The sequence below is a fragment of the Bradyrhizobium sp. 186 genome (genome assembly GCF_023101685.1).
In the GTDB taxonomy this organism is placed as follows: Bacteria; Pseudomonadota; Alphaproteobacteria; order Rhizobiales; family Xanthobacteraceae; genus Bradyrhizobium.
Genome location: NZ_CP082164.1, coordinates 6,256,664 through 6,367,061, shown reverse-complemented (window position 1 = coordinate 6,367,061; position 110,398 = coordinate 6,256,664). Strand labels below are relative to the sequence as shown.

The 110,398-nt window shown below is 63.8% G+C and carries 114 protein-coding genes, 2 tRNA genes and 4 pseudogenes; 93 read left to right on the top strand and 27 right to left on the bottom strand.

Going from position 1 to position 110,398, the window contains the following annotated elements; translation table 11 throughout:
* Positions 1-119 precede the first annotated feature (119 nt).
* The 6 genes from IVB18_RS30680 to IVB18_RS30655 all read left to right on the top strand — a co-directional run bounded on the left by IVB18_RS30680 (position 120) and on the right by IVB18_RS30655 (position 5,531).
* Positions 120-1,325: an MFS transporter gene (locus IVB18_RS30680; protein ID WP_247984093.1), complete on the top strand. Its 1,206-nt coding sequence runs from the start codon at positions 120-122 to the stop codon at positions 1,323-1,325.
* A gap of 236 nt (positions 1,326-1,561) precedes the next feature.
* Positions 1,562-2,191 (top strand): outer membrane protein, encoded by a 630-nt coding sequence (locus IVB18_RS30675; RefSeq protein WP_247984092.1) that lies wholly within the window; start codon positions 1,562-1,564, stop codon positions 2,189-2,191.
* Between the two features lie 238 nt (positions 2,192-2,429).
* On the top strand, positions 2,430-3,659 hold the full coding sequence (locus IVB18_RS30670; protein WP_247984091.1) for a CaiB/BaiF CoA-transferase family protein: 1,230 nt from the start codon (positions 2,430-2,432) through the stop codon (positions 3,657-3,659).
* Between the two features lie 182 nt (positions 3,660-3,841).
* Complete coding sequence (locus tag IVB18_RS30665) at positions 3,842-4,720, top strand: 3-keto-5-aminohexanoate cleavage protein (RefSeq protein ID WP_247984090.1); 879 nt, start codon at positions 3,842-3,844, stop codon at positions 4,718-4,720.
* A 104-nt stretch (positions 4,721-4,824) separates the two neighbouring features.
* On the top strand, positions 4,825-5,040 hold the full coding sequence (locus IVB18_RS30660; protein ID WP_247984089.1) for a hypothetical protein: 216 nt from the start codon (positions 4,825-4,827) through the stop codon (positions 5,038-5,040).
* A gap of 98 nt (positions 5,041-5,138) precedes the next feature.
* A complete protein-coding gene (locus IVB18_RS30655) occupies positions 5,139-5,531 on the top strand; it encodes a RidA family protein (RefSeq protein WP_247984088.1) in 393 nt (130 codons plus the stop codon).
* Positions 5,532-5,538: 7 nt separating this feature from the next.
* Here the strand turns inward: IVB18_RS30655 and IVB18_RS30650 are convergent, their stop codons facing one another.
* Positions 5,539-6,210, bottom strand: a complete 672-nt coding sequence (locus IVB18_RS30650) for a TetR/AcrR family transcriptional regulator (protein ID WP_247984087.1) — start codon at positions 6,208-6,210, stop codon at positions 5,539-5,541.
* A gap of 318 nt (positions 6,211-6,528) precedes the next feature.
* Here IVB18_RS30650 and IVB18_RS30645 point away from each other — a divergent pair, with 318 nt between their 5' ends.
* Together IVB18_RS30645 and IVB18_RS30640 are read left to right on the top strand one after the other, a co-directional pair.
* Positions 6,529-7,764, top strand: coding sequence for an acyl-CoA dehydrogenase family protein (locus tag IVB18_RS30645; protein WP_247984086.1), 1,236 nt, complete (start codon positions 6,529-6,531; stop codon positions 7,762-7,764).
* Positions 7,765-7,904: 140 nt separating this feature from the next.
* Positions 7,905-8,963, top strand: a complete 1,059-nt coding sequence (locus tag IVB18_RS30640) for a phosphotransferase family protein (RefSeq protein WP_247984085.1) — start codon at positions 7,905-7,907, stop codon at positions 8,961-8,963.
* 276 nt (positions 8,964-9,239) lie between these two features.
* Here IVB18_RS30640 and argE read toward each other — a convergent pair whose 3' ends face one another.
* Positions 9,240-10,412 (bottom strand): acetylornithine deacetylase, encoded by a 1,173-nt coding sequence (gene argE / locus IVB18_RS30635; RefSeq protein ID WP_247984084.1) that lies wholly within the window; start codon positions 10,410-10,412, stop codon positions 9,240-9,242.
* 332 nt (positions 10,413-10,744) lie between these two features.
* Positions 10,745-11,530 (bottom strand): SDR family oxidoreductase, encoded by a 786-nt coding sequence (locus IVB18_RS30630; protein WP_247984083.1) that lies wholly within the window; start codon positions 11,528-11,530, stop codon positions 10,745-10,747.
* A 134-nt stretch (positions 11,531-11,664) separates the two neighbouring features.
* On the opposite strand from IVB18_RS30630, the gene IVB18_RS30625 reads away from it, so the two are divergent.
* Positions 11,665-12,363, top strand: coding sequence for a histidine phosphatase family protein (locus IVB18_RS30625; RefSeq protein ID WP_247984082.1), 699 nt, complete (start codon positions 11,665-11,667; stop codon positions 12,361-12,363).
* 68 nt (positions 12,364-12,431) lie between these two features.
* Positions 12,432-13,199, top strand: coding sequence for an SDR family oxidoreductase (locus tag IVB18_RS30620; RefSeq protein ID WP_247984081.1), 768 nt, complete (start codon positions 12,432-12,434; stop codon positions 13,197-13,199).
* A 105-nt stretch (positions 13,200-13,304) separates the two neighbouring features.
* Here the strand turns inward: IVB18_RS30620 and IVB18_RS30615 are convergent, their stop codons facing one another.
* The gene (locus IVB18_RS30615) at positions 13,305-14,531 is read right to left on the bottom strand and encodes a serine hydrolase domain-containing protein (protein WP_247984080.1); all 1,227 of its coding nucleotides are present in this window, start codon (positions 14,529-14,531) and stop codon (positions 13,305-13,307) included.
* 147 nt (positions 14,532-14,678) lie between these two features.
* Between IVB18_RS30615 and IVB18_RS30610 the strand changes: the two genes are divergently transcribed.
* The 12 genes from IVB18_RS30610 (at position 14,679) to IVB18_RS30555 (ending at position 33,026) form a co-directional block, all read left to right on the top strand.
* A tRNA-Trp gene (locus IVB18_RS30610) sits at positions 14,679-14,754 on the top strand.
* Positions 14,755-15,084: 330 nt separating this feature from the next.
* The gene (secE, locus tag IVB18_RS30605) at positions 15,085-15,276 is read left to right on the top strand and encodes a preprotein translocase subunit SecE (RefSeq protein ID WP_007611620.1); all 192 of its coding nucleotides are present in this window, start codon (positions 15,085-15,087) and stop codon (positions 15,274-15,276) included.
* Positions 15,276-15,830: a transcription termination/antitermination protein NusG gene (gene nusG, locus IVB18_RS30600; RefSeq protein ID WP_007602985.1), complete on the top strand. Its 555-nt coding sequence runs from the start codon at positions 15,276-15,278 to the stop codon at positions 15,828-15,830. The genes secE and nusG overlap by 1 nt, the downstream gene beginning before the upstream one ends.
* 133 nt (positions 15,831-15,963) lie before the next feature.
* Positions 15,964-16,392, top strand: coding sequence for a 50S ribosomal protein L11 (gene rplK / locus IVB18_RS30595; protein WP_045008228.1), 429 nt, complete (start codon positions 15,964-15,966; stop codon positions 16,390-16,392).
* Positions 16,393-16,398: 6 nt separating this feature from the next.
* The gene (gene rplA / locus IVB18_RS30590) at positions 16,399-17,091 is read left to right on the top strand and encodes a 50S ribosomal protein L1 (RefSeq protein ID WP_247984079.1); all 693 of its coding nucleotides are present in this window, start codon (positions 16,399-16,401) and stop codon (positions 17,089-17,091) included.
* Positions 17,092-17,196: 105 nt separating this feature from the next.
* The gene (locus tag IVB18_RS30585) at positions 17,197-18,150 is read left to right on the top strand and encodes a 2-hydroxyacid dehydrogenase (protein WP_247984078.1); all 954 of its coding nucleotides are present in this window, start codon (positions 17,197-17,199) and stop codon (positions 18,148-18,150) included.
* Positions 18,151-18,729: 579 nt separating this feature from the next.
* Positions 18,730-19,248, top strand: a complete 519-nt coding sequence (gene rplJ / locus IVB18_RS30580) for a 50S ribosomal protein L10 (RefSeq protein WP_247984077.1) — start codon at positions 18,730-18,732, stop codon at positions 19,246-19,248.
* Between the two features lie 54 nt (positions 19,249-19,302).
* Complete coding sequence (gene rplL / locus IVB18_RS30575) at positions 19,303-19,680, top strand: 50S ribosomal protein L7/L12 (RefSeq protein WP_247984076.1); 378 nt, start codon at positions 19,303-19,305, stop codon at positions 19,678-19,680.
* Positions 19,681-20,185: 505 nt separating this feature from the next.
* Positions 20,186-24,301, top strand: a complete 4,116-nt coding sequence (rpoB, locus tag IVB18_RS30570) for a DNA-directed RNA polymerase subunit beta (RefSeq protein WP_247984075.1) — start codon at positions 20,186-20,188, stop codon at positions 24,299-24,301.
* Between the two features lie 128 nt (positions 24,302-24,429).
* A complete protein-coding gene (rpoC, locus tag IVB18_RS30565) occupies positions 24,430-28,626 on the top strand; it encodes a DNA-directed RNA polymerase subunit beta' (protein WP_247984074.1) in 4,197 nt (1,398 codons plus the stop codon).
* Positions 28,627-28,818: 192 nt separating this feature from the next.
* On the top strand, positions 28,819-30,873 hold the full coding sequence (locus IVB18_RS30560) for an FAD-dependent oxidoreductase (protein WP_247984073.1): 2,055 nt from the start codon (positions 28,819-28,821) through the stop codon (positions 30,871-30,873).
* A gap of 131 nt (positions 30,874-31,004) precedes the next feature.
* The gene (locus tag IVB18_RS30555; protein ID WP_247984072.1) at positions 31,005-33,026 is read left to right on the top strand and encodes an ABC transporter ATP-binding protein; all 2,022 of its coding nucleotides are present in this window, start codon (positions 31,005-31,007) and stop codon (positions 33,024-33,026) included.
* On the opposite strand, the pseudogene IVB18_RS30550 reads toward IVB18_RS30555, so the two are convergent.
* Positions 32,948-34,192: pseudogene (locus IVB18_RS30550) on the bottom strand (NAD(P)/FAD-dependent oxidoreductase). The gene IVB18_RS30555 and the pseudogene IVB18_RS30550 sit on opposite strands and share 79 nt — an antisense overlap.
* Before the next feature lie 666 nt (positions 34,193-34,858).
* Here IVB18_RS30550 and rpsL point away from each other — a divergent pair.
* The 33 genes from rpsL to IVB18_RS30385 all read left to right on the top strand — a co-directional run bounded on the left by rpsL (position 34,859) and on the right by IVB18_RS30385 (position 55,441).
* The gene (gene rpsL / locus IVB18_RS30545; protein ID WP_007603006.1) at positions 34,859-35,230 is read left to right on the top strand and encodes a 30S ribosomal protein S12; all 372 of its coding nucleotides are present in this window, start codon (positions 34,859-34,861) and stop codon (positions 35,228-35,230) included.
* A 15-nt stretch (positions 35,231-35,245) separates the two neighbouring features.
* Positions 35,246-35,716, top strand: a complete 471-nt coding sequence (gene rpsG / locus IVB18_RS30540) for a 30S ribosomal protein S7 (RefSeq protein WP_247436939.1) — start codon at positions 35,246-35,248, stop codon at positions 35,714-35,716.
* A 32-nt stretch (positions 35,717-35,748) separates the two neighbouring features.
* The gene (gene fusA, locus IVB18_RS30535; protein WP_247984071.1) at positions 35,749-37,821 is read left to right on the top strand and encodes an elongation factor G; all 2,073 of its coding nucleotides are present in this window, start codon (positions 35,749-35,751) and stop codon (positions 37,819-37,821) included.
* A 40-nt stretch (positions 37,822-37,861) separates the two neighbouring features.
* Entirely contained in the window at positions 37,862-39,052 is a 1,191-nt protein-coding gene (gene tuf / locus IVB18_RS30530; RefSeq protein ID WP_247984070.1) for an elongation factor Tu, read from the top strand.
* Positions 39,053-39,134: 82 nt separating this feature from the next.
* Positions 39,135-39,443 carry a 30S ribosomal protein S10 gene (gene rpsJ / locus IVB18_RS30525; RefSeq protein ID WP_002712302.1) on the top strand — a complete coding sequence of 103 codons (309 nt, stop codon included), beginning with the start codon at positions 39,135-39,137 and terminating at the stop codon, positions 39,441-39,443.
* A gap of 53 nt (positions 39,444-39,496) precedes the next feature.
* A complete protein-coding gene (rplC, locus tag IVB18_RS30520) occupies positions 39,497-40,213 on the top strand; it encodes a 50S ribosomal protein L3 (protein ID WP_247984069.1) in 717 nt (238 codons plus the stop codon).
* Position 40,214: 1 nt separating this feature from the next.
* Complete coding sequence (gene rplD, locus IVB18_RS30515) at positions 40,215-40,835, top strand: 50S ribosomal protein L4 (RefSeq protein WP_247984068.1); 621 nt, start codon at positions 40,215-40,217, stop codon at positions 40,833-40,835.
* Entirely contained in the window at positions 40,832-41,134 is a 303-nt protein-coding gene (locus IVB18_RS30510; protein ID WP_247436933.1) for a 50S ribosomal protein L23, read from the top strand. Before rplD ends, IVB18_RS30510 begins: the two co-directional genes overlap by 4 nt.
* Before the next feature lie 12 nt (positions 41,135-41,146).
* Complete coding sequence (gene rplB, locus IVB18_RS30505; RefSeq protein ID WP_247984067.1) at positions 41,147-41,980, top strand: 50S ribosomal protein L2; 834 nt, start codon at positions 41,147-41,149, stop codon at positions 41,978-41,980.
* Positions 41,981-41,992: 12 nt separating this feature from the next.
* On the top strand, positions 41,993-42,271 hold the full coding sequence (gene rpsS / locus IVB18_RS30500; protein WP_008136357.1) for a 30S ribosomal protein S19: 279 nt from the start codon (positions 41,993-41,995) through the stop codon (positions 42,269-42,271).
* A gap of 10 nt (positions 42,272-42,281) precedes the next feature.
* Positions 42,282-42,668 (top strand): 50S ribosomal protein L22, encoded by a 387-nt coding sequence (gene rplV / locus IVB18_RS30495; protein WP_247984066.1) that lies wholly within the window; start codon positions 42,282-42,284, stop codon positions 42,666-42,668.
* A gap of 18 nt (positions 42,669-42,686) precedes the next feature.
* Positions 42,687-43,409, top strand: a complete 723-nt coding sequence (gene rpsC, locus IVB18_RS30490) for a 30S ribosomal protein S3 (RefSeq protein ID WP_247984065.1) — start codon at positions 42,687-42,689, stop codon at positions 43,407-43,409.
* Positions 43,410-43,441: 32 nt separating this feature from the next.
* On the top strand, positions 43,442-43,855 hold the full coding sequence (gene rplP, locus IVB18_RS30485; protein ID WP_148750337.1) for a 50S ribosomal protein L16: 414 nt from the start codon (positions 43,442-43,444) through the stop codon (positions 43,853-43,855).
* A 5-nt stretch (positions 43,856-43,860) separates the two neighbouring features.
* Positions 43,861-44,067, top strand: coding sequence for a 50S ribosomal protein L29 (gene rpmC / locus IVB18_RS30480; RefSeq protein ID WP_247984064.1), 207 nt, complete (start codon positions 43,861-43,863; stop codon positions 44,065-44,067).
* A gap of 13 nt (positions 44,068-44,080) precedes the next feature.
* Positions 44,081-44,329, top strand: a complete 249-nt coding sequence (rpsQ, locus tag IVB18_RS30475; RefSeq protein WP_247984063.1) for a 30S ribosomal protein S17 — start codon at positions 44,081-44,083, stop codon at positions 44,327-44,329.
* A gap of 82 nt (positions 44,330-44,411) precedes the next feature.
* The gene (gene rplN, locus IVB18_RS30470) at positions 44,412-44,780 is read left to right on the top strand and encodes a 50S ribosomal protein L14 (RefSeq protein ID WP_007603030.1); all 369 of its coding nucleotides are present in this window, start codon (positions 44,412-44,414) and stop codon (positions 44,778-44,780) included.
* Complete coding sequence (gene rplX / locus IVB18_RS30465; RefSeq protein ID WP_247984062.1) at positions 44,780-45,094, top strand: 50S ribosomal protein L24; 315 nt, start codon at positions 44,780-44,782, stop codon at positions 45,092-45,094. The genes rplN and rplX overlap by 1 nt, the downstream gene beginning before the upstream one ends.
* Positions 45,087-45,644, top strand: coding sequence for a 50S ribosomal protein L5 (gene rplE, locus IVB18_RS30460; RefSeq protein WP_007603032.1), 558 nt, complete (start codon positions 45,087-45,089; stop codon positions 45,642-45,644). Before rplX ends, rplE begins: the two co-directional genes overlap by 8 nt.
* Before the next feature lie 46 nt (positions 45,645-45,690).
* Positions 45,691-45,996: a 30S ribosomal protein S14 gene (rpsN, locus tag IVB18_RS30455; RefSeq protein WP_247984061.1), complete on the top strand. Its 306-nt coding sequence runs from the start codon at positions 45,691-45,693 to the stop codon at positions 45,994-45,996.
* 14 nt (positions 45,997-46,010) lie between these two features.
* Positions 46,011-46,409, top strand: a complete 399-nt coding sequence (gene rpsH, locus IVB18_RS30450) for a 30S ribosomal protein S8 (protein WP_045008205.1) — start codon at positions 46,011-46,013, stop codon at positions 46,407-46,409.
* A gap of 16 nt (positions 46,410-46,425) precedes the next feature.
* Positions 46,426-46,959, top strand: coding sequence for a 50S ribosomal protein L6 (gene rplF, locus IVB18_RS30445; RefSeq protein WP_247984060.1), 534 nt, complete (start codon positions 46,426-46,428; stop codon positions 46,957-46,959).
* Positions 46,960-46,970: 11 nt separating this feature from the next.
* Complete coding sequence (gene rplR / locus IVB18_RS30440) at positions 46,971-47,333, top strand: 50S ribosomal protein L18 (RefSeq protein ID WP_007603036.1); 363 nt, start codon at positions 46,971-46,973, stop codon at positions 47,331-47,333.
* A 46-nt stretch (positions 47,334-47,379) separates the two neighbouring features.
* Positions 47,380-47,955 carry a 30S ribosomal protein S5 gene (rpsE, locus tag IVB18_RS30435; RefSeq protein ID WP_247984059.1) on the top strand — a complete coding sequence of 192 codons (576 nt, stop codon included), beginning with the start codon at positions 47,380-47,382 and terminating at the stop codon, positions 47,953-47,955.
* A gap of 25 nt (positions 47,956-47,980) precedes the next feature.
* Positions 47,981-48,175 carry a 50S ribosomal protein L30 gene (rpmD, locus tag IVB18_RS30430; RefSeq protein ID WP_063682061.1) on the top strand — a complete coding sequence of 65 codons (195 nt, stop codon included), beginning with the start codon at positions 47,981-47,983 and terminating at the stop codon, positions 48,173-48,175.
* A 75-nt stretch (positions 48,176-48,250) separates the two neighbouring features.
* Entirely contained in the window at positions 48,251-48,736 is a 486-nt protein-coding gene (gene rplO, locus IVB18_RS30425; protein WP_247984058.1) for a 50S ribosomal protein L15, read from the top strand.
* Positions 48,737-48,885: 149 nt separating this feature from the next.
* Positions 48,886-50,217 (top strand): preprotein translocase subunit SecY, encoded by a 1,332-nt coding sequence (gene secY, locus IVB18_RS30420; protein ID WP_247984057.1) that lies wholly within the window; start codon positions 48,886-48,888, stop codon positions 50,215-50,217.
* Between the two features lie 276 nt (positions 50,218-50,493).
* Positions 50,494-51,363, top strand: a complete 870-nt coding sequence (locus tag IVB18_RS30415; protein ID WP_247984056.1) for an adenylate kinase — start codon at positions 50,494-50,496, stop codon at positions 51,361-51,363.
* A 187-nt stretch (positions 51,364-51,550) separates the two neighbouring features.
* Positions 51,551-51,919, top strand: a complete 369-nt coding sequence (gene rpsM, locus IVB18_RS30410; protein WP_247984055.1) for a 30S ribosomal protein S13 — start codon at positions 51,551-51,553, stop codon at positions 51,917-51,919.
* Between the two features lie 132 nt (positions 51,920-52,051).
* The gene (gene rpsK, locus IVB18_RS30405) at positions 52,052-52,441 is read left to right on the top strand and encodes a 30S ribosomal protein S11 (RefSeq protein WP_007603045.1); all 390 of its coding nucleotides are present in this window, start codon (positions 52,052-52,054) and stop codon (positions 52,439-52,441) included.
* Positions 52,442-52,554: 113 nt separating this feature from the next.
* Positions 52,555-53,586, top strand: a complete 1,032-nt coding sequence (locus IVB18_RS30400; RefSeq protein WP_247984054.1) for a DNA-directed RNA polymerase subunit alpha — start codon at positions 52,555-52,557, stop codon at positions 53,584-53,586.
* 145 nt (positions 53,587-53,731) lie between these two features.
* Positions 53,732-54,148 (top strand): 50S ribosomal protein L17, encoded by a 417-nt coding sequence (gene rplQ / locus IVB18_RS30395; protein ID WP_247984053.1) that lies wholly within the window; start codon positions 53,732-53,734, stop codon positions 54,146-54,148.
* Positions 54,149-54,350: 202 nt separating this feature from the next.
* Positions 54,351-55,139, top strand: coding sequence for an SDR family oxidoreductase (locus IVB18_RS30390; RefSeq protein ID WP_247984052.1), 789 nt, complete (start codon positions 54,351-54,353; stop codon positions 55,137-55,139).
* Positions 55,140-55,147: 8 nt separating this feature from the next.
* The gene (locus IVB18_RS30385; RefSeq protein WP_247984051.1) at positions 55,148-55,441 is read left to right on the top strand and encodes a DUF1330 domain-containing protein; all 294 of its coding nucleotides are present in this window, start codon (positions 55,148-55,150) and stop codon (positions 55,439-55,441) included.
* A 106-nt stretch (positions 55,442-55,547) separates the two neighbouring features.
* Here IVB18_RS30385 and IVB18_RS30380 read toward each other — a convergent pair whose 3' ends face one another.
* The gene (locus tag IVB18_RS30380) at positions 55,548-56,561 is read right to left on the bottom strand and encodes a zinc-binding alcohol dehydrogenase family protein (protein ID WP_247984050.1); all 1,014 of its coding nucleotides are present in this window, start codon (positions 56,559-56,561) and stop codon (positions 55,548-55,550) included.
* 124 nt (positions 56,562-56,685) lie between these two features.
* Here IVB18_RS30380 and IVB18_RS30375 point away from each other — a divergent pair, with 124 nt between their 5' ends.
* A complete protein-coding gene (locus IVB18_RS30375) occupies positions 56,686-57,069 on the top strand; it encodes a helix-turn-helix domain-containing protein (RefSeq protein WP_247984049.1) in 384 nt (127 codons plus the stop codon).
* A gap of 41 nt (positions 57,070-57,110) precedes the next feature.
* Here IVB18_RS30375 and IVB18_RS30370 read toward each other — a convergent pair whose 3' ends face one another.
* Positions 57,111-58,724 (bottom strand): OprO/OprP family phosphate-selective porin, encoded by a 1,614-nt coding sequence (locus IVB18_RS30370; protein ID WP_247984048.1) that lies wholly within the window; start codon positions 58,722-58,724, stop codon positions 57,111-57,113.
* Between the two features lie 316 nt (positions 58,725-59,040).
* On the opposite strand from IVB18_RS30370, the gene IVB18_RS30365 reads away from it, so the two are divergent.
* From IVB18_RS30365 to IVB18_RS30350, 4 genes are read left to right on the top strand one after another with little or no spacing between them, the layout of a single operon-like run.
* Positions 59,041-60,447: a DegQ family serine endoprotease gene (locus IVB18_RS30365; RefSeq protein ID WP_247984047.1), complete on the top strand. Its 1,407-nt coding sequence runs from the start codon at positions 59,041-59,043 to the stop codon at positions 60,445-60,447.
* On the top strand, positions 60,444-61,775 hold the full coding sequence (locus IVB18_RS30360) for a replication-associated recombination protein A (protein WP_247984046.1): 1,332 nt from the start codon (positions 60,444-60,446) through the stop codon (positions 61,773-61,775). The genes IVB18_RS30365 and IVB18_RS30360 overlap by 4 nt, the downstream gene beginning before the upstream one ends.
* A 56-nt stretch (positions 61,776-61,831) precedes the next feature.
* Positions 61,832-63,064, top strand: coding sequence for an RluA family pseudouridine synthase (locus IVB18_RS30355; protein ID WP_247984045.1), 1,233 nt, complete (start codon positions 61,832-61,834; stop codon positions 63,062-63,064).
* Between the two features lie 40 nt (positions 63,065-63,104).
* Positions 63,105-63,407, top strand: a complete 303-nt coding sequence (locus IVB18_RS30350; RefSeq protein ID WP_247984044.1) for a hypothetical protein — start codon at positions 63,105-63,107, stop codon at positions 63,405-63,407.
* Here the strand turns inward: IVB18_RS30350 and IVB18_RS30345 are convergent.
* Positions 63,380-63,706 carry a hypothetical protein gene (locus IVB18_RS30345; protein WP_247984043.1) on the bottom strand — a complete coding sequence of 109 codons (327 nt, stop codon included), beginning with the start codon at positions 63,704-63,706 and terminating at the stop codon, positions 63,380-63,382. The genes IVB18_RS30350 and IVB18_RS30345 overlap by 28 nt on opposite strands.
* 76 nt (positions 63,707-63,782) lie before the next feature.
* Between IVB18_RS30345 and IVB18_RS30340 the strand changes: the two genes are divergently transcribed.
* From IVB18_RS30340 to IVB18_RS30325, 4 genes are all read left to right on the top strand, one after another.
* Positions 63,783-64,577: an ATP12 family protein gene (locus tag IVB18_RS30340; RefSeq protein WP_247984042.1), complete on the top strand. Its 795-nt coding sequence runs from the start codon at positions 63,783-63,785 to the stop codon at positions 64,575-64,577.
* Positions 64,578-64,630: 53 nt separating this feature from the next.
* On the top strand, positions 64,631-66,259 hold the full coding sequence (locus IVB18_RS30335; RefSeq protein WP_247984041.1) for a flagellar hook-length control protein FliK: 1,629 nt from the start codon (positions 64,631-64,633) through the stop codon (positions 66,257-66,259).
* Entirely contained in the window at positions 66,256-66,519 is a 264-nt protein-coding gene (locus IVB18_RS30330; protein WP_247984040.1) for an EscU/YscU/HrcU family type III secretion system export apparatus switch protein, read from the top strand. Before IVB18_RS30335 ends, IVB18_RS30330 begins: the two co-directional genes overlap by 4 nt.
* Positions 66,520-66,582: 63 nt before the next feature.
* The gene (locus IVB18_RS30325) at positions 66,583-67,410 is read left to right on the top strand and encodes a penicillin-binding transpeptidase domain-containing protein (protein ID WP_247984039.1); all 828 of its coding nucleotides are present in this window, start codon (positions 66,583-66,585) and stop codon (positions 67,408-67,410) included.
* 97 nt (positions 67,411-67,507) lie between these two features.
* Here IVB18_RS30325 and IVB18_RS30320 read toward each other — a convergent pair whose 3' ends face one another.
* Positions 67,508-67,993: a hypothetical protein gene (locus IVB18_RS30320; RefSeq protein ID WP_247984038.1), complete on the bottom strand. Its 486-nt coding sequence runs from the start codon at positions 67,991-67,993 to the stop codon at positions 67,508-67,510.
* A 237-nt stretch (positions 67,994-68,230) separates the two neighbouring features.
* Between IVB18_RS30320 and IVB18_RS30315 the strand changes: the two genes are divergently transcribed.
* Positions 68,231-68,884 (top strand): carboxymuconolactone decarboxylase family protein, encoded by a 654-nt coding sequence (locus IVB18_RS30315; RefSeq protein ID WP_247984037.1) that lies wholly within the window; start codon positions 68,231-68,233, stop codon positions 68,882-68,884.
* 219 nt (positions 68,885-69,103) lie between these two features.
* Here the strand turns inward: IVB18_RS30315 and IVB18_RS30310 are convergent.
* The 3 genes and pseudogenes from IVB18_RS30310 to IVB18_RS30300 form a co-directional block, all read right to left on the bottom strand.
* A pseudogene (locus tag IVB18_RS30310) lies at positions 69,104-70,107 on the bottom strand (dienelactone hydrolase family protein).
* A gap of 72 nt (positions 70,108-70,179) precedes the next feature.
* Entirely contained in the window at positions 70,180-70,776 is a 597-nt protein-coding gene (locus IVB18_RS30305; protein WP_247984036.1) for a hypothetical protein, read from the bottom strand.
* A 161-nt stretch (positions 70,777-70,937) separates the two neighbouring features.
* Positions 70,938-71,342, bottom strand: coding sequence for a DUF4260 domain-containing protein (locus tag IVB18_RS30300; RefSeq protein WP_247984035.1), 405 nt, complete (start codon positions 71,340-71,342; stop codon positions 70,938-70,940).
* A 139-nt stretch (positions 71,343-71,481) separates the two neighbouring features.
* On the opposite strand from IVB18_RS30300, the gene IVB18_RS30295 reads away from it, so the two are divergent.
* Together IVB18_RS30295 and IVB18_RS30290 are read left to right on the top strand one after the other, a co-directional pair.
* Complete coding sequence (locus tag IVB18_RS30295) at positions 71,482-73,014, top strand: acyl-CoA carboxylase subunit beta (RefSeq protein ID WP_247984034.1); 1,533 nt, start codon at positions 71,482-71,484, stop codon at positions 73,012-73,014.
* Positions 73,015-73,137: 123 nt separating this feature from the next.
* A complete protein-coding gene (locus IVB18_RS30290) occupies positions 73,138-73,485 on the top strand; it encodes a hypothetical protein (RefSeq protein WP_247984033.1) in 348 nt (115 codons plus the stop codon).
* A gap of 28 nt (positions 73,486-73,513) precedes the next feature.
* Here the strand turns inward: IVB18_RS30290 and IVB18_RS30285 are convergent, their stop codons facing one another.
* Entirely contained in the window at positions 73,514-73,666 is a 153-nt protein-coding gene (locus tag IVB18_RS30285) for a hypothetical protein (protein ID WP_247984032.1), read from the bottom strand.
* A gap of 201 nt (positions 73,667-73,867) precedes the next feature.
* On the opposite strand from IVB18_RS30285, the gene IVB18_RS30280 reads away from it, so the two are divergent.
* Entirely contained in the window at positions 73,868-75,592 is a 1,725-nt protein-coding gene (locus IVB18_RS30280; RefSeq protein ID WP_247983724.1) for an IS1634 family transposase, read from the top strand.
* A gap of 110 nt (positions 75,593-75,702) precedes the next feature.
* Here IVB18_RS30280 and IVB18_RS30275 read toward each other — a convergent pair whose 3' ends face one another.
* Positions 75,703-76,359 (bottom strand): glutathione S-transferase family protein, encoded by a 657-nt coding sequence (locus IVB18_RS30275; protein WP_247984031.1) that lies wholly within the window; start codon positions 76,357-76,359, stop codon positions 75,703-75,705.
* 173 nt (positions 76,360-76,532) lie between these two features.
* Between IVB18_RS30275 and IVB18_RS30270 the strand changes: the two genes are divergently transcribed.
* Positions 76,533-76,847 (top strand): hypothetical protein, encoded by a 315-nt coding sequence (locus IVB18_RS30270; RefSeq protein WP_247984030.1) that lies wholly within the window; start codon positions 76,533-76,535, stop codon positions 76,845-76,847.
* 204 nt (positions 76,848-77,051) lie between these two features.
* Positions 77,052-77,345, top strand: coding sequence for a twin-arginine translocation signal domain-containing protein (locus IVB18_RS30265; RefSeq protein ID WP_247984029.1), 294 nt, complete (start codon positions 77,052-77,054; stop codon positions 77,343-77,345).
* 161 nt (positions 77,346-77,506) lie between these two features.
* Here the strand turns inward: IVB18_RS30265 and IVB18_RS30260 are convergent, their stop codons facing one another.
* From IVB18_RS30260 to IVB18_RS30250, 3 genes are all read right to left on the bottom strand, one after another.
* The gene (locus IVB18_RS30260; RefSeq protein ID WP_247984028.1) at positions 77,507-77,755 is read right to left on the bottom strand and encodes a hypothetical protein; all 249 of its coding nucleotides are present in this window, start codon (positions 77,753-77,755) and stop codon (positions 77,507-77,509) included.
* A 225-nt stretch (positions 77,756-77,980) separates the two neighbouring features.
* A complete protein-coding gene (locus IVB18_RS30255) occupies positions 77,981-78,988 on the bottom strand; it encodes an alpha/beta hydrolase (RefSeq protein WP_247984027.1) in 1,008 nt (335 codons plus the stop codon).
* 179 nt (positions 78,989-79,167) lie between these two features.
* The gene (locus tag IVB18_RS30250; RefSeq protein WP_247984026.1) at positions 79,168-79,866 is read right to left on the bottom strand and encodes a metalloregulator ArsR/SmtB family transcription factor; all 699 of its coding nucleotides are present in this window, start codon (positions 79,864-79,866) and stop codon (positions 79,168-79,170) included.
* Positions 79,867-80,072: 206 nt separating this feature from the next.
* On the opposite strand from IVB18_RS30250, the gene IVB18_RS30245 reads away from it, so the two are divergent.
* From IVB18_RS30245 to IVB18_RS30235, 3 genes are read left to right on the top strand one after another with little or no spacing between them, the layout of a single operon-like run.
* Positions 80,073-80,381 (top strand): NIPSNAP family protein, encoded by a 309-nt coding sequence (locus IVB18_RS30245; RefSeq protein WP_247984025.1) that lies wholly within the window; start codon positions 80,073-80,075, stop codon positions 80,379-80,381.
* Between the two features lie 26 nt (positions 80,382-80,407).
* A complete protein-coding gene (locus IVB18_RS30240) occupies positions 80,408-80,758 on the top strand; it encodes an antibiotic biosynthesis monooxygenase (protein WP_247984024.1) in 351 nt (116 codons plus the stop codon).
* 53 nt (positions 80,759-80,811) lie between these two features.
* A complete protein-coding gene (locus IVB18_RS30235) occupies positions 80,812-81,618 on the top strand; it encodes an isocitrate lyase/phosphoenolpyruvate mutase family protein (protein ID WP_247984023.1) in 807 nt (268 codons plus the stop codon).
* Between the two features lie 86 nt (positions 81,619-81,704).
* Here the strand turns inward: IVB18_RS30235 and IVB18_RS30230 are convergent, their stop codons facing one another.
* Positions 81,705-82,094, bottom strand: a complete 390-nt coding sequence (locus IVB18_RS30230; RefSeq protein ID WP_247984022.1) for a hypothetical protein — start codon at positions 82,092-82,094, stop codon at positions 81,705-81,707.
* A gap of 162 nt (positions 82,095-82,256) precedes the next feature.
* Here IVB18_RS30230 and IVB18_RS30225 point away from each other — a divergent pair, with 162 nt between their 5' ends.
* Positions 82,257-82,898 (top strand): trimeric intracellular cation channel family protein, encoded by a 642-nt coding sequence (locus tag IVB18_RS30225; RefSeq protein ID WP_247984021.1) that lies wholly within the window; start codon positions 82,257-82,259, stop codon positions 82,896-82,898.
* Between the two features lie 139 nt (positions 82,899-83,037).
* Here IVB18_RS30225 and IVB18_RS30220 read toward each other — a convergent pair whose 3' ends face one another.
* A complete protein-coding gene (locus IVB18_RS30220; protein ID WP_247984020.1) occupies positions 83,038-84,246 on the bottom strand; it encodes a c-type cytochrome in 1,209 nt (402 codons plus the stop codon).
* A gap of 281 nt (positions 84,247-84,527) precedes the next feature.
* On the opposite strand from IVB18_RS30220, the gene IVB18_RS30215 reads away from it, so the two are divergent.
* The 9 genes from IVB18_RS30215 (at position 84,528) to IVB18_RS30175 (ending at position 97,704) form a co-directional block, all read left to right on the top strand.
* A complete protein-coding gene (locus tag IVB18_RS30215) occupies positions 84,528-88,019 on the top strand; it encodes an indolepyruvate ferredoxin oxidoreductase family protein (protein WP_247984019.1) in 3,492 nt (1,163 codons plus the stop codon).
* Between the two features lie 337 nt (positions 88,020-88,356).
* Positions 88,357-89,514, top strand: a complete 1,158-nt coding sequence (locus IVB18_RS30210; RefSeq protein ID WP_247984018.1) for a thiolase domain-containing protein — start codon at positions 88,357-88,359, stop codon at positions 89,512-89,514.
* Positions 89,514-89,903 (top strand): OB-fold domain-containing protein, encoded by a 390-nt coding sequence (locus IVB18_RS30205; RefSeq protein ID WP_247984017.1) that lies wholly within the window; start codon positions 89,514-89,516, stop codon positions 89,901-89,903. Before IVB18_RS30210 ends, IVB18_RS30205 begins: the two co-directional genes overlap by 1 nt.
* A 248-nt stretch (positions 89,904-90,151) precedes the next feature.
* Positions 90,152-91,012: a MaoC family dehydratase gene (locus IVB18_RS30200; protein WP_247984016.1), complete on the top strand. Its 861-nt coding sequence runs from the start codon at positions 90,152-90,154 to the stop codon at positions 91,010-91,012.
* 124 nt (positions 91,013-91,136) lie between these two features.
* Positions 91,137-92,015 (top strand): SDR family oxidoreductase, encoded by an 879-nt coding sequence (locus IVB18_RS30195; protein ID WP_247984015.1) that lies wholly within the window; start codon positions 91,137-91,139, stop codon positions 92,013-92,015.
* Between the two features lie 108 nt (positions 92,016-92,123).
* A complete protein-coding gene (locus IVB18_RS30190) occupies positions 92,124-93,077 on the top strand; it encodes a dihydrodipicolinate synthase family protein (RefSeq protein ID WP_247984014.1) in 954 nt (317 codons plus the stop codon).
* Positions 93,078-93,081: 4 nt separating this feature from the next.
* Positions 93,082-93,897, top strand: coding sequence for an NUDIX hydrolase (locus tag IVB18_RS30185; protein WP_247984013.1), 816 nt, complete (start codon positions 93,082-93,084; stop codon positions 93,895-93,897).
* Between the two features lie 81 nt (positions 93,898-93,978).
* The gene (locus IVB18_RS30180) at positions 93,979-94,893 is read left to right on the top strand and encodes a DMT family transporter (protein WP_247984012.1); all 915 of its coding nucleotides are present in this window, start codon (positions 93,979-93,981) and stop codon (positions 94,891-94,893) included.
* A 123-nt stretch (positions 94,894-95,016) separates the two neighbouring features.
* Entirely contained in the window at positions 95,017-97,704 is a 2,688-nt protein-coding gene (locus tag IVB18_RS30175) for a PAS domain S-box protein (RefSeq protein ID WP_247984011.1), read from the top strand.
* Here the strand turns inward: IVB18_RS30175 and IVB18_RS30170 are convergent, their stop codons facing one another.
* Positions 97,705-98,055 carry a GrlR family regulatory protein gene (locus IVB18_RS30170; RefSeq protein WP_346732680.1) on the bottom strand — a complete coding sequence of 117 codons (351 nt, stop codon included), beginning with the start codon at positions 98,053-98,055 and terminating at the stop codon, positions 97,705-97,707.
* Positions 98,056-98,304: 249 nt separating this feature from the next.
* On the opposite strand from IVB18_RS30170, the gene IVB18_RS30165 reads away from it, so the two are divergent.
* Positions 98,305-98,802 carry a hypothetical protein gene (locus tag IVB18_RS30165; protein WP_247984009.1) on the top strand — a complete coding sequence of 166 codons (498 nt, stop codon included), beginning with the start codon at positions 98,305-98,307 and terminating at the stop codon, positions 98,800-98,802.
* Between the two features lie 52 nt (positions 98,803-98,854).
* On the opposite strand, the gene IVB18_RS30160 is transcribed toward IVB18_RS30165, so the two are convergent.
* On the bottom strand, positions 98,855-99,238 hold the full coding sequence (locus IVB18_RS30160) for a VOC family protein (protein WP_247984008.1): 384 nt from the start codon (positions 99,236-99,238) through the stop codon (positions 98,855-98,857).
* A gap of 218 nt (positions 99,239-99,456) precedes the next feature.
* Here IVB18_RS30160 and IVB18_RS30155 point away from each other — a divergent pair, with 218 nt between their 5' ends.
* From IVB18_RS30155 to IVB18_RS30140, 4 genes are all read left to right on the top strand, one after another.
* A complete protein-coding gene (locus IVB18_RS30155; protein WP_247984007.1) occupies positions 99,457-100,032 on the top strand; it encodes a hypothetical protein in 576 nt (191 codons plus the stop codon).
* Between the two features lie 160 nt (positions 100,033-100,192).
* Entirely contained in the window at positions 100,193-100,642 is a 450-nt protein-coding gene (locus IVB18_RS30150) for a hypothetical protein (protein WP_247984006.1), read from the top strand.
* 148 nt (positions 100,643-100,790) lie between these two features.
* Positions 100,791-100,867: transfer RNA gene (locus IVB18_RS30145), tRNA-Arg, on the top strand.
* Between the two features lie 535 nt (positions 100,868-101,402).
* A complete protein-coding gene (locus tag IVB18_RS30140) occupies positions 101,403-102,005 on the top strand; it encodes an ABC transporter substrate-binding protein (RefSeq protein ID WP_247984005.1) in 603 nt (200 codons plus the stop codon).
* A gap of 122 nt (positions 102,006-102,127) precedes the next feature.
* Here the strand turns inward: IVB18_RS30140 and IVB18_RS30135 are convergent, their stop codons facing one another.
* Together IVB18_RS30135 and IVB18_RS30130 are read right to left on the bottom strand one after the other, a co-directional pair.
* The gene (locus IVB18_RS30135; protein ID WP_247984004.1) at positions 102,128-103,090 is read right to left on the bottom strand and encodes an AraC family transcriptional regulator; all 963 of its coding nucleotides are present in this window, start codon (positions 103,088-103,090) and stop codon (positions 102,128-102,130) included.
* 460 nt (positions 103,091-103,550) lie between these two features.
* Positions 103,551-103,832: a hypothetical protein gene (locus IVB18_RS30130; protein WP_247984003.1), complete on the bottom strand. Its 282-nt coding sequence runs from the start codon at positions 103,830-103,832 to the stop codon at positions 103,551-103,553.
* A 128-nt stretch (positions 103,833-103,960) separates the two neighbouring features.
* Between IVB18_RS30130 and IVB18_RS30125 the strand changes: the two are divergent.
* Positions 103,961-104,047, top strand: a pseudogene (locus IVB18_RS30125) (host attachment protein); the annotation flags it as partial.
* Between the two features lie 33 nt (positions 104,048-104,080).
* On the opposite strand, the gene IVB18_RS30120 reads toward IVB18_RS30125, so the two are convergent.
* Positions 104,081-104,347 (bottom strand): hypothetical protein, encoded by a 267-nt coding sequence (locus tag IVB18_RS30120; RefSeq protein WP_247984002.1) that lies wholly within the window; start codon positions 104,345-104,347, stop codon positions 104,081-104,083.
* Between the two features lie 286 nt (positions 104,348-104,633).
* Between IVB18_RS30120 and IVB18_RS30115 the strand changes: the two genes are divergently transcribed.
* The 3 genes from IVB18_RS30115 (at position 104,634) to IVB18_RS30105 (ending at position 106,898) form a co-directional block, all read left to right on the top strand.
* On the top strand, positions 104,634-105,080 hold the full coding sequence (locus IVB18_RS30115; protein ID WP_247984001.1) for a hypothetical protein: 447 nt from the start codon (positions 104,634-104,636) through the stop codon (positions 105,078-105,080).
* Between the two features lie 104 nt (positions 105,081-105,184).
* The gene (locus IVB18_RS30110) at positions 105,185-106,057 is read left to right on the top strand and encodes a DMT family transporter (protein WP_247984000.1); all 873 of its coding nucleotides are present in this window, start codon (positions 105,185-105,187) and stop codon (positions 106,055-106,057) included.
* A 97-nt stretch (positions 106,058-106,154) separates the two neighbouring features.
* Positions 106,155-106,898, top strand: coding sequence for a hypothetical protein (locus tag IVB18_RS30105; protein WP_247983999.1), 744 nt, complete (start codon positions 106,155-106,157; stop codon positions 106,896-106,898).
* An 86-nt stretch (positions 106,899-106,984) separates the two neighbouring features.
* Here IVB18_RS30105 and IVB18_RS30100 read toward each other — a convergent pair whose 3' ends face one another.
* Positions 106,985-107,293 carry a histone gene (locus IVB18_RS30100; protein WP_247983998.1) on the bottom strand — a complete coding sequence of 103 codons (309 nt, stop codon included), beginning with the start codon at positions 107,291-107,293 and terminating at the stop codon, positions 106,985-106,987.
* A 63-nt stretch (positions 107,294-107,356) separates the two neighbouring features.
* Positions 107,357-107,552: pseudogene (locus tag IVB18_RS30095) on the bottom strand (FAD-binding domain-containing protein); the annotation flags it as partial.
* A 191-nt stretch (positions 107,553-107,743) separates the two neighbouring features.
* Here IVB18_RS30095 and IVB18_RS30090 point away from each other — a divergent pair.
* Complete coding sequence (locus tag IVB18_RS30090; protein ID WP_247983997.1) at positions 107,744-109,474, top strand: Cache 3/Cache 2 fusion domain-containing protein; 1,731 nt, start codon at positions 107,744-107,746, stop codon at positions 109,472-109,474.
* 98 nt (positions 109,475-109,572) lie between these two features.
* Here the strand turns inward: IVB18_RS30090 and IVB18_RS30085 are convergent, their stop codons facing one another.
* A complete protein-coding gene (locus IVB18_RS30085) occupies positions 109,573-110,232 on the bottom strand; it encodes a peroxiredoxin (RefSeq protein ID WP_247983996.1) in 660 nt (219 codons plus the stop codon).
* Positions 110,233-110,398: the final 166 nt, after the last annotated feature.

Below are 110,398 nucleotides of genomic sequence, written 5' to 3'. Positions count from 1 at the left end.
CAGCGCCCTGCGAGCGACGCCCCTTTGCCATTCGGAACCGGCATTCCTCGACTCTGCGATCTACAGCTAAGAGATGTCTGTTGGCGTGATCCGCGCCTGCCGGGCAAGCGACTTTTGGAATGCGGTTCTTGAAATCTGACAGCAGGCTCATCGGCGTCCTGCTGGTGCTGGCGATCACCCAACTCGTCGGATGGGGCACGATCGGACTTCCCGCCATCGTCGGGCGCGATCTCGCGGCCGATCTCGGCATGAGCCTGCCGGCGGTGTTCGCCGGCACCTCGGTGCTTTATATCGCGATGGGGCTGTGCGCCCCCTGGCTCGCCAAGGTCTTTGCGCGACATGGCGCGCGAAAGGTCATGATGGTCGGCACGGTTCTGGCCGCGCCGGGCTTCGTTCTTCTCTCCTTCGCGCGCGAGCCGATGCTCTATTTCGCGGCCTGGATCGTCCTCGGCGTGGCCGGCAGTGCCACGCTCTCGACCGGCGCCTATATCATGCTGAACGAGATCGCCGGGCGGCAGGCCAAGAACGCCATCGGCGCGCTGATGCTGGTGACGGGGCTGTCGAGCAGCATCTTCTGGCCGACGACATCGTTCCTGAGCGCTCACCTCGGCTGGCGCGGGACGTGCCTCGTCTACGCGGCCATGCTGATCCTCGTGTCCGTTCCGCTCTATGCATTCGCCGCCCCGCGCCGGAGCGCCGCGAAGGACGACGGTCGCGCGCCGATAAAGCCTGCGGATGCGCCTCCGATTCCTCGGAGCACGTTCGGCCTCGTCATCGCCGCGATCACGCTGAATGCCTTCGTCAATTTCGGCCTCGGCGCCATTCTGATCGAGCTGTTGAGGGCGGAGGGGCTGGCACCGGCGCAAGCACTTGCCTTTGGCTCGATGCTGGGGGTGATCCAGGTCAGCGCCCGCGGGCTCGACTTCCTCGGCGGCGGGCGATGGGACGGAATCACGACGGGTCTGGTCGCAGGGACGGCGCTGCCGATCGCCATGCTGCTCCTGATGCTGAGCGAGGGGGCAACCTGGGCGGTCGCGCTCTTCATCCTGCTCTATGGCGCGGGCAGCGGCGCCATGGCGGTAGCGCGGGCAACGATCCCGCTCGTGTTCTACGACCAGGCCGAGTTCGCCAAGACGATGTCCATGATCGCGCTGCCGCTCAATCTCGCTTCCGCGATCTCTCCGCCGCTCCTTGTCGGCCTGCTCACCCAGTTCGGCAGCCGCGGCGCGCTCGGTCTCACTTTTGTCTGCTCCTGCGCAACGGTGCTGATCCTGGTCCTGCTCGGCCGACGGCGCCCGCGAATCGTGGCCGTCGGCGCGGTGTGAAGCCCAGGCTTGGCGGCGCCGAGGCGCATTCGGCGGTGCTCGCCTCCATAGCTGTTGGTTGCGTGAAACTTTCTCTTCGTTTTCAGCGAGTGTCGCCCGGCCGCAACAGCAAAAGTGCGGGGAATTCGCTAGAGTTGAAGTCCGTCACTCCCGCCCGGCTGGAATTCCCATAAATCGGATGTTGATTTGCCTCGCCGCGCTGGTCTGCCGCCGCGGCGGCAGCGCATGCTGCCGACTTGCCGGTCAAAGCCCCGCGTTCGGTCGTCGTGCCACCTTACGGCTGGACCGGCTTCTATGCGGGCGTCCAGGGTGGCTACGAATGGAGCCGCGACCGCACCACAGAGTTTAACCTCGGCGGACTGCCGACCGGCTTCAGCCATGGTTTCAGCCCGAGTGGTGGGTTCGGCGGCGTGCATGTGGGCTACAATTATCAGTTTGACAGGATCGTGCTCGGCATCGAAGGCGATGTGGACGTCGGCCGAGCAAGTGACGGTTTCTCCCTTGGCGTTCTCGCGTTCAACGCTCGCAAGGACTGGGAAGCCTCCATTCGCGGACGGCTAGGCGTGACGCCGATCGACCGCCTGCTGCTGTATGTTACAGGCGGTGTCGCGTTCACCGAACTGAAGTATCACTGGGACGCGGGTATCCCCTCGCCAGTTGCGCCCGTGGACGCCAACATCGCGAAGACCGGATGGACCGTGGGCGCCGGTGGCGAGGCGGCGCTGACCAATCGCGTCACGGCGCGGCTGGAATATCGCTACAGCGATTTCGGCACCACGCGCTTCGATTGGCCTTCCATCCTCGGAACTTACGAGCAGCATCCGCGCTTTCAATCAGTGCGCGGTGGAGTGAGCGTCAGGTTCTAGCCATCGTCGGCGCTGCCGGGAAGTCCATTGGCCGGTGCGGTTAGCCCGCGCCCCCCTTGCTCGGCTGGTGCGATATTCGCCACGCGGAAATTCGACGCCGTCGGTTGATTGCCACTGCCCGGGCGATGGCCGTATGCCGCCAGTGCAGTGCTCAGGGCTCGAAAATAGTGTATCCGCAGGGAGCGCGGCCAGGGCTCGAGCCGGCCGCGCCAATATCCAGTTCCCGGAGGAAACCTACATGTCGGCCCTGCCGCTTTCAGGCATCAAGATCCTTGATCTCACACGCGTCCTCGCCGGGCCCTTGTCGGCCCAGATGCTGGGCGATCTCGGCGCCGAGGTGATCAAGATCGAGCGGCCGGGCACCGGCGACGACGCGCGCGCCTTCGGCCCGCCTTACCTGACCGATCCCGAGGGCAAGGCGAACAACAACAACTCGTTCTACCTCTGCGCCAACCGCAACAAGAAGTCGGTCACCGTCAACATCGCCAAGCCCGAGGGGCAGGCGATCATCCGTGAGCTCGCCAAGGACGTCGATGTCTTCATGGAGAACTACAAGGTCGGCGATCTCAAGCGCTACGGCCTCGACTATGAATCGCTCAAGGCGATCAACCCCGGCATCATCTATTGCTCGGTGACCGGTTTCGGCCAGACCGGCCCGTACGCGCCGCGCGCCGGCTATGACGCCATCCTGCAGGCGATGGGCGGCCTGATGAGCGTCACCGGCCACATCGACGGTGAGCCCGGCGAGGGCCCGATGAAGGTCGGTCCCTCGATCGTCGACTACATGACCGGCATGAACACCTCGATCGGAATTCTCTCGGCGCTTTACCATCGCGACGCCAATGGCGGGGAAGGACAGCACATCGATGTCTGCCTGCTCGATACCGTCATCGCATCGTTGTCGCACTGGCTACAAATCTACCTCGTTAACGGCAAGACGCCGCCGCGCCGCGGCACCTGGGGCAATGGTGGCATGCCGGCCGGCGTGTTCCGCTGCACCGACGGCGAGCTGATGCTGGTGGTCGGCAATGACGGCCAGTTCCAGCGGACCTGCGCCGTGCTCGGCGAACCCGAGCTCGCCAACGACAAGCGCTTCATCAAGAACAATGACCGCGTCGTGCACGGCAAGGAGATCATGGCGATCTTCGCCGGCCTGTTCCTTAAAAAGCCGGTGGCCTACTGGCTGGAGGAGCTCGAGAAAGCCGGCGTGCCCTCAGGTCCCATCAACGATTTCCCGCAGGTATTCGCCGATCCCCACGTCCAGTCGCGCGGCATGCGGGTGAAGACGACGCACAAGTTCGAGCCGGAGCTGTCCCTGATCCGCAACGCGCTGACCTTCTCGGAGACGCCGATCGAGACCTATCGCGCCCCGCCGCTGCTCGGCGAGCACACCCAGGAGGTGCTCGGCGGCAAACTCGGCTATGATGCCGGCAAGATCGAGACGCTGAAGAAGCAGGGCGTGATCTGACTTTCTTCCCCTCTCCCCTTGTGGGAGAGGGTGGCTCGCCGCGTAGCGGCGAGACGGGTGAGGGGTCTGTCTCCGCGGATAGAAACCCCTCATCCGGCGCTGCGCGCCACCTTCTCCCACAAGGGGAGAAGGAAGAGGGCCGGCGATCGCGTTGAGTTATTACGGACATAGGGCGACATCGCATGACGACCACCAAGACCATCATCACCTGCGCCATTACCGGCAATCTCACGAAGCCCGAGCAGTCGCCGTATCTCCCGATCACACCGGAGCAGATCGCAACCAGCGCGCTGGAGGCGGCCGAAGCCGGCGCCGCCATCGCCCACATCCATGTGCGCGATCCCGCGACCGGCCGGCCCTCGATGGCGATCGATCTCTACCGCGAGGTGGTGGAGAATATCCGTGCCAGCAACAAGAGCCTTGTCATCAACCTCACGACCGGGCCTGGCGGACGTTTCGTCCCCTCGGTGGAGGATCCCCGCGTCGCCGGCCCGGGCACCACGCTGCTCCAGCCTGAAAAACGCGTCGAGCATATCGAGCTGCTCAAGCCCGACATCTGCACGCTCGACCTCAACACCATGAATTCCGGCGGCGAGGTCGTGATCAACACGCCGCGCAATGTCCGCATCATGGCCGAGCGGATGAAGGCTGTCGGCGTGCTGCCGGAGATCGAGCTATTCGATTCCGGCGACTGCCATCTCGCGCGCGATCTCTTCGCCGACGGCACGCTGAAGGGGCCGGGTCTGTTCTCTCTCGTGCTCGGGGTCAAATACGGCTTCTCCGCAACGCCGGAGACGATGTTCTATGCCCGCAGCCTGCTCCCGCCGGGCGCGATCTGGTCCGGCTTCGGCATCGGGCGGGCCGAATTCCCGATGGTGGCGCAGGCCTGGCTGCTCGGCGGCCATGTCCGCGTCGGCATGGAGGACAATCTCTATATGTCCAAGGGCGTGCTGGCGAAGACCAATGCCGAGCTGGTCGCGCACGCCGCAGGCATCCTCAAGAGCCTCGGCGCGACGGTTGCGACCGCGAATGACGCACGCGTGATGCTCGGGCTGGCGTGAGGCTTGCGCGCAATCCCCAGATAATCCCGGTCCGTACTCACACAGGCTTCCGCTTCGCGCGCGACTCAGATTCGATCCTCCCCACTGAATCCGGGAGGGAGCGAATGTCCTACACGATCGGGTTTCAAGCCAAGAACCAGAAGGCAATCCTGGCGACCGAGGCGGCAACGGCCAACCAGGCCGTCGCGATCGTTGCCGCGTTGCGGCGAAGCGCTGACGAAATAAAGTTCATCCGCTCGCCGCAGGAAGGCGAGATGGGCATCGAGATGCTGCTGCTGCTCGCCAAGGAAGAGGCCGAGGAGATGCCGCAGGGGGCGTAAAGCGCTCCAACGATCACACTTCGATCAGAAGCGAAGCATGCCGGCTGCAAGATAATGTAGTCAGGCGCTGTTCTCGCTCGAACCGAAGGTGGCCGCCCATGAAACGCGAAGCGCTCCGTGTCGAACCGATCTCGACATTTCTCGATCGTTGGAAGGCGCCGACCTCGCCGGTGACGCGCGCCGGCAACATGATCTTCGTCGCCGGCCTGCCGCCGTTCGACCCCGAGACGGGCGAGATCGCGGAGGCGCCGATCGAGCGGCAGAGCGAGCTCATCATGGAGCAGATGAAGCTGTGCCTGGAGGCGGCGGGCGCCTCCCTCGACAACGTCATGAAGTGCAACGTCTACTGCACCTCCGTGAAAGATTTTGCCGCATTCAACGCGGTCTACGCGCGATACTTCCCGCACGATCCGCCGGCGCGGATCTTCGTCTGCACGCCGGAATGGTTCGGTCCGTTCGACGTCGAGATCGACTGCATCGCAATGATGTGAGCGGGCGCTAGCGCGCGTCTCTCGCCAGCGCGCGCGCGGGCGCCTTCGTCTCCGACCGACCCGCCGTCAGTGCCATCGTCGCCACGCTGACCACGCGCGCGACGACGTCCTCGACGTCGTCGAGGTCGCATCTGCCTTCCGAGAGTTTTGTCAGCCGCTCGCTCTCGCGGATGGTGTGGTGCGCCATCGCGAGTGCGAAGTTCAGGCCCCAATAAATCTCGACGTCGCTGCGGTCCGGCAGGGACCTTCGCATTGCGCCGACGAATTTCCGCAGATGGTCGATCTCGCGGTTCTTGATGCGGCGGATCGGCGGCACGGATTCGATCGAGGCACGGATCATGAAGCGCGCCGCGGTGGAACGCTGGTTCTCCGGTCCGAGACAGCCGCGCAAGGTCGGGCCGACGAGGGCGCGCAAAATCACCTCGATCGGTGCGCGGCCACCGCCTTGCTCTTCGGCGGTTTTCAGTTCGTGCAGGCGTTCGCGGTTGGTGGCGATCGAGCGGGTGACGAACAGCTCGGCGATCAATTCGTCCTTCGAGCCGAAATGATAGTTCACCGCTGCGAGGTTGACATTGGCCTCCGCGACGATGTCGCGCAGCGTCACGTCGCCGAAACCGCGATCGGCGTAAAGCCGTTCGGCGGCGGCGAGAATGGATGTCCGGGTCTGATCGCTAGCCATGGCTTCGACACCTCGTCATTCCGGGGCGCGCGTTGGCGCGAACCCGGAATCTCGCGCCACAACTTCTGGATTCCGGGTTCAGCCCTGCGGGCTGCCCCGGAATGACGTCGTGAACGGGGAGTTGCATTTCAAACACTTGTATGAAACTATCGTTTGAAGGCCGGAAAAAGTCAATCCGCTTGATGGAATTGAGCCGCGCTCGCGGCGATGGTTCCCTCGGTGTTCGCAAGGCTCGCGCATTCGCGCTTGCGGGCCGCGCGAAGCGGGAGGACAGTCCGGCGCAAAAGCGTTTTGCAAAAGAGAGACGAGGAGCGTCCCATGGATTTTGATCTGTCGCCCAAGCAGAAGGAATGGCTCGACCGCGTGCAGTCCTTCATGACCAAGCACGTGCGCCCGGCGGTGCCGATCTACAACGAGCAGGATCATAGCGGCGAGCGCTGGAAGGTGATCCCGGTCCTCGAAGACCTCAAGAAGAAGGCAAAGGCCGAGGGCCTCTGGAACATGTTCATGCCGCCGTCCGAGCATGAGGACGACGAATTCCGCGGTGCGGGACTGACCAATCTGGAGTACGCGCTGCTGTCGGAGCAGATGGGCCACATCTCCTGGGCCTCGGAAGTCTTCAACTGTTCCGCGCCGGACACCGGCAACATGGAAGTGTTCATCCGCTACGGCTCCAAGGAGCAGAAGCGCAAATGGCTGCGGCCGCTGATGGACGGCGAGATTCGTTCCGCCTTCCTGATGACGGAGCCGGCAGTGGCTTCGTCGGACGCCACCAACATCGAGACCCGCATCGAGCGCGACGGCGATCACTACGTCATCAACGGCCGCAAATGGTGGTCGTCCGGCGTCGGCGATCCCCGCTGCAAGATCGCGATCCTGATGGGCAAGACCGATCCGTCACTCGCCAAGCATCAGCAGCAGTCGCAGATCCTGGTTCCGCTCGACACCCCCGGCATCAAGGTCGAGAAGATGCTGCCCGTGTTCGGCTTCGACGACGCGCCGCATGGCCATGCCCAGGTGCTGCTCGAGAACGTGCGGGTGCCGAAGGAGAACATCCTGCTCGGCGAGGGCCGCGGCTTCGAGATCGCGCAGGGCCGTCTCGGTCCGGGTCGCATCCATCACTGCATGCGCACCATCGGCAAGGCCGAGGAAGCGCTGGAGAAGATGGTGAAGCGGCTGATGTCGCGCTCCGCCTTCGGCAAGAAGATCGTCGAGCACTCGGTGTGGGAGCAGCGCATTGGCGATGCCCGCACCAACATCGAGATGACGCGTCTGCTCTGCCTCAAGGCCGCCGACATGATGGACAAGGTCGGCAACAAGACCGCGCAGGCGGAGATCGCCATGATCAAGGTCGCGGCGCCCAACATGGCGCTGAAGATCATCGACGAGGCGATCCAGGCCTTTGGCGGCGCCGGCGTCTCCGACGAGGCGGGCCTTGCCAAGGACTATGCGGGCATCCGCACGCTCCGTCTCGCCGACGGTCCGGACGAGGTGCACAATCGCGCCATTGCCAGACTTGAAGTTCGGAAGTATGTAAATTCTCCCAATCATTAGAAACGGGAGAGAGCGCATGGCGCTCTCCACTCCGTCATTCCGGGATGGTCCGTAGGACCAGACCCGGAATCTGGAGATTCCGGGTTCGCCTCTTTGAGGCGCCCAGGAATGACGGACAAAAGAATTGAGGGAGCGTCATCGTGGCTGACGGCGTCAGGAAAGACGAAGAGTTCTCGGGCACCAAGCCGGTCGAGGAGCGTCATCGTATCGACGAGATGCGGCTCGAAGCCTGGATGCGCGATCACGTCGAAGGTTATGAAGGGCCGCTGGTTGTCCTGCAATTCAAGGGCGGCCAGTCCAACCCGACCTACCGGCTCGACACGCCGAACCGTTCGTATGTGATGCGCCGCAAGCCGTTCGGCAAGCTGCTGCCGTCGGCGCATGCGGTCGATCGCGAGTATCGCGTGATCGCAGCTCTCGGCAAGCAGGGCTTTCCGGTCGCCAAGGCCTATGCGCTCTGCCAGGACGACAGCGTCATCGGCGCCGCCTTCTACATCATGTCGATGGAGGACGGCCGGGTGTTCTGGGATCCGGCGCTGCCGAGCCAGACGCCGGAAGACCGCCGCAAGATATTCACCAGCAAGATCGAGACGCTGGGCAAGCTGCACATGTACGATCCGACCGCGATCGGCCTTGCCGATTTCGGCAAGCCCGGCAATTATTTCGCGCGCCAGATCGACCGCTGGACCAAGCAGTACCGCGCGTCCGAGACCCAGCAGATTCCCGAGTTCGAGAAGGTCGCCGAATGGCTGCCGCGCACCGTGCCGGAGCAGCAGCGCGTCTCGGTGGTCCATGGCGATTATCGTCTCGACAACATGATTTTCCACGCGACGGAACCGTGCGTGCAGGCCGTGCTGGACTGGGAGCTGTCGACGCTCGGCGATCCCATGGCCGACTTCACCTATCTCTTGATGCAATGGGTCATGCCGGGGCTGCACGGCGTCAATCTCAAGGCGCTCAACATCCCGAGCGTGGAAGAGGCCGCGCAGATCTACTGCAACGTCACCAAGATGAGCGTGCCGGACCTCAACTGGTACTTCTCCTACAATCTCTTCCGCCTCGCCGGCATCACGCAAGGCATCGCCGGCCGCATCCGCGACGGCACCGCCGCCAACGCCAAGGCGCTCGAATCCGCCAAGCGCACCGTGCCGCTGTCGAAAGCATCATGGGAGTACGCGCAGAAGGCGGGGGCGGTTTAGTCTCAGGGAAGGGCGCGGTCGATGTGACCGCGCTTTTATTGAGCGCCTCTTGTGTTCCGGATGCGGTGCAGCTTCGTAGCCCGGGTGAGCGCAGCGATACCCGGGACAGCGGTCCCGCATGTCGCTTCGCTTATGCGGGCTACGCGCCGTCTCCATACACTCGTCGTAGGGTGGGCAAAAGCGCGTAGCGCTGTGCCCACCATCTCTCCGCGATCATGGAGAAAGCGGTGGGCACGTTTGGCTTTGCCCACCCTACGCAGTTCGGTTTCACGCCTATCAGCCCTTCGCGCAATGCGCGATCAGCTTTTCGACGAAGCCTGCGCACTTCAACAGCTCCGACATCTCGACGAATTCGTCCGGTGTATGCGCCTGCGCGATCGAGCCGGGGCCGATGACGACTGACGGCACGCTGGCCATGCTCGCGAACAGGCTCGCCTCGGTGCCGAAGGCGACCTTGGCGTGGTCGTTGCGGCCGGCGAGGCTCTTGGCCAGCGTGACGATGGCGGCGTCGGCCGCCGTGTCGAGCGCGGGATAGTCGAGGATCTCCTCGAAATCGATGCCGCATTCGGGATTCTTCGCCTTCATCTCCGGCTCGAGCTCGGCCTTGGCCCAGGCAACGATCGCATCGGTCACTTCCCTGGACTCGGTGATGCCGATGCCGCGGCATTCGAAATCCACCGTGCAGTGATCGGGCACGATATTCAGCGCGGCGCCGCCATGCACGATGCTGGTGAGCAGTGTCGAGTGCGGAACGTCGTAGAGGCTGTCCTTTGATCTTGCGGCCGCGAGCTTCACAGCGCGGCGGCGGATCTCGGTGATCAGCTCGGCCGCATATTCGATGGCGTTGACGCCGTCCGGCGCGATCGAGGAGTGGCGGGCGAGTCCCTTGAACGTCGCGCGCACGCCGTGCTTGCCCTTGTGGCCGATGATGACCTTCATCTCGGTCGGCTCGCCGACGAAGCAGCCGAGCGGCTTGACCTTCTTCTTTGCGACCTCACCGAGCATCGGCCGCACGCCAACGCAACCGATCTCCTCGTCATAGGAGATCGCGACATGGATCGGCGTTGTGAGCTTCGCCTCCAGCATCTCAGGCACCATGGCGAGACAGACGGCGACGAACCCCTTCATGTCGGTGGTGCCGCGGCCGTAGAGCCTGCCGTCGCGCTCGACCAGCTTGAACGGATCGTGGCTCCAGTCCTGGCCGACAACAGGCACCACGTCGGTATGTCCCGACAGCACCAGGCCTGGGCGGTCCTCCGGTCCGATGGTGACCCAGAGCGAGGCCTTCTGTCCGGTTTCGTCGACGATGCGCTCGCCCTTGACGCCGAGCGAGGCGAGATAGCTCTCGACGTGGGCAATCAGTGGCAGGTTGGTGCGATCGCTGACGGTGTCGAAGGCGACGAGGTCGGCGAGGAGTTTGCGGATACGGGCGGGTGTTGAGTCTGGCATTTTCCCAGTCTTGTCAGGAGATTGCGGAGGGCAGGATCGCTTGCATGAACCATACCAACGCAGCCAGCCGTAGGGCAAATCCCGGCCCGACCATTCCATGCCCCCTTGTGCCGCCCGGCAGACGTTTGAGGGGACTCCGGAGAGCTCACCTCCGCCGCGCGATCCTACTTTGCATGGGGTTGTTTTCGAAAAAAAGAGTCGCTTGTTCCGTCGGGCAAAACACTCGTACGACTTTGCCCAGACGAGATGCCGCCAATTGTCGTCCTGGCGAAGGCCTGGCTTTCGCCAGGACGACATCGAACGAGTGGAATCGCCCTGCCTTGAACCCGCGCCTAAACCGGCTTCCCCGCATACGGCATCGACGCCGTCAGCCCGCCGTCCACCGGGAACGCCTGGCCATTGACATACGACGCCTCGTCGCTGGCCAAAAACAGTCCCATCGCGGCGAGTTCGTGCGGCTGGCCGGGGCGCTTGAGCGGATTGAGCTGGCCGATCTTGTCCGCGGTGCCGCGCTCCTTGGCGCGATCGAAGATCGGCTTCGTCATCCCGGTTTCGATCAGGCCGGGGCAGACCGCGTTGATGCGCACGCCGGTGCCGGTGAGCGAATAGGCTGTGGTCTGCACCAGGCTGATCACGCCGGCCTTGCTGGCGGCATACGGATGCCCGCTCGCGCCCGCTTTCAGGCCTGCGACAGAAGCCGTCAGGACGATCGCCCCCGACTGCTGCTTCACCATGTGCGGCATCGCGTATTTCACCGCGAGGAACGGCCCGATCAGATTGACGCGCAAAATCTCCTGCCAGTGCTCGACCGTCTGCTCGGCGAGCGGAACGAGCCCGCCGGAGACGCCGGCATTGGCCCAGATCACGTCCAGCCGGCCGTGCGTCTTCACCGCCTTGTCGATGACGGCGATGACGTCCTTCTCCGAACCTGCATCCGCGATCATGGCCTCCGCGACACCGCCGACCTTCTTCACTTCCTCGACGGTCTCCTTCACCGCGTCGGTGCGATCGACCGCGATCAGTTTTGCGCCTTCCCTGGTGAACAGCAGCGCAGCGGCGCGACCGATGCCGCTTCCGGCGCCGGTGATGATGACGGATTTGCCTTGCAAGCGGCCCATGCGTTGCTCCCTTGTGCTGCTCGCGCGACGCTTGCCGCGCGACGGAATTTCAAACAAGATTTCAAACGGTAAAGTGTCTTGAGACACGTTCGTCACTGACGTACAGCGACATTACACGGGATGGAAGGGTTTCGATGGCAGCCGCAGAAAAGCCGAATGTGGTCACGACACGATGGTGGTGGGTCCGTCACGCGCCGGTGCGCAATGACGGCGGCAACATCTACGGGCAGAGCGACCTCGCCTGCGATACCAGCGACACCTACGTGTTCAATGCGGTTGCGAAGGTTCTGCCGCGCAATGCAGTCTGGTATTCGAGCAATCTGATGCGCACGCACCAGACCGCGGAAGCGATCTGGGCGGCCGGCTTTCCGAGGCCCGCGACCATGACATGGGAGGCCGATCTCGCCGAGCAGAATCTCGGCCGCTGGCAGGGCATGAACCGCGCCGCCTTCATCGCAAGCCGCCCGTTGGGCAGCAGCTGGTTCGCCGACATCAACGAGCCCGCGCCCGGCGGCGAAAGTTTCATGGACCTCTACAACCGCACCCGCCGCATCATCGAGCGGATCAATGCGGAGGCTGCCGGGCAGGACGTGATCGCAGTCGCCCATGGCGGGACCATCAAGGCCGCGCTGGGGCTCGCGCTCGACGGCCAGCCGGAGCGGGCGCTGTCGTTCGACATCGACAATTGCTCGGTGACGCGGCTCGACTATTTTGCAAGTCCCGATCGCACGGTCTGGCGACTGCCAATGGTGAACCAGCAGCCGTGGATCGCGGATGATGCGCATGCGGCGATGCACCAGCTCGCGGGTCCGGAAGTCAAGAAGCTCGCCTGAGCCGTTGTCCGGTCGCGCGACCGCGGCGTAAGCTCAGGCCAATTCAAATCACAATGTGGGAGAGAAACATGACCTTGTTCGACATGAAGGGGAAAGTTGCCGTCATCACCGGCTCGACGCGCGGCATCGGGCTGGCGATCGCCGAGCGCATGGCCGAGCACGGCGCCAAGGTGGTGATCTCCTCGCGCAAGGCCGACGTCTGCGACCAGGTTGCGAAGGGGATCAACGACAAGTTCGGCAAGGGTACGGCGGTCGCGATTGCGGCGAACATCTCGTCGAAGGAAAATCTGCAAAACCTCATCGACGAGAGCAATCGCGCCTTCGGCAAGATCGACGTGCTGGTGTGTAACGCTGCGTCGAATCCGTATTACGGCCCGCTCGCCGGCATCTCCGACGATCAGTTCCGCAAGATTCTCGACAACAACATCGTCGCCAACAACTGGCTGATCTCGATGGTGGTGCCGCAGATGATCGAGCGCAAGGACGGCTCGGTCATCATCGTCTCCTCGATCGGAGGCCTCAAAGGCTCGACCATCCTCGGTGCCTACGCGATCTCGAAGGCCGCCGACATGCAGCTCGCGCGCAACCTCGCTTGCGAATACGGCCCGCACAACATCCGCGTGAACTGCATCGCGCCCGGCCTGATCAAGACCGATTTCGCCAAAGCGCTGTGGGACAACCCGGAGAATCTGAAGGCCTCGACCGCGCGCTCGCCGCTGCTCCGCATCGGCATCCCCGACGAGATCGCGGGCGCGGCCGTGTTCCTGGGCTCAAAGGCCGGCGACTTCATGACCGGCCAGACCATGGTGATCGACGGCGGCGCGACGATTAGTTGACGCGCAAGCGTCATCCCGGGGCACGCGAAGCGTGAACCCGGGATCTCGTGCCGCAACTTCGAGATTCCGGGGCGCTCGCAAAAATGCGAGCGCCCCGGAATGACGCTAATCCACCGCCGCGTAAACCAAATCGCGCACCAGCGTGCGCGTAAAATCGCGCTGTCCGGGTCCCTGCGACATGAAGACCGCGAACAGGTCCTCCTTCGGGTCGATCCAGAAGAACGTCCCCGCAATGCCGCTCCAGAAATACTGGCCGACGCTGCCGGGGAACGGCGCGATGCCGGCGTCCCTGCGCACGGCGAAGCCGAGACCAAAGCCGTGCCCGGGGGCGAGCAGGGTGCCGTTAGTCACAACGCCAGGCCCGAGGTGATCGGAAGCCATCAGCTCCAGCGTCTTGCGGCCGATGATCCTGTTGCCGTCGAGCGTGCCGCCATTGCGCAGCATCAGCGCGAAGCGGGCATAGTCCATAGTGGTCGAGACCAGGCCGCCGCCGCCGGACTCCATGACCGGCTGCTCCAGCATATTGAAAAGAGCGACCTTGTCGCCGGTCCTGGGATCGGCCGTGAACGGCTCGGCAAGCCGGCCAGCATTGGCCTCGCTGGTCGAAAATCCGGTCTCGGACATCTGGAGCGGCGCGAGGATGCGCTCGGTCAGAAATGCGCCGAGCGATTTGCCGCTGATGACCTCGATGATGCGGCCGAGGATGTCGGTGGAGCGGCTGTAGTTGAATTCAGCGCCGGGATGACAGACGAGGGGGAAGCTTGCGACGAGAGCGGCGTGCTCGGCGTTGGTGATCCTGCGGCTGCGCACCCGCGAGTCCTGGTAGATCTTGTGCACGGGACCGTCGCCCTGGTGCTCGTAAGTCAAACCAGACGTGTGGCGCAGCAGGTCCTGGACCGTCATCGCCCGCTTGGCCGGAACCAGTTCCAGCTTGCCAGCGCTGACGACCCCGACCTTCTGGTTGGCGAATTCCGGGATGAATTTCGCGACCGCGTCGCTGAGGAGGAGGTGGCCGTCCTCGACCAGCGCCATGATGCCGACCGACACGATCGGCTTGGTCATCGAGAAGATGCGGAAAATCGAATCACGCGCCATCGGCGCCGAGCCAGCCGGGCTCTGCTTGCCAAGCGCCTCGAACCAGCCGACCTGGCCGCGCCGGGCCACCAGCACGGTGACGCCGGGAACGGTTCCCTTGTCGATCTCGCGCTTGAAGGCGTCCGACATGGCTTGGAGGCGGGGCCGCGACAGGCCCAACGTTTCCGGCTTGGCCTCGGGCAAAGGCGGGGTTTTCGGCGTCATCGCCGCGGCTTGAGAGACGGCTTGGGCAGTCATGGTCACTCCCGGTTGCTCTTTATTATCGGGAGTGACTGTGGCGCAGAAGCTCCGGCACAAACAAGCGAACCTGGCGCGCTTCTCCCTTGCAATCCGGCTGCCCCCTGTGCTTGAAAGCCCGCCTGACCCGCGGCGACGCGGGACTGTAGGAGTGTAGCTCAATTGGTAGAGCACCGGTCTCCAAAACCGGGGGTCGCAGGTTCGAGCCCTGCCACTCCTGCCAGCTAAACCCGACCCATAAGATCAGAAGCTAGTGCCGCGGTTCATGGGAGCCGGATAAGCCCTTGATCCGGATCGGCTCTGTCAGAGGCGGTGAAGGCTCTCGATCCTCCCTCCGGTCCGGCGATACCTTGACGTTTGGGCCCATCCGCAGTATCTACCCCGCACTCGCAGCCGGCCCGTTGAGATACGGATTTCCGGCGCGGCTTTGAAATCCCCGAACAATCGAGCCCGGTTTCCGGCTCATCCTTCAAGACAGAGGGCTGGGCCAACGGCGGCTGTTCGGATCCCTGAAATTCATTCGCGTCTCACGACGGACGTTGGACATCAAACGATGGCAGTCAGCCCGTTCAAATTCTTGCAGGAAGTGCGCTCGGAGACCGCCAAGGTCACCTGGCCAACCCGCCGCGAGACGACGATCACCACCATCATGGTGTTCGTCATGGTTGCGGTGGCGTCGATCTTCTTCTTCGCCGCCGACCAGATCATTCGCTACCTCATCACCTTCCTTTTGGGCATTCACTGATGGCAACAGCAACGGCTCAATTGTCTGACAAGCGCTGGTACATCGTCCACGCCTATTCGAACTTCGAGAAGAAGGTCGCCGAATCGATCCGCGAGCAGGCCAAGCAGCGCGGGCTCGAGGAGCTGTTCGAGCTGGTGCTGGTGCCGACCGAAAAGGTCACGGAAGTGCGCCGCGGCCGCAAGATCGACGCCGAGCGGAAGTTCTTTCCGGGCTACGTGCTGGTGAAGATGAAGCTGACCGATGAGGCGTTTCATCTGATCAAGAACACGCCGAAGGTGACGGGCTTCCTCGGCGCCGAGAACAAGCCGATGCCGATTTCGGAGGCCGAGGCGATGCGCATCCTGCACCAGGTGCAGGAGGGCGTGGAACGGCCGAAGGCCTCGGTGTCGTTCGAGATCGGCGAGAACGTGCGCGTGGCCGATGGCCCGTTCGCCTCGTTCTCGGGTGTGGTCGAGGAAATCGACGAGGCGCGCTCGCGCGTGAAGGTCGCGGTGTCGATCTTCGGTCGCGCCACGCCGGTCGAACTGGAATTCGGTCAGGTGGAGAAGGTCTGATCGGACGACGTGCGAAGCTTAAGGGCTTGGCGCGAAATAGGCCGTGGGAGGGAGAGGGCGGTCGCCAACCGCACCCGACCCAGACCACGAACCTGAAACCGCCGGCGATCTGCCGGCACAACAGGAGTGATACATGGCAAAGAAAGTGACCGGATACCTGAAGCTTCAGGTCCCGGCCGGTGCGGCGAATCCTTCGCCCCCGATCGGTCCCGCGCTTGGTCAGCGCGGTCTCAACATCATGGAGTTCTGCAAGGCGTTCAACGCCCAGACCCAGAAGGAAGAGAAGAACACCCCGATTCCCGTGGTGATCACGATCTACGCCGATCGTTCGTTCACCTTCGAGATGAAGACGCCCCCGATGTCCTTCTTCCTCAAGCAGGCTGCAAAGATCCAGTCCGGCTCGAAGGCGCCGGGCCGTGACAAGGCCGGCGCGGTGACCAAAGCGCAGGTGCGCGAGATCGCCGAGAAGAAGATGAAGGATCTCAATTGCGACACCATCGAATCGGCCATGAAGATGGTCGAGGGCTCTGCCCGTTCGATGGGTCTGGAAGTGGCGGGGTAAACGGTCATGGCAATCGGAAAGCGTTTGAAGAAAGCCCGCGAAGGGGTTGATCGCGAAAAGCTTTATCCGCTCGCGGACGCCATCAAGATGGTCAAGGAGCGCGCCAAATCGAAGTTCGACGAGACGATCGAGATCGCGATCAATCTCGGCGTCGACCCTCGTCACGCCGACCAGATGGTCCGTGGCGTCGTGACCTTGCCGAACGGCACCGGCCGTACGCTCCGCGTCGGCGTGTTTGCCCGTGGCGCAAAGGCGGATGAAGCCAAGGCTGCCGGTGCCGACGTCGTCGGCGCCGAAGATCTGGTCGAGAAGGTGCAAAACGGCTCGATCGATTTCGACCGCTGCATCGCCACCCCCGACATGATGCCGCTGGTCGGCCGTCTCGGTAAGGTGCTCGGCCCGCGCGGCCTGATGCCGAACCCGAAGATCGGCACCGTGACCATGGACGTCACCAACGCCGTCAAGGGCGCCAAGGGCGGCTCGGTCGAGTTTCGCGTCGAGAAGGCCGGCATCTTGCAGGCCGGCGTCGGCAAGGCCTCGTTCTCCGAGGACAAGCTGGTCGAGAACATCAAGGCGCTCGCGGACGCGGTCTCCAAGGCAAAGCCGGCGGGCTCCAAGGGCACCTACATCCAGCGCGTTGCGGTGTCCTCGACGATGGGCCCCGGCGTGAAGGTCGAGCCCGGCACCATCCTCGGCTAAGGTTTGCCTCGGCTAAGGTTCGAGAATTGCATGAGGCGAGGGGCGGAATTGGGCAACCAATTCCGCCCCTTTCGTTTGTGATGGCGTTCACTGGAAACAAGAACAATGGCTGACAAGGTCCTGATCTACTCGCGCTTTCCAAAGACGATGATGGCGCGGTTCGCCGAGCGATTCGAGCTGCTGGACACCGGCGGCATGCCGGCGCGGGAGGTGTTTCCGGCCGAGGAACTCGCCGGCATTCGCGCGATGCTCACCGCCGGCGGCACGCCGCTCGACGCGGAGGCGATGGACCTGTTTCCGAAGCTTGGCGCGGTCGTCTGTTACGGCACCGGCTATGACGGCATCGACCTGACGGCGGCAGCCGCGCGCAACATTGCGGTCGGCCACAGCCCCGGCGCCAATGCAGCCTCGGTTGCCGACATCGCGATGACCCTGATGCTCGCGGCGACGCGGCGGATCCTGGTCGCCGACCACTATGTCCGCAGCGGCGATTGGGCAGGCGCGAAACAGTCGCCGATGATGCGGCCGCAGGCCGGGATGCCCGGCCGTCGCATCGGCGTCTACGGCATGGGCGAGATCGGCCGCAAGATCGCGGCGCGCTGTGCCGCCTTCGAGAGCGAGGTCGGCTATTTCAGCCGCAGCAAGCACGATTTGCCGTATCAATATTTCCCGACCCTGGAGGCGCTCGCCGACTGGTGCAGCGTGCTGATGATCGCGGTCCGCGCCGGCGCCGAGACCCAGCACGCCGTCAACGCTGATATCCTCAGGCGCCTGGGCGCGGACGGCTATGTCGTCAACATCTCCCGCGGCTCGGTGATCGACGAGAAGGCCCTCGTCGCGGCGCTGACCGACAAGACCATCGCCGGCGCCGGCCTCGACGTCTACGAGAAGGAGCCGCACGCGCCCGATGCGCTGACGGCGCTGCCCAACGCCGTGCTGGCCCCGCATATCGGCGGCCACACCCTCGAATCGCACTTCGCCATGCAGAACTGCGTTCTGGCGAATCTGAGCGCATTTTTTGCGGGCCAGCGGCTGCCGCACGCTGTCAAAATCGCCTGAATCGGTCCTTTCGGGGCGCATCAAGCCTTGTCTGCAATCGATTGGAACTGGTGTGAATTTTGCTCTTGGCAAGCCGGCCCAGAGCGGTTAAAGAACCGGCTCCGGACGTGCTGGCCGTAGCGGGCACGTTCGTGCACGCATTCCGAAAACCCGGTACGACAGGAGATCATTCCTTTTCAGGACGTCCGCGAGGATTTGCCGGAAAAGGAAGGAAAACCCATCGGCTGGTGGAAGGCGAGCAGGGGTCGGACGGTTTGCCGGCTGACCTTGTCCTGTCCAAGACTGCAGGCGCCCGCGGGGAATTTCGATTTCTCAACGGCTTAATCGCATGGCCTGCATAGACGGGTGAAGACCGGATTTCACGTCGTATTCCGCTTTCGGGCAGGTGCGAAATGGGTCTGGTTCGGACCTCGACACACCCCGTGGGCCCAAAAGGTCTCGGGAGGGCAGGCTTTAATCGTTGTCTCGCCCCGGCGTGTCCAAAGGGTTTTGACCCAGAGGTTCAGGTTTGGGTGGGACGATGGGTGCAACCCGGCGGTCCCGCTTTTCGCGACGACTGCCAACCGGAAAGAGCTTGCTGTGGAACGAGCGGCAAAAAAAGAGGCGGTCGAACAGCTCAATGGGGTCTTCAAGACCACGAGCGTCGCGGTCGTTGCTCAATATTCCGGCCTCACCGTTGTCCAGATGCAGAAGCTGCGCATGCAGATGAAGCAGGCTGGCGCCTCGGTGAAGGTCTCGAAGAACCGTCTCGCCAAAATTGCTCTTGAAGGCACTGACGTCGTTGCCATCGGTCCCATGCTGAAGGGGCCGACCGTGATCGCGACTTCGAACGATCCGGTAGCGGCGCCAAAGGTCGCCGTCGAATTCGCCAAGACGAACGAAAAGTTCATCATCGTCGGCGGCTCGATGGGAAAGACCGTCCTGAATGTCGACGGCGTGAAGGCACTTGCCTCGCTGCCGTCGCTTGACGAACTGCGCGCCAAGATCGTCGGCCTCATCGTGGCCCCGGCGACCAAGCTGGCCCAGCTCGCCAACGCGCCTGCGGGCAAGCTCGCGCGCGTCATCCAGGCTCATGCCTCAAAGGGCGAAGCGGCCTGACGCCCTTCGCAAAACTCAAACCCGAACCAGACTTACACTCAAGGAAACTGAACAATGGCTGACTTGCAGAAGATCGTTGACGACCTCTCGGGCCTCACCGTGCTCGAGGCTGCCGAACTCGCGAAGCTCCTCGAAGAGAAGTGGGGCGTGTCCGCCGCTGCCGCCGTCGCGGTGGCTGGCCCGGCTGCTGGTGGCGCTGCCGCCGCTCCGGTTGAAGAGAAGACCGAGTTCACGGTCGTTCTCGCCGCCGCTGGCGACAAGAAGATCGAAGTCATCAAGGAAGTCCGCGCCATCACCGGCCTGGGCCTGAAGGAAGCAAAGGACCTCGTCGAGGGCGCGCCGAAGCCTGTCAAGGAAGGCGTGAACAAGGACGAGGCCGACAAGATCAAGGCCCAGCTCGAGAAGGCTGGTGCGAAGGTCGAGCTCAAGTAAGCCAAGCTTGCTTGATCGAGATCCCGGGCGAGCGCGAGCGAGACCCGGGATCCCGACCCGCAATTTCGGCGGCCGGTATCCGGTCGGGAGAAGCGGGCTGGATGCAAAAGGCGTGCGACGGAACGTCCCGACGCAGGCCAAACACGAAAAAGTGTGGGGATTTGAGGGTTTACCCCTCGAATCTCCACTATTGTCGCCCCATATCGGTTCGACAGCACGAAAGCGCGGTGTCAGGGATGCCAGATTTTCCCTGTAAGCCGTTGGGAGAGCAGGCTATTTCGGGCTTTTGCAGTCCGTGAAAATGATCGTTGTGACGGGCGGGCGCGCCTATGCGCCCCGCGCGTCGTTTTGCGTTTTGAAGGTCTGAAGAACAGATTCAGGACATTCCCGCCTGAAACTGGGTCTTTGGCCCTCCAAGACGGGTTCGAAAAATTCAACCCGGGGAGCGGCGGCAGCCGCGTCCTGGACGCCGCGCCCAGAGCGGGCGACGAAATGAGAGGCCACGATGGCGCAGCAGACATTCACCGGTCGCAAACGCGTTCGCAAGTTCTTCGGACACATCAAGGAAGTCGCCGAGATGCCGAACCTCATCGAGGTTCAGAAGGCGTCCTATGACCAGTTCCTGATGGTCGACGAACCGCAGGGCGGGCGGTCGGACGAAGGCTTGCAGGCGGTGTTCCGCTCGGTGTTTCCGATCTCGGACTTCTCGGGCACCTCGATGCTGGAGTTCGTCCGCTACGAGTTCGAGCCGCCGAAATACGACGTCGACGAGTGCCGCCAGCGCGGTATGACCTTCGCTGCGCCGCTCAAGGTGACGCTGCGCCTCATCGTGTTTGATATCGACGAGGAAACCGGCGCGAAGTCGGTGAAGGACATCAAGGAGCAGGACGTCTACATGGGCGACATCCCGCTCATGACGATGAACGGCACCTTCATCGTCAACGGCACCGAGCGCGTCATCGTCTCGCAGATGCACCGTTCGCCCGGCGTGTTCTTCGACCACGACAAGGGCAAGACCCACTCCTCGGGCAAGCTGTTGTTCGCCGCCCGCGTCATCCCGTATCGCGGCTCCTGGCTCGACATCGAGTTCGACGCCAAGGACATCGTCTATGCGCGCATCGACCGTCGCCGCAAGCTTCCGGTGACGTCGCTGATGTTCGCGCTCGGCCTTGACGGCGAGGCGATCCTCAGCACGTTCTACAAGAAGATCCAATACAAGCGGACCAAGGAAGGCTGGCGCGTTCCGTTCGACGCCAACCGGTTCCGCGGCTATTCGACCATCAACGACCTGATCGACGCCGATACCGGCAAGGTCGTGCTCGAGGCCGGCAAGAAGCTCACCGTTCGCGGTGCGCGTCAGATGCAGGAGAAGGGGCTGAAGGCGCTGCGCCTGTCGGATGAGGAGCTCGTCGGCAACTACCTGGCCGAGGACCTCGTCAATCCCAAGACCGGCGAGATCCACGCGGAAGCCGGTGAAGAGATCACCGACAAGTCCATGAAGGCCCTCAACGAGCAGGGCTACAAGGAGCTGCCGCTGCTCGACATCGACCACGTCAATGTCGGCGCCTACATCCGCAACACGCTCTCGGCCGACAAGAACATGACGCGCGAGGACGCGCTGTTCGACATCTACCGCGTGATGCGTCCGGGCGAGCCGCCGACGCTGGATTCGGCGCAGGCGATGTTCCAGTCGCTGTTCTTCGACGCCGAGCGCTACGACCTGTCCGCGGTCGGCCGCGTCAAGATGAACATGCGCCTCGACCTCGATGCGCCCGATACCCAGCGTACGCTGCGCAAGGAAGACATCCTCTCCGTCATCAAGACGCTAGTGGACCTGCGCGACGGCAAGGGCGAGATCGACGACATCGACCATCTCGGCAACCGCCGTGTGCGTTCGGTCGGCGAGCTCATGGAGAACCAGTACCGCATCGGCCTGCTGCGCATGGAGCGCGCGATCAAGGAGCGCATGTCCTCGGTCGACATCGACACGGTCATGCCGCAGGACCTGATCAACGCCAAGCCGGCGGCTGCCGCCGTGCGCGAGTTCTTCGGCTCCTCGCAGCTCTCGCAGTTCATGGACCAGACCAACCCGCTGTCGGAGATCACCCACAAGCGCCGTCTCTCGGCGCTTGGACCGGGCGGTCTGACCCGCGAGCGTGCCGGCTTCGAGGTGCGCGACGTGCATCCGACGCATTACGGCCGCATCTGCCCGATCGAGACGCCGGAAGGTCCGAACATCGGCCTGATCAACTCGCTCGCCACCTTCGCGCGCGTGAACAAGTACGGCTTCGTCGAGACGCCTTACCGCAAGGTCAAGGACGGCCGCGTCACCGACGAGGTCGTGTACCTCTCGGCAATGGAAGAGGGCCGCTACACGGTCGCGCAGGCCAACGTGCCGCTCGATCCGAAGGGCCGCTTCACCGAAGACCTCGTGGTCTGCCGTCACGCCGGCGAAGTGCTGCCGGTGACGCCGGACAAGGTCGACTACATGGACGTGTCGCCGAAGCAGCTCGTTTCGGTCGCAGCCGCGCTGATCCCGTTCCTCGAGAACGACGACGCCAACCGCGCGCTGATGGGCTCGAACATGCAGCGCCAGGCGGTGCCGCTGGTTCGCGCCGAGGCGCCGTTCGTCGGCACCGGCATGGAAGGCGTGGTCGCCCGTGACTCGGGTGCCGCGATCGCGGCACGCCGCTCGGGCGTGATCGACCAGATCGACGCGACCCGCGTCGTCATCCGTGCGACCGAAGATCTCGATCCGACCAAGTCGGGCGTCGATATCTACCGGTTGATGAAGTACCAGCGCTCCAACCAGTCGACCTGCATCAACCAGCGGCCGCTGGTGAAGGTTGGCGACATCGTCAAGAAGGGCGACATCATCGCCGACGGCCCGTCGACCGATCTCGGCGAGCTCGCTCTGGGGCGCAACGTGCTGGTCGCGTTCATGCCTTGGAACGGCTACAACTTCGAAGACTCGATCCTGCTCTCCGAGCGGATTGTGAAGGAAGACGTCTTCACCTCGATCCACATCGAGGAGTTCGAGGTGATGGCCCGCGACACCAAGCTCGGACCTGAGGAAATCACCCGCGACATTCCGAACGTCTCGGAAGAAGCGCTGAAGAACCTCGACGAAGCGGGCATCGTGTACATCGGCGCGGAAGTGCGCGCCGGCGACATCCTGGTCGGCAAGATCACGCCGAAGGGCGAGAGCCCGATGACGCCGGAAGAGAAGCTTCTGCGCGCCATCTTCGGCGAGAAGGCCTCCGACGTCCGCGACACCTCGCTCCGAGTGCCTCCGGGCGTGCAGGGCACCATCGTCGAAGTGCGCGTGTTCAACCGTCACGGCGTCGACAAGGACGAGCGTGCGCTGGCGATCGAGCGGGAAGAGATCGAGCGTCTGGCCAAGGACCGCGACGACGAGCAGGCGATCCTCGACCGCAACGTCTACAACCGTCTCGCCGAGCTGCTCGAGGGACGGCAGGGCATCGCGGGTCCGAAGGGCTTCAAGAAGGACACCAAGATCACCCGTGCGGTGCTCGAGGAGTATCCGAAGTCGCAGTGGTGGCTGTTTGCCTCGCCGAACGACAAGCTGATGGCCGAGATCGAGGCCATGCGGAAGCAGTATGACGAGTCGAAGAAGGGGCTCGAGCAGCGCTTCCTCGACAAGGTCGAGAAGCTTCAGCGCGGCGACGAATTGCCGCCCGGCGTGATGAAGATGGTCAAGGTCTTCGTCGCGGTGAAGCGCAAGATCCAGCCCGGCGACAAGATGGCCGGCCGCCACGGCAACAAGGGCGTGGTGTCGAAGATCGTGCCGATCGAGGACATGCCGTTCCTCGAGGACGGTACGCATGCCGACATCGTGCTCAATCCGCTCGGCGTGCCTTCGCGCATGAACGTCGGGCAGATTCTCGAGACGCATCTCGGCTGGGCCTGCGCCGGCCTCGGCAAGCGTATCGGCCAGACGGTCGATGCGTATTTGTCGAAGCAGGACATCAAGCCGCTGAAGGAAACCTTGAAGAAGGTCTACGGCGAGGACGAGACGATCAAGTCGCTCAACGACGGCGAACTGATCGAGCTCGGCCGCAATCTGAGCCACGGCGTGCCGATCGCGACGCCGGTGTTCGATGGCGCCAAGGAAGCCGACATCGAGGAGATGCTGAAGCTCGCGGGTCTCGACGCTTCGGGTCAGTCGACCGTCTATGACGGCCGCACCGGCGATCCGTTCGATCGCAAGGTGACGGTGGGCTACATCTACATGCTCAAGCTGCACCATCTCGTCGACGACAAGATCCACGCGCGCTCGATCGGTCCGTACTCGCTCGTCACCCAGCAGCCGCTGGGCGGCAAGGCGCAGTTCGGCGGCCAGCGCTTCGGCGAAATGGAAGTATGGGCGCTCGAAGCTTACGGCGCGGCCTACACGCTCCAGGAGATGCTGACCGTGAAGTCGGACGACGTCGCCGGCCGTACCAAGGTGTACGAGGCGATCGTTCGTGGCGACGACACTTTCGAGGCCGGTATTCCGGAATCGTTCAACGTGCTGGTCAAGGAAATGCGCTCGCTCGGCCTCAACGTCGATCTGCACAATTCCAAGGTCGGGCCGGGAACGGCGGAAGCGGCCGAGTAACGCGATCTATCATGCCCGGCCGGCTCGGCCGGGCATCGGCGCTCCATCCCGAGACTTGAGGGCAGGGCGCCCCGCACAGTGATTTTCGAATTTGCTGCCGGAGGCGACCGGCACGCGAGGAGAAGACGATGAACCAAGAAATTATGAATCTCTTTAACCCGACGACTCCGGCTCAGGTCTTCGACCAGATCCGGATTTCGATCGCGTCTCCAGAGAAGATTCTGTCCTGGTCGTACGGCGAGATCAAGAAGCCGGAGACCATCAACTACCGCACCTTCAAGCCCGAGCGCGACGGCCTGTTCTGCGCGCGCATCTTCGGACCGATCAAGGATTACGAGTGCTTGTGCGGCAAGTACAAGCGCATGAAGTACAAGGGCATCATCTGCGAGAAGTGCTCGGTCGAGGTCACGCTGTCGCGCGTCCGGCGCGAGCGCATGGGCCATATCGAGCTCGCAGCCCCCGTCGCCCACATCTGGTTCCTGAAGTCGCTGCCCTCGCGCATCGGCCTCCTGCTCGACATGACGCTGAAGGATCTCGAGCGGATCCTCTACTTCGAATACTACGTCGTTCTTGAGCCGGGCCTCACCGCGCTGAAGGACCGCCAACTGCTGTCGGAAGACGAGTATCTGAAGGCGCAGGACGAGTACGGCCAGGACTCCTTCACCGCCATGATCGGCGCGGAAGCGATCCGCGAGTTGCTCAAGGGCATGGACCTCGAGAAGCTCGAGGTGACCCTGCGTGCGGAGATGCATGAGACCGACTCCGACATCAAGCACAAGAAGCTCGCGAAGCGCCTGAAGATCGTTGAAGCGTTCCGCCACTCCGGCAACAAGCCGGAATGGATGATCCTGACCGTCGTTCCGGTGATCCCGCCGGATCTGCGTCCGCTGGTGCCGCTGGACGGCGGCCGCTTCGCGACGTCGGACCTCAACGATCTCTATCGCCGCGTCATCAACCGCAACAATCGCTTGAAGCGGCTGATGGAGCTGCGCGCTCCCGACATCATCATCCGCAACGAGAAGCGCATGCTTCAGGAGGCCGTCGACGCGCTGTTCGACAACGGCCGCCGCGGTCGCGTCATCACCGGCGCCAACAAGCGCCCGCTGAAGTCGCTCGCCGACATGCTCAAGGGCAAGCAGGGCCGGTTCCGTCAGAACCTGCTCGGCAAGCGCGTCGACTATTCGGGCCGTTCGGTGATCGTGGTCGGTCCCGAGCTGCGCCTGCATCAGTGCGGCCTGCCGAAGAAGATGGCGCTCGAGCTGTTCAAGCCGTTCATCTATTCGCGGCTTGACGCCAAGGGCCTGTCCACCACCGTGAAGCAGGCGAAGAAGCTCGTCGAGAAGGAGCGGCCCGAGGTCTGGGACATCCTGGACGAGGTGATCCGCGAGCATCCGGTGCTGCTCAACCGCGCTCCGACGTTGCATCGCCTCGGCATCCAGGCGTTCGAGCCGGTGCTGATCGAGGGCAAGGCGATCCAGCTCCACCCGCTGGTCTGCGCGGCCTTCAACGCCGACTTCGACGGCGACCAGATGGCCGTGCACGTTCCGCTGTCGCTCGAAGCGCAGCTGGAAGCGCGCGTGCTGATGATGTCGACCAACAACATCCTGCATCCGGCGAACGGTCAGCCGATCATCGTGCCGTCGCAGGACATCGTGCTCGGTCTGTATTACGTCTCGATCATGCGTGAAGGTCTGCCTGGCGAAGGCAAGAGGTTCGGCGAGATGGCCGAGCTCGAGCATGCCCTGCACGCGAAGGTCATCCACCTCCACACCAAGATCAAGTACCGGTGGCAAGGCATGGATGAGACCGGCAAGGTCTCAACGCGCTGGATCGAGACCACCGCAGGTCGCGTCATGCTCGGCAATCTCCTGCCGAAGAACCCGAGAATTTCGTACGAGATCATCAACAAGCTGATGACCAAGCGCGAAATCTCCGGCGTGATCGACCAGGTCTACCGCCACTGCGGTCAGAAGGAGACGGTGATCTTCTGCGACCGCATCATGGCGCTCGGCTTCTATAACGCGTTCAAGGCCGGCATCTCGTTCGGCAAGGACGACATGGTCGTGCCGCACTCCAAGTGGAAGATCGTCGATACCACCCGTACGCTGGCGAAGGATTTCGAGCAGCAGTACAATGACGGTCTGATCACCCATGGCGAGAAGTACAACAAGGTCGTCGACGCCTGGTCGAAGGCGACCGAGGAAATCGCCAAGGCGATGATGAAGGAGATCTCCTCCACCAAGAAGACGGCGAACGGAGCGGATGCCGACATCAACTCGATCTACATGATGGCGCACTCCGGTGCGCGCGGTTCGCCGGCGCAGATGCGCCAGCTCGCCGGCATGCGCGGCCTGATGGCCAAGCCGTCGGGCGAGATCATCGAGACGCCGATCATCTCGAACTTCAAGGAAGGCCTCTCGGTGCTCGAGTACTTCAACTCGACCCACGGCGCCCGCAAGGGCCTCGCGGACACCGCGTTGAAGACCGCGAACTCCGGCTACCTGACGCGGCGTCTGGTCGACGTGGCGCAGGATTGCATCATCACGCAGGACGATTGCGGCACCAAGCTCGGCATCAAGATGCGCGCCATCGTCGATGCCGGCACCGTGGTCGCTTCGCTCGGCTCGCGCATCCTCGGACGCACGGCCTGCGACGACGTGCGTGACAGCTCGGGCAAGGTGATCATCAAGCGCGGCACGCTGATGGAAGAGAGCCATCTGGATGCCATCCACCAGGGTGGCGTCCAGGAGGTGAAGATCCGCTCGGCGCTGACCTGCGAGCTCGTCAACGGCATCTGCGGCAAGTGCTACGGCCGCGACCTCGCCCGCGGCACGCCGGTCAACCACGGCGAAGCGGTCGGCGTCATCGCGGCGCAGTCGATCGGCGAGCCGGGTACCCAGCTCACCATGCGCACCTTCCACATCGGCGGTGCGGCGCAGCTCAACGAGCAATCGTTCGTCGAATCCAACTTCGACGGCAAGATCGTGATCAGGAACAAGGCCATCGCCCGCAACAGCGAAGGCAACCTGGTCGCGATGGTGCGCAACATGGTGGTGGCGATCGTCGATGCCGACGGCACCGAGCGTGCGACGCACCGTATTCAGTACGGTTCGCGCCTGCATATCGACGAGGGCGACACGGTCAAGCGCGGCCAGCGCATCGCCGAGTGGGATCCCTACACCCGTCCGCTTCTCACCGAGGTCGAAGGCACCATCGGCTTCGAGGATCTGGTCGAGGGGCAGTCGATCACGGAAACGCTGGACGAAGCCACCGGTATCGCCAAGCGCGTGGTCATCGACTGGCGCTCGATGCGCGGCGGCGGGGACCTGCGTCCGGCCATCGTGGTCAAGGGCAAGGACGGCAAGGTGCTCAAGCTCACCCGTGGCGGCGATGCCCGCTACATGCTGTCGGTCGACGGCATTCTGTCGGTCGACATCGGAGCCAAGGTCCAGGCGGGCGACATCCTCGCCCGTGTCTCGACCGAGAGCGCCAAGACGCGCGACATCACCGGCGGTCTGCCGCGGGTGGCGGAACTGTTCGAGGCACGGCGTCCGAAGGATGCGGCGATCATCGCCGAAATCGCGGGCACCATCCGGTTCGGGCGCGACTACAAGAACAAGCGTCGCATCTCGATCGAGCCGATGGACAAGACCGACGAGGCACGCGAGTACCTGATCCCGAAGGGCAAGCACATCCACCTTCAGGACGGTGACGTCGTCGAAAAGGGCGACTTCATCGTCGAAGGCAACCCGGCACCGCACGACATCCTGGCGGTCAAGGGCATCGAGGAGCTCGCGGCCTATCTGGTCAACGAGATCCAGGAGGTCTACCGACTTCAGGGCGTGCTCATCAACGACAAGCACATCGAGGTGATTGTCCGTCAGATGCTCCAGAAGGTCGAAGTCACCGACCAGGGCGACACCGACATGATCTCGGGCGAGCAGATCGACAAGATCGAGTTCGACCAGATCAATGAGAAGGCCAAGGAAGAGGGCAAGAAAATCGCCACGGGTACGCCGGTTCTGCTCGGCATCACCAAGGCGAGCCTTCAGACCCGCTCCTTCTTCTCGGCGGCCTCGTTCCAGGAGACCACCCGCGTCCTCACGGAAGCGGCGGTCAACGGCAAGGTCGATCCGCTCGAGGGCCTCAAGGAGAACGTCATCGTCGGCCGGCTGATCCCGGCAGGCACCGGCGCCTCCATGGCCAAGATCCGCGAAGTCGCCGTGAAGCGCGACAAGATGATCCTCGACGAGCGCGAGAAGCAGGCGGCCGTCGTATCGCCCGCGCCGGAAGTCGAGCCGATGGCGCTCCCGCCAGCGGAATGATGGGGCATCCGTAGGAATACCGAGGACAATGAAAAGGCCGGCGTAAGCCGGCCTTTTTGCTGCTTTGTTTGCTTGCTGCGATGCAGGATCAACCTTTGTTCATCTTTCCTTCAGGCTAAAAAGCGCTTCTGTTAGGGGCGCTTAGACCGGTGGTCCCATGGCAGGGGCAGGGCCGGAGACCACGGAACTCACATGCTTGATCTCGCAATCGTAGGCGGCGGCCCCGGCGGGCTGATGAGCGCCTGGTATCTGAAGCGCAAGCTCGGGGACCTCTGCCGCGTCACCATCTATGAGGCCTCCGACCGGCTCGGCGGCAAGATCGTCACGCGCAAATTCGATTCCGCGCCCGCGATGTACGAGGCCGGCGTCGCCGAGATCTACGACTACTCGATGACCGGCCCGGACCCACTGCGCGAGCTGATCCAGCATTTCGGTTTGCAGACCATTCCGATGGACGCGGAACAGGTCCAGTTCGGCGGCGAGCTCCTTAATGACGTGGCGGGCATGCGCCGCAAATACGGTGCCAAGACCGCGGCGGCGATCGAGGCGTTCCGCGAGCGCTGCGCCGAAAAGATGTCGCCGATCGAGTACTACGAGGGCGTCGGCGCGCACGACAACGAGAACCCCTGGGCCTACAAGACCGCCGAGCAGGTGCTCGACGAGGAGGTCGAGGACGAAACGGCAAAGCGTTTCTTCAAGGTGCTGGCGCGCTCCGATATTGCCACCGAGAGCCACAACACCAACGGGCTCAACGCGCTCAAGAATTACCTGATGGATGTCGAGGGCTATATCGGCCTCTATTCCATCCAGAACGGCAACGAGCAGATCATCGAGTGCCTTCAGTCGGAGGTTAATGCCGACATCCAGCTCAATCACCGCGTGCTCACCGTCGGCAAGGCGCCGACCGGCCGCTATCAGCTCAAGATGATGAACGGCAAGGGGCCGGAGACGCGCGACTTCGATCTCGTGCTGGTCTGCCTGCCGCATTCCTGGCTTGGGACCGTCGGCTGGAAAGGCGAGCAGCTCCGCAAGTCGATGGTCAAGCACGTCTCCTATTTCGACCGTCCCGCGCATTATCTGCGTGTCTCGATCCTGTTCGATACGCCGTTCTGGGGCGACAAGATCGCCGGCGCCTGGTTCATGTCGGAAGCCTTCGGCGGCTGCTGCGTCTACAATGAGGGCGCGCGCCACGACGTCGGCAAGCACGGCGTCCTGAACTGGCTCATTCCCGGTTCCGATGCGCTGGCCTTCGCCAATTTGTCGGACCAGGAGCTGATCGATGCCGCGCTGAAATCGTTACCGGCTTCGCTCGGTGATGCACGTGCGCATTTCATGGAAGGCAAGATCCACCGCTGGCTGTCGTCGGTGAACGCGATTCCGGGCGGTCTGCCCGTGCGCGACGTCATGACCAATCACCGGCCGGAGCCGAAGGAGCATCCCGGCATCGTGGTGGTCGGCGACTATCTGTTCGATTCGACGCTGAACGGCCTGCTCGACTCCTCGGATGCGGCGACCGACATCATCCTGACGGAGATGATGCGGCTGCGCCGCGAGCGTGCGCAGGGCGACAAGCCGGTGTCCGACAAAATCGACCGCGACTATTTCGAGAGCTATCGCGGCCTCGGCCCCTATAGCGAGGCGTGGCGCGAGTTCACCGATCCCGACTATCTCACAAGACTGATCGGCATCGTCTGGGGCAAAGCGAAGGGCGCCAAGCTGCTGGTCGCGGGCTCCGCCAGCGGCGAGTTGGTCGGCGTGCTACGTGAGCGCGGCATCGACGCCTGGGGCATCGAGAACAATCGCGCCATCCACGCCAGGACGCCGAAGGCGCTGAGGAAGTACAACAAGCTCGGCTCGATCCTCGACATGCCGTTCAAGGACGGCGCGTTCGACTTCGTGTTCGAGACCAGCCTCTGCCATGTTTCCCCGAAGCAGGTGGTCCGCGCGATCAAGGAGCTGAACCGCGTGGTCAAGACCGGACTCGTGTTCGGCTCGATCACTTCGGACATGGCGCCTGCGCTGATCGACCGCTACGACCTGTTGCGCGGGGTCAAGAAGCTCGGCACCTGGTGGGAATGGTCCGAACTGTTCTTCGGCAACGGCTTCGATCTGTCGATGCACCGCAACGACTGCACCGATGCGCTCTGGGAGGCGACGCTCGCCGCCGACAAGGGCCCGGGCCGGTGGTACGCCGACGCGGACAGCTTGCGCTATTCCTTCTTCGACAAGGTCGAGGACGAGGACTAGCCGCAGGATCGGATGAATTCGCCAATTGCTTTGCCGAATTGATCCTGATCGCATAGAATCGGTGCAATGGCGGTTGCCGCTATTTTCTGGTTTCTCTGCGGTCATGCCGGCCGTCAGCATCGGTTGGTTTCATGGCGTCCAAGCCTCTCTCGCCCGACAAACAGAAGCTCACTGCTGAAGAGACGGCCGAGCTCAAGGACAAGCTCGTGGCTGGCGACAAGCCCGAGCTGGAAGACGACGAGAACGACGAAGACGAGGACGACGAGCTGGAGCTCGACGACGATGAGGACGAGGACCTCGTCGTCTTTACGGCGCGCGAAGCCGCCGGCGCGCTCGCGACCATCCTGGGTTTCGTCAAACCCTACCTGACGAACTACAAGCGAATGCTGTCATTCGTGGCGTTCGGCGTCTTCGTCGAGACGCTGTTCAACGTCATCATGCCGCTCAGCCTGAAATTCCTGATCGATGATGCGCTCGGCGAGGAAGACTTCCAGGCGCTCTACAAGATCCTCGGCGTGCTCGCAGCTGCCGGCATCTTCACCTCGATCGTCGCGGTCTGGTACGAGCGCTGGGACGCGCGGCTCGCGGCCTGCATCATCTCCGACGTCCGCAAGCGGCTGTTCGAGCATGTCCAGGACCTGCCGGCGGCCTATTTTGGCCGCACCAAGCGCGGCGAGATCCTGTCGCGCTTCTCCGTCGATCTCGCGGCCTTCGAGGGCTCGGTCAAGACCTTCTCCAACAGCGCGGCGCTGCCGTTCCTGGAGTTGATCGCCGGCATCATCCTGATGTTCTTCCTCAACTGGCAGCTCGCGGTGGTCGCGCTCCTCGTGTTTCCGATTACGCTGATCGGTCCGCGCATGCTCACGCCGAAGGCGGTGCAGGCGAATTACGAGCAGAAGCTCAATGAATCCGCGCTGCTCGGCATGGTGCAGGAGAACGTCGCGGCCCAGGCCGTGATCAAGGCGTTCAGTCTGCAACGCAGGATGTTCGGCTTCTTTTCCTTCCGCAACGACGAGACGCGCAACAGGATGGCGTCGGCGGCGTTCCTGTCGACCATGGTGGAGCGGACGGTCACCATCTCGGTGCTGCTCTTGCACCTCGTGGTGCTCGCGATCGGCGCGTATCTGGCGACCAAGGGTCAGATCACCATCGGCACCTTCGTCACCTTCGAAAGCGCGTTCTGGGAGGTCTCCTACAACATTGCCCATGTGATGCATTTCATCCCGGTGTCGATCTCCTCGGCTGCCGCGATCCGCCACATGCAGGAGCTGCTCGACGAACCGACGCGCAGCGCCGATCGCCCGGGCGCGCCGGATCTGCCGCGCGTCACCCACGATATCACCTTCGACCGCGTCACGTTCCAGTACGAAGGCAGCCAGACGCCGGTGCTCGACAATCTCAGCCTCAGGTTCGATGTCGGCAAGCGCATCGCCATCGTCGGTCCCAGCGGCTCCGGCAAGAGCACGCTGCTCAATTTGATCCTGCGGCTCTACGTGCCCGACGAGGGGCGCGTCACCATCGACGGCGTCGACGTCCGCAAGGTAACGCTGGACTCGCTACGCCGGAGCATGGCCGTCGTGTTCCAGGAGAACATGCTGTTCAACATGTCGATCCGCGAGAACATCCGCCTCGGCAAGGAGGGCGCGACCGACGAAGAGGTGGAGGAGGCGGCCAAGAAGGCCGAGATCCACCGCTACATCATGAGCCTGCCGCAGCGATACGACACGCCGGTCGGTGAGCGCGGCGATACCCTGTCGGGCGGCCAGCGCCAGCGCATCGCGATCGCGCGTGCGATCATCCGCAACCCTTCCGTGCTGCTCCTGGACGAGGCGACCTCGGCGCTGGACCAGACCACGGAGGCCGCGATCAACCGCACCCTGCTGAAGGTCGCCAAGGGCCGCACCATGATCTGGTCGACCCACCGCCTGACCTCGGTGGTCGAGATGGACGAGATCATCGTGATTTCAGGGGGCAGGGCGATCGAGCGCGGCTCGCACGCCGGGCTGCTCGCCAAGAACGGCACCTATCGCAAGCTGTGGAACGACCAGACCCACCAGCCGCATGGCACTGCTGCTCACGCCGACGACGACAGCGACGATGACGACGAAGATGAAGACGATATCGAGGACGAGGACGACGACGCGGAGGAGTGACCGAGAAAGTTCGGCTCCAGATGAAACGTTCCTCCAAGTGGCCGCAACAGCCCCTGAGCCGACCAGGCGATGAAGCGCGCCCAGCGCTGTGCCGTCCAGTGGGGGCTTGTGCCGATTGAAACCGAGCGGAAGTCGAACGCCTTCGCCGCCGACCATTCATCGCAGGCCCGCTTGACCGGGTCGTCGTAGAAGGCGGCGGTCTTGTCCGTATCCATCCCGTCGGAGGCGAGCCATCGCGGGACATAGACGTTGCAGAGCCGCTCGACGTCGGTGAAGACCTTGTCGCAGCCGGTGCCGGCAACAGGGCAGGAGGTCGAAAAGGCATCGCCCACCAGCACGAGGCCGGGCTGGCCGCGTGCATCGTTCACATAGAGATCGACCGGGCGGATCTTCATCTCGCCGGGGATGTCGAATGCGCCGGTGATGCGCTTCAGCCGCGGCAGTGCGACGTCCAGCGTCTCGGCCGGTGCCCGGCGCAGCTCGCGCAGCCAGGGATCGTCGAAGGCGCGATAGACGAACAGGTTGGCGCGCATCCGCGTGCCGATCGGAAACAGCGAGATGTAGGGAATGCGGTCGCTCGGCCGCTCCGAGAAATAGGTCAGCGCCGGGAAATCGAACGACGTCCGTCCCGCAGGCACGATGTCGAACCCGATCGAGATCGAATGGCAGGCGCTGATGATTTTGCGCCCGATGCCGAGTTAGTGGCGCAGGCCGACATTCAGACCGTTTGCGAGCACGACCAGGCGGGCCGAGATCGTCTCGTCGTTGGAGAGCACGACCTTCTGCCGCTCCGGACTCGTCTCGACCGACACGGCCTTGGCGCAGATCCGCTCGACCGTCTCGGGGATTTCGTCTCGAACCGCGTTGACCAGCGAATCGTAGAGGATGTTGAACTGCCGGCTCGGCGCCTTGTCGAGCAGGTGGCCGAATCGCGCGATCCAGTTCTCGCCGGCAAAAGTCGCACGGCGCAGCACCGATTCTCCGATTCCGGTCCGCAAGAATCGCTCGACCTGGGTGTGACCGCTGAGTTTTTCGACGCGAAAATCGGCCGGATAGGTCTCGTGCGGGTCGATCAGCGCCGTCGAAATGCCGGCACGGCCGAGCATTGCGGCGGCGGTCGAGCCGGAAAGTGCCCCGCCGATAATGGCAATGTCAGTGTACCGCATGGCGCTTATCCCCGCCGAAGACCGTAGATTGAGGCCTCAACAGGAAAAAAAGCCTTAGCATTGGTTATTAAAGTATATTTTGTCCGGGTATAAATCGCTGTGAGGCTGGCGGAACCGGCGCTTCGGTCCCATATGCAAGAGGCGCGGTGGGCGGTTAAGTTGCGATTTCTACAAGCGCAAGCAGCGCTTTCTGATTGTCGTTTCGCCTTGACTTGAACGACTCCCACTTATAGAAAGCGCCTCACTTAACGACAGGCGGTGAGCATCGCCAGCGTCGGAACGGGCCACCCGTTAGATCCTTTTGGGTCACAAGACGGGCACCAACCTCGACGAATGCCGCTCAAACGCTGTCGCTTATAGCTAGGCAATGCCAGGACGATTCTAGTTCTCTTGAGCACGTTCTCTTGAGATCGAATTCGGGTGCATGACCTCGGTGCGCGGGCTGCGGCGTTTTCGCTGTTTGGTCCAAAAACTGCGGTCCTCTGTGGCGTCGAAACGCTTTCTGCTCAGTGATGAGCGGTTGGCGCGATTTCGCTTTGTTCGGATTGTTCCGTGCAGGCGGCCCCTCGGACGGCTAGTCCGAAGAGAATTTGCGGACCCGGTAACGGGCCGCGGCAAGACAGCGGATCCGCAAGGGGCCGCAGCAGAAAAAGGGTGAAGGCCAGGATGCCGACGATCAACCAGCTGATCGCACAACCGCGGGAAGTGCAGAAGTCGCGCAAGAAGGTGCCGGCGCTGCAGCAGTCGCCGCAGAAGCGCGGCGTTTGCACACGCGTTTACACCACGACCCCGAAGAAGCCGAATTCGGCGCTTCGTAAGGTCGCCAAGGTGCGCCTGACCAACGGCTTCGAGGTGATCGGCTACATCCCCGGCGAGGGCCATAACCTCCAGGAGCACTCGGTGGTCATGATCCGCGGCGGTCGCGTCAAGGACTTGCCCGGCGTGCGCTACCACATCCTCCGCGGCGTTCTGGATACCCAGGGCGTCAAGAACCGTAAGCAGCGTCGTTCGAAGTACGGCGCGAAGCGTCCGAAGTAAGCGGGAACCAGGTCCATGTCTCGTCGCCACTCAGCGGAAAAGCGCGAAGTTCTGCCGGATCCGAAATTCGGGAACATCGTGATCACGAAGTTCATGAATTCGGTGATGTATGCCGGCAAGAAGTCGGTCGCCGAAGGCATCGTCTACGGTGCGCTCGGCCTCATCGAAAGCAAGACCAAGCAGAATCCGCTCGGCGTGTTCGAGCAGGCGCTCGAGAACGTCATGCCGACGATCGAAGTGCGCTCCCGCCGCGTCGGCGGCGCGACTTACCAGGTTCCGGTCGAAGTTCGTTCGGTGCGGCGTCAGGCGCTGGGCATTCGCTGGCTGATTTCGGCCGCGCGCGAGCGCAACGAGAAGACGATGACAGAGCGGCTCTCGGCGGAGCTCCTGGACGCATCGAACAGCCGGGGTAACGCCGTCAAGAAGCGTGAAGACGTGCATCGTATGGCGGAAGCCAACCGCGCCTTCTCGCACTACCGCTGGTAACAGCGAAGCCAACGGACTCGCAAGGAACGCCCATGCCCCGCCTACATGCCATCGAGGACTACCGTAACTTCGGTATCATGGCGCATATCGACGCCGGCAAGACCACGACGACCGAGCGCATCCTCTATTACACCGGCAAGAGCCACAAGATCGGCGAAGTGCACGAAGGTGCCGCGACGATGGACTGGATGGAGCAGGAGCAGGAGCGTGGCATCACGATCACCTCGGCTGCGACCACCGCGTTCTGGGCCGGCAAGCGCCTGAACATCATCGACACCCCCGGCCACGTCGACTTCACCATCGAAGTCGAGCGTTCGCTGCGCGTGCTCGATGGCGCCGTCTGCGTGCTCGATAGCAACCAGGGCGTCGAGCCGCAGACCGAGACGGTCTGGCGCCAGGGCGACAAGTACAAGGTTCCGCGCATCGTCTTCGCCAACAAGATGGACAAGACTGGTGCCGACTTCTTCAAGTGCCTGGCCGACATCGTCGACCGCCTCGGCGCCAAGCCGATAGCGATCCAGCTTCCGATCGGTGCCGAGAACAACTTCAAGGGTCTCGTCGACCTCGTGAAGATGAAGGGCATCGTCTGGAACGATGAATCGCTCGGCGCGAAGTTCGACTATGTCGACATTCCGGAAGATCTCGTCGACCAGGCCAAGGAATACCGCGAGAAGATGGTGGAAGCCGCCGTCGAGCTCGACGACGATGCGCTCGCCGCTTTCCTCGACGGCAACGAGCCGGACGAAGCGACGCTGAAGCGACTGATCCGCAAGGCGGTGCTGACCGGCGCGTTCTATCCCGTGCTGTGCGGTTCGGCCTTCAAGAACAAGGGTGTGCAGCCGCTGCTCGACGCCGTTGTCGACTATCTGCCGTCGCCGACCGACGTGCCCGCGATCAAGGGCACCGATGACCGCGGCAACGAGGTCGTGCGCAAGGCTGACGACAAGGAGCCGCTCTCGCTGCTCGCGTTCAAGATCATGGACGATCCGTTCGTCGGCACCATCACCTTCTGCCGCATCTACTCGGGTATCCTGCAGAGCGGCACCGGCGTCGTGAACTCGACGCGCGAGAAGAAGGAGCGCATCGGGCGCATGCTGCTGATGCATGCGAACAACCGCGAAGACATCAAGGAAGCCTATGCCGGCGACATCGTCGCGCTGGCCGGCCTGAAGGAAGCGCGCACCGGTGACACGCTGTGCGACCCCGACAAGCAGGTGATCCTCGAAAAGATGGAATTCCCCGAGCCGGTCATCGAGATCGCGATCGAGCCGAAGTCCAAGGCCGACCAGGAAAAGCTGGGCGTGGCGCTGGCGAAGCTCGCGGCGGAGGATCCGTCCTTCCGCGTGTCGACCGACCAGGAGTCCGGCCAGACCATCCTCAAGGGCATGGGCGAGCTCCATCTCGACATCAAGGTCGACATCCTCAGGCGGACCTACAAGGTCGATGCGAACATCGGCGCGCCGCAGGTGGCGTTCCGCGAGCGCGTGACCAAGAAGGCCGAAGTCAAGTACACGCACAAAAAGCAGACCGGCGGTACCGGTCAGTTCGCCGAAGTTACGATCGTGGTCGAGCCGAACGAGCCCGGCAAGGGCTATGAGTTCGAGTCCAAGATCGTCGGCGGCGCGGTGCCGAAGGAATACATCCCCGGCGTCGAAAAGGGCCTCAACAGCGTCATGGGCTCCGGTGTCGTCGCGGGCTTCCCCGTGGTCGACGTCAAGGTGCAGCTCGTCGACGGCAAGTATCACGACGTCGACTCATCAGCGCTCGCCTTCGAAATCGCTTCGCGTGCTGCATTCCGCGAGGCCTTGCAGAAGGGCAAGTCCGTCCTGCTCGAGCCGATCATGAAGGTCGAAGTGGTGACCCCGGAAGACTACACCGGCTCGGTCATCGGCGACCTGAATTCCCGACGCGGCCAGATCCAGGGTCAAGACATGCGCGGCAACGCCAACGTCATCAACGCGATGGTGCCGCTCATGAACATGTTCGGTTACGTGAATAACCTGCGCTCGATGAGCCAGGGTCGCGCGACCTTCACCATGCAATTCGATCACTACGCAGAAGCGCCGGCGAACGTGTCGGCAGAAGTCCAAAAGAAGTTTGCCTGATTGTCGTCGGTCTCGAGCTGACGATTGAACGGAGAGTCAAATGGCCAAAGCAAAGTTTGAACGTAACAAACCGCACTGCAACATCGGCACCATCGGTCACGTCGACCATGGCAAGACGTCGTTGACGGCTGCGATCACCAAGATCCTCGCCGAGACCGGCGGTGCGACGTTCACGGCGTACGACCAGATCGACAAGGCGCCGGAAGAGAAGGCGCGCGGCATCACGATCTCGACGGCGCACGTCGAGTACGAGACCAAGAACCGCCACTACGCCCACGTCGATTGCCCCGGCCACGCCGACTACGTGAAGAACATGATCACCGGCGCTGCCCAGATGGACGGTGCGATCCTGGTCGTGTCGGCCGCTGACGGCCCGATGCCGCAGACCCGCGAGCACATCCTGCTCGCCCGCCAGGTCGGCGTGCCCGCGCTCGTCGTGTTCCTCAACAAGTGCGACATGGTCGACGATCCGGAATTGCTCGAGCTCGTCGAGCTCGAAGTCCGCGAACTGCTCTCGAAGTATGACTTCCCGGGCGACAAGATCCCGATCATCAAGGGCTCGGCGCTCGCCGCTCTCGAAGATTCCGACAAGAAGCTCGGCCACGAAGCCATTCTCGAGCTGATGAAGAGTGTCGACGAGTACATCCCGCAGCCGGAGCGTCCGATCGACCTGCCGTTCCTGATGCCGGTTGAAGACGTGTTCTCGATCTCGGGCCGCGGCACCGTGGTGACCGGCCGTGTCGAGCGCGGCATCGTCAAGGTCGGCGAGGAAATCGAGATCGTCGGTCTGCGTGCGACCCAGAAGACGACCGTCACCGGCGTTGAAATGTTCCGCAAGCTGCTCGATCAGGGCCAGGCCGGCGACAACATCGGCGCGCTGCTCCGCGGTACCAAGCGCGAGGACGTCGAGCGCGGCCAGGTGCTCTGCAAGCCGGGTTCGGTCAAGCCGCACACCAAGTTCAAGGCTCAGGCCTACATCCTCACCAAGGAAGAGGGCGGCCGTCACACCCCGTTCTTCACCAACTACCGTCCGCAGTTCTACTTCCGCACCACCGACGTGACCGGCGTCGTGCATCTGCCGGAAGGCACCGAGATGGTGATGCCCGGCGACAACATCGCGATGGAAGTGCACCTGATCGTGCCGATCGCGATGGAAGATAATCTGCGTTTCGCCATCCGCGAAGGCGGCCGCACCGTCGGTGCCGGCGTCGTCGCCTCGATCATCGAGTAACTACGCGAATAGGGATTGGCGAGTAGCGAATGGCAGCATTCGTTATTCGCTACTCGCCACCCACTGAAGAGAGACCACGGCAATGAACGGCCAAAATATTCGTATCCGTCTCAAGGCGTTCGACCATCGTATTCTCGATACGTCGACCCGCGAGATCGTGAACACGGCGAAGCGCACCGGCGCGCAGGTCCGCGGACCCATTCCGCTGCCCACCCGCATCGAGAAGTTCACCGTCAACCGTTCGCCGCACGTCGACAAGAAGAGCCGCGAACAGTTCGAGATGCGCACTCACAAGCGCCTGCTCGACATCGTCGATCCGACCCCGCAGACCGTCGATGCTTTGATGAAGCTCGACCTGGCCGCCGGTGTCGACGTCGAGATCAAGCTCTAAGATTTTTGGATCACGTTCGCGACTAGCGGACAGAAAGAACAGGAAGCACGCCGATGCGCTCCGGAGTGATCGCACAAAAGGTCGGGATGACGCGGGTCTTTACAGAGGCCGGCGAACATATCCCCGTGACCGTGCTGAAGCTCGGCAATTGCCAAGTCGTAGCCCACCGCACTGAAGAGAAGAACGGCTACGTCGCGCTCCAGCTCGGGTCTGGCAGCCGCAAGACCGTGTATCTGCCCAAGGCAGAGCGCGGCCAGTTTGCGGTCGCCAAGGTCGAGCCGAAGCGGCAGGTCGAGGAGTTCCGCGTCTCCGCGGATGCCATGATCCCCGTTGGTGCCGAGATCCTCGCCGATCATTTCGTCGTCGGCCAGTTCGTCGACGTCACCGGCACCTCGGTCGGCAAGGGCTTTGCCGGCGGCATGAAGCGCTGGAACTTCGGCGGTCTGCGCGCCACCCACGGCGTGTCGGTCTCGCATCGCTCGATCGGTTCGACCGGCGGCCGTCAGGATCCCGGCAAGACCTGGAAGAACAAGAAGATGCCCGGCCACATGGGTGTCGACCGCATCACCACGCTTAACCTTCGCGTCGTCCAGACCGATGTCGAGCGCGGCCTGATCCTCGTCGAAGGCGCCGTTCCCGGCTCCAAGGGCGGCTGGATCCGCGTGCGCGACGCCGTCAAGAAGCCGCTGCCGAAGGAAGCTCCGAAGCCCGGCAAGTTCAAGGTTGCGGGTGGCGAAGCCGAGGCTGCGGCCCAGCAAGAGGGTGCGTGAGATGGAATTGAAGGTCACGACCCTCGAGGGCAAGGAAGCCGGCTCGGTCCAGCTTTCCGACACCATTTTCGGCCTTGAGCCGCGCCAGGACATCATTGCGCGTTGCGTGCAGTGGCAGCTCAACAAGCGTCAGGCCGGCACGCACAAGGCCAAGGGCCGCGCCGAGATCTGGCGCACCGGCAAGAAGATGTACAAGCAGAAGGGCACCGGTGGTGCTCGTCACGGCTCGGCCCGCGTGCCGCAGTTCCGCGGCGGCGGCCGTGCCTTCGGTCCGGTGGTGCGTTCGCACGCCACCGACCTGCCGAAGAAGGTCCGCGCGCTTGCGCTCAAGCATGCACTGTCGGCGAAGGCCAAGGACGGCGATCTCCTGGTGATCGACAAGGCCGCGCTGGAAGCCGCCAAGACCAAGGCACTGATCGGTCACTTCTCCGGCCTCGGGCTCACCAACGCGCTGATCATCGACGGCGCCGAGCTCAACAACGGCTTTGCCGCTGCGGCCCGCAACATCCCGAACATGGACGTGCTGCCGATCCAGGGCATCAACGTCTATGACATCCTGCGCCGTCGGAAGCTTGTTCTGACCAAGGCCGCCATCGATGCGCTGGAGGCGCGCTTCAAATGACGAAGAACATCGAGCCTCGCCATTACGACGTGATCGTCGCTCCGGTCGTCACCGAAAAGGCGACGTTGGCGTCAGAGCACAACAAGGTCCTGTTCAAGGTGGCCGCGAAAGCGACCAAGCCGCAGATCAAGGAAGCGATCGAGAAGCTGTTCGACGTCAAGGTCAAGAGCGTCAACACGCTGGTCCGCAAGGGCAAGACCAAGATCTTCCGCGGCAATCTCGGCTCGCAGTCGAACACCAAGCGCGCGATCGTGACTCTCGAAGAGGGTCACCGGATCGACGTGACCACCGGTCTGTAAGGTCGCACGACGATGGCACTGAAGACATTCAATCCCACGACCCCGGGCCAGCGCCAGCTGGTCATGGTCGATCGTTCGGCGCTCTACAAGGGCAAGCCGGTCAAGGCTCTCACCGAAGGCAAGCACTCCTCGGGCGGCCGCAACAACACCGGTCGCATCACCGTGCGCTTCCGCGGCGGCGGTCATAAGAGGACGCTGCGCACCGTCGACTTCAGGCGCGACAAGATCGACGTACCCGCGACCGTCGAGCGGCTGGAATACGATCCGAACCGCACCGGCTTCATCGCGCTGATCAAGTACGAGGACGGCGAGCAGGCCTACATCCTGGCGCCGCAGCGCCTGGCGGTGGGTGACACCATCATCGCCGGCAACTATGTCGACGTGAAGCCGGGCAACGTCATGCCGCTCGGCAACATGCCGGTCGGCACGATCATCCACAACATCGAGACCAAGATCGGGAAGGGCGGCCAGCTCGCCCGCTCCGCCGGTACCTATGCCCAGCTCGTTGGTCGCGACCAGGACTACGTGATCATCCGCCTGAACTCGGGCGAGCAGCGCCTGGTGCACGGCCGTTGCCGCGGCACGATCGGCGCGGTGTCGAACCCGGATCACATGAACACCTCGATCGGCAAGGCCGGCCGCACGCGTTGGATGGGCCGTCGTCCGCACAACCGCGGCGTCTCGATGAACCCGATCGACCATCCGCACGGCGGTGGTGAAGGTCGTACCTCGGGCGGCCGCCACCCGGTCACCCCGTGGGGCAAGCCGACCAAGGGCAAGAAGACCCGCTCCAACAAGTCGACCAACAAATTCATTCTCCTAAGCCGCCACAAGCGGAAGAAGTAAGGAACGCCGGACATGGTTCGTTCAGTCTGGAAAGGCCCGTTCGTCGAAGGCTCTCTGCTCAAGAAAGCAGATGCCGCGCGCGCGTCCGGCCGTCACGACGTCATCAAGATCTGGAGCCGTCGCTCGACCATCCTGCCGCAGTTCGTCGGCCTGACCTTCGGCGTTTACAACGGCCAGAAGCATGTGCCGGTGGCGGTCAACGAGGAAATGGTCGGTCACAAGTTCGGCGAGTTCTCGCCGACCCGGACCTTCCATGGCCACTCCGGCGACAAGAAAGCCAAGAAGGCTTGAGGATTAAACGATGAGCAAACCTAAGCGCGAACGGAGCCTCGCCGAGAACGAGGCCAAGGCGGTCGCCCGGATGCTGCGGGTGAGCCCGCAGAAGCTCAATCTGGTCGCCCAGCTCATTCGCGGCCGGAAGGCGTCTGCCGCGCTCGCCGACCTGCAGTTTTCGCGCAAGCGGATCGCGGTCGACGTCAAGAAGTGCCTGGAGTCGGCAATCGCCAACGCCGAGAACAACCACGACCTGGACGTCGACGATCTCGTCGTGACCCAGGCTTTCGTCGGCAACGGCCTCGTGATGAAGCGCTTTGCCCCGCGCGGCCGTGGCCGCTCGGGTCGCGTGTACAAACCATTTTCGCAGCTGACGATCATTGTTCGTCAGGTCGAAGCCGAAGCGGCCGCCTAAGGGACGTAGGAGAATACGATGGGTCAAAAGATCAATCCGATCGGTCTGCGTCTCGGCATCAACCGGACCTGGGATTCCCGCTGGTTCGCCGGCAAGCAGGAATACGGCAAGTTGCTGCATGAGGACGTCAAGATCCGTGAGATCCTGCACAAGGAGCTCAAGCAGGCTGCCGTCGCCCGCATCGTGATCGAGCGTCCGCACAAGAAGTGCCGCGTCACCATCCACTCGGCTCGTCCGGGCGTGGTGATCGGCAAGAAGGGCGCCGACATCGACAAGCTGCGCAAGAAGGTGGCGGACATCACCTCGTCCGACGTCGTCATCAACATCGTCGAGATCCGCAAGCCGGAGCTCGATGCGACGCTGGTGGCCGAGTCGATCGCGCAGCAGCTCGAGCGCCGCGTGGCGTTCCGCCGCGCCATGAAGCGCGCCGTTCAGTCGGCGATGCGTCTCGGCGCGGAAGGCATCCGCATCAACTGCTCGGGTCGTCTGGGCGGTGCGGAAATCGCGCGCATGGAGTGGTATCGCGAAGGTCGCGTGCCGCTGCACACGCTGCGCGCCGACATCGACTACGGCGTCGCGACCGCGTTCACGACCTTCGGCACCTGCGGCGTCAAGGTCTGGATCTTCAAGGGCGAGATCCTCGAGCACGATCCGATGGCCCAGGACAAGAGAATGGCCGAGGGTGAGACTGGTGGCGGTGGTGGCGGCGGCCGACAGCGCCGTGACAACGCTGCGGCCTGACGCCAGCACAGAGAATTTGAGGGCTTGAAGCCATGATGCAACCTAAGAAAACGAAGTTCCGGAAGGCGCATAAGGGCCGTATCCACGGCGTGGCGACTTCGGGCGCGACGTTGGCGTTCGGCCAGTTCGGCCTGAAAGCGACCGAGCCTGAGCGCGTCACCGCGCGCCAGATCGAGGCCGCCCGCCGCGCGCTGACCCGCCACATGAAGCGCGCCGGCCGTGTCTGGATCCGCGTATTCCCCGACGTTCCCGTGTCGAAGAAGCCTGCCGAAGTCCGCATGGGCTCGGGCAAGGGCGCGCCGGAACTGTGGGTCGCGCGCGTCAAGCCGGGCCGGGTGCTGTTCGAGATCGACGGCGTCAACACCCAGACTGCACGCGAGGCGCTGACCCTGGCGGCAGCCAAGCTGCCGATCAAGACGCGCTTCGTCGAGCGCATTGCGGAGTAATGGCCATGGCCCAGATGAAAATCGAAGACATCCGCGCGTTGAGCCCCGACCAGCAGGATGACGCCGTCCTGAACCTGAAGAAGGAGCGCTTCAACCTGCGCTTCCAGCGCGCCACCGGGCAGCTCGAGAACACCTCGCGCCTGCGCGAGGCCCGCCGCGACATCGCCCGGATCAAGACCATCGCCGCGCAGCAGCGCGCGAAGAAGAAGTAAGAGGCCTACGAAGATGCCGAAACGTACTTTGCAGGGCGTGGTCGTCAGCGACAAGACAGCCAAGACGGTCGTTGTGCGCGTCGATCGCCGCTTCACGCACCCGATCTACAAGAAGACGATCCGCCAATCGAAGAACTACCACGCGCACGATGAGGGCAACGAGTTCAAGCCGGGCGACATGGTGTGGATCGAGGAATCGAAGCCGATTTCGAAGTTGAAGCGCTGGGTCGTGATCCGGGGCGAACACAAGAAAAGCGCCTGATCTGTCGGCTTTGGCCGACTGACTTCAGGGAAATGTTGAGCGCCGGCTAGGCTGGCGCAAAGAAAGAGGACGAGGTGCATCAATGATTCAGATGCAGACCAACCTCGACGTGGCCGATAATTCTGGCGCACGCCGTGTCATGTGTATCAAGGTGCTCGGGGGCTCCAAGCGCCGCTACGCCACGATTGGCGACATCATCGTGGTGTCGATCAAGGAAGCGATTCCGCGTGGCAAGGTGAAGAAGGGCGACGTGATGAAGGCCGTCGTGGTGCGGGTCCGCAAGGACATCCGCCGTGCCGACGGTTCGGTCATCCGTTTCGACCGCAACGCGGCCGTGCTGATCAACAACCAGTCCGAGCCGGTGGGCACCCGTATCTTCGGGCCCGTGCCGCGCGAGCTGCGCGCCAAGAACCACATGAAGATCATCTCGCTCGCGCCGGAGGTGCTGTAATGGCTGCGAAGATCCGAAAGGGCGACAAGGTCATCGTGCTGAACGGCCGCGACAAGGGCCGCAGCGGCGAGGTGTTCGAGGTGCGCCCGGACGCCGGCACGGCGCTCGTGCGCGGCATCAACATGGTCAAGCGTCACCAGAAGCAGACGCAGGCCCAGGAGGGCGGCATCATCTCGAAAGAGGCGCCGGTCCAACTGTCCAACATCGCGTATCTCGGCAAGGACGGAAAGCCGACGCGCGTCGGATTCAAGATTTTGGCGGACGGCAAGAAGGTTCGCATCGCCAAGCGCTCGGGAGCTGAGATCGATGGCTGAGGCCGCTTACACGCCGCGCCTCCGCGCGGAATACGACGCGAAGATCCGCACGGAGATGACCGAGAAGTTCGGTTACGAGAACGTCATGCAGGTTCCGCGTCTGGACAAGGTCGTGCTGAACATGGGCGTTGGCGATTCCGTCAACGACCGCAAGAAGGCCGAGAACGCTGCTGCCGAATTGACCCAGATCGCCGGCCAGAAGGCGATCGTGACCTATTCGCGGATAGCGATCGCGACCTTCAAGCTGCGTGAGAACCAGCCGATCGGCTGCAAGGTCACGCTGCGCAAGGCCCGCATGTACGAGTTCATCGATCGCCTGGTGACGGTCGCGCTGCCGCGCGTCCGCGACTTCCGCGGCCTGAACCCGAAGAGCTTCGACGGCCGCGGCAACTATTCGCTCGGTCTCAAGGAGCACATCATTTTCCCCGAGATCGACTTCGACAAGGTCACGGAATCCCGCGGTATGGACATCACCGTCTGCACCACGGCCAAGACCGACGACGAGGCGAGGGCCTTGTTGACCGCTTTCAATTTCCCGTTCCGGCAGTGAGACGCTGACCTAAAGCCTCTCAAACGCGGATCCCCAGGAGCCAAGCATGGCAAAGAAGAGTTCAGTCGAGAAGAACAACCGGCGCAAGCGGATGGTGAAGAACGCCGCCCCGAAGCGCGAGCGGTTGAAGGCGATCATCGCCGACAAGAAGATTCCGATGGAGGAGCGGTTCGCCGCGACTCTGAAGCTCGCCGAGATGCCGCGGAATTCGTCGGCAACCCGCATTCGTCTGCGTTGCGAGCTGTCGGGCCGTCCGCGCTCGAACTACCGGAAGAACAAGCTGTCCCGCATCGCGCTGCGCGAACTTGGCTCCAAGGGCCTGGTCCCGGGCCTCGTGAAGTCGAGCTGGTAAGGAGGGTCGTTTAGATGTCTACGCACGATCCAATCAGCGATCTGATCACCCGTATCCGCAACGCGCAGATGCGCGCCAAGAACAAGGTCTCCACGCCTGGCTCGAAGATGCGCGAGAACGTGCTCGAGGTGCTGAAGAGCGAGGGCTACATCCGCGGTTACGCCACGCTTGAGCATTCCTCGGGCCGCAGCGAGATCGAGATCGAACTGAAGTATTTCGACGGCGAGCCCGTCATCCGCGAGATCGAGCGGGTCTCCAAGCCCGGGCGTCGCGTTTACGCCTCGGTGAAGAACCTGCCGCGGGTCAATAACGGACTCGGCATTTCGGTGTTGTCGACGCCGAAGGGGATCATGGCTGACCACAGTGCGCGTGAAGCGAACGTGGGCGGTGAAGTCCTCTTCACGGTGTTCTGAGAAGGATTTTTGATCCATGTCACGTGTTGGCAAAAGGCCTGTTGCGGTGCCGTCCGGCGTTACCGCGACAGTCGACGGGCAGACCGTCAAGATGAAGGGGCCGAAGGGTCAGCTTCAATTCGTCGTCCATAGCGACGTCGAGGTGAAGCTCGATAACGGCCAGGTCAAGGTCGAGCCGCGGGTCGAGACCAACCGCGCGCGGGCGCTCTACGGTACCGCTCGCGCTCAGGTCGCGAATCTGGTCGAAGGCGTCACCAAGGGCTTCGAGAAGAAGCTTGAAATCACCGGCGTCGGTTACCGCGCTGCGCTGCAGGGCAAGAACCTCCAGCTCGCGCTCGGCTACAGCCACGACGTGGTCTATACGATCCCGGAAGGGATCACGATCACCGTGCCGAAGCCGACCGAGATCACGGTGACCGGCAGCGACATCCAGCGCGTCGGCCAGGTCGCGGCCGAAATCCGCGCCTATCGCCCGCCGGAGCCCTACAAGGGCAAGGGCGTGAAGTATGTTGGCGAATTCATCTTCCGCAAGGAAGGCAAGAAGAAGTAACGGAGCCGGTCATGTCGAAAGCCAAGGTTACGAATGCCCGGCGCAAGCGGAGTGTGCGGCTGAAGTTGCGCCGCTCCGGTGGCGGCCGTCCGCGCCTGTCCGTTTTCCGCTCGTCCAAGCACATCTACGCCCAGGTCATCGATGACCTGAAGGGCGAGACGCTGGCCTCTGCCTCGTCGCTCGAGAAGTCGATGCGCGACGGCGGCAAGACCGGCGCCGACATTGATGCGGCGAAGGCGGTCGGCAAGCTGCTGGCCGAGCGCGCAGCGGAGAAGGGCGTCAAGGAAGTCGTGTTCGATCGCGGCAGCTATCTCTACCACGGGCGCGTCAAGGCACTGGCCGACGCGGCGCGTGAGAGCGGGCTGAGCTTCTAACGAATTTGAGGATTGAGGCGTAAGCCTCTGAAGGATTGGAAAAACCATGGCAGGTGAACGCGAACACCGCGGCGGACGTGAACGCAGGGACCGCGAGGAGCGTGACAGCGAGTTCGTCGACAAGCTCGTCCACATCAATCGCGTGGCCAAGGTCGTCAAGGGCGGCAAGCGCTTCGGTTTCGCGGCGCTGGTCGTGATCGGCGACCAGAAGGGCCGCGCCGGCTTCGGTCACGGCAAGGCGCGCGAAGTGCCTGAAGCGATCCGGAAAGCGACTGAAGCCGCTAAGCGCAACCTGACCCGCGTGTCGCTGCGCGAGGGCCGCACGCTGCACCACGACATCGCCGGCCGTCATGGCGCGGGCCGTGTCTACCTGCGTGCCGCTCCGGCCGGTACCGGCATCATCGCCGGCGGCCCGATGCGCGCCGTGTTCGAGACGCTCGGCGTCCAGGACGTGGTGGCGAAGTCGATCGGCTCGTCGAACCCGTACAACATGGTGCGTGCGACCTTCGATGCGCTGAAGCACCAGGATTCGCCGCGTTCGGTCGCAGCCCGCCGCAACATCAAGGTGTCCACCCTGCAGGCCCGCCGCATTGGCGGCGATGCCGAGGCGGCTGCCGAGTAACGGAAGCTTTTCGGAGTAGACCACGATGGCCAAGGCCGCAAAGACGATCAAGCTCGAGCAGACTGGCAGCGCGATCCGCCGCCATCATTCGCAGCGCTCGACGCTGATCGGACTCAAGCTCAACAAGATCGGCCGCGTCAGCGAACTGCCGGACACCCCGGCGGTCCGCGGCATGATCGAAAAAGTTCACCATCTCGTCCGCATCGTCGACGAGAAGTAAGACAGAGCGCATGATCCCGGAAACCGGATAGCGGTTTTCGGCCGAGATCATACGCAAGAAACAAGGAGAAGGGCGATGAAGCTCAGCGATATCGCCGAAAACGCCGGCTCGCGCAAGAAGCGTATGCGCGTCGGTCGTGGCATCGGTTCGGGCAAGGGCAAGCAGTCCGGCCGCGGCGGCAAGGGCCAGACCGCGCGTTCGGGCGTGCGCATCAAGGGCTTCGAAGGCGGCCAGATGCCGATGCATCGCCGTCTGCCCAAGCGCGGCTTCAACAACATCTTCCGCATCGAGTTCGCCGAGATCAATCTCGACCGGCTCCAGGAAGCGGTCGATGCCAAGAAGGTCGACGCCGGCAGCGTCGTGAACGTCGAGGCTCTGGTGAAGGCCGGCGTGCTGCGCCGCGCCAAGGGCGGCCTGCGGCTGCTCGGCCGCGGCGAGCTCAAGGCCAAGCTCAACATCGAAGTGCATGGCGCCTCGAAGACCGCGATTGAAGCGGTCGAGAGGGCCGGCGGCTCGGTGAAGATCCTCGCGCCTGCCAAGGAAGAAGGCGAGGCGGCGTAACAACTGCGTCATTGGCCCGCGGCTCGCGGGCCTTTAACGCATGTGGGACGATGGACTTATCGAAGCCGAGCACCAGATAATGTCCGGCGTCCGCCCAATAGCCCGGCCGCGGGTATAACGGCGCAAAAGGCGGCGGGAGAAAGTCCAATATGGCCTCAGCAGCGGAACAACTGGCAGCCAACCTCAATTTCGGCGCGTTTGCCAAGGCCGACGAGCTGAAGAAGCGCATCTGGTTCACCCTGGGTGCGCTGCTGGTTTATCGGCTCGGCACCTACATCCCGCTGCCCGGCATCGATCCCAACATCTGGGAGCAGGTGTTCCGCTCCCAGGCGGGCGGCATCCTCGGCATGTTCAACATGTTCGCCGGCGGCGGCATCCACCGCATGGCGATCTTCGCGCTGAACATCATGCCGTACATATCGGCCTCGATCATCATCCAGCTCCTGACCACCGTCTCGCCGCAGCTCGAGGCGCTGAAGAAGGAAGGCGAGTCCGGCCGCAAGACGCTGAACCAGTACACCCGCTACCTCACCGTGATCCTGGCCGCGTTCCAGTCCTATGGTATCGCGGTCGGCCTTGAAGGCGCCGGCAACGTCGTCAGCGACCCCGGCCTGTTCTTCCGCCTCTCCACCGCGATCACGCTGACCGGCGGCACCATGTTCCTGATGTGGCTGGGCGAGCAGATCACCTCGCGCGGCATCGGCAACGGCATCTCGCTGATCATCCTCTCCGGCATCGTCGCGGAGCTGCCGGCGGCGCTCGCCAACATGCTCGAGCTCGGCCGTCAGGGTGCGATGTCGACCGGCCTGATCCTGGTTGTCATCATCATGGCGGTCGCCGTGATCGCCTTCATCGTGTTCATGGAGCGCGCGCAGCGCCGGCTCCTGATTCAGTATCCGAAGCGCCAGGTCGGCAACAAGATGTTCGAGGGGCAGTCCTCGCATCTGCCGCTCAAGCTCAACACCTCCGGCGTGATCCCGCCGATCTTCGCGTCCTCGCTCTTGCTGTTGCCGACCACGGTCGCAAATTTCAACGCGGGCAGTGGGCCGGAATGGTTCCAGTGGATCACGACCCAGCTCGGCCACGGCCGGCCGCTGTTTTTGATAATGTATCTCGCGCTGATCGTGTTCTTCGCGTTCTTCTACACGGCGATCGTGTTCAACCCGACCGAGACCGCGGACAATCTGAAGAAGCACGGCGGCTTCATTCCAGGCATCCGTCCCGGCGAGCGTACCGCCGAATATATCGACTACGTGCTGTCGCGCGTCACCGTGCTCGGCGCGGTCTATCTCGCGATCGTCTGTCTGATTCCGGAAATCCTGATCTCCTATGCCTCGGTGCCGTTCTACTTCGGCGGCACGTCGCTGCTGATCGTGGTCAGCGTCACCATGGACACGGTGGCGCAGGTGCAGGGCTATCTGCTCGCCCATCAGTATGAAGGGTTGATCCGGAAGTCGAAGCTGAGAGGCCGCCGCCGCTAGGGCGCGGCGTCCTCTCGGGCTCCTGACTCCCGTCGCCGATTCGCCGCGCACGCAGGTGCACGGCTTCCGCGAAGTGCAGGACCGACCGTTCGGTCGCATCGGCAGAGCTGCTCCCCCTGCGACGCAATCACTGATTTCAAAGGCCTTCTTGGCGTCCGGGCATTCGCTCCCCTATGATATGGGTGGCAGCGCGGGGCCGATTGTGGTTTGCACTGTTTCTGAACTTCAAACACAGGTGCGCGTCGGATCGCTCACCAATCCGGGGGGCGTACGCCGATGAGAATTATTCTTCTGGGACCGCCGGGGTCGGGCAAGGGGACCCAGGCGCAGTTGCTGGTGCAGCGCTATGGCATCGTGCAGCTTTCGACCGGCGAGATGCTGCGCGCAGCCGTTGCTGCGGGAACGCCGGTCGGCCTGAAGGCCAAGGAGATCATGGCCGGTGGCGGCCTCGTTCCCGACGAGGTTGTGGTCGGAATCATCTCCGACCGCATCGACCAGCCCGATGCGAGGAACGGTTTCATTCTCGACGGCTTCCCGCGGACCGTGCCGCAGGCCGAGGCGCTGGACGACCTCCTCAAGCACAAGCACCTCAAGCTCGACGCCGTGATCGAGCTCCGCGTCAACGAGAGCGCGCTCCTGAATCGCGTCGAGACCCGCGTTGCCCAGATGCGGGAACGCGGCGAGGAAGTCCGGGTCGACGATACGCCGGAGGTCCTGACCAGGCGACTCGCCAGCTACCGCAGCCAGACGGAACCGCTGATTCACTACTATTCCGAGCGTCGGAAGCTTTCGACCATCGATGGCATGATGGCCATCGACGAGGTGACCCGCGCCATCCACCGTCTGCTCCTGGCGCTCGGGGCTGTCGAGCCCAGGACGCATGCCAGAAGCGCAGCCAAGGCTGCGCCCGCCAAGACGGGGGCGAAGAAGACCAAGTCAGCCAAAAAACCGGCGAAAACGGCTAAAAAGGCTGCAAAGTCTGCCAAAAAGGCGACCAAGACGGCCGTGAAGGGTGTCAAGAAGACAACCAAGAAGGTAGCCAAGAAGGCCGTCAAAAAGGCCGCAAAGAAGGCCGCCAAGAAGGCGGTCAAAAAGGGTGCCAAAAAGGCCGCAAAAAAGGTCACGAAAAAGCGAGCTAAACGCTAGCGGCGGTTGACGAAAGCCCCCTGAATCCCTTAATAAGCCCCGCATCCAAGTCGGATAGTTTCAGACGATGCCGGGCCCCAGGAAGACCGGGGGAGGGCGTCGTGTTCGCGTTTGTGAACACCTGCCCGAGAAAACAAGCACTTAAAGCCTGATTCCTGACGAGGGATCGGCAACAGGAGAGAAGGCCGTGGCCCGTATTGCCGGCGTGAACATTCCCACCAACAAGCGCGTGCTGATCGCGCTCCAGTACATCCATGGCATCGGCGAGAAGATCGCCGGCGAGATCGTGGAGAAGGTGAAGATCCCCCAGGATCGTCGCGTCAATCAGCTCAGCGATGCCGAAGTGCTTCAGATCCGCGAAGTGATCGACCGCGACTATCTCGTCGAGGGTGATCTGCGTCGTGAGGTCGGTATCAACATCAAGCGTCTGATGGACCTCGGCTGCTATCGCGGCCTGCGTCATCGTCGTGGTCTGCCGGTGCGCGGTCAGCGTACCCACACCAATGCGCGTACGCGCAAGGGGCCGGCCAAGGCCATTGCCGGCAAGAAGAAGTAAACTGGCGAATAGGGAATAGGCGAATGGCGAGTAGGGAGCGTCCCTATTCGCCGTTCGCTACTCACCATTCGCTTCCACAGGTGTAGCCGCTGGCATTACGGCGGCGTTTGAGATCTCCAGGAAAGGTATTCAATGGGCAAGGAAGCCACCCGCGTTCGTCGTCGTGAGCGCAAGAACATCGCCTCCGGCGTCGCGCACGTGAACTCGTCGTTCAACAACACGACCATCACCATCACCGACGCGCAGGGCAACACGATTGCCTGGTCCTCTGCCGGCACGATGGGCTTCAAGGGCTCGCGCAAGTCGACCCCGTATGCGGCGCAGGTTGCCGCCGAGGACGTGTCCAAGAAGGCGCAGGAACACGGCATGCGCACGCTGGAAGTCGAAGTCGCCGGTCCCGGCTCGGGCCGTGAGTCGGCGCTCCGCGCGCTCCAGGCGGCGGGCTTCACCGTCACCTCGATCCGTGACGTGACCACGATCCCGCACAACGGTTGCCGTCCGCGCAAGCGTCGGCGCGTTTGATACGAAGTTGCGGGCGCCGTCGTCGTCCGTGATGACTTTTTTAAGAAGCCGCAGGTGCGACCTGCGGCCTTTCTCCAACGCCAGTATCTGCAATGGCAGTTTGACTGGCCTGTATGGGTGAAACAGTGACGATCCAGAAAAATTGGCAAGAACTGATTCGGCCGAACAAGCTCCAGGTAACCCCCGGCAGCGATTCGACCCGCTTTGCGACCATCGTTGCCGAGCCGCTCGAGCGCGGCTTCGGCCAGACCCTCGGCAATGCGCTCCGCCGCATCCTGCTGTCCTCGCTCCAGGGTGCGGCCGTGCAGTCGGTGCACATCGACGGCGTGCTGCACGAGTTCTCCTCGATCGCGGGCGTTCGCGAGGACGTCACCGACATCGTGCTGAACATCAAGGATATCGCGATCAGGATGCAGGGCGAAGGCCCCAAGCGCATGGTCGTGAAGAAGCAGGGCCCGGGCGCCGTCACCGCCGGCGACATCCAGACCGTCGGCGACGTCGTGGTGCTTAACCCGGACTTGCAGATCTGCACGCTGGACGAGGGCGCCGAGATCCGCATGGAATTCACGGTCGCGACCGGCAAGGGCTATGTGCCCGCCGAGCGCAACCGCCCCGAGGACGCGCCGATCGGCCTGATCCCGGTCGACAGCCTGTACTCGCCGGTCCGCAAGGTCTCCTACAAGGTCGAGAACACCCGCGAGGGCCAGATCCTCGACTACGACAAGCTGACCATGACGATCGAGACCAACGGCGCGCTGACGCCGGATGATTCCGTGGCCTATGCCGCGCGCATCCTTCAGGACCAGCTCAACGTGTTCGTCAACTTCGAAGAGCCGCGCAAGGAAGTCGCCCAGGAGATCATCCCGGACCTCGCCTTCAACCCGGCCTTCCTCAAGAAGGTGGACGAGCTCGAGCTGTCGGTGCGTTCGGCCAACTGTCTGAAGAACGACAACATCGTCTATATCGGCGACCTCGTGCAGAAGTCGGAAGCGGAAATGCTCCGTACCCCGAACTTCGGCCGCAAGTCGCTGAACGAGATCAAGGAAGTGCTGGCCCAGATGGGTCTGCACCTCGGCATGGAAGTGCCGGGCTGGCCGCCGGAGAACATCGACGAGCTCGCCAAGCGCTTCGAGGATCATTACTAAGCGAATAGGGAGTGGCGAATGGCGAATTGAAAACTACTCGCTATTCACCATTCGCTACTCGCCATCTTGGGCGAACGCAGGCAGCCCACCTGAGCAACATGTCCGACGAACCGTCGCGGCAGTTTTTTACGTAAGGAATAGACACATGCGTCACGGCAAGGTTCATCGGAAGCTCAACCGCACGGCCGAGCATCGCAAGGCGATGTTCGCCAACATGGCGGCCTCGCTGATCAAGCACGAGCAGATCGTCACCACGCTGCCCAAGGCCAAGGAGCTGCGCCCGATCGTCGAGAAGCTCGTCACGCTCGGCAAGAAGGGCGGTCTCGCTTTGCGCCGCCAGGCGATCTCCGAGATGCGCGACAAGGATCAGGTCAGGAAGCTGTTCGACACGCTGGCGACCCGTTACAAGGACCGCCAGGGCGGCTACACCCGCATCATCAAGGCCGGCTTCCGCTACGGCGACAACGCCCCGATGGCCGTGATCGAGTTCGTCGATCGCGACGTCGACGCCAAGGGCCAGGACTCCGGTCCGGTTCAGGCGAAGGAAGCCGAGGCGGCGTAAGCCCAACGGCATCAGGTTTCGAGAAAGCGGCGCTTCGGCGCCGCTTTTTTGTTGGCTGTCGCTGCATCCACATCCAAGGTGTCGTCCTGGCTTTCGCCAGGACGACTGTGGGGCTGTTGTCTTCGTCACGCCTCAGTGAGCGCCGATTGCGATGGCACCGGCCGCGTCCGATATCTCCACCAGCATCAGGTGGAGATATCGCATGAACATCGACCTTTCCGGAAAGACCGCCCTCGTAACCGGCTCGACTGCCGGCATAGGCAACGCCATCGCCAAAGGCCTTGCCGCCTCAGGTGCGAGCGTCGTGATCAACGGCCGCGGCCAGGACAAGGTCGATGCGGCCGTGCGCAAGCTGCAAGGTGCGAGCGGCAAGGTGCGCGGCATCGCAGCTGACGTCTCGACCGCGGCGGGCTGCAAGGCGCTTTTGGCAGCACTGCCCGAGGTCGACATCCTCATCAACAATGCCGGCATCTTCGAGCCAAAGGACTTTTTCGAGATTCCGGACGAGGACTGGAGCCGGTTTTTCGAGGTCAACGTGATGAGCGGCGTGCGGCTGTCGCGCGCCTATCTGAAAGGCATGCTCAAGCGCAATTGGGGCCGCATCGTCTTCATCTCCTCGGAATCCGGTCTCAACATTCCGGTCGAGATGATCCATTACGGCATGACCAAGACCGCGCAGCTCTCCGTCGCGCGCGGGCTGGCGCAGCTCACCCGCGGCACCGGCGTTACCGTCAATTCCGTGCTGCCCGGCCCGACCATGTCCGAAGGCGTCGAGACTTTTGTGAAGGATCTGGCGAAGCAGAACGGCCAGTCGGTGGATGAGGCCGCTGCCAATTTCGTCAAGCAGCATCGCCCGAGCTCGCTGTTGCAACGCTTTGCCAGTGTCGACGAGATCGCCAACATGGTGGTCTATGTCGCGTCAAAGGAAGCGTCTGCGACCAACGGTGCGGCGCTGCGTGCCGAGGGCGGTATCGTCAATACGATCGCGTGAGCATGCGCATGCCGGCCTATGTAATCTCCGAGGTCGAGACACGCGATCCCGCAGCGATGGCGGCCTATCGCACGCTTGCCTCGCAAACCATCACACAATATGGCGGCCGTTACCTCGCGCGCGGCGGAGCCGCCGAGGTGGTGGAGGGCGGCCCGCCGCCGAAGACCGTCATCATCGTGGAGTTTCCCTCGATGGCGCGGGCGCGGGAATGGTATGCCTCGCCGGAATACGCGGAGGCACTCAAGCTGCGGCAGACGGCGCTGGAGCGGCGGCTGTTGTTCGTCGAGGGTGCGGCGCCTTAGAGAGGTGCGTCATGGCCGGGCTTGTCCCGGCCATCCACGGACCACCGCGCATGAGGATGCACGTGGATGCCCGGGACAAGCCCGGGCATGACCGAGTGCGTGGTTGCTACCACCCCTCCAGCACGATCTTGCCGCGCGACTTGCCGCTCTCGAGCAGCGCATGCGCGCGCTTGAGGTTCGCGGCGTTGATCGTGCCAAAGGTCTGGTCGAGCGTGGTGCGCAGTACGCCCTTGTCGATGAGGTCGGCGACGTCGCCCAGCAGATGGTGCTGCGCGATCATGTCCGGCGTCTGGAACGAAGACCGAGTGAACATCGATTCCCAATGCACCGAAATTGCCTTGCCCTTGAACGCACTCATGGTGAATTCCGGGGGATCGTCGATCAGGCCGAACTTGCCCTGCGGTGCCATGAAGTCTGCGATCGCCTTGTAGTGCTGGTCGGTGAAGGTCAGGCTCGCCACCAACGCGACCGGCGGCAGCTTCAATTTCTCGATCTGCTCCTTCATCGGCTTGCCGTGGTCGATCACCGCATGCGCGCCGAGATCGAGACACCATTTCTGCGACTCCGGCCGCGTCGCGGTGGCCAGCACCGTCAGCCCGGTGAGGCGGCGCGCAAGCTGGATCAGGATCGAGCCGACGCCGCCGGCGCCGCCCGTGATCAGCAGCGTGCGCGGATCGACGCTCTTGCCCGGCACTGCACCGAGCCGGTCAAACAGCAACTCCCACGCGGTGATGGAGGTGAGGGGAAGGGCCGCAGCCTGCGCGAACGACAGGCTCTTCGGCTTGCGGCCGGCGATGCGCTCGTCGACCAGATGGAATTCGGAGTTGGTGCCCTGGCGCAGGATTGAGCCGGCGTAAAACACCTCGTCGCCCGGCTTGAACAGCGTCACGTCGGGCCCGACGGCATCGACCACGCCTGCGGCGTCATAACCGAGGATCTTGGTCTCGCCTTCGGGCGGAGCGGCGCGCTTGCGCACCTTGTAGTCGACCGGATTGGCCGAGATCGCCTTCACGGCGACGCGGATGTCGCGCGCCTTCGGCTCGGGCTTCGCGGTCTCGAAATCGATCAGTGAATCCGCATCCTCGATCGGAAGCGACTTTTTGTAGCCGACGGCCTTCATGGCTTGTCTTCTCCATCAGATGGCGTGCTCGCCCGTCGTTCTAACTGTCGCCCTGGCCCCGATTTGGCAAGTACTGTAAATTCGGGGATATAGTCCCTGTTTGGATACTATTGGGAAAACACTCATGAAACGGCGCAACTTCGCCCGTCGTCCCGGCTGCTCGGTCGAGGCGACGCTGGATCTGATCGACGGCAAGTGGAAGGGCGTGATCCTCTACCACCTCCAGAGCGGCACCCAGCGTTTCGGCGAATTGCGTCGCCTGATGCCCGCCATCACCCAGCGCATGCTGACCAAGCAGCTTCGTGCGCTGGAGGAGGACAAGCTCATCATCCGCAAGGTCTATGCGGAAGTGCCGCCGCGGGTGGAGTATTGCCTATCCGAACTCGGCGAGAGCCTGCGGCCGGTGATCGATATTCTCAAGGCCTGGGGCGAGAGCCATCAGCAGCGGCTGTCCTGTGCGCCGGCGCCCGAGGCGGAGCCGGTCAAGAAGCCGAAGCGCGCGGCGTGAATATCCGGGAGCGGACCGTGCCGCTCCCGGAATCAATCGCGTCAGAACGCGAACTGCGTGCGCATCGCGACGGCGTCGAACTTCGAGCCGACATCGGCGGTCGAGATCGGCGAGGCCTGCCTGGAGATCGTGCCATGCAGGTAGTCGAGCATGAAGCGGACGTTGCCGTTGACGTACCAGTTGAGCGCGAGCGTGTAGACGGTCTGCCGGCCGCCGGCGATGCCGGTGGCGGTCGCAAGTTGATCATTGAGATCGATGGTTGAAAAGCGCCCCGCGATCTCCCACGCGCCCCAGCCGCCGCCTTCGAGCGAGAACGGGTGCGCCGGCTTGACGCCGCTATAGGCCGCATTCGCCGCATTGTAGCTGCGGCTCTCGCCTGTCAACACGTAGCCGGCCTGCGCATAGCCGCCCTGGAATTTGAGGCTCGGCGCACCCAGCGGCGGCAGGCCGGTATTGGCGCTGCGATCGATGTTGTACCAGAAATACTCGCCTTGCAGGATCAGCGGTCCGTAGGTGGCGGCCGCTTCGACGCTGTAGACCTGAGCGCCGGAGGCATTGGCGATCGCGCCGGTCGTAGCGAGTGCCGTCGGATCGATGCGCAACTCCGGGCGGTCGGTGAGCGTGACCGTCTGCGCACCCGTCACCATGTTGCGCGACGGCTGAATCAGCCATTCTGCGTTTCCGCCGAGATGCAGCGAGTAATCCTTGCCGCTGACGACCTGGCCGGCAACGCGGGCAACGGCGCCATACTGCTCGGTGGCGCCGTTCGGCGCCGCGCTCGACGCTGAATGGATCGCACCAGTGGCCGGACCGGTCACATAGGCGCCGGCCCAGAACACGTCGTTGTACCAGCGCGTGCCGATGGCCGAGCGGAAGTCACCCGCGGCGATGCTGGTCGCGACGACGCCCGCCGTGGCGCGCTCCATGAACAAGATGTCGTTGGAGCTCGTGGCTTCATCGAGCGTGTAGGGCAGGTCCATGATGCCGCCTTCGATGGCCATCTTGCCGCCGAACGGCTTCAACCCCGTGTAGCTCAGATAAGCGTTCTCCACGCCGGACAAGCCGCCGCCCGGGAGCGATCCAGGTGCCGCGCCGCCAAATCCGTCGGAGGAGCCGCCGAAGTCGTAGACCAGCGCAAAATTCCAGTCGTTGAAGAATTTGCCGGTGACGCCGATGCGCGCGCGACGGACGTTCTCGCCGCTGTCGAGCTTCTGCGGCACGGTGCCCGCCGTGTTGGGACGATAGTCATAGCCGCCGACATCCCAGTGTACGCGACCGGTGGTCGCGACGCAGTTCGCCCCATCGGCGGTGCAGATGGTCGGCCGGTTGTTCGGCATCGTCACGATCACGCCGGATGTCGGCGCCGTGCCCTTGACCGGAAACGCCGCATTGGCGTTGGCCACGACGACCTTCGCCTCCGAGCGTGCCTCGGCTTTGGCCTCGGCCTTCGCTTCGACCTTGGCCTTCGCCGTGGCCGCCGTATTCGCTGCGGTCTGACTTTGGAGCTTGTCGAGCTTCTGCTCGAGCAGCTTCAACTGCTGTTTCAGGAGTGCGATCTCCTGATCGCTGCTGTTTGCCGATTGGGCCTGGGCCTGCGAGGCCGCCAGCGCGCCGGCGAGACCAATCGCCGCCGCTGCAATTCTTGTCCTGCTCACGTCATCACTCCATTGGTTGGACCAACTTCCCCAAGTCGCAAACGGAGAGCCTAAGAATGATCGATGACTGCCCCGCGACGGCGCGCTTCGGTTGCGTGGTTCCCACTGATGCAAATTCGCCGCAACCGAATCCGCCGCAGACACAATGCAGGATGACGGGTGTCATGCCAATCCGCACGCTGGCGCAAATGTCCAAGCTGCGCGCAGGGCTTGCATGCCCGGGCAGGCGGGAAGGAGGCCGAATATTGCGGCCCGGCGGCCCTTCTATTGACGGGCGAAGGCGCCTATATTCCGGCGTCTTTTCCGAGAGGTAGGAATGTTTCGATCGATCCGTACCGCCGTCATCACTGCATTGTGCATAGCCTTTTCGGCCCATTTCGATCCGGCCGCTGCGCAGGACCGCCGCGTCCCGTCCTCGCCGGCCGAACTGCGCATGTCCTATGCGCCGATCGTCCAGCGGGTGCAGCCGGCGGTCGTCAACGTCTATGCCGCCAAGGTGGTGCAGAACCGTAATCCGCTGCTCGATGACCCGATCTTCCGCCGCTTCTTCGGCGTGCCGGGCCAGCAGCCGGAGCAGATGCAGCGCTCGCTCGGCTCCGGCGTCATCGTCGATGCCTCGGGTCTCGTGGTCACCAACGTCCATGTCATCGAGGGCGCCGACCAGGTCAAGGTATCGCTGTCGGACAAGCGGGAATTCGAGGCCGAGATCCTGCTCAAGGATCCGCGCACCGATCTCGCGGTGCTGCGCCTGAAGGACGCCAAGGAGAAATTCCCGACGCTTGACTTCACCAATTCCGATGAGCTGCTGGTCGGCGACGTCGTGCTCGCGATCGGCAATCCCTTCGGCGTCGGCCAGACCGTGACCCACGGCATCATCTCGGCGCTGGCGCGGACGCAGGTCGGCATCACCGACTATCAGTTCTTCATCCAGACCGATGCGCCGATCAATCCCGGCAATTCCGGCGGTGCGCTGGTCGACATGAGCGGCAAGCTCGCCGGCATCAACACCGCGATCTATTCGCGCTCCGGGGGCTCGCAAGGCATCGGCTTCGCTATCCCCGCCAACATGGTGCGCGTCGTCGTTGCCTCCGCCAAGAGCGGCGGCAAGGCGGTGAAGCGTCCGTGGCTCGGTGCAAAGTTGCAGGCGGTGACGCCCGAGATCGCCGAAAGCCTTGGCCTGCGCTCGCCGACCGGCGCTCTGGTCGCAAGCGTCGTCGCGAGCGGCCCCGCGGCGAAGGCCGGGCTGAAATCCTCCGATCTCATCACCGGCATCGACGGACAGACCGTGGACGATCCCAATGCGTTCGACTATCGCTTCGCCACGCGTCCGCTCGGCGGCACGGCGCAGCTCGACCTGCAGCGCGGCGGCAAGCCGGTCAAGCTGGCGGTGGCGCTGGAGACGGCGCCCGATACCGGCCGCAACGAGCTCGTCATTACCGCGCGCTCGCCGTTCCAGGGCGCGAAGGTCTCGAGCATCACGCCGGCGGTCGCCGACGAGCTGCATCTCGACGCCGACACCGAGGGTGTGGTGATCACAGATCTCGGCGGCGATACCGCGGCCGCGAATGTCGGCTTCCAGAAGGGCGACATCATTCTGGCGATCAACAACCAGAAGATCGGCAAGACCGGCGATATCGAGAAAGCGGCCGCTGAGCGCCAGCGGATCTGGCGCATCACGCTGGTGCGTGGCGGCCAGCAGATCAACGTCACGCTGGGCGGATGAGTCCGAAGCGACCACAGGAGACGCCAACTCTCTTCGCTGCGGCGGGGCTCGACCACGAGGCTCCGCATCCGCTGCCGGACCGCCTGCGTCCGCGTGCGCTGTCGGAGGTCGTCGGCCAGGACCATATCCTCGGGCCCGACGGTGCGCTGACGCGCATGCTGGCGACCCGCACGCTGGGCTCGCTGATCTTCTGGGGCCCGCCCGGTACCGGCAAGACCACGGTGGCGCGGCTGCTCGCGGATGCCACCGACCTGCATTTCGAGCAGATCTCCGCGGTGTTCTCCGGCGTTGCCGATCTCAAGAAGGCCTTTGACGCCGCGCGCGCCCGCCGCGAGATCGGCAAGGGCACGCTGCTGTTCGTCGATGAGGTCCATCGCTTCAATCGCGCCCAGCAGGATTCGTTTCTGCCTGTCATGGAAGACGGCACGGTGGTGATGATCGGCGCCACCACCGAAAACCCGTCCTTCGAACTCAACGCGGCGCTTTTGTCGCGCGCCCGCGTGCTGGTGTTCCGCTCGCTCGATACGGCCGCGATCGAGAAGCTGTTCGCGCATGCCGAGGCGGTGGAGGGCCGAAAGCTGCCGCTCGATGCTGAGGCGCGTGCGGTGCTGGTGCGCATGGCCGACGGTGACGGGCGAGCCTCGCTGACGCTGGCCGAGGAAGTCTGGCGCGCCGCGCGCAAGGACGAGATTTTCGACGCTGCGCAGTTGCAGGAGATCCTGCAGCGCCGCGCGCCGATCTACGACAAGTCGGCCGACGGCCACTACAACCTGATCTCGGCGCTGCATAAGTCGGTGCGCGGCTCCGATCCCGATGCCGCGCTCTATTACCTTGCGCGCATGCTCGATGCCGGCGAGGATCCGTTGTTCCTGGCCCGCCGCGTCGTGCGCATGGCGGTCGAGGACATCGGGCTTGCCGATCCGCAGGCGCTCGTCATCGCAAACGCCGCCAAGGACGCCTTCGACTTCCTTGGTCATCCCGAGGGCGAGCTCGCCATCGCGCAGGCCGTGGTCTATCTCGCCACCGCGCCGAAATCGAACGCGGTCTACGCCGCTTTCGGTGCGGCGATGGAGACCGCCAAGCAGGCCGGCTCGCTCCTGCCGCCAAAACACATCCTCAACTCTCCGACCAAGCTGATGAAGTCCGAAGGCTACGGCGCAGCTTACGAATATGACCACGACGCTCCCGACGCCTTCTCCGGCCAGGACTACTTTCCCGAAGCCCTGGGCCGCCAGACCTTCTACGATCCGCCCGAGCGTGGTTTCGAGCGCGAGATCCGGAAGCGGCTGGATTACTGGGCAAAGCTGCGGAAGGAGCGGGGTGGCTAAGGCTAAATCGCCATTTCGCCGTGACGCGAGGCCGCTTTTGAGCTAGGCAGGCAGCCATGAGCCGCCGCATCAAGAGAATGAACCCACAGCCCCGTTCGCGTGACGAGCGCGACGACGCGCGTCCGTCCAAAGCGCGGAGCGCGAAGAAGGCCGGGCCGCGGCTGGGCGGCAAGCCAGGCGCGAAACCGCCGCGGATTGCCTCTGAGCGCGCCGAACGGCGCGCGCCCAAGCCTGCGCCGGCAAAGCCAGTGGTGGAAAGGCCCGCGCCAGCAAAACCCGTCGAGGCGCTGCTGCCGACCAAGGTGCAGACCGTCAAGGTGACGGCCGACGAAAACAATATGCGCGTCGATCGCTTCCTCGAAGCGCGCTTTCCCGGGCTGTCGTTCTCCCACATCCAGCGCGTCGTGCGCAAAGGCGAGCTGCGCGTCGACGGCAAGCGCGTCGACAGCAAGGATCGCCTGGAGGAGGGCCAGAGCGTCCGCATTCCGCCGTTGAAGCTGGATGCGCCGAAGGCGGCGGTTGGCTCGTTGTCGGAAGCCGCGCAAAAGACGCTTCAGGCCCTGAAGGAGATGACGATCTATGAGGACGACGACGTCCTCGTGCTGAACAAGCCCGTCGGCCTCGCCGTGCAGGGCGGCTCGGGCATGACGCGGCACGTCGACCAGATGCTGGAGGTGATGCGTGACGCCAAGGGCCAGAAGCCGCGCCTCGTTCACCGCATCGACAGGGAGACGTCGGGCTGCCTGCTGATCGCCAAGACACGCTTTGCCGCGAGCCATCTGACCGGCGCCTTCCGCTCGCGGTCGGCGCGAAAAACCTATTGGGCGCTTGTGCCGGGTCTGCCGAAGCCGAAGCAAGGCCGCATCTCGACCTTCCTCGCAAAAGAGGAGAGCGAGGACGACACCATCATGCGCATCGCCCAGCATGGCGATGAGGGCGCGAGCCACGCGGTGACATACTATGCGGTGGTCGAGACCGCCGGCAACAAGCTGACCTGGGTGTCCTTGAAGCCGGTCACTGGCCGTACGCACCAGCTCCGCGCGCACATGGAACACATCGGCCATCCCATCGTCGGTGATCCCAAATATTTCAATATCGAGAATTGGCAACTGCCGGGCGGCCTGCAAAACCGGCTGCATCTGCTGGCGCGCCGCATCGTGATTCCGCATCCGCGCGGCGGCGTGATCGACGCCACCGCGCCGTTGCCGCCGCACATGCAGCAGTCGTGGAACCTGCTCGGCCTGGACGCAACCAGATTTGATCCGATCGAGAACGCGCCTGAAGAATAGTTAAGTTGAATGGGGGCCGAAGGAGCACAACATATCCTCCATGAGACAGCTCTCGGTCATCCTCCTGGTTTTGGTCGCGATGCTCGTGGGGCAGGGCGCCTCGGCGCAAGCGCTGTTGCCGGGCACCTCGCAATTCAATCTGCCGTCGCCAGCGCCGCCACCGCCACCGAAGATCGAAGTGCCAAAAATCCCGCAGCTCGATGCGCCGCCGAGCTACAACTACCAGCCGATCCCGCGCACCGCGTTTGGCGACCGTATCTCGAAGTGTCTCGATGATGCCGCCGGGGCAGGGCTCAGCCCCGCCGACCGCGGCACTTATTCGCGCAGTTGCGCGAACCAGTAAACCGCCTTCTCAGCCGTCATCGCCCGACTTGATCGGGCGATCCAGTATTCCAGAGACGGTAATGGACACGGCGGGGCCGCGGCGTACTGGATGCCCCGGTCAAGCCGGGGCATGACGGCGGTGATTGTGGTCGCGAGTGACACCCCATTCAATTCCGAAACTGCTCCAGAAACATCCGCGCCCTGGCCGTAATAGGCATAGAGGTTCCGCACGGCCGATTCCGGGGTGCGGAAGCCGGCTTGTGCCGCGGCCAGCCAAAACCCGGCGAACAGGGCCACAATGCCCGCAAGTTCTCTCATGCCTGCCGCTCGCTTTATCGGCCGCCGGTTTTATCTTACAAGCCTAGTATTCAGCGGCGGAGACCGAAAACTCAAGATGCGCGAATTGTTCGATGAGGCTGCGGGGCGGTCCCCGCTCGATCCGCAGGAGGCGGTCCGCCAGGCCGCGCGTGCGCCGCAGCGCAAGCGCTTCTACAAGGAGGCGGGCGCGGCAGAGGCCGACGGCGGCTTCGTCATCGCGCTCGATGGCAAGCCGATCCGCACGCCCTCCGGCCGCCAGGTGGTGATTCCATCGCGCGAGCTGGCCGATGCGGTCGCCGCGGAATGGGAGGCGCAGGCGGAAACGATCAATCCTATGACCATGCCGCTGACGCGGATCGCCAACAGCGTGATCGAAGGCGTCGTCGACCGTGTCGATCTCGTCAGCGACGATCTCGCGAAATACCTCCAGACTGACCTGCTGTTCTATCGCGCCGGTCATCCGGAGGCGCTGGTCGCCCGCGAGGCCGCGCATTGGGATCCCGTGCTGTTCTGGGCCGCCGAGACGCTGGGGGCGCACTTCATCCTGTCCGAAGGCATCATGCATGTGAAGCAGCCGGACGAGGCGATCCAGGCTGCGTGCGCCGCGCTGCCCCAGGATGCATGGTCCGTGGCTGCGCTCCACGTGGTCACGACCCTGACCGGCTCGGCGCTATTGGCGCTGGCACTCGCCCACGAGGTGCGCGATGCCGACCAGGTCTGGGCCGCAGCCTATGTCGACGAGGATTGGAATGCCGAGAAATGGGGCTTGGACGAGGAGGCGGTCGCCCGCCGTGCCGCGCGCCTGAGGGATTTCGAGGCCGCCGTGACGGTTCTGGCAGCGGTAAAGCCGCTCGCGGCCAAAGGTCCTTAACGAGAGGTTTACGACGCGGGCGTTAGGGTGGCCCGTGCTTCTGGGCCCCTGAGATGCCGACGCCGATCAGTTCCATCGCTCCCGTCAGTGCCACCGGCTCCGTAGCCGATGCGGTGACGCCCGAACTTGTCCTGCAAGCCGGCAGCGTCGTCGACGCCAAGGTCGTCAGCGTGCTCGCGGACAATCTGGTGCGGATCGCGATCGCCAACCTCTCTCTCGACGTGATGTCCGAGGTGGCGCTATCGCCCGGACAGAATCTCCAGCTGGCGGTGTCGCAGAACGACGGCAATGTCCGGCTCGCCATCGTCAACGGGGCGGGCGAGGCGGTCGCGGATCAGGTCACGCTGACGCCGACTGCGGCGTCGCTGGGGGACAGCCCGCCGCTTGCCCCGTCCGCGACCACGGCCCGCAATCTCCTGACGCCGTCCGAGCAGGTCGCAGTGACCGTGGCCTCGGCCGAGGCCGTGACGAAGCAGGGCAGCCAGGCGCCGCTATTTGCCGATCTTGCTTCGGTTGTGAGCGGCAGCAACCTGCCGGCTGGACTGAAGCGAGCGATGCTGGACGTGCTGGCGCAGCAGACGCCGCTCAACAGTCAGCTCGACGGCGCCGACATTGAATCCGCCTTCCAAAAGTCAGGGCTCTTTCTCGAGGCGTCGCTCGCTGCAGTCGCGTCGCCGTCCTCTGGCGCCGTGCCGGATCTGAAGGCGGCGCTGCTGGTGCTGCGCCAGACGCTGGCCGCGGTCGAAACCGGTGCGCCGCAGCCCCCGGCGCAGGGAGCCACGCTTCCAACGAACTCCGTCGCCACGCCGCAGGCAGCAAGCTCGCTCGCTGACGCTGCGGGCGAGGCTGCGCAGGCGGCGCTGCCATCACCCGACGCGGAGATGGCCCAACCACCGCAAATGCCGCGCAACGCCAATATCGCGACCGCCGTGCTTGCCGACATGGTTGCCGACGCGCCGCAGCTGACGATACCGCGCATCATGGCCGCTGGTCTCGCCACGAGCCTGCTGCAAGAAGTCACGCAGAACCTGCCGCGCATGACGGGCAACGTGCCTGGCGCCAACAAGGCCGTGCCTGATGGCCACGCCTTCGAGGCGGCCGCACGCGCGACCACGCCGCCGCCGTTCCGCCGCGCGCTGCCGTCGCCGCAATCCATCGCCTCGCCGTCGCTCGCGCCGGATACGCCGCTTGCCGTGACCGTGCACTGCCTGCTTGACGACACCGATGCTGCGATCGCGCGGCAGACCTTGCTCCAGGTCGCCTCGCTCCCCGATCGCGTCGATGCCAGCGGGCACCGCATCGACCCGACCGTGCCGCAGTGGAATTTCGAGATTCCGTTTTTGACGCCGCGGGGCACCGCGATGGCGCAGTTCGAGATCTCGCGTGACGGCGGTGGCGAATCTGCTGATCCCGCCAAGCGCGCCTGGCGCGCGCGCTTCTCGCTCAATGTCGAGCCGGCGGGACCTGTGCATGCATTGATCACCCTGAATGGTGACAAGACCTTTGTGCGGATGTGGGCGGAGCGGCCGACCACCGCGCAGCAATTGCGCGCCGGTATTGGCGAGCTCAGCCGGGCGATGATCAAAGCCGAGCTCAAGCCCGGCGACATCGTGGTGCGCGACGGCACGCCGCCGCAGCCGGCACCGGCCCGCGCCGGGCACTTCCTGGATCGCGCCACATGAGCGATCTCTCCAAGCTCGCAATCGCGCTGCATTACGAGAAGGGCAGCAACGCGCCGGTGGTCGTCGCCAAGGGCAAGGGCACGATCGGCGCAAAAATCGTCGAGATCGCCAAGGCTCACGACATCCCGATCGAGGAGAACGAAGTTTTGGCCGGCGCGCTCTCCAAGGTCGAGATTGGCGAGGAGATCCCGCCCGACCTCTACAAGGCTGTCGCCGAAGTGCTGGTGTTCGTGCTGCGGCTGTCGGGCCGGGCGCGCTGATCGTTGTCATCGTTTCACCACGATAGCGGCTGCATGGTCGCGGCGTCTCTCAACGCTCGATGGATGCCGTCCTTGTTTACCCGCCGCTCCACTCTCGGCCTACTTGCCGCAGCCGCCATCTTGCCGTCGCGCGCATTCGCCAACGTCGCGCCGCCGCGCAACGAAATCCGCGATAGTCTGGCAAAGCGCTTCACTGATCTGGGTACGGCCGGCACTTTCGTCGGCTACAAGGTCGAGGACTATCTGATCGTCGCGAGCGACCGGGAGCGGTCGGGCGAGGGCAAGCTGCCGGCATCGACCTTCAAGATCCCGAACTCGCTGATTGCGCTGGAGACCGGCGTAGTCGCCGATCCCGACAAGGACGTGTTTCCCTGGGACGGCGTGAACCGTTCGATCGAGGCCTGGAACAAGGATCACACGCTGCGCAGCGCGATCGCGGTCAGCGCGGTGCCGGTCTATCAGGAGATCGCACGTCGCATCGGCGAGGTACGCATGCAGATATACGTCGATCTGTTCGACTATGGCAATCGCGACATCGGCGGCGGCATCGACCAGTTCTGGTTGACCGGAAACTTGCGCATCGATCCCGTCGAGCAGATCGATTTCGTCGACCGGCTGCGCCGTCGCGCGCTGCCGATCTCCCAACGCAGCCAGGATTTCGTCTGCGACATCCTGCCGGTGACCAAGGTTGGCGATAGCATCATCCGCGCCAAGTCCGGTTTGCTCCGCGCCGAGCGCGGCGCGCCGTCGCTGGGCTGGATGGTCGGCTGGGCCGAGAAGGGCAGCGCGCACACGGTGTTCGCGCTCAACATGGATTGCGGGGAGCAGCGTCTCGTCGGCGAGCGCATGCCGCTGACGCAGGCCTGTCTTGCCGACATCGGGGCGATCTGACCTATGATCCGGAAAACCGTGCAGCGGCTTTCCGGAGAGATCACGCGCCGACATGGCGCTCAAGCGCGACGATGATTCATCCTCATCTCATCGCGCTTTAGCGTCGATCGAGCGTCAGCGAGACGCCCGTGATGTTGGTGCCCTGCGGACGGATTGAGACGTTCTGCCGGCTGCCGCGTGTCGTCAGTGACAAATTGGCCGAGAAGTTCTCGCCGCGCGCTGCCGCATCGATCTGATCGCCGGCCGCACGTCCTGAGATCGTGCCGGAGGCGTTGCGGGTGGCTTCGCTCCAGGAGCCGGTGATGGCTCCGCCGCGGTATTCGACGTTGCCTGCGAGATCGAAATTATAGCTCTCGCTGGCGCATCTCAGGTTGAGGCGAAGCTCGGCGCCGTTGGGTGCGACATCGTAGGCCGCGCGACAGCGCAGCCGCTCCTGTCCGCCGTCTGTCGTGCTCAGCGTGCCGCTGCCCGACCAGGTCCCGGCCATGGCGGCAAACGGAGATGCAGCGGCCTCGGCTGCGCCGCAGGGAAGGCACAGCACTGCTACGAGCAGGCCTGCCCGTGCGATATCGGATCTGGACATTGCAGACCTCCATCTTGAGGATCGATCGTCGCTCCAACGCGCGACCCGCAAAGGGGTTCTTAGGGTTCCGTGACGTCTGGCTTGGCTGCGTGCGGGTAGAGCGTTTTCCAGCGAAGTGGACGCTGGTTCGCGTGAAGAAAACGCGTCAAAACAAGAATCTAAGGCCCCGTTCCGATTCAATCGGAACGGAAAAGCTCTAGCTTTGGCCTTCCAAACAACGAGAAGCAGGAGGAAACGATGAATTCTGCCCTATTGGCCTCGTCACTGGCATTGGCTGCGGCGGGTGGCTGGCTTGCAGCGACATTGTTGGCCGATCCCGCCACGAGCAAGGAACCGCGGTTCCCACAACTCACCATGGACCAGCTCGACGACAAGCAGAAGCCGCTCGGCGAGCAGATCATGAAGGTCTCGAGCGTCGGCATCGGCGGGCCCTACAATCCGATGATCCGCAGCCCCGTGCTCGGCCAGCGCCTGTTCGACCTGTTCTATTATCTGCGCTGGCAGACTTCGGTGCCGGTCAAGCTCAACGAATTTGCAATCCTCGTGATCGGGCGGCAGTGGCGCTCGCAGGTGGAATGGTTCGCGCACGCCCCGCTGGCGGCGAAGGCGGGCCTGTCGGCGGACATCATCGCGGAGCTCAAGGCAAACAAGCGACCGTCGAACATGGCCGACGACGAGGCTATCGTCTACGATTTCGTCACCGAGCTCACCACGACGAAGAAGGTCTCCGACGAGACCTATGCGCGTGCGAAGACGGTGTTCAACGACCAGCAGATCGTTGACCTCACCGCAGTTGCCGGCAATTACGTGATGGTCGCCATGCTGCTTGCCATGGCCGAGGAGACGGTGCCGCCGGACAAGCAGGAGCCGTTCAAGCCCGGTGAGCCCTAGCCCCTCCAGCCGACGTCGATTGCATTTGAACAGCCGCAAAGGGTCGTCATGGCCGGGCTTGTCCCGGGCATCCACGTTCTTTGTGCCGCGGGGCGAGGCGTGGATGGCGGGGACGTAGGCGAGCGGAAGCGACGCCATCCTCGGACGGCTATGCCCGGCCATGACGCTGCGGAAACTTCAGCGCACCCAAGTTCCCACGTCATGTGCGATTTTTGCCGTCTACCCCAGCTTGAACAGCGCCTGCAAAAAATCCACCACGGCCTTGCGGGACTCGGCGGCAGTCTTTGGATTGCCGCCGACATGCGGATTGAGCTCGATGCAGGCGTCCTTGTAGGAGAACGGCGCTTGCGTATCGGCGTTCATCAACACGCCGCCGTCGCCTTCGCGCAGATGGCAGTTGCGCGCGGTCTGGGCGCCGGTTGAGACGGCAACTGTGTTGACGCCGAGCAGGCCGCTGTCAAAACCGTGCGCGCTATCGGGATATTCAGTCAGCGCCACGTCGCGCCCGGCCGTCTTGAGCCGCTCGACGAAAGCCTTGCAACTCTTCACGGGATTGTAGTCGTCGGGCGCGCCGTGGAAGATGCGGATCGGACGCGCCGCAACGTCCGTATCGCTCTGATAGGTCGTCGAGCAATCCGGATAGAACGGGATGTAGGCGGCGAACTGGGCGCCGGACTTGTTCCAGAGCTTGTGGAAGCGGTCGAGGCTCGCATAGAGCGCCGCCTGGCCGCAGCGCGAAAAGCCCATCAGCACGATGCGATCGGGATCGACGCGGGGATGCTTCGCAAGAAGCTCCAGTGAACGATAGATGTCCAAGATCAGGTTGAGCCGGCCGAGCAGGGCCTGGTTCGGCCCCACCACCGTCAGCCCGCGGCCGGTAAAGCCGTCGATCACGAAGGTCGAGATGCCCATGCGTTGAATTCGTGCACCCAGGCTTCGGTGGTGGCGCCGACGCCGCTCGAGCCGTGCATCAGCACCACGACGGGCAGCTTGCCGGACCCTTGCGCGACGCGGAATTCGCCCGCAACCGTCACCGGCTTGCCGGCGGCCGCATCGCCACTCAAAAATTGCTGGTCGGAAAGGGTGAGCGACGGGATCGGGTAGATCTCGACCCGGGTGGCAGCTTCCTTGGGCAACGCCTGCGCGACGGCAGTGCCGCAGACGAGCGGGCTCGAAACGCAGGCTGCGATGAGCGCCGCAACGGTGCGCCAATTGGTGGCCATCGTGATACTCCCCAATGATTTTGTTGAGTAGAACAACGGCCCCTCGCGCTGTCAATTCGGCGCGCGTGCGCCTCAGGCGGGGCCGGCCGACTTCTTGGCCGTCAGCGCGTGGTCGATCGCAAAGCCGCCGATCTCGCTCATCGTCTGCGAGATCACGTCGCCGCTCCCCGCAAAGCCGTTCGACAAATAGTCGAACTGCGCCCGCGCCAGCCGCAGCACCTCGATCGGCACGGAGATCACGGTTTCGTTGAAGTTGTCGACGGAGGCGCGCAGCGTATCGAGCTCGGTGGTGAGCTTGCCGATATGGCTTTCCGCATCCTGCATCAGGCCGAGCAGCTTGCCGCGCTCGGCATCGAAGGCCGCGCGCTCGGCGGCGGCGGCCGCGATCACGTCCGCGAGCTGGGCCCGCAGCGTTTCGATCTGGCTGACCATGGCATCGGAGGCGAGCTCGGCGGCTTCGCGCAGCTCCACGTGACGCTTGTTCTCTTCCTGCTGCTGGTGATAGAGCCGCTCGGCCGTCATCGCCCGTTGAGACAGCGACTCGATCAGGGCGGCGGCACGCAGCAGCATCTCGCCGTTGCGACCCGACACCATGCTGGCCATCCGGCGCAGGAAGGCGATGGTCTCGGACGATGAGTTCGGCGGCAGGGGGACGATCGTGGCGGACATATGTGATGCTTGCAGCCAGACGTGGTGGACCGCCGCCGTACCGACTGAGCTCACGCAACATTCGGCGCCTGATCGTGAAGGGGAGCAAGCCTGAATCGGCTGGCGCGGTCAACCGGCGAGGGGGACAAAATGGCGGCAGTCCGCCGCCAAAGCGCGCGGGCTCAGGCGTCCTTCTGCCGCCCGATCCGCCCGAGATGGGTGAAGCCGAAGCCGGCCGAATATTTCAGGCCGTAGCCGAGCGCCCGGTCGATGCCGATATGGGCGAGCCAGATCAAGGCGATGGAGAGGGTGAGAGGCGAGGCAAAGCCGAAGCCGAGCGTTAGCAGCGCCACCGGCGCCATGTAGCTGTGGGCGGCGTTGTAGACCATCGCGCCGAACCGTGCGTCCGAGAGGTAGGCGAGGAAACTCAGATCGGGGACGAAGAAGAGCAGGGCGAAGACGAGCCAGGAGCCATCCCAGGCCGCATAGAGCATCACCATGCCCACGAACAGGGTCAGGCCTTCCAGCCGCAGCAGGATCTTGACCCCGCCGGTCACCGTGCCGGTCCCGGCCGCTTTATCGTCCATGGTCGCCTCTCCCCGCAAAGCTTTGCAATCCCTCACGGTTTCCGCACCGGCAGGGCAGCCCTGCGAGGCCGAAAGCCGCTTCCCGGCCCGCAAAATGCCGTGTTAGAACCCCGCATCACTTAAGAACTGGCGGGAGCAAATGAAACACATTCTGGACGCCCTTGAAGAACGTCGCGCCGGCGCAAAGCTCGGCGGCGGGGAGAAGCGCATCGAAGCGCAGCACGCCCGCGGCAAGCTGACCGCGCGCGAGCGTATCGAGCTCTTGCTCGACAAGGGATCGTTCGAGGAATTCGACATGTTCGTCGAGCACCGCTCCACCGAGTTCGGCATGGAGAAGAACAAGGTGCCCGGCGACGGCGTCGTCACCGGCTGGGGCACCGTCAACGGCCGCAAGACGTTTGTGTTCGCCAAGGATTTCACCGTGTTCGGCGGCTCGCTGTCCGAGACCCACGCGCTGAAGATTACAAAGCTCCAGGACATGGCGATGAAGGCGAGGGCGCCCATCATCGGCCTCTATGACGCGGGCGGCGCGCGCATCCAGGAAGGCGTCGCGGCGCTTGCCGGCTATTCCTACGTGTTCCGCCGCAACGTGCTCGCCTCCGGCGTGATTCCGCAGATCTCCGTGATCATGGGCCCCTGCGCCGGCGGCGACGTCTATTCGCCGGCGATGACCGACTTCATCTTCATGGTGAAGAACACCAGCTACATGTTCGTCACCGGCCCCGACGTGGTGAAGACCGTCACCAACGAGGTGGTCACTGCCGAAGAGCTGGGCGGCGCCTCCGTGCACGCCACGCGCTCCTCGATCGCCGACGGCGCCTTCGAGAATGACGTCGAGACGCTGTTGCAGATGCGGCGCCTGATTGACTTCCTACCGTCCAACAACACCGACGGCGTGCCGGAATGGCCGAGTTTCGACGACATCGGCCGCGTCGATATGTCCTTGGACACGCTGATCCCCGACAATCCGAACAAGCCCTACGACATGAAGGAATTGATCCTCAAGGTCGTGGACGAGGGCGACTTCTTCGAGATCGCGGACGCTTTTGCCAAGAACATCGTCACCGGCTTTGGCCGCATCGCCGGCCGCACCGTCGGCTTCGTCGCCAACCAGCCGATGGTGCTGGCCGGCGTGCTCGACAGCGACGCCTCGCGCAAAGCCGCGCGCTTTGTTCGCTTTTGTGATGCCTTCAACATCCCGATCGTCACTTTCGTCGACGTGCCGGGCTTCCTGCCGGGCACCGCGCAGGAATATGGCGGCCTGATCAAGCACGGCGCAAAGCTGCTGTTCGCCTACTCGCAGTGCACGGTGCCGCTGGTGACGATCATCACCCGCAAGGCCTATGGCGGCGCCTTCGACGTCATGGCCTCCAAGGAAATCGGCGCCGACATGAACTACGCCTGGCCGACCGCGCAGATCGCTGTGATGGGCGCCAAGGGCGCGGTCGAGATCATCTTCCGCGCCGACATCGGCGACCCCGACAAGATCGCCGCCCGCACCAAGGAATACGAGGACCGCTTCCTGTCCCCCTTCATCGCGGCGGAGCGCGGCTACATCGACGACGTCATCATGCCGCACTCGACCCGGAAGCGGATCGCGCGGGCGCTGTCGATGCTGAAGGACAAGAAGGTGGAAACGCCGGCGAAGAAGCACGACAATTTGCCGTTGTGAGGCCTTGTAGCCCGGATGAGCGCAGCGACATCCGGGTTTCGCCAAAAACCCCGCATGTCGCTTCGCTCATGCGGGCTACTGGCTAGAGCTAGAACCTGTCGCGCCGGGCACGTTTGATCTCCAATGACCGAAGACGACACGACCGACGAGATTTCAGACATCGAAGCGCGGATCGAGGCGTTGGCCGCGGTCGCCGAACGGTGCCGGAAGTTTATTTTGGCCTCCAAGATCGCCATCGGCGGCGGAGGCACGCTGCTGCTGATCACAATCCTCGGCTTGTTGGGGACAGGTCAGACCGCCGCGCTCGGATCAATCGCCCTGGTGCTTGGCGGAATTGTTTCGCTCGGATCGAATGTCAGCACGTTGCGGCAGACGGACGACGCCATCAGTGTTGCGGAGGCGCGCCGTTCGGCGTTGATCAGCAGGATCGACCTTCGCGTGGTTGCCGATGCGCCGATGAAGCTGGTGTGACGCGGCGCTCGGCGAGTGCCGCTACGTCTCACGCCGCGGTCCTGAGCGGCAGCACCTGCAACTCCGCGCGGCATTCGGCTGCGAAGGCTTGAAGTCGTTGCGCGGTTTGCTGGTCGAGGATCGCCTTCGCCAGCCGCTCGGCGCGGGCGACTTGGTCTTTGAGATATTCGATGCGGGCCATGTGTCACCTTCCGTCGGAATAATTTGGGGGCAAATTGCTTCGTTCCGGCCGCGGTGATCGTATGGCTAACCCGAACTTCCCCTCGGGATTTTTGTTAGAGCGTTGAGAGGATTTGAGAAGTTTGGATCGGGCTGATTTTGTAGGCATGTAAATGATGATTTTTGGCTTGCGAATGGCAGGTTTCCGTGATTCGATTCCGGCATGTTCGTCGCCCGCATTCCCAACCGCAACTCACCGCCCGCGATCCTGTTGCGCGAGAGCTATCGCGAGGGCGACAAGATCAAGTCGCGCACGCTGGCCAACCTGTCGCATTGGCCGGATGAGAAGATCGATGCGCTGCGCCGCGTCCTGAAAGGCGAGGAGCTGGTCTCGCCGGCCGAGCAACTGCGGATCGAGCGCTCGCTGCCGCACGGCCACGTGGCCGCGGTGCTCGGCATGGCGCGCCAGCTCGGACTGCATCGCCTTGTCCCGGACAAGCCCAGACGGTTGGCCAGGCTGGCTTTGGCCTTGATCGTGGCACGGGTGATCGAACCGGCCGCCAAGCTGGCCACGGCGCGCCAGCTCAGCGAGGCGACGGCGGCGCATTCGCTGGGCGAACTGCTCGATCTCAGCGCCGTCGACGAGGACGAGCTTTACGAAGCGCTCGACCTGCTCGGCACGGCCCAACCGGGGATCGAGGCGACGCTCGCCAAGCGCCATCTGCATGACGGCTCGCTGGTGCTCTACGATCTCACCTCCAGCTATCTGGAGGGGCGACATTGCGAATTGGCGCGGCATGGTTACAGCCGCGACGGTCGTTCCGACAAGCTGCAGATCGTGTTCGGCTTGCTGTGCGCCGCCGACGGCTGCCCGGTGGCGGTGGAGGTGTTCGAAGGTAACACCGCCGACCCGAGCACGCTGGCCGCGCAAGTCGACAAACTGAAGGCCCGCTTCAAGCTGTCGCGTGTGGTACTGGTCGGCGATCGCGGCATGATCACCAGCGCCCGTATCGAAGCCGATCTGATGCCGGCCGGGCTCGATTGGATCACCGCTCTGCGGGCGCCGGCGATCCGCAAGCTCGCCGAGGACGGCGGCCCGCTGCAATTGTCGCTGTTCGACGATCGCGATATGGCCGAGATCACGTCCCCCGACTTCCCCGGCGAGCGCCTGATCGTGTGCCGCAACCCGGATCTGGCCGACGAGCGTCGGCGCAAGCGCGGCGAGTTGCTGGCGGCGACCGAGAAGGATCTCGCCCGCGTCAAGGCCGCCGTGCAGCGTCAGCGCAACCCCTTGCGCGGCGAGGATGAGATCGGTCTGAAGGTCGGCGCCGTGCTGGGCAAGCGTAAGATGGCCAAGCACTTCCACCTCGCCATCACCGACACTTCGTTCGACTTCAGTCGGATCGAGGATGCCATCGCCAACGAAGCGTCGCTCGACGGCTTCTATGTGCTACGGACCAACGTGCCGGCCGAGAACCTCGACACCGCCGCCACGGTGCGTGCCTACAAGAGCCTGGCCCAGGTCGAACGCGCCTTCCGCACCATCAAGACCGTCGAACTGGAGGTGCGCCCGATCCACCATCGCCTCGCTGGCCGCGTGCGCGCCCACGTCTTCCTCTGCATGCTCGCTTATTACATCGTCTGGCACATGCGCCGCGCGCTGGCCCCGATCCTGTTCGACGATCACGACCGCGAGGCCGCCGACGCCGCGCGCGTCTCGCCCGTCGCCAAGGCCAGAGTCTCGGCCGCGGCCAGAACCAAGGCTAATCGCAAGCACACCCACGATGGCCGGCCCGTGCACAGCTTTCGAACGCTGTTGCAGGATCTCGCCACGCTCACACGCAACATCGTTCGCATCGGTCAGGACGCCCCGGCCGCTATGCTCACAAGTCCAACCCCACTACAACAAGACGTCTTCAATCGGCTCGGCATTCCTATCGCCCCATAATGTAGGCAGACGCGCCGTCACGCCCGCTGGAATTACACGCCAGCTCAAATGCTTACGTCGCTACTCAAGGGGAAGTTCGGGCTAACACCGGGTTAATTATGTGCGGCTCGTCACGCTCCGGCGCGTGCCGCGTCTGCCGCAGCGAAATGCACCATCTGGTCTGCGTGGGCCTTGACGAAGGCCGGGCGGGCCGTGGCGCGCGCGACATAGTCGCGGCAGGCCGGATGTGCCGCCAGCCCGTCGAAGCGATCGACGGGACGCAGCACATCCGACATCAGGATGTCGGCGACGGAGAACGACCCCACCAGCCATTCGCGGCCGGCCAGCACCGGCTCGAGGTACTTGAGGCGAATCTGGAGGAACTCGTCGAGAAACTTCGCTCCCGGCGTGCCGCCGGCGTCGCCGATGAATTTGAACATGGACCAGGGCAGGCTCGCCATCTCCACCGAATTGAGCGCGGCGAACACCCACTTGATCGCCTCGCTGCGGCCGCTCGGATCGGCGGGCATCAGCGCCGCGCTGCGTTCGCCCAAATGGAGCAGGATCGCGCCGCTCTCGAAGATCGAGATGTCGCCTTCGGTCAGCCACGGCACCTGGCCGAACGGTTGGTGCGCGAAATGCGCGGCGCTGCGATCGCCGAATGGCACGCTCGCAACGCGATAGGGCAAGGTGGCCTCTTCCAGGGCCCAGCGCACACGAAGATCGCGCACAAAGCCGCGCGGCATTTCGGGAACCCAATCGAACGTGGTGAGGGTGAGGTCGGGCATGCGGCGTCTCCGTGTGCTGTTCAATCCAAGGACGAGCGAACGGCGCGCGTTCCGACATCGATGAGAGCTTTTTTCACCGCAGGCTCGCGCGATTCCAATGTTCCGTCGCGCGGGCTTTTTGTTGCCGCATCTATAACCGGCTATGCTGCCGCCAAACAACAGGAGGAAACCCGATGCCCGCCGCCTTCTTCGTCGTCCGCGCCACCGTCACCGATGCCGGCAAGCGCGCCGCCTTCGACGAATGGTACGAGACCGAACATGTGCCCGACGCGGTGAAGGCATTTGGCGTCAGCAAGGCGTGGCGGTTCTGGAGCCTGGATGATCCCTCGCTGCATCAGGCGATGTACCGGTTCGATGACGTGGCCAAGCTCGAGGCCATGCTGAAGGGCGATGCGCTGAAGCAGCTCGTGGCGGATTTCAATCGCGACTGGCCCGAGGTGACGCGCACGCGCGAGACGCTGGTGCTGGCACAGGAATTTGCGAAGTAGATGCGATCGTAGCCCGGATGGAGCGCAGCGTAATCCGGGACCTTTGCACGAAATGCTAGACCCCGGATTGCGCTTCGCTCCATCCGGGCTACTGGCCCTCCCTGTCACGATTGCAATGAACCTGAACGTTCAGCCGCAGTTCATGTCGTGGCTCCGACACTTCGCTCTGCATCACTGGCACGATGATCCCAGAGGAAAAATGTCATGGAGCGCCGGAACTTTTTGAAACTCGCACTGGGTGTGACGGCGGGCGCCGCCGCCTTCGCAACCGCCGCACAAGCCGTGCCGCTGTCACCGCAGACCATCGGCGGTCCGGCCGGGATGCCGCTGCCGGATGCAGATGTGCATCCCGCAGTCACCACCAGCGAGGAAGCCGCGCAGCTGAAGCCCGAGCAGGTGCACTGGCGCGGCCGCGGTCATTGGCATCGCCGTCACTGGGGCTGGCGCCACCGTCATTGGGGCTGGCGCCGCCGGCGCTGGCATCGCCGCTACTGGTAACCGCTCGTCGATCGAGGCCTGGACGGGGATCGCAGTTGCGCTCCCCGTTTTGATTCGGAGCGGCCGCAGGACGATGCGGACGAAGCATTGCAGGCGCTCAAAAAGAAAATGGCCGCGCCAGCCAATGCCGCGCGGCCACTTCGCAATGCGAAAAGACGAGATCAGAACGGGCGGCAGCGGCCGGCGTACCAGCGGAAGCCATAGGGGCAGACGCGCGCGCGCGGCACGACGACGACAGGGGCCGGCGCAACCACGATCGGACCCGGGCGTACGACCGCACCGCGCATCGGGCGGCAGCCGCCATAGGGGCCGCGATACCAGCCGGGGCCGCAGCCTTGGGCGGCGCTGGCCGCCTCGCTGAAACCAACGACCGCGCTGGCAAGCATCGCGGCGGCGAACAGATATTTCATTTGATCTTCCTTCTTGTCCTTGGGGGCAGGTCTTGGGGGCAGGTCTTGGGGACAGGTCTTGGGGGCAGGGCGCTTGCGGCGCACAATGAATCAAAAGACACGATTCGACACGTTAAATTTGGGGGAGAAACGTGCCGACACGTCGCAACCTAACCCTGCCGATCATCACCTGAATGCGGCATGAACATCCCGCCGCATGCCGTCTGAGGCGACACGCAGGCGTCGCTAGCGGCCGAGAAAGCCCAGCACCAACTCCTTGTACTTCTCCGGTGCCTCCAGGAAGACGAGATGCCCGGTGTCCGGGATCACCTCGGCCCGTGCATTCGGCATCTTCGCGGCAAGCGCCTTCGCGAGCTCGGCGTTCTGTCCCATTTTTGCGCGCAGCGCCTCCGGTGCGTTCGGCCGTCCCGGCGCGTTGTGGTCGTCGGCGCCCATGATGAACAGCGTGGGCTCGGAAACAAGCGCGACCTCGTGCGCGACCGGCTCGCGGTAGATCATCTGGCCGGAGCTGACGAAGGCGCGCAGCCAGCGCGGATAATCCGGACTGCCCTTGATGTTGAAACGGGCGTCGATGAACGGTGTGATCGCCTCGCTCGGCAGCTTGATCGCGTAATTGGTCTGGAGCTGCTTGCGATAGCCGTCGGCGGTGAGCTTGTCCTCCGCCTCGATGATCTTCTCGGTCGGCGTCGGCGGCACGTAGAGCCGGTAGTCCTCGAGCCCGATCGGCGCGGTCAGCACCAGATGGGCGACACGGTCGGGATAGGCGCGGGCAATGCGCACCCCTAACATGCCGCCGAGCGAATGCGCGATGATCTCGGCCTTGTCGATCTTGAGATGATCGAGCAGCGCGATGGTGTTGCGCGCCAGCGTGTCGAAATGCAGCTCGCCCTGCGGCTTGGAGGATTTGCCGAAGCCGATCTGGTCCGGCACCACGACGCGGTAGCCGGCCTCGCTGAGCATCTTGATGACGGGCGCCCAGTAGCTCGACGGAAAATTGCGTCCGTGCAACAGCACGATCGTACGGCCGTTCGGCTGCGCCGACGCAACGTCCATATAAGCCATGCTGAGCTGTTCGCCGTCGTTGACGACCGGCAGCAAGTGTACGGGATAGGGATAGGCAAAGCCTTCGAGCGCGATGCCGTAGGGCTCGCGTGGCGCGGTGTCGGCGGCGTGGGAGGCGAGGGGAGCGGCGAGGAGGGCGGCGGCGAGGGCTGCCGGAAGGATGCGGTTCATGGAGGTCTCAGGGTGATGTTGAAGTTGGCAGACACGACCTCCGTCATGCCCGGGCTTGTCCCGGGCATCCACGTGGTTGAGCGCGAACTGCACTAAAGACGTGGATGGCCGGGTCAAGCCCGGCCACGACGACGGTACTCGTTCACACGCGATTGTGTGCTCTCACGCGATTTGCGTGACTACTCCCGCTCGTGGCCGAACAGCGCGGCAAACTGCTTCTCGCCGGTGCGGGTAAAGTTCACCACGCGGCTGCCGGGCGTGGCGTCGCGGGCGGCCCATTTCAATTCGGTGAAGCGCTGCATCATGGCGGCACCCAGCGTGCCCGCGAGATGGTGGCGCCGCTCGCTCCAGTCGAGGCAGGCCTTGCACACCGGGCGGCGCGGATGGGCGAGCATGTCGGGCGAGATCTGCAAATGCTCCGCCAGAAAGCGCTCGCCGTCCGGCGTCAGCTCGATGTCCTGCTTCTTGTGCCTGACGAGCCGCTGGTTGCGCATGGTGTCGAGCATCTGCACGCCGAGATCGCCGGCGAGATGATCGTAACAGATGCGCGCGCGCCGCAGCGCCGGATCCTTCGGCCCGGTGCGTACGCGCATATGGCCGGTCCGCGCGGCAAGGCCCGCAAGGCCTTCGAGCACGCCGGCGACGTCATCGTCGGTGAGACGGTAATAGCGGTGCCGGCCCTGTTTCTCGGGCTCGATGAGACCACCGGCCTCGAGCTTCGAGAGATGCGAGCTCGCGGTCTGCGGCGTGATGCCGGCCTCTTGCGCCAGCTCGCTCGCGGTCAGCGCGCGGCCGTTCATCAGCGCGGTGAGCATGTTGGCGCGGGCTGGATCGCCGACCAGCGCGGCAACCATGGCAATGTCGGGACCTGATTTCATGCTTCGATGGTAGCCGAAGCATCGCGGTCGGGCAAGGTCGTAGTCTATCTATCACCACGTCGTCATTGCGTGGAGCGGAGCGACGAAGCAATCCCGTATGCCTCCGCGGGGGTACGCTGGATTGCTTCGCGGAGCCTGTCATTGGGCCGCGCTTCGCGCGGACCCGGTGGCTCGCAATGACGGAGAGAAAACGTCAGGAGCCAATCATGTCCATCACCGTCTTCATCCGCTACCAGCTCGATCCGTTCAAGCGCGCGCAGTTCGAGGAATATTCGAAGCGCTGGCTCACCATCATCCCGAAATGCGGCGGCGACCTGATCGGCTATTTCATGCCGCATGAGGGCACCAACAACATCGCGTCTGCGCTGATCACCTTCGAGAGCCTCGCCGCCTACGAGGCCTATCGCGCGCGGTTGCGGCAGGACGCCGAAGGCATCGCGAATTTTCACTTTGCGGAGGAACACAAATTCATCCTCGCAGAGGAGCGCACCTTCCTGCGCAAGGTGGTATTGTAGGCGACCACGCAAATTAGGAGACGCCCATGATCGCCGTGATCTTCGAGGTCTGGCCCAAGCCGGAACACCGCCAGAACTATTTCGACCTCGCGGCCGATCTGAAGCCGATCCTGCAAACCATCGACGGCTTCATCTCGGTCGAGCGCTTCGAGAGCCTGACCGAGAAGGGCAAGATCCTGTCGGTGTCGTTCTGGCGCGACGAGGCGGCGGTCGAGGCCTGGCGCAACACGATGGAGCACCGGCGCACCCAGGCCAAGGGCCGCGCAAAGATTTTTGCCGACTACCGCCTGCGCATTGCCAGCGTCATCCGTGACTACGGCATGAACGATCGCGAGCAGGCGCCGAAGGATAGCCGCGCCGTGCACGACGCGCACTAGCGCGCTCGGAAGGGCGTGCCTATGTCTGCGCCGCCAACATTAGGGAGAGAAACATGGTCACGACCGCGGACAAGCGCGCGACGTTCACGAAGATGCACGAGAGCGGCTGCTTCATCCTGCCCAATCCAGTCGACGTCGGTAGCGCCAAGGCGTTGCAGCATCTCGGTTTCAAGGCGCTTGCGTCGTCGAGTGCGGGCTTTGCCTGGAGCATCGGCAAGGCCGACTACCGCGTCACCGTCGACGACGTCTGTCAGCATCTGGCAGCATTGTGCTCGGCCGTCGACATTCCGGTGAATGCGGATTTCGAGGGCGGCTTTGCGGTGGAGCCGGACAAGGTCGGAGAAAATGTCGAGCGCGGGGTGCGCACCGGCATCGCCGGCCTCTCGATCGAGGATTCCACCGGCGACAAGGACAAGCCGATCTACGAGCGCGCGCTCGCGGTCGAGCGCATCAAGGCGGCGCGCAAGGCGATCGGCGACAGCGGCACGATGTTGGTCGGCCGCTGCGAGGCGTATCTGTGGGGCGTCACCGACCTTAAGCTCGTCATCGACCGGCTCACCGCGTACGCGGACGCCGGCGCCGACTGTCTTTATGCGCCGGGACTGAAGACCCGCGAGGATATTGCCGCGGTGGTGAAGGCGGTGCATCCAAAGCCGTTCAATCTCTTGATCGGTGGCTCGGGGCTGTCATTGCAGGAGGCCGCTGATCTCGGCGTGCGCCGGATCAGCGTCGGCGGTTCGCTCGCGCGTGCCGCCTGGGGCGGTTTCATGCGGGCCGCAAAAGAGATGGCGGAGAAGGGCACCTTCTCCGAGCTAAGCAGCGGTTATTCCGGCGGCGAGCTCAACAAGATGTTCAGCTAGCGGCAAACGAAAAGTGGCGGGATGTTGTGTCCCGCCGCTTGCTCTCCTGGATCGCCCGGTCAAGCCGGGCGATGACAGTCGTGGTGTTACTTGGCGCCGTCAGACGGAGCCTGCGTATCGGGGGCCGGCTTGCTCGGCGCCGCGCCCGTGGTCACGCCGGGCGCTGCGTTGTTGCGCGGCGTCATGTCACGCATGCCGGGAGGTCCGGCCGGATTGGCCGGATTGGTCTGCGCGGTCTGCGACGCCGGCGTGTTGCCCGCCTGGTTACCGGTGGTCGTATTGTTCAATCCGTAGAACACGGCGCCCAACACCAGGGCGACAGCCACGGCAAACAGCGCGATCTTGCCGCTGGAGGCGGGGCCTTCGCCCAGCTCGGGATCGGCCTGAAGGTCGGCATCCCGTCGCGCCGCACGGACATACTCATCATCGGCGAGATTCGGGCGATACGGATCGTTGGGAAAACGGTCGTCAGCCATCGATTGGGTCTCCTCGATTAGTGCGGCTGGACAACCCGTAGATGCGAGGTTCTGTTCCGCGCTCTCTATGCTTTCGTCGCCTTGCTACCGCGCCAGGAATCGGGAACCTGTTCATCGGGGAACCGTGGTCGCAAGTTGCACCGCGGGAGGAGGGAACAAGGGGTGTGGGGCCTGCCGCCGAGCGATAGCGTGCTGCATCTTCTGTCCTTGGTCGCGCTGGCCGCGCAGGGCATGACGGCGGCGCTCGCCGCCGGCCGGCGCAGCATGGACTACGTCGGCGTCTGCTTCCTCGGCTGCATCACGGCGCTCGGCGGCGGTACGCTGCGCGATCTCTTCCTCGGGCACTATCCGCTGGCCTGGGTGCAAAACCCGATCTATCTCGCCCTGAGCGGTGGCGCCGCCTTCCTCACCATCCTGATCGCGCGCCTCGTGCACCGGCTGAAGGTCGCTTTCATCGTGCTCGATGCCATCGGCCTCGTCGTCTTCACCATGACCGGCTGCGATATCGCCTGGCAGATGGATGCCACCCTGCCCATCGTCATCGTCTCCGGCATGGTGACGGGCTGCGCCGGCGGCGTGCTGCGCGACGTGCTCTGCAACGACGTACCGCTGCTGTTCCGCTCCGAGCTCTACGCCAGCGTCTCGGTCGTGACCGGCCTGTTCTACGCCACCGCGTTCGGCCTTAATCTGAATGCCGAGCTATGGACCATCCTGACCTTCATCCTCGGCATCAGCCTCCGCCTGCTGGCGGTGCGCTACAAATGGGAGATGCCGAAATTCGTGTTCACGGAGGACGAGCGGTAGTGTTTCTTTCGCCTCTCCCCGCCTGCGGGGAGAGGCCGGAATTTGCGCTAGCAAATTCCGGGTGAGCGAGTCCAATTGTCTCCGTCCCCGCGGAGAGTCCCCCTCACCCTAACCCTCTCCCCGCAAGCGGGGAGAGGGATTAACTGCCCTTCCGCGCCTTCGCCACCTGCGGCGGCGTCACCAGCGGCGCCGTGTTGCCCCAGGAATTGCGGATGTAGTTCGTCACCGCCGCGACCTGCTCGTCGGACAATTGCTTGGCATAGGCCGGCATCTCGCCGGCGTTGGGCGCGCGCGGCGTCGTCACGGTGTGCGCGCCGTCGAGGATGATGCGCAAGGTGGAGGATGGATTGATCGATTGCAGCAGCGCGTTGGCGGGCAACGGCGGATAGATGCGCGGCGCGCCGGAGCCGTCGGCTTCATGGCAGGCGATGCAGAGCCGGGCGTAGACGGCTTGGCCTGCTTTCATCTCGGCATCGTCCGGCGGCGCCGCCGTCGGCTCACGCCGCGCCGGCGGCAGGCTCTTCAGATATACCGCGATGGCGCGCACATCGGCATCGCTCATCTTGGAGGTCGAGTTGACGACCACCTCGGCCATCAGTCCGTCGGCATGGCTTTTGGCGTTGCGCCCGCTTTGCAGATATTCGGTGACGTCCTCGACGCTCCACGATTTCAGCCCGCTGCGCGCGGCGCCATCGAGCCGCGGCGCGAACCAGCCGGCAACCTCGCTGCCGGAGAACGCCTGCGCGTCCTTGTCCGCGCCAAAATAATTCTTCGGCGTATGGCAGGCGCCGCAATGGCCGAGCCCTGTGACGAGATAGCCGCCGCGATTCCAAGCCGCGCTTTCGCTCTGGTCCGGCTCGAACAGGCCGGGTTTGAAGAACAAATAGTTCCAGGCCCGCATCAGACCGCGATAATTGAGCGGCCAGCGCAGCTCCGGCGGCTTGTTGCGGCTGACGACAGGTGCGAGCGTTCCGAGATAGGCGCGGATGGCAAGCGTGTCGTCCTTCGTCATCCGCGTGAAATAGGGATAGGGGAAGGCCGGGTAATAGTTCGAGCCGTCAGGCGCGATGCCGTAGCGCAAGGCGCGGGTGAAATCGGCATCGATCCAGGCACCGATCCCGGTGTCGCGGTCCGGCGTCAGGTTCGGCGCATAGATCGCGCCGAAGGGCGTGTCGATCCGCTTTCCACCGGCGAACGGCTTTGCCGGATCGGCAGTGTGGCAGCCCGCGCAGTCGCCGGCCTCGACCAGCGCCTTGCCGTAGGCGACCAGTTCCGGTGACGGCTCGCTGGCCATGGCGGCACTCGCACCCGCACCGCACAAGAGTAGTCCCGCCAGAATCGTCCGCATCGTCGACCCTCTCCTGCGGCCAACCGCCCCCATCCCGCATCATAGTGGCGTCACGTCATTTCGCGGCGCCGGGGGTATGGTGACACAAATTGAAAATGGCTGGCACCTTCCGGGCACTAAATTGCGATTTTTACCCGGCGCCGTCTCTGGCCCAGATTTGTGGTGCGGAGCGTGAAATATCCGACATAGAGTGGCGAAGGTGGTCGGCGCGCCCTAGCTAAAAACAACGGGTAGGCAACGGCTTAAGTGGCCAAACGCTTAAAAGGGCGGAAGAGGACATAATGGGCATCAACCAGGGTCCGATCAGTCTCGATCAGAAATATACCCAGGATACCGGACACGTCTTCACCACAGGCATCCAGGCGCTGGTCCGCCTGCCCATGGCCCAGATCCGGCGCGACCGCGCCAACGGCCTCAACACCGCGGGTTTCATCTCCGGCTATCGCGGCTCGCCGCTCGGCGGCTACGACCAGCAGCTCTTTGCTGCGCGAAAGCATCTCGAGCAGTACAACATCAAGTTCCAGCCCGGCGTGAACGAGGATCTGGCGGCGACTGCGGTCTGGGGCTCGCAGCAGCTCAACCTCTCGCCGGGCGCCAAGTACGATGGCGTGGTCGGCATCTGGTACGGCAAGGGCCCTGGCGTCGACCGCTGCGGCGACGTCTTTCGCCACGGCAACGCGGCGGGCTCGGCCAAGAACGGCGGCGTCTTGTGTTTGGCCGGCGACGACCATGGGGCTAAATCCTCGACCGTCCCGCATCAGTCCGACCACGCCTTCATGTCGGCGTTGATGCCCTATCTCTACCCGTCCAGCATCCACGAGATGATCGAGATGGGCCTGCTCGGCATCGCGATGTCGCGCTACTCGGGCTGCTGGGTCGGCATGAAGGTGATCACGGAGACGGTGGAGACCACCGCCGAGATCGACCTCACCGACGAGATGAAGCCCTTCATCATCCCCCCTGACTTCGAGCTGCCGCCCGGCGGCCTCAACCTGCGCTGGCCGGACGACCGTTTCGAGCAGGACCGCCGTCTCCAGGACTACAAGGGCTTTGCCGCGATCGCCTTTGCGCGCGCCAACAAGGTCAACCGCATCACCATGGATTCGCCGAACGCCCGCTTTGGCATCATGGCATCCGGCAAGAGCTATGAGGACGTGCGGCAGGCGCTGCGCGAGCTCGGCATCACCGAGGAAGTCGCCGCGAAGATCGGCCTTCGCCTCTACAAGATCGGCATGCCCTGGCCGCTGGAGCCGGAAGGCGTACGCCAGTTCGCGGTCGGCCTTGAAGAAATCTTCATCATCGAGGAACGGCGCGAGATCGTCGAGAACCAGGTCAAGCAGGAGCTGTTCAACTGGCGCGACGACGTCCGCCCGCGCATCGTCGGCAAGATGGACGAGCACGACAAGCGCTTCCTGACCTTCTCCGCCGAGCTCAGCGTCGCCTCGCTCGCAACCTCGCTTACCGAGCGACTTCTCCGACTTAATCTCAACCCCGAGATTGCGGAGATGATCCGCGTCAAGGCCGACTGGTTCAACGGCCGTCAGGCGACCCAGATGCAGGCGACGGCGCCTGTCTCCCGCACCCCGTATTTCTGCTCCGGCTGTCCCCACAACACCTCGACCAAGGTCCCCGAAGGTAGCCGCGCGCTCGCCGGCATCGGCTGTCATTTCATGGCGCTGTGGATGGACCGCTCGACCGAGACCTTCACGCATATGGGCGGCGAGGGCGTTCCGTGGGTCGGCATCGCACCCTTCACCAACGAGAACCACATCTTCGCCAATCTCGGCGACGGCACCTATTTCCACTCCGGCATTCTGGCGATCCGTCAGGCGATCGCCTCCAAGGCCAACATCACCTACAAGATCCTCTACAATGACGCGGTGGCCATGACCGGCGGCCAGCACCATGATGGCGATCTCTCGCCGCAGAAGATCACCTACCAGCTCCACGCCGAAGGCATCCGCGAGATCTATCTGGTCTCGGAGGCGCCCGACACTTATCCGGCCGACACCATCGCGCCCGGCGTGAAGAAGTATCACCGCGACGAGCTCGACAACGTCATGAAGATGTGCCGCGAGTTCAAGGGCACCTCGGCCATCGTCTTCGTGCAGACCTGCGCGGCCGAGAAGCGCCGGCGCCGCAAGCGCGGCCTGATGGAGGATCCGGCGCGCCGCGTCATGATCAACCCGGCCGTCTGCGAAGGCTGCGGCGACTGTTCGGTGCAGTCGAACTGCATCTCGGTCGAGCCGCTGGAGACCGAGTTCGGCCGCAAGCGCGCCATCAACCAGTCGTCCTGCAACAAGGATTATTCCTGCCTCAAGGGCTTTTGCCCATCCTTCGTCACCATCGACGGTGGCGCGCCGCGCCATCGCGCGCCGGCGGAGCTCGCCGATATCGGCGCGCTTCCCGAACCGGCCTCGCGCCCGACGCTCGACAAGCCCTACAACATCGCGGTCGGCGGCGTTGGCGGCACCGGTGTGCTCACGATCGGCGCGCTGCTCGGTATGGCCGCCCATATCGAGGGCAAGGCCTCGATGATCCTCGACATGTCGGGCCTGGCACAGAAGGGCGGGGCGGTGCTCAGCCACGTCCGGCTGTCGGATCACCCGGCAGAGGTGACCTGCTCGCGCATCGTCACCGGCACGGCCGATGTCGTGCTTGCCGCCGATGAGGTGGTCGCGGTCGCCAAGGACACCATCTCGCTCTGCGACACCAGCCGCACCCGCGGCGTCATCAACAGCCACGTCATTCCCACCGCCGACTTCGTCCTCAACCGCGATTTCAACTTCCAGACCCGCAAGCTGAATGGGTTGCTGGAAACGGCGCTGCACAAGGATTCGGTGTTCTTCGATTTCACCAAGCCGGCCGAGCAGCTGCTCGGCGATTCCATCGCCACCAACATGATGATGATGGGCTACGCCTATCAAAAGGGTCTCTTGCCCTTGTCTGCGGAGTCGATCGAGCAGGCGATCGAGGTCAACGGCGTTTCGATCAAGATGAACAAGGAGGCCTTCCGCCTTGGCCGCCTCGCGGTCGCCGATCCCAAGCGGCTTGCCGACATGCTGAAGGGGACCGACGAGGTCGTCGCGCCCAAGGCCTTGGACGCAATGACGCTGGACGAGGTCATCGCGCATCGCGCCAAGCATCTCACCGCCTATCAGAACGGCCGGCTGGCCAAGCGTTATCGCAAGCTGGTCGATGAGGTCAGCGACGCTGCCAAACAGGGCGGCTATGGCGATGCGCTGACGCGCGCGGTTGCGATCAACTACGCAAAGCTGCTCGCCTACAAGGACGAATACGAGGTCGCGCGCCTCTTCACCGACGGCGCCTTCGAGCAGCAGCTTCGCGACCAGTTCGACGGCGATTTCAAGTTCAACTTCAATCTCGCCCCGCCGATCCTTAGCAGCGGCGTCGATGCGCTCGGCCGCCCGAAGAAGCGCGCGTTCGGTCCGTGGATGCTGAAGGCATTCCGCTTGCTCGCAAAATTCAAGTTCCTGCGCGGCACACCGCTCGACATCTTCGGCCGCAGCGCCGACCGCAAGCTCGAGCGCGACCTCATCGCCGGCTACGAGAAGGACGTCGCCACCGTGCTCGGCCTGTTGTCGCCGCTCACGATCGACACTGCGGTCGAACTGCTGTCGCTGCCCGACCGCATCCGCGGCTACGGCCCGGTGAAGGAGAAGGCGGTCGCGGACGCCAAGGCCCGCTACGCTCAGCTCGCCGCCGACCTCGCGAGCCCACCGCCCGCGCCAAGGCAGATCGCGGCGGAGTAGGGCATTGCCTGACCCGTAGCCCGGGTGAGCGAAGCGATACCCGGGACAGGTGCTCACGGAATCCCGGATGTCGCTTCGCTCATCCGGGCTACAATCCATTGTGTTGCGCGGCGGGCAAGATACCACCGGCTACTTTGCATGGGGTTGTTTTCGAAAAAAAGAAAAGGTCCTTGTGCCGTCGGGCAAAACACCTTTACGACTGTGCCTGTCGCGCCCGATGGCGATTTGAGTTTAGCCGCTGCCCTCTCGCCCGACGGAATATTTCCGCGCTTGCCAAGCTGCCATCCGCGGTTCAGAAAAACCGAGCAAGGAAGAAACGCGAGCGGAGACCTGAGTTTTGACCATCAAGGGCAAGGCCTACATTGCCGGGATCTACGAACACCCGACCCGGCACGCGCCGGACAAATCCACCGCCCAGCTCCACGCCGAGGTCGCCAAGGGCGCGATCGAGGATGCCGGGCTCAGCAAGGACGACGTTGACGGCTATTTCTGCGCGGGCGACGCCCCGGGCGGCGCCTGGCCGATGGTCGATTATCTCGGCCTGAACACCAAAAAACTCCGCCACGTCGATTCCACCGAAACCGGCGGCTGTTCCTACATCATCCATCTCGGCCATGCGGCTGAGGCGATCGCGGCGGGCAAATGCTCGATCGCTCTGATCACGCTCGCGGGCAAGCCGCGCACCGGCGCGATGCCGCCGCGCGCGGCCGGCGCCGAAGCCGACTTCGAGTCCGCCTACGGTGCGACCACCCACAATGCCTATGGCATGTGTGCCATGCGCCACATGCACGACTATGGCACCACCTCCGAGCAGCTTGCCTGGATCAAGGTCGCGGCTTCGCATCACGCGCAATACAATCCGCATGCGATGCTCAAGGAGGTCGTCACGGTCGAGGACGTGCTGAACTCGCCGATGATTTCCGATCCCTTGCATCGCATGGATTGCTGCGTCGTCTCCGACGGCGGTGGCGCCCTGATCGTGACCACACCCGAGATCGCCAAAAGCTTGAAGAAGCCGCTGGTCAAGCTGATCGGCCACGGCGAAGCGATGAAGGGCCCGCGCGGCGGCAAGGATCTCGACCTCACTTACTCCGCCGGTATCTGGTCCGGCCCGCGTGCGTTCGAGGAAGCCGGAATCACGCCAAAGGATATCAAATACGCCTCGATCTACGACAGCTTCACCATCACGGTGCTGATGCAGCTCGAGGACCTCGGCTTCTGCAAGAAGGGCGAGGGCGGCAAGTTCGTCGCTGACGGCAATCTGATCTCGGGTGTCGGCAAGCTGCCGTTCAACACCGATGGCGGCGGCCTGTGCAGCAACCATCCGGTCAACCGCGGCGGCATGACCAAGATCATCGAGGCCGTCCGGCAGCTGCGCGGCGAGGCGCATCCGAAGGTGCAGGTCAAGAACTGCGATCTCGCCATCGCCCACGGCACCGGCGGCCTTCTGGGCGTCCGCCACGCTGCCTCGACTGCGATTCTGGAGCGCGTGTGATGAGCGAAGCCAAGAAGTATCCGGCCCCCGTGACGAATCCGGAGACCGCCGCGTTCTGGGAAGCCGCGAAGCAGGGCAAGTTCATGATCAAGCGCTGCACGGCATGCGGCGAGGCGCACTACTTCCCGCGCGCGATCTGTCCGTTCTGCTACTCGGACAAGACGGTGTGGGAGGAGAGTTCGGGCGAGGGGACGATCTACACCTACAGCCTGATGCGGAAGTCACCGACAGGTCCTTACGCGATCGGCTACGTCACGCTGAAGGAGGGGCCGTCGCTTCAGACTAATTTCGTCGATTGCGATCTGACGGCGTTGAAGATCGGCCAGAAGGTGAAAGTGGTGTTCAAGCCGACCGACGGCGCACCACTGCCGTTCTTCACGCCGGCCTGACTTCTTCCCTTCTCCCCTTGTGGGAGAAGGTGGCATAGGCCGCCTTTGGCGGCCGTCCTTAAGAGGGCGCCGAAGCGAAGCTTCGGCTTTGGCGCCGGATGAGGGGTTTCTCTCCACGCAGAGACTTTCGATGCTGAGCCAACCCCTCACCCAAATGAGTTTGCCGCACTGTCCTCGCTGCCCTCTCCCACAAGGGGAGAGGGCACTTCAACTGGCGGTGCCGAAGACATTCGGAGGAAACAAATAAAATGTCCGCCAGATACGAAGAACTCAAAGGCCTCAAAAACCTCGGCCAGAAATACGCATTTACCGACCGCGAGGTGATGCTCTACGCCTACGGTATCGGTCTGGGCGCCGATCCGATGGACGAGAACGAGCTCGCCTTCGTCAATGAGGGCACGCTGACGCCGCGTCCGCTCAGGGTGGTGCCGACGTTTGCCTCCGTCGCGGCGTGGGGTGCGGGGCCGGGCGAGATGAACCTCAACCGCGTCATGGTGGTCGACGGCGAGCGCGACATCACGTTCCACCAGCCATTGCCGGCAGCGGCCCACATCACGGCGGACTCCTCGGTGGTCGAGGTCTACGATAAGGGCAAGGACAAGGGCGTGGTGATCAGCCACCAGACCGTGCTGAAGAACGAGAAGGGCGAGAAGCTCGCGACGCTGGTGGCCTCGCGCTTCGCCCGTGGCGATGGTGGCTTTGGCGGGCCGAACCTGTCCCAGCCCGATCCGCACAAGATCCCGTCGCGCGCGCCGGACAAAACCATCGACATCACCACGCGCCCCGACCAGGCGCTGGTCTATCGCCTGTGCGGCGACCGCAACCCGCTGCACTCCGATCCCGAATTCGCCAAGAAAGCCGGCTTCCCGCGCCCGATCCTGCACGGCATGTGCACCTACGGCATCACCTGCCGCGGCGTGCTCCAGACCTATGCCGACTACGATCCGTCCGCCTTCCGCCAACACGTCGCGCGGTTCTCTTCGCCGGTCTATCCCGGCGAGACCGTGACCATGGATCTCTGGAAGGACGGCAATTTGATCTCGTTCGAAGCCAAGGTGAAGTCGCGCGGCGTCACCGTGATCAAGAACGGCAAGACGGTGCTGGGTTAGCGCTCTCCGTCATTCCGGGGCGCGCGTTGGCGCGAACCCGGAATCTCGCGCCACAACCTCTTGATTCCGGGTTCAGCGCTGCGCGCTGCCCCGAATGACAAAAAGGGAAAAGGGAGAAGCCACGATGGGACTACTCGATGGCAAGGTTGCGCTGATCACCGGCGCGGGCGGGGGTCTCGGTGAGGCCTATGCAAAACTGTTCGCGCGGGAAGGGGCATCGGTCGTCGTCAACGACCTCGGCGGGCCCCGCGACGGCTCCGGTGCCGACAAGTCGATGGCGCAGCTTGTGGTGGATGCGATCAAGGCCGAAGGCGGCAAGGCCGTCGCCAACGGCGCCGACATTTCCACCATGGAGGGCGGCCAGTCGGTGTTCGACGACGCCATCAAGCACTTCGGCCGCGCCGACATCCTCGTCAACAATGCCGGCATCCTGCGTGACCAGACCTTTTCCAAGGCTTCCGAGTCCGATTGGGACAAGGTGATCAAGGTGCATCTGAAGGGCACCTTCTGTTGCACCATGCCGGTGTTTCGCTGGATGCGGGAAAACGGCGGCGGCGTCATCGTCAACACCTCCTCGACCTCGGGCCTGATCGGCAATTTCGGCCAGACCAATTACGGCGCGGCCAAGGGCGGCATCTGGGGCCTGTCCAACGTGCTGGCGATCGAGGGCCGCAAATATAACATCCGGATCTGGACGCTGGCACCCGGCGCCCTGACCCGCATGACCGCAGACCTGCCCCGCTATAAGGAGAACCCGAACGCGGCGCTCGGGCCGGACGGCATCGCGCCGGCCGTGCTATACATGGTCAGCGACTTGTCGGGCGACCAAACCGGCAAGGTGCTGGGCGTGTCCGGGCCCCGCGGCGTGCGCGAAATGCGGATGATGGAAATGGAAGGCTGGAAACCGCCGCACACGGGCTGGAAGGCCCAGGACATCGCCGATCATACCAAGGAGATCTTCTTCTCCGAGGAGCAGATCAAGATGGGCGCGCGGCGGTTTTAGCCAATATTGTCGTCCCGGGGCGCGCAAGGCGCGAACCCGGGACCTCGAGATTCGGGGTTCGGTGCTGACGCATCGCCCCGGAATGACGCACAAGAGGATAGAGCACTGATGAAACTCACCGCCGACGCCAAGGGCACCTTCGCAATCGCGCCGACGCCGTTCCACGACGACGGCCGGATCGACGAGCGCTCGATCGACCGCCTGACCGATTTCTATGAGGAGGTCGGCTGCGACGGCGTCACAGTGCTGGGCATCCTCGGTGAGGCGCCGAAGCTGGACGCCGCCGAGGCCGAGCAGGTCGCGGTGCGCTTCGTCAAGCGCGCCAAGAAGATGCAGGTGATCGTCGGCGTCTCCGCGCCGGGTTTTGCCACCATGCGCTCGCTGGCGCGGGCTTCGATGGACGCGGGGGCAGCCGGCGTGATGATCGCGCCGCCGCCGTCGCTTCGCACCGACGACCAGATCGTCGGCTATTACAAACAGGCGGCCGAGGCCATCGGCCCCGACGTGCCCTGGGTGCTCCAGGACTATCCGCTGACCTTGTCGGTGGTGTTCACGCCGGCGGTGATCCGCAAGATCGTCATGGACAATCCGAACTGCGTGATGCTCAAGCACGAGGACTGGCCGGGGCTGGAAAAGATTTCGACGCTGCGCGCCTTCCAGAAAGACGGCTCGCTGCGGCCGCTCTCGATCCTCTGCGGCAATGGCGGGCTGTTCCTGGATTTCGAGATGGAGCGCGGCGCCGACGGCGCCATGACCGGCTACGCCTTCCCCGAGCTTCTGATCGACGTCGTGCGCCTGTCGAAGGAAGGCAAGCGCGATGCCGCGCATGATTTGTTCGACGCGCATCTGCCGTTGATCCGCTACGAGCAGCAGCCGGGCGCCGGCCTGGCCGTGCGCAAATACGTGCTCCAGAAGCGCGGCATCATCGCCTCCAGTGCGCAGCGCAAGCCGGGCGCGACCATCACGCCGGCGGCGAAGGCCGAGGTCGACTATCTCCTGTCGCGCGTGGCGAAGGTCGACAAGCGCGCCAATCTCCAGCCGCAATCCAGCGCCGCAGGTTAGTTGCATGCTAGAAGCCGCCGCATCGCGTCCCGCGTCGACCATCCTGCTGCTGCGTGATGGCGCGAGTGTCGACGGCAAGAGCCGCGACGAAATCGAAGTCTTCATGATGGTCCGCCATCATCAGATCGAGTTCAACTCGGGGGCGCTGGTGTTTCCCGGCGGCAGCGTCGATGCCGGCGACAAGGAGATCGTCGCCCGGTCCGACCTGTATTCGGCCGGCGAGGGCTTAAGCGAGGCGGACCGCGGGTTTCGTATCGCCGCGATCCGCGAGACCTTTGAGGAGAGCGGCATCCTGCTGGCGCGGTCGAAAGGTTCGAGCACGCCGATCGATGCCAAACGCGCCGGCGAGATCGCGGATGCGCATCGCATTGCGCTCAACGAGCACAAGATCAGCTTCCTCAGCATCCTGGCCGACAACGGCCTCCAGCTCGCGCTCGATACGCTCGTACCTTACGCGCACTGGATCACGCCTGAGGGCATGCCGAAGCGTTTCGACACCTGGTTCTTCCTTGCCGCCGCACCGCCGAATCAGCTCGGCGCCCATGACGGCCGGGAATCCACCGACTCGATCTGGGTCTCGCCGCGCGAGGCGGTGGCGGGCGGCGAGAGCGGCCGCTTCAAGCTGCCGTTCCCGACCACGCGCAACCTGATCCGGCTGGCCAAGCAGGGCAGCGTGAGCGCCGCGCTCGATCATGCCCGCGGCATGTCCATCGTCACGGTGATGCCGGTGATGACCAAGACCGAGGGGGGCCGCCAGCTCCGCATTCCCCGCGAAGCCGGCTATGACGGCGAGGTGTTCGAGGTCGGCGCGGTCGGCTAACACACTTCGACACGCGACGAACTATTTATGATGGTGGCCGCGGTAAGTTCCGTCGACTGAGAACGAGACGGGACGCGTACCATGGACCACCGGCAGGACAGCAACACCGCCGTCGAGCTGGCGCTGCTGGTCGCGCTCGCAACCCTCTGGGGCGGCTCCTACACCTTCATCAAGCTCGGCGTCGCCACGATTCCGCCGATCACGCTGATCGCGGCGCGCACCGCCATTGCCGGCCTGCTGCTGCTCGCGATCATGCGCCTGCGCGGCGTGAGGATGCCGACGGACGCCGCGACCTGGCAGCGCTTCGCCTTCCAGGCCGTGCTCAACAGCATGATCCCCTGGACGCTGATCGCCTGGGGCGAGCGCCATGTCGACGCCGCGCTCGCGACCATCCTCAATTCTGCCGGACCGATCTTCACGTTCCTGCTCACGGCAATGGTCACCCGCCACGAGGCGACGACGCCGCGAAAGCTGTTCGGCGTGGTCGCCGGCATGGCCGGCATCTGCCTGATCGTCGGCGTCGATGCCTTCCATGACGTTGGCGGCGGCCTCGTCGCGGAAGCGGCGATTGTCGCTGCCACCATCTGCTACGCCTGCGCTGCGATCTTCGGTCGCGGCTTCAAGGGCCTCGATCCGATGGCGCCCGCCGCCGGTTCGCTGCTTGCGGGCGCCGCGGCCCTGATCCCGGCTTCGCTGGTGTTCGAACAGCCTTGGACGCTGTCGCCCTCGCTGAGCTCGATCCTGGCGCTGCTCGCGTTGGCCGTGTTCTCGACCGCGGCGGCCTTCGTGATCTACTTCCGCCTGATCCAGACCCTCGGCTCGGTCGGCACCACCGCGCAGGCCTATCTCCGCGTGCCGATCGGGGTGGCCATCAGCGTCGCCTTCCTCGGCGAGAGCCTGAGCCAGACCGCCTGGATCGGCCTTGCCTGCGTCGTGATCGGCGTCGCCGCCATGACGATCCCGGCCCGCAGGCCCGCCAGCGTTAAAACGTCATAAATCCGGGGGAGAGGTCGGGCCGAGGACTGCAATATTAAGGATATTCGGCCGCTCAAGGCATGTTCCCCCGGGGCAGCAATACGTCGTATATTGGGCTTCCAATAGCCCGGTCCTTAAGCACCAATGTCCGCCGATACGACGCCGACCCCTGAGAAAAAGCGAATATTTTCGCTCTCCATCGGCCAGCTCACGTTCGGCAGCTTCCTGTTGGTGCTGGCGGTGATCATCGTCACCTCGACGGCGAGCGTGATCGCGATCCGGCACATCGATACGACGTTTGCGGAGTTGCAGCGGCTCCAGAGCGTCGGTGACCTCGCCGAGGACATCGACCGCCGCATGAACGAGTTGCGCCTTGCCGCGCGCGACTTCGTCACCGACCCCGGCGCCGGCATCCAGTTCAAGCAGGTCGGCGAGGCGGCCTCGACGCTGAGCGACATCCTGAAGAAGACCCGCATCGAGCTCGCGCCCGAGCAGCAGGACATGATCGACGGGGTCACCGAGCGGCTTGCGACCTATCGCAGCGGCCTCGAGCGAATCTCAACCTTGATCGACCGCCGCGCACAGCTGCTCGCCGGCCTGCCGCCGCTTCGCGACCAGTTCGATGCGGCAGTCGGAGGCACGGCGGACCGCGAACTGGCGTCCCGTCTGTCCGAGGCCCAGAGCCGGATCGCGCTTGGGCTGCTCGCGCGCAATCCGTCGGCGGCCGAGCAGGCGGCACAGAGCATGCGGGCGATGGACACCACCGATGCCAGGCTGAAATCGGCGGTGAACGAATACGCCGAGGCCATCATCGCGGTGGCCGTCCGGGAGCGGCAGATCGCCGACATCGATCGCGAGGTGCTGGGAACCGAGGGCCGGCTGATCGGGCGCGTCACCGAATTGCTGCGCGAGGTCAGCGCCCGGCGCGGCCACGTGCTGTCGCGCGACTTCGCCCGCACGCTGACCGAGGCAAGATGGCAGAGCATCGTGCTCGGCACGATCGGCGTGCTGATCGGCATCGGCGCGGCGTTGTTCGTGGTGCGCAGGACAGTGCGTCCGCTCGCCCAGATCGCGCGATCCATTCGCGCGCTCGCAGCGGGCGAGAAGAACACCTCGATTCCGTCGGCGGACCTCGACAACGAGATCGGCGACATCGCGCGAGCGGCCGAAGTGTTCCGCCGCGCACTGGAGGAAGCCGACACGGCGCGCGAGGCGGCGGTGCGCGCGCTCACCGAGCAGCGTCTCGCCGAAGAAAGCTATCGCAAGCTGTTCGAGGGCTCGGTCGACGGCATCTACGTGACCACGCCGGCTGGCGACCTCCTCAACGCCAATCCGGCGCTGGCGCGGATGATGGGCTATGACAGCCCGCAGCAGCTGATCGACAGCATCAACGATATCGCCCACACCATCTACGTCCATCCCGAGGCCCGCGTCGAATATCAGCGGCTGATGGCGCGCGACGGCATGGTGCGCGAGTTCGAGTATCAGGTGCGCCAGCGCAGCGGCGACATCCTCTGGCTCTCCGACAGCGCAACCGGCGTGCGGGACGAGCAGGGCAACATCGTCCGCTACGAAGGCACGCTGCGCGACATCACCGACCAGAAGCGCGCTGAAGACGCTATCGCCGAAGGCCGGCGCCTGCTCCAGCAGGTCATCGACACCGTGCCCGCGGTCATCAACGTCAAGGACCGCGACCTGCGCTATGTGCTGATGAACCGCTACATGGCCGGCATTTTCGGCATCGAGCCCGGCGACGCGCTCGGCCGCACCACCGCCGATCTCATGTCGCGCTATGGCGCAGCCAAGACCGACGAGAACGACAAGCGTGTGCTCAGTTTCCGCAAGGGGCTCGGCTTCTATGAGGAGGAGTACAAGGACTCCTCCGGCAACATGCGGCAGTGGCTGGTCAACAAGCTACCGCTGCTCGATGCCGAGGGTGAGATCGAGCGGATCGTCACCGTGGCGCTCGACATCGGCGAGCGCAAGCGCGGCGAGCAGGAGATGCGGAAGGCCAAGGAGGCTGCCGAGACCGCGCTGCGCAATCTGCGCGAGACCCAGGCTTCGCTGATTGAGGCGGAGAAGCTCGCAGCACTCGGCCGGCTGGTCGCCGGTGTTGCGCACGAGGTCAACAATCCCGTCGGTATCAGCCTCACGGTCGCGTCCGCGCTCGAGCGCAAGACAGCGATGTTCACCGCCGAGGTCGAACGCGGTGAGCTGCGCCGTTCCACGCTCAACGACTATCTCCACACCAGCCGCGACGCGTCCTCGCAGCTGGTCGCCAATCTCAACCGCGCCGCCGAGCTGATCCAGTCGTTCAAGCAGGTCGCGGCGGACCGCAACTATTCGGATCAGCGCAGCTTCGATCTCGCCGACCTCACCGAGCAGGTGGTGATGAGCCTGCGGCCGGGCCTGCGCAAGCATAACCTGACGCTCAACGTCGAATGCCAACCCAGTCTGATCATGAACAGCTATCCTGGCCCGTACGGGCAGGTGCTGACCAACCTTTTCCTCAATGCGGTGGCGCACGCCTTCCCGGACGGACGTCCCGGCCTCATCGACATCCAGGCGCGCGAATCCGGCCAGGACAATGTCGAGATCATCTTCTCGGACAATGGCTGCGGCATGTCGCTTGACGTGCGCCGTCGCGCCTTCGACCCGTTCTTCACGACACGGCGCGACCAGGGCGGCACCGGTCTCGGGCTGCACATCGTCTACAGCATCGTCACCAACCGGCTCGGCGGGCGGCTCGATCTCGATTCCGAGCCGGGCAGCGGCACGCGCATCCAGATGATCTTGCCGCGCACGGCGCCGCTCGAGCAGGCCGCCGAATAGCTAGTCGACCTCCGCAAGCCAGTGCAGCGTCGCGCCGAAAATCAGGCTGGCCTTGCCGACGAGCGCCGTGCCGGTCATCTCCGCGCGCGTATCGGTAAAGGTGCCGCTGACACCGATGCCGACCGCCGCGGGACCGCCGAACAGCGGATTGTCGTCGTTACGCGGAGACGTGTGCCGCTGCACCAGCACCTCGCCCTTGAAGGTGTTGTCCTTCACGCTGTAGCTGCCGGTGTAATAGAGATAGGCATCGCCGCCGAGAATCTTGCCGTCGCGGAAAAGAATCACGCCGCTGCCCTTGCCGGCTCGACCATCGAGCAGCGTCACGTGAATCGAATAGAGGCCGTCCTTCATAACGTCACGCGGGCCGGCGGCCATCGCCCGAGGCGCACCGGTATGGCTTTTATGCCAAAGGTCATCCCTTGGCGCAACGCGGCAGTTTGGCGGTTGGCAAGTCGTTGAGACCGTAATCGTCCCGGCTTGTCTGTGACGCCGTTATGACGGTCTCATCATGAGGCGAGGCCGGTCGTTGCGAATCAGAGTTGGCCCGCGAAATGCATAACCATTGTTGCACTGGCCGCGGGGTGCTGGAGCAAGACGAACGTGACCAACTGGATCGATTCCGGCGGCAATGAGCCGCGTCTGTACAGTGCGCGTCCCACGAATTGCAAAAGACAACACAGGCGAATTGGCGGCGCGACACGCTGGCGAAGCGGGGCGCGGCTCGGCTGCGCCTTGGCCCTGATCACGCTCGCTGCCCCCTTCGGGCACGCGCGCGACCGCGGCCAGTTCGTCAACACCAATGCCGAATTGAAGGCCTGGTTCGACGGCCTCCGAAGCGGCAAGGGGCCATGCTGCTCCGATGCAGACGGTTCGGCGCTCTCGGACTCCGACTGGGACAGCAAGGACGGGCACTATCGTGTCCGCGTCCCGCGCCTTGGCTATGTGCTCGAAGGCCAGCGGCAGGAACTCGTCTGGGTCGACGTGCCCGAGGAGGCCGTGATCTCGGAGCCCAATCGAGTCGGCCGGACCATGGTGTGGCCGATCTACGGCTACACCGGCGTCACCATCCGCTGCTTCATGCCGGGCAGCATGACGTAGCTGCGCCGGGCGCTAGTTCGCGCGGCTGATCCCTGATGCGGTCCGTGCCGCGTCAGGTGTACTTCTTGTCGCGCTCGAGCAGCTCGATGGAGATGCCTTCGGGGCCGCGGATGAAGCAGATGCGGACGCCGGGCCGAATGGTCGTCGGCTCGCGCGTGAGCGTGACACCCTTGGCCTTGATCTCGGCGGCGACGGCGTCGATGTCCTTCACGGTGAGACCGAAATGGTCGAGGCCCTGATGCGGGTGCGCTGGCGGCGGGCTGACGGCGTTGTCACCCTCCAGCGGTGCGATGAAGATCCTGGCGCCGCCCAGATTCACGTCGATCCGTCCCGGCGCGCGCACGATCTCGCCACCGAGGATATCCCGCAGCCAGACCGCAGTGGCCTCCGGATCGGGGCTGCGCAGATGGACGTGATCCCAAGTGACGACTGGCATTTCATTTTCTCCCGACGGGGTCTTGCGATGTTGCAGCGCATGTTAGCGATCCCGATCGGTGATCGCCACCGTCCTTGCCGACTCGCATGAGCGCGGGAACCTTAGTTCGTCTCCTGGATTAAAGTAAGCAATGGCCAAGTCCGTCGTAGAACGACCGCATCGGTGTTGCACGAACTGGTGCGCAGGGAAGTGCCTCGGCCACTATCGGTAACGCGCCCATGAACGCTGGGTTTGACCGGATCGGGTTGGGACGCTTCGCTGGGATCGGCGAGCGTCTCGCGCGGGGCGCGACGATCGCAAGCGTCTCATTTGGCCGAATCCTCCTGTGGTTGCTGGCAGCCCTCATCGTTAGCTCCTGCGTCTGGATGCTGATGCCTCTCTCCAAAGGAAACACCGCTCAGGGCGAGCTGGTGGACCCGGGGTCGGCATCCGCTGAGCCGGCTCCTTCGGCGAACCCGGCGGCGGCAGCGGCGCCCTCCGAAGCTCAAGCTCCGGTAGTGGCTGAACTCGATCGTCTCAGGATTTCATCGCAGACCTGGCGCCGTGGCGGCCTCGGCTCAAAGGCCCTGGTGACGTTCACGCTGCGAAACGACAATGATTATGCCATAAGGGATGTCGAAATCGTCTGCGCCTTTGCGCGGCGCGATGGCAGCCACCTGACCGAGCGCAGCCGCGTGCTGGCCGACACCGTCAGCATGAAGAGCCGCAAGACTTTTGCGCGCGTTCCCGTCGGCTTCGTCAACGTTAATGCCGATCAGGCGAAGTGTTCGCTGGTCACGGCGCGGCGAGCGTAAAGGGCTGCGCGTTCCGGTAGCGGAAAAGTTACTGTCCTTTGCCCTTGGTCCAAAGAATTGGCGTAGCCATTTGAACCGAACCGCCGGTGCAGGAACCAATTAAAGGAACGCCGGTTAAGGCGGAGAGCCCATGCGGGGATGCGGGGGCGGAGCGCGGCCAATGCCCATCTTTCGGTATTTCGTATTCGTCGGTGGAGCGTTGCTCGCACTGCTGTTCGCCGTGAACTTCGTTCTGCCGGCGTCGCCCGTGGCGCAAGCCGTTGCGACCGCAAGCAACGAACAGCCGATGATCCGGATCCGGTCCGATCGCCATCTGCCCGAACGGGTCGTGCTCGACACCAGTCAGCCGACGATCGCCGCGCCCGTGGTGAAGACGGCCGCTGTGGTTGCGCCCCAGCAGCCGGCGCAGGCGGACGTGCTGGCCGCGATGTCGGCGAAGGCGCGAGTGCGCGAGACCTTTGCCCAGTTCACGCCGGCGGAGCCCGCTTCCGTCAAGAAGGCGCCGGTTAAGCGCAAGATCGCCAGGACGCGTCCGGCACCGCAATCCGGCCAGCCAATGATGCTGATGGCGCAGCAGCCGCATTTTGGCCTGTTCAACACAACCTGGTGAGTGCCTCTATTCGCCTCGGCGGAGGCGGGGAGGGCTTTTTATTGGCCGGTCTCTCTGCTAATTCGAACGCATCCGAACGACACGCCCGGTGCTGGTCTGTCCAGCACCGTCCGGTGGAGTTCGGTGGCGGCCCGTCATAGGGCCAAAGGCGCTCGTAGCTCAGCTGGATAGAGCATCGGATTTCGATTCCGAGGGTCGGGAGTTCGAATCTCTCCGAGCGCGCCACTTGCTCGCCAGAGCACGTCGCGGCGCGTTGGGACCCTACCTGCCGCTGTCCTCCCGTTCGCGCCGGCGCGGCCGATTCGGACATGGGACAAGCTTTGTAGCGCCGCGCGCTTGCCGGACTGAGCTGAACAGATACTATCGATTGGGTTGATCCTCGGAGCGGTGGATATGAAGCGTCGAGACTTCATGTTGACGGCCGGCGCGGCAGCGCTTTGGTCGGGTCTCGCGCGAGCGCAACAGCCTACACCAGTACCGGTGGTAGGCATTCTTGGGAGTGGGAGCTCGCAGGGGTGGGCGCCGCTTACTGCCGCGTTTCGACGTGGTCTCGGCGAGATTGGTTACGTCGAGGGCCAAAACCTTGCCATCGAATACCGCTGGGCGGAAGGTCAGTACGATCGGCTGCCCGCGATGGCTGCCGATTTGGTCCATCGGCAGCTATCCGCCATGGCCGCCTTCACGACCCCGGCGGCACTCGCCGCAAAGGGGCAACAGCGGAGATCCCGATCGTCTTCACTACGATCGGCAGATTGGTCTGGTGCCCAGTCTCAGCCGGCCGGCCGGAAATATCACCGGCGTGACCTCTTTGAATGTGCAGGTGGGACCAAAGCGCTTGGAACTGATGCACGAACTCGTGCCAACGGCGACAGCTGTTGCGCTGTTGGTAAACCCCAACAATCCCACCACGGAAGATCAGCTGAGGGAGATGCAGGCCGCGGCGGATACGCTCGGGCTGCATCTCCATGTCCTCCATGCGAGCACCGAGGGCGATTTTGATGCGGTCTTCGCTCGCGCAGGGCAATTGCGGTCCGGTGGATTGGTGATCGGCGGAGATATTCTCTTCACGGGAAACAGCGACAAACTCGCCATGATGGCGCTGCAGCATGCGCTCCCCGCCATCTTTCAGGGCGGCACTTTCGCGGCGGCCGGCGGCATAATGGACTATGGCGGCGACTTCGCCGAGGCGAACCGCCTTGCAGGCGTCTACACGGGCCGCATCTTGAAAGGCGAAAAGCCTGCCGACCTGCCGGTGCAACAGGCAACCCGAGTTCAGCTGGTTGTCAGCCTGAAGACAGCGAAGGCGCTCGGCATCACCGTGCCGTTCTCCCTGCTCGGACGCGCAGACGAAGTGATCGAATAGCTCAACGATTGTCGCGCGGCATGAATCCGGCTTTGGCCCATCGACCAATCCTGGATTTATCGAAATCGCCTGCAAAGGGTAACCGGGCCACCCGCGAAATCGGAAGACAGCCGTGCGTCGGCCTAAACGGTCGGGAGCATGAGCAGCCGGCCCCTTGCCAGCGTATCCGAGGGCGCCTCTTGGAAAGTCGCGCGATAAGCTGCGGCAAACTCGCCGAGATGATGGAAACCCTGGGCACGCGCGCAGAGCGCGACGGTCGCGCTACCGCCCTTGAGGAGCCGTGCGCGGGTGGACCACAAGCGCTTCAGGCGGATGTACTGGTGCAGGCTCATGCCGCGCACCTTCGTCACCGCGCCGCTGAGCGTCCGGATCGAGACGCCAAATTCGTCGGCGAGATTGGCCGTATAGATCGGAGCGGTCGGATAGGCTGCGACATAATCGTCGATCCGCTGCACGAGCTTGGCCGATCGCTCACCCTGAAACGGGGCGCAGCGATCCGACAACGGGTCGATGCGAAACAGGTCATCGAAGGCGAGCAGCAGGCCCTCCTGGAGATGTGCGGCGACCTCGGTGGTTTCGAACATGTGCGGCTCTACGGACGCGGTTCTCAGGATGTCGAGCAGAAGCTGTCGGGCGTGGACGAGAGCGGTGCGGTCCGCGATGCGAGTCAACAATGTGTCGGCTCGATCGAACCAGCCGCGATCCCTGAGAGCGGGTGAGAAGAAGATCAACGCGTGATGATTGGTCTGAGGCTCGACGAAATGGCACTCATCACTACCGCGCAATGCTGCGAAAAAGCGCGAGTCGAGATCGATCCCGCTCGAACTGGCCCGTAGATCGTCGCTCATCGGCAGGATCACCATGCCGCCCGGCGCGCGATATACGGTGTCGAGGATGCGTGCGAACGACCTCATCACGATGATGCGGCACGCCGGCAGACAGACGATCGCTCGCGCCGCCGCGAAGTTGGTGACGTCAAGCGGAATGCTCCGGGCATCTTCCATCGATTCGGCCGGCCGAAACGCGTCGACATCGGCAAACCTGATCAGTTGAAGCGCGGAGGATGGCGCAAGAGAATCGAACATTCGTCTGGCCGGCTGCTGAAATGTGACAATGAAATGAAGGTCGGTACATCGCCATCAATGGCGAAACATGCCGATTCAGTAAACCGGATTCCGGGCCGTAGTATTGCGGACATCATGCCACAAGGCCCGTCAGATCGATGTTACCGTCAACGTTCTCGGCTTATCGGTTGCCCTGATGTGAGATCGATGAAATGGATCCGCGTGCAAGCGGGGCAAGCGAATGACTGGAAGCTCAGCCCTTCCTGTCTCTGCTGCTTCTCCAAGTGTGTCTGCACATTCATGCCCGTCTGAGGGCATCGAAAAACGATGAGATCCGCCATCGACGCAGGATGATCGGACGGCATTCGTTGTCGTTGATCTAGATCAGTTTTGGAGTCGGTCTAAAACACATCGCAGAGGGCGGGGAGCCGCGATGCACCATCTCGCAAATGCGAAAGGGGCCCGAGGGCCCCTTCAGATCTCACCAGCGGCGATAGCGCGGCCCATAATAGCGAGGCCCATAATATCTCGGGCCGGCATATCGCGGCGGCCCATAATATCCCGGACCACCGTAACCATAACCATACGCGTAGTTCGGCCGCCACCAGCAGCGCCCCCATTCATTGCAGACCATGCGGACCTGCTCGACGTCGGACACCTGCGGCGTCGCAGGTGCAGGCGCGATGGGCATGGCGGATGCCGCCGACGATGCCGCGATGGCACCGAACAGGGACGCGGCGACGAGGCCAATCTTGAACTTCATGACGATGTCTTCCTCCGCTTACCAACGCACGATATCGAACATGTTCCGATCAAATTGTGGCGGACCCGAAATGTAATGCTGATGAACAAATCTTCAGCCAGTCCGCCGCAGGCCTGATCCGGCTTTGGCTCAAGGGCGAGGTCGGCCAGGACCTCGTCAAGCCGCCGGTCTACGAGATCGAGAAGCAATTGCTGCTGTCGGGAGCCGCCAGTTAGGGCTCCCGCCGGCAGAGGACGCGCCAGCGTGCCTCAGTTGCAGGGGTGCCGGCGGCCGTCCTGGCCGATATAGGCGGCAGCGCTCTGGTAGCAGCGGTTGGTCGACGGGCCGTCGTAATAGGCGAAGGTGCCGGCAGTGATGCCGGGGCCGTAATTGTGCAGGTAGCTGATCGGGTAGGGCAGCGGATTGGCGTGGTAGTAGTGGCGGTACCGGTGATGCGTCCGCGCCTCCGAGAGGCTGGGGGCAAGGGTTGCGGCCGTTAGGGCAGCAACTGCAGCAACAAGCTTCAACTTGCTCATCTCGATTCTCCGGACCCGCGCTTAGAGGTCAGCCCGTTATAGCCATTTTGAGCGAGCTGGGCACCCAAGCGGGCCGGAAATCCGGGCCAATTCCGCTGATTCCCGGCCGGGTGTGACCGAAATGCCGGGGCGTCCCCGTAGCCTGCCCATTTTTGGCCTTTTCGGGATGCTTAACGAATTCCCCACACAAGTGTGACCAAAGAGAATTCGGTTTAAGATTCCTGCCGGCCCCTTGGGGGTCCTTCGAGGCCGGTCCATTCCTGCAAGGTTTCGCCGTCACGCTGCCATGCGCATCACGCTCCTCAGCCTGCTGTTGCTCTCCGTCGCTGCCGCGACACCCGCGCGGGCGGATCTGCACATCACCCGCGACCATGGCGGCTATGTCGAGGAGTACAAAGCCAAGTACAAGCGCGTCCGCGAGAAGCGCGAGCGCGTCATCATCGACGGCATCTGCAACTCGGCCTGCACCCTGGTGCTCGGCATGGTGCCGATGAACAAGATTTGCGTGACGCCACGTGCCAGCCTCGGCTTCCATCAGGCCTACTACGATAAGGCCTTCACCTTCGGCATCAAGGTCACCAGCTCGGAAGGGACGTCCGATCTGATGTCCTACTATCCCGACACGGTGAAGGACTGGATCCGCCGCAATGGTGGGCTCACGACCGACATGAAGAAGATCAAGAACGGGATCGAGCTCTGGAAGATCATCGACCCCTGTCCGGAAGAATGGTGACCGGCTGAGCTGAACCGCCGCGACGGCTGTCCGTCGCAGCGCAGCATCGCTCAGGCCGAAATTCGCGTTGCCGCATAGCCCCCGGTCGGGCAATGAGGGCGGCAATGAACCATAATCAAGAATCCCCGGCCGCACGCGCGGCGCCGATCCTGTTCGTGGTGCTCTGGAGCACCGGATTCATCGGCACCAAATACGTCATCAACAATGCCGATCCCTTGACCTACCTCGCCATCCGCATGGCGATCGTGGTCGGTCTGATGGCGATGATCGCGGCGATCGCGCGGCCGAAATGGCCGGACCGCATCGGAATAGCGCACAGCGCGGTCGCCGGCATCCTTGTCCATGGCTTCTATCTCGGTGGCACCGCGATCGCGATCGCGCATTCAATTCCGGCCGGGCTCTCCGCGCTCATTCCGGGCCTGCAGCCGATCCTGACCTCGACCATCGCCAACCGCTGGCTCGGCGAGCGGGTGACGCCGGTGCAATGGGCCGGGCTCGTGCTCGGCCTCGGCGGCGTGGTGCTGATCCTGCACAACCGTCCCATGACGGGCGAAGCCGGGCTCGGCTGGCTTGCCTCGGTGGTCTCTCTGATCAGCATCACGCTCGGCACGCTCTATCAGCGGCGCTACTGCAACCACATCGACTGGCGTGCCGGCAATCTCGTGCAATATGTCGCGGTCACGATCTTCTTCGCGGCCGGTGCCTTCCTGTTCGAAGACCGTGTGGTGCACTGGACGCGGGAGTTCGTGCTCGCGCTGGCCTGGCTCGCCGTCGCGCTCTCGATCGGATCGATCGGGCTGCTGTACTGGCTGATCCGCCATGCCGCGGCGACCTCCGTCGCGAGCCTGTTCTACCTCGTGCCCGCAGTGACGGCGCTGATGGCCTATGTGCTGTTCGGGGAGAAGCTCGACGCGCTGGCGATCGCAGGCATGGCGATGTGCGCGGCCGCGGTGTTTGTGGTCAACCGGCGCGTCTAGGCTGAAGGGCCGGGCCGCCGGAATACATCCCTGACGTGCAGCGCCCGATCGTGTAGGCTGAACGCATTTCAGTTTCCCTTTCGGCACGGTGATTTCGATGAAGAAGGCGAGACGCGCACTGCTCGGCAGATCCATGAAGCCGGTTCGGATTGCCTGCATCAATTACGCGAAGCAGACGATCAGCGGTCGGACGATGAGCAGGCTCACCGCGGCGCTCCAGAAGTGCTACGACAAGCATTTCCTGCCGGTGTGGGGCTATCCGGTTGATCTCTACGTCACGCGGAAGCCGAAGCCGAGCGACTGGCAGCTGGTTTATTTCGACGAGGCTTCCCACAAGAACATGCTCGGCCGCCACGAACTGACGTATCGGGGCCAGCCGGTCTCAAAGATCTTCGTCAAGGCGCTGGGCGACGAACCCCTCAGCGTGGCGGCCTCGCACGAGCTGTTCGAGATGGTGCTGGACCCCATGGCCAATCTCTGGGCCGACAAGAACCGGAACACCCAATATGCTTATGAGGTCTGCGACGCCGTGGAGGAGGACTCCTTCGTCGTCAACGGCTTCCCGATGTCGAATTTTGTCTATCCATCCTGGTTCGAGCCGTTTAGGCATCCCCGCGGCACCAAATTCGATCACAAGGGAACGCTAAAGGAGCCGTTCTCGATGACCGAGGGCGGCTATGTCATCAAGAAGGTCAACGGGAGGAGGGTGATCAAGGCGTTCGGCTCACCCGAAAAGCGGCGGAGCTTCGCCAAGGAGGACCGGCGCGGCCATCGCAGCGAATTCCGCGATCCGCAAGGCGCTCATCATCCGGGCCGGCGCGCATCCAAGCGGCGAGGATAGGCGGAGCAGCTGGGTAAGCCTCCGGGCGCGCCCGCACCCGGAGGCTTGCTCTCTAAGCTGCTCTTTAAGCTGTTCTTGGGCTGCGATCAGCGCTTGGCCTTCTTTTTCTTCTTGGCGACTTTCTTGGAGGATTTTTTAGCAGCCTTCTTGGGCGCCTTCTTCGCGGTCTTCTTGGCTGCCTTCTTCGACGACTTCATTGCAGCCTTCTTCGTTGCCTTCTTGGCTTTCTTCTTGGAAGCTTTCTTCGGCGCTACTTTCTTCGTGACCTTTTTCGCGACCTTCTTGGCGGCTTTCCTGACCTTCTTGACGGCGCTGACCGCGGCGTCCTTGGTCGCTTCCACGGCGGTGGTGATCGTCGCCATCGCCTGTTCGGTTACGGGTTTATCGTCGTCCATATCGTCCCCCACTGTTTGAATGCAGCGACGATAGCGGGATTCGAAATTGTGTCAAAGCAACGCTCAACCTTTGCGGATCTTTGCGTAGGCGGCTAACGCGCGCTCGCGCCCCTTGGCGTGGTCGATGATCGGCCGTGCCGACTTCAATGCCGGCGCTCGCCAGCTCGATCGGCGTCGCCCGCCAGGGTTGGTGTATCAGCTTCGCCGGCAGGTCCTTCAATTCCGGCGCCCAGCGGCGGACGTAGGCTCCATCAGGGTCCGCAACAAGGAAGGCAGCGGCCTGCGCGTGTTCACGTCGCCGGCTGCGGGCCTAGCATAATCGAAAATGTGCCTCGTTTACACTTTGGAAACGATGTCGTGGACGGCACGTAATGGCCGGATCGCGGCATCCTTAACGCTCCTGTAAGCGAATTCTTCGAAAATGCGAGGCCTTTTGGGGGAGTTTCATTTGTGTCCAACGTCTTGACTGGGAAGTTCCTGCCGCAATTCAAGCTTGGCACCAAGGCCGTCCTGTGCGCCGTGCTGCTGATCGCCATGAACACGGCGCTGGTGGTCGGCGCCGGCTATTGGTCGCTCTCCTCTGCCTTCAACGAGCGGGCACTGCGCGACATCGAGATCAGCCTGCGCACGCTCGCCCTGGCTTTTGCCGAGATCGTTCCTGATGCCAAGATCACGATGAGGGACGGCGCAGTGGTGCGCGCCGAGATCCCCAAGATGCCGGATTTCAAAGATCATGCCATCGTTGATCGCGCGGTCTCCTATGTCGGGGGCAATGCGACGCTATTCGTGTTCGACGATGCGAGCGGGCAGTTCGTCCGCCGCTCGACCAACGTGAAGAAGGAGAATGGCGACCGCGCCGTCGGGACCCAGCTTGCCGCCGACCATCCGGCACAGGCCCAGCTGCGTCGCGGCGAGACCTACAAGGGCCCGGCCACCCTGTTCGGCAAATCCTTCATGACCGCCTATTTCCCGGTTGCGAATGCAACCGGCAAGGTCGCTGGCATCCTCTATGTCGGCATCCCGATGGCGCAGTTCGAGAGCATGCTGGCTCAGGCCATCGAGATCATGGCGGCCGCGGCCGGAATCGCCGCGCTGCTGGTCCTGGTCCTCACCATGCTTGTCGTCCGCCGCATCACCCGGCCGCTCACTTCCGTCACGCGCTCGCTGACCGCACTCGCCGACGGCCAGAGCGACGTCGAGAATGACTGCGAGGACCGTGCCGACGAGATCGGCGAGATCGCCCGCACGGTCGCGGTGTTCAAGAGCAATTCGCTGGAGCGGGCGCGGCTGCGCAGCGAGCAGGCCGCGGCTTCGGCTGCAGCAGTCGAGCAGCGCAAATCCGAGCTGCGCAATTTCGTCGAAGAGTTCCGCGGCAGCGTCGGCGGCATCCTCGACAAGGTCCTGAACTCCTCCGGCGAATTCGAGCGCGTAGCGCGGCAATTGACCGATACGGCGCGCTCCACGGCCGATCTGTCGGCGCAGTCGGCCGGAGCTTCCGAAAATGCCTCCGAGCACGTACGTTCGGCGGCGACAGCCTCGGACGAACTGAGCCAATCGATCTCCGAGATCACCCGCAGGGTGCAGGAATCGAACGATATCTCCGCCGAGGCGGTGCGCCAGGCTGAGGCCACCGACCAGCGCATCGCGCAGCTCTCGGAGGCCGGCTCGCGCATCGGCGACGTCGTCAAGCTGATCACCTCAATTGCCGAGCAGACCAATCTTCTGGCGCTGAATGCCACCATCGAGGCTGCGCGCGCGGGCGATGCCGGCCGCGGCTTCGCGGTCGTCGCCCAGGAGGTCAAGACGCTCGCCGGCCAGACCGCCAAGGCGACCGACGAGATATCGAACCAGATCACCAGCATGCAGCTTGCGACCGAGGAGTCGGTCGCCGCGATCAAGGCGATCGGTCAGACCATCGAGCGCATCAGCGGCATCGCCAGTTCGATCTCGGCCGCGGTCGAGCAGCAGCGGAGTGCCACCCACAACATCGCGGCCAGCGTCCGCGCGGCGGCGTCCGGCACCGCTGACGTCGCGGTCAATGTCCGTCATGCCGCCAAGGGCGCAAGCGAGACCGGCGAAACGTCGAGCCGGATGTTTGCCTCCGCCCAGGCGCTGTCAGGTGAGAGCGTGCATCTGAAGGCCGAGGTCGATGGCTTCCTCGACCGCGTGCGCGCGGCTTGATGTGACTGCCCGCCACCGGCGGGCAGGAAATCCCGGGTCGATTGCTAAAGACCGTCCCGGGATGTTTGGGCGCGGTTGCCTGGCGCAACCGCCCAGCGTCACTTCGGCTGCGGCACGATGCGAATGTAGGGCTTCGGCTCCTTCCAGCCCTGCGGATAGATCGTTTTGGCCTCGTCGTTGGAGACCGAGCCGGCGATGATGACGTCCTCGCCCTGCGACCAGTCGGCCGGCGTCGCGACGCGATGCTTGGCGGTGAGCTGGAGCGAGTCGATGACGCGCAGGATCTCCTGGAAGTTCCGGCCCGTGGTCATTGGATAGACCAGCACCAGCTTGATCTTCTTGTCCGGCCCGATGATGAAGACGTTGCGGACGGTCTGGTTGTCGGCCGGCGTGCGGGTGAGGGGATCGCCCGAGGTCGAGGCCGGCAGCATCTCGTAGAGCTTGGAGACGTTGAAGTCGGTGTCGCCGATCATCGGATAGTTCGGAGCGGTACCTTGGGTCTCCTTGATGTCCTCCGACCATTTGGAATGGCGGTCGACCGGATCGACCGAGAGGCCCATCAGCTTGACGCCTCGCTTGTCGAATTCAGGCTTCAGCTTGGCCAGCGCGCCGAGCTCCGTCGTACAAACCGGCGTGAAGTCCTTCGGGTGCGAGAATAGCAGCGCCCAGCTATTGCCGATCCAGTCGTGGAACTTGATCTTCCCTTCGGTGGTCTCGGCTTCGAAGTCGGGGGCGGTGGTGCCGATCGGGAGTGTCATGGTTCTACCTCATCGCATTGAATTTACTTAGGAATTCATCTTTGGCCGTCGCGGGTAGTATAGGGTGTCATCGCGCTCAAGTGAACTGCTTCAAGTAAAATGTGAATTCCTTCTGTGAAGGGCCGATTTCTTAGCACCTTTCTGTTACAGGGGCGCGTGCGGCGAA

Excerpts from the sequence above, each read along its gene's own strand:
- IVB18_RS30680 (WP_247984093.1), top strand. The coding sequence starts at position 120 with ATGCGGTTCTTGAAATCTGACAGCAGGCTCATCGGCGTCCTGCTGGTG.
- IVB18_RS30670 (WP_247984091.1), top strand. The coding sequence starts at position 2,430 with ATGTCGGCCCTGCCGCTTTCAGGCATCAAGATCCTTGATCTCACACGC.
- IVB18_RS30665 (WP_247984090.1), top strand. The coding sequence starts at position 3,842 with ATGACGACCACCAAGACCATCATCACCTGCGCCATTACCGGCAATCTC.
- IVB18_RS30660 (WP_247984089.1), top strand. The coding sequence starts at position 4,825 with ATGTCCTACACGATCGGGTTTCAAGCCAAGAACCAGAAGGCAATCCTG.
- IVB18_RS30655 (WP_247984088.1), top strand. The coding sequence starts at position 5,139 with ATGAAACGCGAAGCGCTCCGTGTCGAACCGATCTCGACATTTCTCGAT.
- IVB18_RS30650 (WP_247984087.1), bottom strand. The coding sequence starts at position 6,210 with ATGGCTAGCGATCAGACCCGGACATCCATTCTCGCCGCCGCCGAACGG.
- IVB18_RS30645 (WP_247984086.1), top strand. The coding sequence starts at position 6,529 with ATGGATTTTGATCTGTCGCCCAAGCAGAAGGAATGGCTCGACCGCGTG.
- argE (WP_247984084.1), bottom strand. The coding sequence starts at position 10,412 with ATGCCAGACTCAACACCCGCCCGTATCCGCAAACTCCTCGCCGACCTC.
- IVB18_RS30630 (WP_247984083.1), bottom strand. The coding sequence starts at position 11,530 with ATGGGCCGCTTGCAAGGCAAATCCGTCATCATCACCGGCGCCGGAAGC.
- IVB18_RS30625 (WP_247984082.1), top strand. The coding sequence starts at position 11,665 with ATGGCAGCCGCAGAAAAGCCGAATGTGGTCACGACACGATGGTGGTGG.
- IVB18_RS30620 (WP_247984081.1), top strand. The coding sequence starts at position 12,432 with ATGACCTTGTTCGACATGAAGGGGAAAGTTGCCGTCATCACCGGCTCG.
- IVB18_RS30615 (WP_247984080.1), bottom strand. The coding sequence starts at position 14,531 with ATGACTGCCCAAGCCGTCTCTCAAGCCGCGGCGATGACGCCGAAAACC.
- secE (WP_007611620.1), top strand. The coding sequence starts at position 15,085 with ATGGCAGTCAGCCCGTTCAAATTCTTGCAGGAAGTGCGCTCGGAGACC.
- nusG (WP_007602985.1), top strand. The coding sequence starts at position 15,276 with ATGGCAACAGCAACGGCTCAATTGTCTGACAAGCGCTGGTACATCGTC.
- rplK (WP_045008228.1), top strand. The coding sequence starts at position 15,964 with ATGGCAAAGAAAGTGACCGGATACCTGAAGCTTCAGGTCCCGGCCGGT.
- rplA (WP_247984079.1), top strand. The coding sequence starts at position 16,399 with ATGGCAATCGGAAAGCGTTTGAAGAAAGCCCGCGAAGGGGTTGATCGC.
- IVB18_RS30585 (WP_247984078.1), top strand. The coding sequence starts at position 17,197 with ATGGCTGACAAGGTCCTGATCTACTCGCGCTTTCCAAAGACGATGATG.
- rplL (WP_247984076.1), top strand. The coding sequence starts at position 19,303 with ATGGCTGACTTGCAGAAGATCGTTGACGACCTCTCGGGCCTCACCGTG.
- rpoB (WP_247984075.1), top strand. The coding sequence starts at position 20,186 with ATGGCGCAGCAGACATTCACCGGTCGCAAACGCGTTCGCAAGTTCTTC.
- rpoC (WP_247984074.1), top strand. The coding sequence starts at position 24,430 with ATGAACCAAGAAATTATGAATCTCTTTAACCCGACGACTCCGGCTCAG.
- IVB18_RS30560 (WP_247984073.1), top strand. The coding sequence starts at position 28,819 with ATGCTTGATCTCGCAATCGTAGGCGGCGGCCCCGGCGGGCTGATGAGC.
- IVB18_RS30555 (WP_247984072.1), top strand. The coding sequence starts at position 31,005 with ATGGCGTCCAAGCCTCTCTCGCCCGACAAACAGAAGCTCACTGCTGAA.
- rpsL (WP_007603006.1), top strand. The coding sequence starts at position 34,859 with ATGCCGACGATCAACCAGCTGATCGCACAACCGCGGGAAGTGCAGAAG.
- rpsG (WP_247436939.1), top strand. The coding sequence starts at position 35,246 with ATGTCTCGTCGCCACTCAGCGGAAAAGCGCGAAGTTCTGCCGGATCCG.
- fusA (WP_247984071.1), top strand. The coding sequence starts at position 35,749 with ATGCCCCGCCTACATGCCATCGAGGACTACCGTAACTTCGGTATCATG.
- tuf (WP_247984070.1), top strand. The coding sequence starts at position 37,862 with ATGGCCAAAGCAAAGTTTGAACGTAACAAACCGCACTGCAACATCGGC.
- rpsJ (WP_002712302.1), top strand. The coding sequence starts at position 39,135 with ATGAACGGCCAAAATATTCGTATCCGTCTCAAGGCGTTCGACCATCGT.
- rplC (WP_247984069.1), top strand. The coding sequence starts at position 39,497 with ATGCGCTCCGGAGTGATCGCACAAAAGGTCGGGATGACGCGGGTCTTT.
- rplD (WP_247984068.1), top strand. The coding sequence starts at position 40,215 with ATGGAATTGAAGGTCACGACCCTCGAGGGCAAGGAAGCCGGCTCGGTC.
- IVB18_RS30510 (WP_247436933.1), top strand. The coding sequence starts at position 40,832 with ATGACGAAGAACATCGAGCCTCGCCATTACGACGTGATCGTCGCTCCG.
- rplB (WP_247984067.1), top strand. The coding sequence starts at position 41,147 with ATGGCACTGAAGACATTCAATCCCACGACCCCGGGCCAGCGCCAGCTG.
- rpsS (WP_008136357.1), top strand. The coding sequence starts at position 41,993 with ATGGTTCGTTCAGTCTGGAAAGGCCCGTTCGTCGAAGGCTCTCTGCTC.
- rplV (WP_247984066.1), top strand. The coding sequence starts at position 42,282 with ATGAGCAAACCTAAGCGCGAACGGAGCCTCGCCGAGAACGAGGCCAAG.
- rpsC (WP_247984065.1), top strand. The coding sequence starts at position 42,687 with ATGGGTCAAAAGATCAATCCGATCGGTCTGCGTCTCGGCATCAACCGG.
- rplP (WP_148750337.1), top strand. The coding sequence starts at position 43,442 with ATGATGCAACCTAAGAAAACGAAGTTCCGGAAGGCGCATAAGGGCCGT.
- rpmC (WP_247984064.1), top strand. The coding sequence starts at position 43,861 with ATGGCCCAGATGAAAATCGAAGACATCCGCGCGTTGAGCCCCGACCAG.
- rpsQ (WP_247984063.1), top strand. The coding sequence starts at position 44,081 with ATGCCGAAACGTACTTTGCAGGGCGTGGTCGTCAGCGACAAGACAGCC.
- rplN (WP_007603030.1), top strand. The coding sequence starts at position 44,412 with ATGATTCAGATGCAGACCAACCTCGACGTGGCCGATAATTCTGGCGCA.
- rplX (WP_247984062.1), top strand. The coding sequence starts at position 44,780 with ATGGCTGCGAAGATCCGAAAGGGCGACAAGGTCATCGTGCTGAACGGC.
- rplE (WP_007603032.1), top strand. The coding sequence starts at position 45,087 with ATGGCTGAGGCCGCTTACACGCCGCGCCTCCGCGCGGAATACGACGCG.
- rpsN (WP_247984061.1), top strand. The coding sequence starts at position 45,691 with ATGGCAAAGAAGAGTTCAGTCGAGAAGAACAACCGGCGCAAGCGGATG.
- rpsH (WP_045008205.1), top strand. The coding sequence starts at position 46,011 with ATGTCTACGCACGATCCAATCAGCGATCTGATCACCCGTATCCGCAAC.
- rplF (WP_247984060.1), top strand. The coding sequence starts at position 46,426 with ATGTCACGTGTTGGCAAAAGGCCTGTTGCGGTGCCGTCCGGCGTTACC.
- rplR (WP_007603036.1), top strand. The coding sequence starts at position 46,971 with ATGTCGAAAGCCAAGGTTACGAATGCCCGGCGCAAGCGGAGTGTGCGG.
- rpsE (WP_247984059.1), top strand. The coding sequence starts at position 47,380 with ATGGCAGGTGAACGCGAACACCGCGGCGGACGTGAACGCAGGGACCGC.
- rpmD (WP_063682061.1), top strand. The coding sequence starts at position 47,981 with ATGGCCAAGGCCGCAAAGACGATCAAGCTCGAGCAGACTGGCAGCGCG.
- rplO (WP_247984058.1), top strand. The coding sequence starts at position 48,251 with ATGAAGCTCAGCGATATCGCCGAAAACGCCGGCTCGCGCAAGAAGCGT.
- secY (WP_247984057.1), top strand. The coding sequence starts at position 48,886 with ATGGCCTCAGCAGCGGAACAACTGGCAGCCAACCTCAATTTCGGCGCG.
- IVB18_RS30415 (WP_247984056.1), top strand. The coding sequence starts at position 50,494 with ATGAGAATTATTCTTCTGGGACCGCCGGGGTCGGGCAAGGGGACCCAG.
- rpsK (WP_007603045.1), top strand. The coding sequence starts at position 52,052 with ATGGGCAAGGAAGCCACCCGCGTTCGTCGTCGTGAGCGCAAGAACATC.
- IVB18_RS30400 (WP_247984054.1), top strand. The coding sequence starts at position 52,555 with ATGGGTGAAACAGTGACGATCCAGAAAAATTGGCAAGAACTGATTCGG.
- rplQ (WP_247984053.1), top strand. The coding sequence starts at position 53,732 with ATGCGTCACGGCAAGGTTCATCGGAAGCTCAACCGCACGGCCGAGCAT.
- IVB18_RS30390 (WP_247984052.1), top strand. The coding sequence starts at position 54,351 with ATGAACATCGACCTTTCCGGAAAGACCGCCCTCGTAACCGGCTCGACT.
- IVB18_RS30385 (WP_247984051.1), top strand. The coding sequence starts at position 55,148 with ATGCCGGCCTATGTAATCTCCGAGGTCGAGACACGCGATCCCGCAGCG.
- IVB18_RS30380 (WP_247984050.1), bottom strand. The coding sequence starts at position 56,561 with ATGAAGGCCGTCGGCTACAAAAAGTCGCTTCCGATCGAGGATGCGGAT.
- IVB18_RS30375 (WP_247984049.1), top strand. The coding sequence starts at position 56,686 with ATGAAACGGCGCAACTTCGCCCGTCGTCCCGGCTGCTCGGTCGAGGCG.
- IVB18_RS30365 (WP_247984047.1), top strand. The coding sequence starts at position 59,041 with ATGTTTCGATCGATCCGTACCGCCGTCATCACTGCATTGTGCATAGCC.
- IVB18_RS30360 (WP_247984046.1), top strand. The coding sequence starts at position 60,444 with ATGAGTCCGAAGCGACCACAGGAGACGCCAACTCTCTTCGCTGCGGCG.
- IVB18_RS30355 (WP_247984045.1), top strand. The coding sequence starts at position 61,832 with ATGAGCCGCCGCATCAAGAGAATGAACCCACAGCCCCGTTCGCGTGAC.
- IVB18_RS30350 (WP_247984044.1), top strand. The coding sequence starts at position 63,105 with ATGAGACAGCTCTCGGTCATCCTCCTGGTTTTGGTCGCGATGCTCGTG.
- IVB18_RS30345 (WP_247984043.1), bottom strand. The coding sequence starts at position 63,706 with ATGAGAGAACTTGCGGGCATTGTGGCCCTGTTCGCCGGGTTTTGGCTG.
- IVB18_RS30340 (WP_247984042.1), top strand. The coding sequence starts at position 63,783 with ATGCGCGAATTGTTCGATGAGGCTGCGGGGCGGTCCCCGCTCGATCCG.
- IVB18_RS30335 (WP_247984041.1), top strand. The coding sequence starts at position 64,631 with ATGCCGACGCCGATCAGTTCCATCGCTCCCGTCAGTGCCACCGGCTCC.
- IVB18_RS30330 (WP_247984040.1), top strand. The coding sequence starts at position 66,256 with ATGAGCGATCTCTCCAAGCTCGCAATCGCGCTGCATTACGAGAAGGGC.
- IVB18_RS30325 (WP_247984039.1), top strand. The coding sequence starts at position 66,583 with ATGCCGTCCTTGTTTACCCGCCGCTCCACTCTCGGCCTACTTGCCGCA.
- IVB18_RS30320 (WP_247984038.1), bottom strand. The coding sequence starts at position 67,993 with ATGTCCAGATCCGATATCGCACGGGCAGGCCTGCTCGTAGCAGTGCTG.
- IVB18_RS30315 (WP_247984037.1), top strand. The coding sequence starts at position 68,231 with ATGAATTCTGCCCTATTGGCCTCGTCACTGGCATTGGCTGCGGCGGGT.
- IVB18_RS30305 (WP_247984036.1), bottom strand. The coding sequence starts at position 70,776 with ATGTCCGCCACGATCGTCCCCCTGCCGCCGAACTCATCGTCCGAGACC.
- IVB18_RS30300 (WP_247984035.1), bottom strand. The coding sequence starts at position 71,342 with ATGGACGATAAAGCGGCCGGGACCGGCACGGTGACCGGCGGGGTCAAG.
- IVB18_RS30295 (WP_247984034.1), top strand. The coding sequence starts at position 71,482 with ATGAAACACATTCTGGACGCCCTTGAAGAACGTCGCGCCGGCGCAAAG.
- IVB18_RS30290 (WP_247984033.1), top strand. The coding sequence starts at position 73,138 with ATGACCGAAGACGACACGACCGACGAGATTTCAGACATCGAAGCGCGG.
- IVB18_RS30285 (WP_247984032.1), bottom strand. The coding sequence starts at position 73,666 with ATGGCCCGCATCGAATATCTCAAAGACCAAGTCGCCCGCGCCGAGCGG.
- IVB18_RS30280 (WP_247983724.1), top strand. The coding sequence starts at position 73,868 with ATGTTCGTCGCCCGCATTCCCAACCGCAACTCACCGCCCGCGATCCTG.
- IVB18_RS30275 (WP_247984031.1), bottom strand. The coding sequence starts at position 76,359 with ATGCCCGACCTCACCCTCACCACGTTCGATTGGGTTCCCGAAATGCCG.
- IVB18_RS30270 (WP_247984030.1), top strand. The coding sequence starts at position 76,533 with ATGCCCGCCGCCTTCTTCGTCGTCCGCGCCACCGTCACCGATGCCGGC.
- IVB18_RS30265 (WP_247984029.1), top strand. The coding sequence starts at position 77,052 with ATGGAGCGCCGGAACTTTTTGAAACTCGCACTGGGTGTGACGGCGGGC.
- IVB18_RS30260 (WP_247984028.1), bottom strand. The coding sequence starts at position 77,755 with ATGAAATATCTGTTCGCCGCCGCGATGCTTGCCAGCGCGGTCGTTGGT.
- IVB18_RS30255 (WP_247984027.1), bottom strand. The coding sequence starts at position 78,988 with ATGAACCGCATCCTTCCGGCAGCCCTCGCCGCCGCCCTCCTCGCCGCT.
- IVB18_RS30250 (WP_247984026.1), bottom strand. The coding sequence starts at position 79,866 with ATGAAATCAGGTCCCGACATTGCCATGGTTGCCGCGCTGGTCGGCGAT.
- IVB18_RS30245 (WP_247984025.1), top strand. The coding sequence starts at position 80,073 with ATGTCCATCACCGTCTTCATCCGCTACCAGCTCGATCCGTTCAAGCGC.
- IVB18_RS30240 (WP_247984024.1), top strand. The coding sequence starts at position 80,408 with ATGATCGCCGTGATCTTCGAGGTCTGGCCCAAGCCGGAACACCGCCAG.
- IVB18_RS30235 (WP_247984023.1), top strand. The coding sequence starts at position 80,812 with ATGGTCACGACCGCGGACAAGCGCGCGACGTTCACGAAGATGCACGAG.
- IVB18_RS30230 (WP_247984022.1), bottom strand. The coding sequence starts at position 82,094 with ATGGCTGACGACCGTTTTCCCAACGATCCGTATCGCCCGAATCTCGCC.
- IVB18_RS30220 (WP_247984020.1), bottom strand. The coding sequence starts at position 84,246 with ATGCGGACGATTCTGGCGGGACTACTCTTGTGCGGTGCGGGTGCGAGT.
- IVB18_RS30215 (WP_247984019.1), top strand. The coding sequence starts at position 84,528 with ATGGGCATCAACCAGGGTCCGATCAGTCTCGATCAGAAATATACCCAG.
- IVB18_RS30205 (WP_247984017.1), top strand. The coding sequence starts at position 89,514 with ATGAGCGAAGCCAAGAAGTATCCGGCCCCCGTGACGAATCCGGAGACC.
- IVB18_RS30200 (WP_247984016.1), top strand. The coding sequence starts at position 90,152 with ATGTCCGCCAGATACGAAGAACTCAAAGGCCTCAAAAACCTCGGCCAG.
- IVB18_RS30195 (WP_247984015.1), top strand. The coding sequence starts at position 91,137 with ATGGGACTACTCGATGGCAAGGTTGCGCTGATCACCGGCGCGGGCGGG.
- IVB18_RS30190 (WP_247984014.1), top strand. The coding sequence starts at position 92,124 with ATGAAACTCACCGCCGACGCCAAGGGCACCTTCGCAATCGCGCCGACG.
- IVB18_RS30185 (WP_247984013.1), top strand. The coding sequence starts at position 93,082 with ATGCTAGAAGCCGCCGCATCGCGTCCCGCGTCGACCATCCTGCTGCTG.
- IVB18_RS30180 (WP_247984012.1), top strand. The coding sequence starts at position 93,979 with ATGGACCACCGGCAGGACAGCAACACCGCCGTCGAGCTGGCGCTGCTG.
- IVB18_RS30175 (WP_247984011.1), top strand. The coding sequence starts at position 95,017 with ATGTCCGCCGATACGACGCCGACCCCTGAGAAAAAGCGAATATTTTCG.
- IVB18_RS30170 (WP_346732680.1), bottom strand. The coding sequence starts at position 98,055 with ATGAAGGACGGCCTCTATTCGATTCACGTGACGCTGCTCGATGGTCGA.
- IVB18_RS30160 (WP_247984008.1), bottom strand. The coding sequence starts at position 99,238 with ATGCCAGTCGTCACTTGGGATCACGTCCATCTGCGCAGCCCCGATCCG.
- IVB18_RS30155 (WP_247984007.1), top strand. The coding sequence starts at position 99,457 with ATGAACGCTGGGTTTGACCGGATCGGGTTGGGACGCTTCGCTGGGATC.
- IVB18_RS30150 (WP_247984006.1), top strand. The coding sequence starts at position 100,193 with ATGCCCATCTTTCGGTATTTCGTATTCGTCGGTGGAGCGTTGCTCGCA.
- IVB18_RS30135 (WP_247984004.1), bottom strand. The coding sequence starts at position 103,090 with ATGTTCGATTCTCTTGCGCCATCCTCCGCGCTTCAACTGATCAGGTTT.
- IVB18_RS30130 (WP_247984003.1), bottom strand. The coding sequence starts at position 103,832 with ATGAAGTTCAAGATTGGCCTCGTCGCCGCGTCCCTGTTCGGTGCCATC.
- IVB18_RS30120 (WP_247984002.1), bottom strand. The coding sequence starts at position 104,347 with ATGAGCAAGTTGAAGCTTGTTGCTGCAGTTGCTGCCCTAACGGCCGCA.
- IVB18_RS30115 (WP_247984001.1), top strand. The coding sequence starts at position 104,634 with ATGCGCATCACGCTCCTCAGCCTGCTGTTGCTCTCCGTCGCTGCCGCG.
- IVB18_RS30110 (WP_247984000.1), top strand. The coding sequence starts at position 105,185 with ATGAACCATAATCAAGAATCCCCGGCCGCACGCGCGGCGCCGATCCTG.
- IVB18_RS30105 (WP_247983999.1), top strand. The coding sequence starts at position 106,155 with ATGAAGAAGGCGAGACGCGCACTGCTCGGCAGATCCATGAAGCCGGTT.
- IVB18_RS30100 (WP_247983998.1), bottom strand. The coding sequence starts at position 107,293 with ATGGACGACGATAAACCCGTAACCGAACAGGCGATGGCGACGATCACC.
- IVB18_RS30085 (WP_247983996.1), bottom strand. The coding sequence starts at position 110,232 with ATGACACTCCCGATCGGCACCACCGCCCCCGACTTCGAAGCCGAGACC.